Annotated in this window: 105 protein-coding genes and 5 pseudogenes (1 of these 110 only partly in view); 53 read left to right on the top strand and 57 right to left on the bottom strand. The window is 74.7% G+C overall.

What is annotated here, in order from left to right:
- The 23 genes and pseudogenes from ACZ462_RS24365 to ACZ462_RS24255 all read right to left on the bottom strand — a co-directional run.
- Positions 1–669 carry the 5' portion of a hypothetical protein gene (locus ACZ462_RS24365; RefSeq protein ID WP_467804119.1) on the bottom strand. 231 nt of this gene lie to the left of the window's left edge, so the window shows 669 of its 900 coding nt (coding positions 1–669); its start codon is at positions 667–669; its stop codon lies beyond the left edge, outside the window.
- 155 nt (positions 670–824) lie between these two features.
- Positions 825–1,325, bottom strand: a pseudogene (locus ACZ462_RS24360) (MFS transporter); the annotation flags it as partial.
- Positions 1,326–1,388: 63 nt separating this feature from the next.
- Entirely contained in the window at positions 1,389–2,507 is a 1,119-nt protein-coding gene (locus tag ACZ462_RS24355) for a DUF8094 domain-containing protein (protein ID WP_467804118.1), read from the bottom strand.
- Between the two features lie 170 nt (positions 2,508–2,677).
- A complete protein-coding gene (locus tag ACZ462_RS24350) occupies positions 2,678–3,454 on the bottom strand; it encodes an SDR family NAD(P)-dependent oxidoreductase (protein WP_467804117.1) in 777 nt (258 codons plus the stop codon).
- A 52-nt stretch (positions 3,455–3,506) separates the two neighbouring features.
- A pseudogene (locus tag ACZ462_RS24345) lies at positions 3,507–4,487 on the bottom strand (cytochrome P450).
- Positions 4,488–4,568: 81 nt separating this feature from the next.
- The gene (locus ACZ462_RS24340) at positions 4,569–5,123 is read right to left on the bottom strand and encodes a Clp protease N-terminal domain-containing protein (RefSeq protein WP_467804115.1); all 555 of its coding nucleotides are present in this window, start codon (positions 5,121–5,123) and stop codon (positions 4,569–4,571) included.
- Positions 5,123–5,332 (bottom strand): helix-turn-helix domain-containing protein, encoded by a 210-nt coding sequence (locus tag ACZ462_RS24335; RefSeq protein ID WP_467804114.1) that lies wholly within the window; start codon positions 5,330–5,332, stop codon positions 5,123–5,125. Before ACZ462_RS24335 ends, ACZ462_RS24340 begins: the two co-directional genes overlap by 1 nt.
- A 9-nt stretch (positions 5,333–5,341) precedes the next feature.
- On the bottom strand, positions 5,342–5,950 hold the full coding sequence (locus tag ACZ462_RS24330; RefSeq protein WP_467804113.1) for a GNAT family N-acetyltransferase: 609 nt from the start codon (positions 5,948–5,950) through the stop codon (positions 5,342–5,344).
- A gap of 123 nt (positions 5,951–6,073) precedes the next feature.
- Entirely contained in the window at positions 6,074–6,445 is a 372-nt protein-coding gene (locus ACZ462_RS24325; protein ID WP_467804111.1) for a hypothetical protein, read from the bottom strand.
- Positions 6,446–6,495: 50 nt separating this feature from the next.
- A complete protein-coding gene (locus tag ACZ462_RS24320) occupies positions 6,496–6,768 on the bottom strand; it encodes a gas vesicle protein K (protein ID WP_467804109.1) in 273 nt (90 codons plus the stop codon).
- Positions 6,765–6,953 (bottom strand): gas vesicle protein, encoded by a 189-nt coding sequence (locus ACZ462_RS24315; protein ID WP_467804107.1) that lies wholly within the window; start codon positions 6,951–6,953, stop codon positions 6,765–6,767. Before ACZ462_RS24315 ends, ACZ462_RS24320 begins: the two co-directional genes overlap by 4 nt.
- On the bottom strand, positions 6,950–7,774 hold the full coding sequence (locus tag ACZ462_RS24310) for a GvpL/GvpF family gas vesicle protein (protein ID WP_467804105.1): 825 nt from the start codon (positions 7,772–7,774) through the stop codon (positions 6,950–6,952). The genes ACZ462_RS24315 and ACZ462_RS24310 overlap by 4 nt, the downstream gene beginning before the upstream one ends.
- Entirely contained in the window at positions 7,771–8,091 is a 321-nt protein-coding gene (locus ACZ462_RS24305) for a gas vesicle protein (RefSeq protein WP_467804103.1), read from the bottom strand. Before ACZ462_RS24305 ends, ACZ462_RS24310 begins: the two co-directional genes overlap by 4 nt.
- A complete protein-coding gene (locus tag ACZ462_RS24300; protein ID WP_467804102.1) occupies positions 8,088–8,807 on the bottom strand; it encodes an SRPBCC family protein in 720 nt (239 codons plus the stop codon). Before ACZ462_RS24300 ends, ACZ462_RS24305 begins: the two co-directional genes overlap by 4 nt.
- Complete coding sequence (locus tag ACZ462_RS24295; protein WP_467804101.1) at positions 8,800–9,204, bottom strand: hypothetical protein; 405 nt, start codon at positions 9,202–9,204, stop codon at positions 8,800–8,802. Before ACZ462_RS24295 ends, ACZ462_RS24300 begins: the two co-directional genes overlap by 8 nt.
- On the bottom strand, positions 9,201–9,437 hold the full coding sequence (locus ACZ462_RS24290) for a gas vesicle protein GvpG (protein WP_467804099.1): 237 nt from the start codon (positions 9,435–9,437) through the stop codon (positions 9,201–9,203). The genes ACZ462_RS24295 and ACZ462_RS24290 overlap by 4 nt, the downstream gene beginning before the upstream one ends.
- Before the next feature lie 2 nt (positions 9,438–9,439).
- The gene (locus ACZ462_RS24285) at positions 9,440–10,159 is read right to left on the bottom strand and encodes a GvpL/GvpF family gas vesicle protein (RefSeq protein ID WP_467804097.1); all 720 of its coding nucleotides are present in this window, start codon (positions 10,157–10,159) and stop codon (positions 9,440–9,442) included.
- Positions 10,156–10,602 carry a gas vesicle structural protein GvpA gene (locus ACZ462_RS24280; RefSeq protein ID WP_467804096.1) on the bottom strand — a complete coding sequence of 149 codons (447 nt, stop codon included), beginning with the start codon at positions 10,600–10,602 and terminating at the stop codon, positions 10,156–10,158. Before ACZ462_RS24280 ends, ACZ462_RS24285 begins: the two co-directional genes overlap by 4 nt.
- 45 nt (positions 10,603–10,647) lie before the next feature.
- A complete protein-coding gene (gvpO, locus tag ACZ462_RS24275) occupies positions 10,648–10,959 on the bottom strand; it encodes a gas vesicle protein GvpO (protein ID WP_467804095.1) in 312 nt (103 codons plus the stop codon).
- Positions 10,960–11,100: 141 nt separating this feature from the next.
- Positions 11,101–12,519 carry a GH1 family beta-glucosidase gene (locus tag ACZ462_RS24270; RefSeq protein ID WP_467804093.1) on the bottom strand — a complete coding sequence of 473 codons (1,419 nt, stop codon included), beginning with the start codon at positions 12,517–12,519 and terminating at the stop codon, positions 11,101–11,103.
- A gap of 60 nt (positions 12,520–12,579) precedes the next feature.
- The gene (locus ACZ462_RS24265) at positions 12,580–13,500 is read right to left on the bottom strand and encodes a carbohydrate ABC transporter permease (protein ID WP_467804092.1); all 921 of its coding nucleotides are present in this window, start codon (positions 13,498–13,500) and stop codon (positions 12,580–12,582) included.
- Positions 13,497–14,456, bottom strand: coding sequence for a carbohydrate ABC transporter permease (locus ACZ462_RS24260; RefSeq protein WP_467804090.1), 960 nt, complete (start codon positions 14,454–14,456; stop codon positions 13,497–13,499). Before ACZ462_RS24260 ends, ACZ462_RS24265 begins: the two co-directional genes overlap by 4 nt.
- A gap of 120 nt (positions 14,457–14,576) precedes the next feature.
- Positions 14,577–15,875 carry an ABC transporter substrate-binding protein gene (locus tag ACZ462_RS24255; protein WP_467804089.1) on the bottom strand — a complete coding sequence of 433 codons (1,299 nt, stop codon included), beginning with the start codon at positions 15,873–15,875 and terminating at the stop codon, positions 14,577–14,579.
- A 276-nt stretch (positions 15,876–16,151) separates the two neighbouring features.
- On the opposite strand from ACZ462_RS24255, the gene ACZ462_RS24250 reads away from it, so the two are divergent.
- On the top strand, positions 16,152–18,938 hold the full coding sequence (locus ACZ462_RS24250) for a glycosyl hydrolase (protein WP_467804087.1): 2,787 nt from the start codon (positions 16,152–16,154) through the stop codon (positions 18,936–18,938).
- A gap of 69 nt (positions 18,939–19,007) precedes the next feature.
- On the opposite strand, the gene ACZ462_RS24245 is transcribed toward ACZ462_RS24250, so the two are convergent.
- Positions 19,008–20,057 (bottom strand): LacI family DNA-binding transcriptional regulator, encoded by a 1,050-nt coding sequence (locus ACZ462_RS24245; protein WP_467804086.1) that lies wholly within the window; start codon positions 20,055–20,057, stop codon positions 19,008–19,010.
- Positions 20,058–20,171: 114 nt separating this feature from the next.
- Positions 20,172–20,549, bottom strand: a complete 378-nt coding sequence (locus ACZ462_RS24240) for a thiol-disulfide oxidoreductase DCC family protein (RefSeq protein ID WP_467804084.1) — start codon at positions 20,547–20,549, stop codon at positions 20,172–20,174.
- 305 nt (positions 20,550–20,854) lie between these two features.
- Here ACZ462_RS24240 and ACZ462_RS24235 point away from each other — a divergent pair, with 305 nt between their 5' ends.
- The gene (locus ACZ462_RS24235) at positions 20,855–21,280 is read left to right on the top strand and encodes a hypothetical protein (protein ID WP_467804083.1); all 426 of its coding nucleotides are present in this window, start codon (positions 20,855–20,857) and stop codon (positions 21,278–21,280) included.
- A gap of 22 nt (positions 21,281–21,302) precedes the next feature.
- On the opposite strand, the gene ACZ462_RS24230 is transcribed toward ACZ462_RS24235, so the two are convergent.
- Together ACZ462_RS24230 and ACZ462_RS24225 are read right to left on the bottom strand one after the other, a co-directional pair.
- Complete coding sequence (locus ACZ462_RS24230; RefSeq protein WP_467804081.1) at positions 21,303–22,331, bottom strand: SPFH domain-containing protein; 1,029 nt, start codon at positions 22,329–22,331, stop codon at positions 21,303–21,305.
- A gap of 3 nt (positions 22,332–22,334) precedes the next feature.
- Positions 22,335–22,766 (bottom strand): NfeD family protein, encoded by a 432-nt coding sequence (locus tag ACZ462_RS24225; RefSeq protein WP_467804079.1) that lies wholly within the window; start codon positions 22,764–22,766, stop codon positions 22,335–22,337.
- Positions 22,767–23,175: 409 nt separating this feature from the next.
- On the opposite strand from ACZ462_RS24225, the gene ACZ462_RS24220 reads away from it, so the two are divergent.
- From ACZ462_RS24220 to ACZ462_RS24210, 3 genes are all read left to right on the top strand, one after another.
- On the top strand, positions 23,176–24,969 hold the full coding sequence (locus ACZ462_RS24220) for an N-acetylglutaminylglutamine amidotransferase (RefSeq protein WP_467804077.1): 1,794 nt from the start codon (positions 23,176–23,178) through the stop codon (positions 24,967–24,969).
- A gap of 51 nt (positions 24,970–25,020) precedes the next feature.
- Positions 25,021–27,258: a S9 family peptidase gene (locus ACZ462_RS24215; RefSeq protein ID WP_467804076.1), complete on the top strand. Its 2,238-nt coding sequence runs from the start codon at positions 25,021–25,023 to the stop codon at positions 27,256–27,258.
- A gap of 413 nt (positions 27,259–27,671) precedes the next feature.
- Positions 27,672–28,805 carry an ATP-binding protein gene (locus ACZ462_RS24210; RefSeq protein WP_467804075.1) on the top strand — a complete coding sequence of 378 codons (1,134 nt, stop codon included), beginning with the start codon at positions 27,672–27,674 and terminating at the stop codon, positions 28,803–28,805.
- Between the two features lie 382 nt (positions 28,806–29,187).
- Here the strand turns inward: ACZ462_RS24210 and galK are convergent, their stop codons facing one another.
- Both galK and galT read right to left on the bottom strand, forming a co-directional pair.
- Positions 29,188–30,345: a galactokinase gene (gene galK, locus ACZ462_RS24205; RefSeq protein ID WP_467804074.1), complete on the bottom strand. Its 1,158-nt coding sequence runs from the start codon at positions 30,343–30,345 to the stop codon at positions 29,188–29,190.
- A complete protein-coding gene (gene galT / locus ACZ462_RS24200) occupies positions 30,342–31,370 on the bottom strand; it encodes a galactose-1-phosphate uridylyltransferase (protein WP_467804073.1) in 1,029 nt (342 codons plus the stop codon). The genes galK and galT overlap by 4 nt, the downstream gene beginning before the upstream one ends.
- A 437-nt stretch (positions 31,371–31,807) precedes the next feature.
- On the opposite strand from galT, the gene ACZ462_RS24195 reads away from it, so the two are divergent.
- Positions 31,808–32,113, top strand: coding sequence for a hypothetical protein (locus ACZ462_RS24195; RefSeq protein WP_467804072.1), 306 nt, complete (start codon positions 31,808–31,810; stop codon positions 32,111–32,113).
- 180 nt (positions 32,114–32,293) lie between these two features.
- On the opposite strand, the gene ACZ462_RS24190 is transcribed toward ACZ462_RS24195, so the two are convergent.
- Both ACZ462_RS24190 and ACZ462_RS24185 read right to left on the bottom strand, forming a co-directional pair.
- Entirely contained in the window at positions 32,294–33,031 is a 738-nt protein-coding gene (locus ACZ462_RS24190) for a DUF4190 domain-containing protein (RefSeq protein ID WP_467804070.1), read from the bottom strand.
- Between the two features lie 139 nt (positions 33,032–33,170).
- Positions 33,171–33,563 (bottom strand): hypothetical protein, encoded by a 393-nt coding sequence (locus ACZ462_RS24185; protein ID WP_467804069.1) that lies wholly within the window; start codon positions 33,561–33,563, stop codon positions 33,171–33,173.
- A gap of 195 nt (positions 33,564–33,758) precedes the next feature.
- Here ACZ462_RS24185 and ACZ462_RS24180 point away from each other — a divergent pair, with 195 nt between their 5' ends.
- From ACZ462_RS24180 to ACZ462_RS24160, 5 genes are all read left to right on the top strand, one after another.
- On the top strand, positions 33,759–33,959 hold the full coding sequence (locus tag ACZ462_RS24180) for a hypothetical protein (protein ID WP_467804067.1): 201 nt from the start codon (positions 33,759–33,761) through the stop codon (positions 33,957–33,959).
- Positions 33,956–34,270 carry a DUF4190 domain-containing protein gene (locus ACZ462_RS24175; protein WP_467804066.1) on the top strand — a complete coding sequence of 105 codons (315 nt, stop codon included), beginning with the start codon at positions 33,956–33,958 and terminating at the stop codon, positions 34,268–34,270. Before ACZ462_RS24180 ends, ACZ462_RS24175 begins: the two co-directional genes overlap by 4 nt.
- Before the next feature lie 212 nt (positions 34,271–34,482).
- Positions 34,483–35,583, top strand: a complete 1,101-nt coding sequence (locus ACZ462_RS24170) for an LLM class flavin-dependent oxidoreductase (RefSeq protein ID WP_467804064.1) — start codon at positions 34,483–34,485, stop codon at positions 35,581–35,583.
- Positions 35,580–36,233, top strand: coding sequence for a CE1759 family FMN reductase (locus ACZ462_RS24165; protein WP_467804062.1), 654 nt, complete (start codon positions 35,580–35,582; stop codon positions 36,231–36,233). Before ACZ462_RS24170 ends, ACZ462_RS24165 begins: the two co-directional genes overlap by 4 nt.
- Positions 36,234–36,330: 97 nt before the next feature.
- On the top strand, positions 36,331–36,954 hold the full coding sequence (locus tag ACZ462_RS24160) for an ATP-binding protein (protein ID WP_467804061.1): 624 nt from the start codon (positions 36,331–36,333) through the stop codon (positions 36,952–36,954).
- Positions 36,955–36,983: 29 nt separating this feature from the next.
- Here ACZ462_RS24160 and ACZ462_RS24155 read toward each other — a convergent pair whose 3' ends face one another.
- Complete coding sequence (locus ACZ462_RS24155) at positions 36,984–38,087, bottom strand: glutamate--cysteine ligase (protein ID WP_467804059.1); 1,104 nt, start codon at positions 38,085–38,087, stop codon at positions 36,984–36,986.
- 207 nt (positions 38,088–38,294) lie between these two features.
- Between ACZ462_RS24155 and ACZ462_RS24150 the strand changes: the two are divergent.
- From ACZ462_RS24150 to ACZ462_RS24140, 3 genes and pseudogenes are all read left to right on the top strand, one after another.
- Positions 38,295–38,621 (top strand): annotated as a pseudogene (locus ACZ462_RS24150) (aspartate/glutamate racemase family protein); the annotation flags it as partial.
- 145 nt (positions 38,622–38,766) lie between these two features.
- Entirely contained in the window at positions 38,767–39,438 is a 672-nt protein-coding gene (locus tag ACZ462_RS24145; protein ID WP_467804057.1) for a HEAT repeat domain-containing protein, read from the top strand.
- Positions 39,439–39,441: 3 nt separating this feature from the next.
- The gene (locus ACZ462_RS24140; protein WP_467804056.1) at positions 39,442–40,449 is read left to right on the top strand and encodes a MerR family transcriptional regulator; all 1,008 of its coding nucleotides are present in this window, start codon (positions 39,442–39,444) and stop codon (positions 40,447–40,449) included.
- 93 nt (positions 40,450–40,542) lie between these two features.
- Here the strand turns inward: ACZ462_RS24140 and ACZ462_RS24135 are convergent, their stop codons facing one another.
- From ACZ462_RS24135 to ACZ462_RS24125, 3 genes are all read right to left on the bottom strand, one after another.
- Entirely contained in the window at positions 40,543–40,719 is a 177-nt protein-coding gene (locus tag ACZ462_RS24135) for a hypothetical protein (protein WP_467804054.1), read from the bottom strand.
- A 227-nt stretch (positions 40,720–40,946) separates the two neighbouring features.
- A complete protein-coding gene (locus tag ACZ462_RS24130; RefSeq protein ID WP_467804053.1) occupies positions 40,947–42,023 on the bottom strand; it encodes an adenosine deaminase in 1,077 nt (358 codons plus the stop codon).
- A 428-nt stretch (positions 42,024–42,451) separates the two neighbouring features.
- Entirely contained in the window at positions 42,452–43,948 is a 1,497-nt protein-coding gene (locus ACZ462_RS24125; protein ID WP_467804052.1) for a glycoside hydrolase family 6 protein, read from the bottom strand.
- A gap of 323 nt (positions 43,949–44,271) precedes the next feature.
- Here ACZ462_RS24125 and ACZ462_RS24120 point away from each other — a divergent pair, with 323 nt between their 5' ends.
- Positions 44,272–44,787 carry a hypothetical protein gene (locus tag ACZ462_RS24120; protein WP_467804051.1) on the top strand — a complete coding sequence of 172 codons (516 nt, stop codon included), beginning with the start codon at positions 44,272–44,274 and terminating at the stop codon, positions 44,785–44,787.
- 16 nt (positions 44,788–44,803) lie between these two features.
- Here the strand turns inward: ACZ462_RS24120 and ACZ462_RS24115 are convergent, their stop codons facing one another.
- On the bottom strand, positions 44,804–45,841 hold the full coding sequence (locus tag ACZ462_RS24115; protein ID WP_467804050.1) for a PP2C family protein-serine/threonine phosphatase: 1,038 nt from the start codon (positions 45,839–45,841) through the stop codon (positions 44,804–44,806).
- Positions 45,842–46,037: 196 nt separating this feature from the next.
- Between ACZ462_RS24115 and ACZ462_RS24110 the strand changes: the two genes are divergently transcribed.
- On the top strand, positions 46,038–46,613 hold the full coding sequence (locus tag ACZ462_RS24110) for a hypothetical protein (protein ID WP_467804049.1): 576 nt from the start codon (positions 46,038–46,040) through the stop codon (positions 46,611–46,613).
- A gap of 34 nt (positions 46,614–46,647) precedes the next feature.
- Here ACZ462_RS24110 and ACZ462_RS24105 read toward each other — a convergent pair whose 3' ends face one another.
- A complete protein-coding gene (locus ACZ462_RS24105; RefSeq protein ID WP_467804048.1) occupies positions 46,648–46,794 on the bottom strand; it encodes a hypothetical protein in 147 nt (48 codons plus the stop codon).
- Positions 46,795–47,361: 567 nt separating this feature from the next.
- Between ACZ462_RS24105 and ACZ462_RS24100 the strand changes: the two genes are divergently transcribed.
- From ACZ462_RS24100 to ACZ462_RS24080, 5 genes are all read left to right on the top strand, one after another.
- Complete coding sequence (locus ACZ462_RS24100) at positions 47,362–49,548, top strand: YcaO-like family protein (protein ID WP_467804047.1); 2,187 nt, start codon at positions 47,362–47,364, stop codon at positions 49,546–49,548.
- Positions 49,549–49,556: 8 nt separating this feature from the next.
- Entirely contained in the window at positions 49,557–50,816 is a 1,260-nt protein-coding gene (locus ACZ462_RS24095; protein ID WP_467804046.1) for an MDR family MFS transporter, read from the top strand.
- On the top strand, positions 50,809–51,348 hold the full coding sequence (locus tag ACZ462_RS24090) for a GNAT family N-acetyltransferase (protein ID WP_467804045.1): 540 nt from the start codon (positions 50,809–50,811) through the stop codon (positions 51,346–51,348). Before ACZ462_RS24095 ends, ACZ462_RS24090 begins: the two co-directional genes overlap by 8 nt.
- Positions 51,345–51,950 (top strand): LuxR C-terminal-related transcriptional regulator, encoded by a 606-nt coding sequence (locus ACZ462_RS24085; RefSeq protein ID WP_467804044.1) that lies wholly within the window; start codon positions 51,345–51,347, stop codon positions 51,948–51,950. The genes ACZ462_RS24090 and ACZ462_RS24085 overlap by 4 nt, the downstream gene beginning before the upstream one ends.
- Positions 51,951–52,056: 106 nt before the next feature.
- A complete protein-coding gene (locus tag ACZ462_RS24080) occupies positions 52,057–53,751 on the top strand; it encodes a DUF885 domain-containing protein (RefSeq protein WP_467804043.1) in 1,695 nt (564 codons plus the stop codon).
- Between the two features lie 33 nt (positions 53,752–53,784).
- Here the strand turns inward: ACZ462_RS24080 and ACZ462_RS24075 are convergent, their stop codons facing one another.
- Positions 53,785–54,276, bottom strand: coding sequence for a glycosyltransferase (locus ACZ462_RS24075; protein WP_467804042.1), 492 nt, complete (start codon positions 54,274–54,276; stop codon positions 53,785–53,787).
- Positions 54,277–54,857: 581 nt separating this feature from the next.
- Positions 54,858–54,998, bottom strand: a pseudogene (locus tag ACZ462_RS24070) (glycosyltransferase); the annotation flags it as partial.
- Between the two features lie 297 nt (positions 54,999–55,295).
- Between ACZ462_RS24070 and ACZ462_RS24065 the strand changes: the two are divergent.
- From ACZ462_RS24065 to ACZ462_RS24050, 4 genes are all read left to right on the top strand, one after another.
- A complete protein-coding gene (locus tag ACZ462_RS24065; RefSeq protein ID WP_467804041.1) occupies positions 55,296–55,706 on the top strand; it encodes a phage holin family protein in 411 nt (136 codons plus the stop codon).
- Complete coding sequence (locus ACZ462_RS24060; protein ID WP_467804040.1) at positions 55,703–56,197, top strand: DUF3618 domain-containing protein; 495 nt, start codon at positions 55,703–55,705, stop codon at positions 56,195–56,197. Before ACZ462_RS24065 ends, ACZ462_RS24060 begins: the two co-directional genes overlap by 4 nt.
- A gap of 848 nt (positions 56,198–57,045) precedes the next feature.
- On the top strand, positions 57,046–58,707 hold the full coding sequence (locus tag ACZ462_RS24055) for a PP2C family protein-serine/threonine phosphatase (RefSeq protein ID WP_467804039.1): 1,662 nt from the start codon (positions 57,046–57,048) through the stop codon (positions 58,705–58,707).
- Positions 58,708–58,789: 82 nt separating this feature from the next.
- Entirely contained in the window at positions 58,790–59,767 is a 978-nt protein-coding gene (locus tag ACZ462_RS24050) for an L-threonylcarbamoyladenylate synthase (protein WP_467804038.1), read from the top strand.
- 24 nt (positions 59,768–59,791) lie between these two features.
- On the opposite strand, the gene ACZ462_RS24045 is transcribed toward ACZ462_RS24050, so the two are convergent.
- The gene (locus ACZ462_RS24045) at positions 59,792–60,211 is read right to left on the bottom strand and encodes an STAS domain-containing protein (protein ID WP_467804037.1); all 420 of its coding nucleotides are present in this window, start codon (positions 60,209–60,211) and stop codon (positions 59,792–59,794) included.
- A gap of 401 nt (positions 60,212–60,612) precedes the next feature.
- Here ACZ462_RS24045 and ACZ462_RS24040 point away from each other — a divergent pair, with 401 nt between their 5' ends.
- The 3 genes from ACZ462_RS24040 to ACZ462_RS24030 all read left to right on the top strand — a co-directional run bounded on the left by ACZ462_RS24040 (position 60,613) and on the right by ACZ462_RS24030 (position 63,214).
- On the top strand, positions 60,613–61,605 hold the full coding sequence (locus ACZ462_RS24040) for a BtrH N-terminal domain-containing protein (protein WP_467804036.1): 993 nt from the start codon (positions 60,613–60,615) through the stop codon (positions 61,603–61,605).
- Positions 61,606–61,706: 101 nt separating this feature from the next.
- On the top strand, positions 61,707–62,264 hold the full coding sequence (locus tag ACZ462_RS24035; RefSeq protein WP_467804035.1) for a hypothetical protein: 558 nt from the start codon (positions 61,707–61,709) through the stop codon (positions 62,262–62,264).
- Positions 62,265–62,293: 29 nt separating this feature from the next.
- Entirely contained in the window at positions 62,294–63,214 is a 921-nt protein-coding gene (locus ACZ462_RS24030; RefSeq protein ID WP_467804034.1) for a DUF1963 domain-containing protein, read from the top strand.
- A 9-nt stretch (positions 63,215–63,223) separates the two neighbouring features.
- On the opposite strand, the gene ACZ462_RS24025 is transcribed toward ACZ462_RS24030, so the two are convergent.
- Positions 63,224–64,177, bottom strand: coding sequence for a MerR family transcriptional regulator (locus ACZ462_RS24025; protein ID WP_467804033.1), 954 nt, complete (start codon positions 64,175–64,177; stop codon positions 63,224–63,226).
- A 100-nt stretch (positions 64,178–64,277) separates the two neighbouring features.
- Between ACZ462_RS24025 and ACZ462_RS24020 the strand changes: the two genes are divergently transcribed.
- Positions 64,278–65,819, top strand: coding sequence for an alpha/beta hydrolase (locus ACZ462_RS24020; RefSeq protein ID WP_467804032.1), 1,542 nt, complete (start codon positions 64,278–64,280; stop codon positions 65,817–65,819).
- Positions 65,820–65,938: 119 nt separating this feature from the next.
- Here the strand turns inward: ACZ462_RS24020 and ACZ462_RS24015 are convergent, their stop codons facing one another.
- Positions 65,939–67,138, bottom strand: coding sequence for a S8 family peptidase (locus ACZ462_RS24015; RefSeq protein WP_467804031.1), 1,200 nt, complete (start codon positions 67,136–67,138; stop codon positions 65,939–65,941).
- Between the two features lie 402 nt (positions 67,139–67,540).
- On the opposite strand from ACZ462_RS24015, the gene ACZ462_RS24010 reads away from it, so the two are divergent.
- The 5 genes from ACZ462_RS24010 (at position 67,541) to ACZ462_RS23990 (ending at position 72,538) form a co-directional block, all read left to right on the top strand.
- On the top strand, positions 67,541–68,107 hold the full coding sequence (locus ACZ462_RS24010; protein ID WP_467804030.1) for a hypothetical protein: 567 nt from the start codon (positions 67,541–67,543) through the stop codon (positions 68,105–68,107).
- The gene (locus tag ACZ462_RS24005; RefSeq protein WP_467804029.1) at positions 68,088–68,744 is read left to right on the top strand and encodes a vitamin K epoxide reductase family protein; all 657 of its coding nucleotides are present in this window, start codon (positions 68,088–68,090) and stop codon (positions 68,742–68,744) included. Before ACZ462_RS24010 ends, ACZ462_RS24005 begins: the two co-directional genes overlap by 20 nt.
- Positions 68,745–68,856: 112 nt before the next feature.
- On the top strand, positions 68,857–70,173 hold the full coding sequence (locus ACZ462_RS24000; protein WP_467804028.1) for a globin domain-containing protein: 1,317 nt from the start codon (positions 68,857–68,859) through the stop codon (positions 70,171–70,173).
- Positions 70,174–70,318: 145 nt separating this feature from the next.
- Positions 70,319–72,040 (top strand): aa3-type cytochrome oxidase subunit I, encoded by a 1,722-nt coding sequence (ctaD, locus tag ACZ462_RS23995; protein ID WP_467804026.1) that lies wholly within the window; start codon positions 70,319–70,321, stop codon positions 72,038–72,040.
- Between the two features lie 63 nt (positions 72,041–72,103).
- Entirely contained in the window at positions 72,104–72,538 is a 435-nt protein-coding gene (locus ACZ462_RS23990) for a hypothetical protein (protein WP_467804025.1), read from the top strand.
- Between the two features lie 229 nt (positions 72,539–72,767).
- Here ACZ462_RS23990 and ACZ462_RS23985 read toward each other — a convergent pair whose 3' ends face one another.
- Positions 72,768–73,355 carry a zinc ribbon domain-containing protein gene (locus ACZ462_RS23985; RefSeq protein WP_467804023.1) on the bottom strand — a complete coding sequence of 196 codons (588 nt, stop codon included), beginning with the start codon at positions 73,353–73,355 and terminating at the stop codon, positions 72,768–72,770.
- Positions 73,356–73,803: 448 nt separating this feature from the next.
- Here ACZ462_RS23985 and ACZ462_RS23980 point away from each other — a divergent pair, with 448 nt between their 5' ends.
- On the top strand, positions 73,804–76,188 hold the full coding sequence (locus ACZ462_RS23980) for a phosphoketolase family protein (protein WP_467804022.1): 2,385 nt from the start codon (positions 73,804–73,806) through the stop codon (positions 76,186–76,188).
- Positions 76,189–76,438: 250 nt separating this feature from the next.
- Here the strand turns inward: ACZ462_RS23980 and ACZ462_RS23975 are convergent, their stop codons facing one another.
- Positions 76,439–76,765 (bottom strand): STAS domain-containing protein, encoded by a 327-nt coding sequence (locus ACZ462_RS23975; RefSeq protein ID WP_467804021.1) that lies wholly within the window; start codon positions 76,763–76,765, stop codon positions 76,439–76,441.
- Positions 76,766–76,993: 228 nt separating this feature from the next.
- Positions 76,994–77,866 carry a universal stress protein gene (locus ACZ462_RS23970; protein ID WP_467804020.1) on the bottom strand — a complete coding sequence of 291 codons (873 nt, stop codon included), beginning with the start codon at positions 77,864–77,866 and terminating at the stop codon, positions 76,994–76,996.
- An 866-nt stretch (positions 77,867–78,732) separates the two neighbouring features.
- On the opposite strand from ACZ462_RS23970, the gene ACZ462_RS23965 reads away from it, so the two are divergent.
- Positions 78,733–79,146 carry an SsgA family sporulation/cell division regulator gene (locus ACZ462_RS23965; protein ID WP_467804019.1) on the top strand — a complete coding sequence of 138 codons (414 nt, stop codon included), beginning with the start codon at positions 78,733–78,735 and terminating at the stop codon, positions 79,144–79,146.
- Between the two features lie 16 nt (positions 79,147–79,162).
- Here ACZ462_RS23965 and ACZ462_RS23960 read toward each other — a convergent pair whose 3' ends face one another.
- Entirely contained in the window at positions 79,163–80,314 is a 1,152-nt protein-coding gene (locus ACZ462_RS23960; RefSeq protein WP_467804181.1) for a serine hydrolase domain-containing protein, read from the bottom strand.
- 329 nt (positions 80,315–80,643) lie between these two features.
- On the opposite strand from ACZ462_RS23960, the gene ACZ462_RS23955 reads away from it, so the two are divergent.
- Positions 80,644–81,897: an NAD(P)/FAD-dependent oxidoreductase gene (locus tag ACZ462_RS23955; protein ID WP_467804018.1), complete on the top strand. Its 1,254-nt coding sequence runs from the start codon at positions 80,644–80,646 to the stop codon at positions 81,895–81,897.
- Between the two features lie 26 nt (positions 81,898–81,923).
- On the opposite strand, the gene ACZ462_RS23950 is transcribed toward ACZ462_RS23955, so the two are convergent.
- Positions 81,924–83,414, bottom strand: a complete 1,491-nt coding sequence (locus ACZ462_RS23950; RefSeq protein ID WP_467804017.1) for a cryptochrome/photolyase family protein — start codon at positions 83,412–83,414, stop codon at positions 81,924–81,926.
- Positions 83,415–83,663: 249 nt separating this feature from the next.
- Between ACZ462_RS23950 and ACZ462_RS23945 the strand changes: the two genes are divergently transcribed.
- On the top strand, positions 83,664–84,179 hold the full coding sequence (locus tag ACZ462_RS23945; RefSeq protein WP_467804016.1) for a GNAT family N-acetyltransferase: 516 nt from the start codon (positions 83,664–83,666) through the stop codon (positions 84,177–84,179).
- 455 nt (positions 84,180–84,634) lie between these two features.
- Positions 84,635–85,531: a DUF4436 family protein gene (locus tag ACZ462_RS23940; RefSeq protein WP_467804015.1), complete on the top strand. Its 897-nt coding sequence runs from the start codon at positions 84,635–84,637 to the stop codon at positions 85,529–85,531.
- A 66-nt stretch (positions 85,532–85,597) separates the two neighbouring features.
- Here the strand turns inward: ACZ462_RS23940 and ACZ462_RS23935 are convergent, their stop codons facing one another.
- The 3 genes from ACZ462_RS23935 to ACZ462_RS23925 all read right to left on the bottom strand — a co-directional run bounded on the left by ACZ462_RS23935 (position 85,598) and on the right by ACZ462_RS23925 (position 90,559).
- Positions 85,598–85,954, bottom strand: a complete 357-nt coding sequence (locus ACZ462_RS23935) for a hypothetical protein (RefSeq protein WP_467804014.1) — start codon at positions 85,952–85,954, stop codon at positions 85,598–85,600.
- Positions 85,955–86,123: 169 nt separating this feature from the next.
- Positions 86,124–90,140 carry a WD40 repeat domain-containing protein gene (locus ACZ462_RS23930; protein ID WP_467804012.1) on the bottom strand — a complete coding sequence of 1,339 codons (4,017 nt, stop codon included), beginning with the start codon at positions 90,138–90,140 and terminating at the stop codon, positions 86,124–86,126.
- Between the two features lie 200 nt (positions 90,141–90,340).
- Complete coding sequence (locus ACZ462_RS23925) at positions 90,341–90,559, bottom strand: hypothetical protein (protein WP_467804010.1); 219 nt, start codon at positions 90,557–90,559, stop codon at positions 90,341–90,343.
- 386 nt (positions 90,560–90,945) lie between these two features.
- On the opposite strand from ACZ462_RS23925, the gene ACZ462_RS23920 reads away from it, so the two are divergent.
- Positions 90,946–92,160, top strand: coding sequence for a serine hydrolase domain-containing protein (locus ACZ462_RS23920; RefSeq protein WP_467804180.1), 1,215 nt, complete (start codon positions 90,946–90,948; stop codon positions 92,158–92,160).
- Between the two features lie 67 nt (positions 92,161–92,227).
- Here ACZ462_RS23920 and ACZ462_RS23915 read toward each other — a convergent pair whose 3' ends face one another.
- Positions 92,228–93,349, bottom strand: a complete 1,122-nt coding sequence (locus ACZ462_RS23915) for a serine hydrolase domain-containing protein (RefSeq protein ID WP_467804009.1) — start codon at positions 93,347–93,349, stop codon at positions 92,228–92,230.
- Between the two features lie 182 nt (positions 93,350–93,531).
- On the opposite strand from ACZ462_RS23915, the gene ACZ462_RS23910 reads away from it, so the two are divergent.
- From ACZ462_RS23910 to ACZ462_RS23895, 4 genes are all read left to right on the top strand, one after another.
- The gene (locus tag ACZ462_RS23910; RefSeq protein WP_467804008.1) at positions 93,532–94,206 is read left to right on the top strand and encodes a TetR/AcrR family transcriptional regulator; all 675 of its coding nucleotides are present in this window, start codon (positions 93,532–93,534) and stop codon (positions 94,204–94,206) included.
- Between the two features lie 164 nt (positions 94,207–94,370).
- On the top strand, positions 94,371–96,260 hold the full coding sequence (locus tag ACZ462_RS23905; protein ID WP_467804007.1) for a vWA domain-containing protein: 1,890 nt from the start codon (positions 94,371–94,373) through the stop codon (positions 96,258–96,260).
- Between the two features lie 46 nt (positions 96,261–96,306).
- Positions 96,307–96,912, top strand: coding sequence for an SMI1/KNR4 family protein (locus ACZ462_RS23900; RefSeq protein ID WP_467804006.1), 606 nt, complete (start codon positions 96,307–96,309; stop codon positions 96,910–96,912).
- Positions 96,913–97,158: 246 nt separating this feature from the next.
- Positions 97,159–97,317, top strand: a complete 159-nt coding sequence (locus ACZ462_RS23895; RefSeq protein ID WP_467804005.1) for a hypothetical protein — start codon at positions 97,159–97,161, stop codon at positions 97,315–97,317.
- Positions 97,318–97,469: 152 nt separating this feature from the next.
- Here the strand turns inward: ACZ462_RS23895 and ACZ462_RS23890 are convergent, their stop codons facing one another.
- Together ACZ462_RS23890 and ACZ462_RS23885 are read right to left on the bottom strand one after the other, a co-directional pair.
- Entirely contained in the window at positions 97,470–98,009 is a 540-nt protein-coding gene (locus ACZ462_RS23890; protein WP_467804004.1) for a 2'-5' RNA ligase family protein, read from the bottom strand.
- Between the two features lie 886 nt (positions 98,010–98,895).
- Positions 98,896–99,345, bottom strand: coding sequence for a VOC family protein (locus ACZ462_RS23885; RefSeq protein ID WP_467804002.1), 450 nt, complete (start codon positions 99,343–99,345; stop codon positions 98,896–98,898).
- Between the two features lie 98 nt (positions 99,346–99,443).
- Between ACZ462_RS23885 and ACZ462_RS23880 the strand changes: the two genes are divergently transcribed.
- From ACZ462_RS23880 to ACZ462_RS23855, 6 genes are all read left to right on the top strand, one after another.
- A complete protein-coding gene (locus ACZ462_RS23880) occupies positions 99,444–100,025 on the top strand; it encodes a TetR/AcrR family transcriptional regulator (protein WP_467804001.1) in 582 nt (193 codons plus the stop codon).
- Positions 100,026–100,288: 263 nt separating this feature from the next.
- Complete coding sequence (locus ACZ462_RS23875) at positions 100,289–100,834, top strand: hypothetical protein (RefSeq protein ID WP_467803999.1); 546 nt, start codon at positions 100,289–100,291, stop codon at positions 100,832–100,834.
- 281 nt (positions 100,835–101,115) lie between these two features.
- Positions 101,116–101,436 (top strand): STAS domain-containing protein, encoded by a 321-nt coding sequence (locus ACZ462_RS23870; protein WP_467804179.1) that lies wholly within the window; start codon positions 101,116–101,118, stop codon positions 101,434–101,436.
- A gap of 282 nt (positions 101,437–101,718) precedes the next feature.
- The gene (locus tag ACZ462_RS23865; RefSeq protein ID WP_467803998.1) at positions 101,719–101,922 is read left to right on the top strand and encodes a cold-shock protein; all 204 of its coding nucleotides are present in this window, start codon (positions 101,719–101,721) and stop codon (positions 101,920–101,922) included.
- Between the two features lie 573 nt (positions 101,923–102,495).
- Positions 102,496–103,725, top strand: coding sequence for a hypothetical protein (locus ACZ462_RS23860; RefSeq protein WP_467803997.1), 1,230 nt, complete (start codon positions 102,496–102,498; stop codon positions 103,723–103,725).
- A gap of 138 nt (positions 103,726–103,863) precedes the next feature.
- On the top strand, positions 103,864–105,096 hold the full coding sequence (locus tag ACZ462_RS23855; RefSeq protein ID WP_467803996.1) for a PP2C family protein-serine/threonine phosphatase: 1,233 nt from the start codon (positions 103,864–103,866) through the stop codon (positions 105,094–105,096).
- A 228-nt stretch (positions 105,097–105,324) separates the two neighbouring features.
- On the opposite strand, the gene ACZ462_RS23850 is transcribed toward ACZ462_RS23855, so the two are convergent.
- The 4 genes from ACZ462_RS23850 to ACZ462_RS23835 all read right to left on the bottom strand — a co-directional run bounded on the left by ACZ462_RS23850 (position 105,325) and on the right by ACZ462_RS23835 (position 108,616).
- Complete coding sequence (locus ACZ462_RS23850) at positions 105,325–106,179, bottom strand: MerR family transcriptional regulator (protein WP_467803995.1); 855 nt, start codon at positions 106,177–106,179, stop codon at positions 105,325–105,327.
- 138 nt (positions 106,180–106,317) lie between these two features.
- Positions 106,318–106,764 carry a hypothetical protein gene (locus tag ACZ462_RS23845; protein WP_467803994.1) on the bottom strand — a complete coding sequence of 149 codons (447 nt, stop codon included), beginning with the start codon at positions 106,762–106,764 and terminating at the stop codon, positions 106,318–106,320.
- A gap of 383 nt (positions 106,765–107,147) precedes the next feature.
- Positions 107,148–107,570 (bottom strand): TipAS antibiotic-recognition domain-containing protein, encoded by a 423-nt coding sequence (locus ACZ462_RS23840; protein WP_467803993.1) that lies wholly within the window; start codon positions 107,568–107,570, stop codon positions 107,148–107,150.
- 350 nt (positions 107,571–107,920) lie between these two features.
- A complete protein-coding gene (locus ACZ462_RS23835) occupies positions 107,921–108,616 on the bottom strand; it encodes an HD domain-containing protein (RefSeq protein WP_467803992.1) in 696 nt (231 codons plus the stop codon).
- 103 nt (positions 108,617–108,719) lie between these two features.
- Between ACZ462_RS23835 and ACZ462_RS23830 the strand changes: the two genes are divergently transcribed.
- The 3 genes and pseudogenes from ACZ462_RS23830 to ACZ462_RS23820 all read left to right on the top strand — a co-directional run.
- Positions 108,720–109,739, top strand: coding sequence for a GlxA family transcriptional regulator (locus ACZ462_RS23830; protein WP_467803991.1), 1,020 nt, complete (start codon positions 108,720–108,722; stop codon positions 109,737–109,739).
- A 406-nt stretch (positions 109,740–110,145) separates the two neighbouring features.
- Positions 110,146–110,481 (top strand): hypothetical protein, encoded by a 336-nt coding sequence (locus tag ACZ462_RS23825; RefSeq protein WP_467804188.1) that lies wholly within the window; start codon positions 110,146–110,148, stop codon positions 110,479–110,481.
- Positions 110,424–110,699, top strand: a pseudogene (locus ACZ462_RS23820) (aromatic amino acid lyase); the annotation flags it as partial. The gene ACZ462_RS23825 and the pseudogene ACZ462_RS23820, both read left to right, overlap by 58 nt.
- Positions 110,700–110,814: the final 115 nt, after the last annotated feature.

Below are 110,814 nucleotides of genomic sequence, written 5' to 3'. Positions count from 1 at the left end.
CAGGGTGTAGGTGCAGCTCGTCTCGTACACGTCGCCGCTCCGTGTGATCACCTTCACGTGCACCTGCGGGCCGGCCGCCGGTACGCCGAGGGTGATCGAGGCCGCGCAGGCGTTCCGCGGGAAGCCCGGGTTGTCGCGGGTCGAGAGGTCCCGCCACACGTACGGCGCGTACAGGCTGCTGCGGTAGCCGACGAAGGCCCGCTCGTGGTTGAGGGCGACGCTGAACTCGCCGTCCGGGCTGTAGGTGACGGTGTCGATCTCGACGCACGGCCCCTCCTGGCCGCGATCGCCCTTCGGCCCCCTCTCGCCCCTCTCGCCCTTGTCGCCCTTGTCGCCCTTCGGCCCCCTGGGCCCGGGTTCGCCGCGCTCGCCCTTCTCCCCGCGCTCGCCCTTGGCGCCGCGGTCGCCCTTCTCGCCCTTGGTCGTCTTGGGCTTCTTGCTGGTCTTGCTCTCCTTGTCGTCGTCCTGCATGGTGCCCGCCGGTCTGGCCGCCTCGGGCCCGGGGAGGGGGGCGCCGACCGCTCCTCCGCCGCGGTCCGTCTCGCCGGCCACCGGGAGCGGCCCCGTCGCCACCGCCGGCGACGCGAGCCCCGCCAGCACGATGGCGGCGGGGAGGGCGAAGGCACGCATGCCCCAGGTGCGCCTGGCCGCCCGCTGTACAGAACGCATAGCTCTGCTCCTTCTCCGTACGTCTCCGTACGGGTTCCTCGTACGAACAGGGGTGGGATCCGGCCGGAACCAGATGGAGCTTCCCCCGCTTTCGCCGAACGGCGAGCCGACGCGACGGAAAGTCGCGGTCATGTCATCGGATCGGCCTACAGGACTCAGAGGTCGCGGACCGCCGCCCCGCCGCCCCGCCCGCCGGGCGCGGCCGCCGGCACCGTCTCCCCGGCGGAGGGTGCCGCCGCGGACAGCGGGGTGGCGATGTCCTCCAGGGAGCGGCCCTCCGCGGGCACGGCGAAGAACGCGGCGACCAGGCCCGCGGCCGTCATCGGCGCGGCGCCGACGCAGGAGGCGAGCGCCGTCTGGCCGGGGACGCCGCTCGAGGTGAGGTCGGCGAGGACCAGCGGTCCGCAGATGCCGCCTGCCGCCGTGCCGACCGCGTAGAAGAACGCGATGGCCATGGCCCGCGTCTCCATCGGGAAGATCTCGCTGACCGTCAGGTGGGCCGAACTCGCGCCTGCCGAGGCGAAGAAGAGGACGACGCGCCAGCACGCCGTCATCGTCACCGCCGACAGCCGGCCCGCCGCGAAGAGCCACGCGGTGGCGAAGAGGAGCAGACCGGACAGGATGTACGTTCCGGCGATCCGCATGCCCCGCTTCCCCGCCCCGGACCGGCCCGCGCGGGAGCCCGCCGTGTACTGGAGGAGCGCCGGTCCCGGCCGCCGCTACCCGGCCCTGCCCTCGGCGGAGAGCAGCGCAGGGGTCAGGCAGTTGCATCCCGCCACGTCGGCCTTCCCCTGCGGCGGCACCTCGAAGGTGACCGTCATGCTGTACCGCACCTTCGTCTTGCGCCAGTACCCGGCACCGCCGCCGAGGAGCGCGCTGCGGGGGTCGCCCTTCCCGTACCGGAACGTCCAGGACGAGCCGCCGCCCGATGTGCCCTCCCAGTGGTCGGTCCGGACGAACGAGCAGGTCACGAGCGACTTGCCGTCGGCCAGCCGCAGTACCGGAAGGGCCGGGCCGGTCACCTCCAGCCCGTAGGTGCGCCGCACCCCGTCCAGGCCGTCCTTCGGATCGTTGTAGCTGCGGACCACGTCGGAGGTGAGCTCGCCGGGCGCGAAGTGCTCGCTCTCCGGGTCGCCGTCCGGGGCGGTGAAGGTGAGGTAGTCCGCGTAGCGCCCGCACACCCGCCGGTCCTCCTCCGAGGCCGGCGCCGCCGCTGCGGCGCCCCCGGCGTCCCGGGCCACCGCGGCGACCTCCTTGTCCCGCGCCTCGAAGCCGAACCCCTCGTACACGCGGTCCGCGAACTCGCCCTCGGCGAGCTGCCGCCCCGGCTTGTCGTGCACCCACGTCGTGGCGGCTGCCTTCCACGCGCCGCCCGGCTCCGCCTGCGTGAAGTAGGTGATCCCGGCGGCCCGCTCCACCTTCGGGGCGTAGTCGCGGGAGACGACGGCGAACCACCGCGGATATGCCGGCCAGTCGCGCTCCGCCGGGATCAGGTACTCGGCACGGGACGTCGGCATCGGGGCCGCACCGGGGTGGTCGGGCACCCCGGCGCGGGCCCGGTACTCGGCGAGCAGCGGATCGGCCGCGACCGAGGCGATGCCCTCCTGCCCTCCGGGCTTGCGGAACTGCGACTGCTCCCAGGCGTAGGTCTGGAACACCTTCTCGGCCTGCTCCTTGCCGATCACCAGGGCCGCGGCGGGCGAGGCGGCGGACGGAGCGGGCGCGGGCTTGTCCGCCTGCCCGCCCGCCGCCGAGGGCGCACACCCGGACAGCAGGACGGCGCCCGCCGCCACCCCGCCCACGAAGCCCACCCGCAGCCGCCCACCGCCGCCTGACACCGGACCGACCATCCCCGAACGCCCCCACCCCGTGCCGCCACCGGCACCGCGCCGATGATCATGCGGGAACGGTAACCCGCAGGCGGCGGGCCGAGGCGCCGAGTCCTGCGGACTGTCCGGTTCCCGTACTGTCGCGTGGTGGAAACCGCCGTGCGCGGCGCAGCCGCCGGTTACGGGGCGGGGCGGCGCGGGCGGGAGCCGAGGCGTTGCAGGACGCGGCCCGCGAGGCGCCGCCCGGTCAGGCGGCCGAGGACCACCAGGGCCTTGGCGGGTGCGCCGGGCACGCACACGGTCCGGCCCCGGTCCAGGTCGCGCAGCGCCGTCCGTACGACGGTGTCCGCGTCTGTCCACATCACGCGGGGGATCGAGGAGGTGTCGCGGCCCGAGCGCTCGTGGAGCGCGGTGCGGACGTAGCCGGGGCAGAGCGCCATCACCCGCACCCCCGGCCGGGCGATCCGCGCGTCGACGAGGCTCCGGCTGAAGGCGTTGATCCAGGCCTTCGACGCCCCGTACGTGCTGCGCGGGAAGAACGCCCACAGGGACGACACGTTGACGATCGCGCCGCGGCCGCGTGCGTTCATGCCCGGCAGGGCCGCGTGGGCGAGCCGCAGCACCGCCTCGCAGTGCACGCGCAGCATCCGCACCTCGTCGGCCGCCGGCACCCGCGGGAAGCCGGCCGGGTGGGCGAAGCCGGCGTTGTTGACCAGCAGGTCGAGCGGCTCCGCCGCCGCCCGCTCCGCGACGCGCGCCAGGTCGGCGTCCGCGGCGAGGTCGGCGGCGAGCACGGTGACGCGGACCCCGTGGCCCCGGCGCAGGGCGTCGGCGGTCCGGGCGAGCCGGTCCGGGTCGCGGGCGACCAGCGTCAGGTCGTGGCCGGCGGCCGCCAGCCGATCGGCGAAGGCGGCGCCGATCCCGGAGGTGGCACCGGTGACGAGGGCGTGGGGCATGGCCCCATGGTCGCAGCCGGCGGGGGAGGGGCCGCGACCGGGGCGCGGCGGCTCAGGCGGGTAGGGGCGCCGCGGCGGCGTAGCGGACGGGCAGTGCGGCCGGTCCGCGAGCGCGCAGCGACGGGCGTCGGCGCGGCGCACCCGCGGGTTCGAGGACGGGGAAGCGCTCCAGGAGGGCGGCCAGCGCGATCTCCGTCTCCGCACGGGCCAGGGGAGCGCCGAGGCAGTAGTGGATGCCGTGGCCCGGCGCGAGGTGCCCGGCTGTGCCGCGGTCGACGTCGAGGACGCCGGGGCGGGAGAAGCGGGCCGGGTCGCGGTTGGCCGCGGAGAGGGACAGCAGGACCGTCCTCCCCGGCCGGGACGGTGACCCCGGCGAGGGTGACGTCCTCGGTGGGGAAGCGGCGGATGGCGAGCAGCGCGGGCCCCTCGTACCGCGCGAACTCCTCGACGGCCGCCGGATCCGCGTGGGGTCCTCGCGGAGGAGGCCCCGCTGCGCGGGGTGTCGCCTCCTTCGCGGCGCGGGGCCGGCTCGGGTCGGGGGCGATCAGGGTGTCGGTCCAGGTGCGGAAGTCGAGGCGGCGGTCTTCGGGGATGCCGAGCAGGTCGCAGATGACGATCACGGGCAGCGGTGCGGCGTACGCGGCGACGAGGTCGGCCGTCCAGGCCGCGCCGAGGGCGTCGAGGAGGCGGTCCGAGCGGTCGCGCGGATCGGGGCGCGCAACTGCTCGGTGCGGCGCGGGGTGAAGGAGCGGCTCACGAGCTTGCGGATGCGGGGGTGGTCCGGCGGATCCATGTTGAGCAGGTTGGCGTCCAGGGCGGGCGGCAGCGAAAGCCCGCGGTGACTCCCCTCGTTGGCGTGCGCCTTGTCCAGGGACAGGCGGGGGTCGGCGAGGGCGGCGCGCACGTCGTCGTACCGGGTGACGAGCCAGGCCGGCATGCCGTCGGTACCGGTGATCCGGCAGACGGGCGCGCTGTCCCGCAGCATCTCGTACGCGGAGCAGGGGTGTTCGAGCAGTTCCGCCTGAAGGTCCATGGGATCACCTCAGGTTGCGCCGGCCGTCGGGGTCCGCGATCGGCACCCCGACGGCCGTCCGGGGGCGCGGATCCCGGAAGGTCAGGGTGCGACGGTGGCGCAAAGGGCGGCCTCGGCGGACGTGTACGTCACCCCGTGGTCCGCCAGGACCTCCGCGACGACCCCGCCGGTCGTGGTGAGGGCCAGGAGGAGGTGCTCGTCGCCGATCTCCCGGTCCTTGCGGGCCAGGGCGATCCGGAGGGACTTCTCCAGCACCGTCTTCGCCTCCCGCGAGAAGGACCTGCGGCCGGACCACCATCCGGCGTCCCTGCGGTCGCCGGCCAGCGCGCCCCGGCCGTGTGCCTCCTCCACCCGGGCCACGATCGCGCCGACGTCGATGCCGAGGCCCTCCAGCGCCTCCGCGTCGGCCCGGGACAGCCCGGCCCGCCGCCGGGCGTCGGCCAGGGCGGCGGCCACCGAGGGCCGACGCTCCGGCGGGCACAGCTCGCGCAGCGCCGCCGCGGCCCGGGTGCCCTCCCGGTCGAGGAGCGCGAGCAGCAGGTGCTCCTCTGTTACGGTCGCGACGCCGGCCCGCTCGGCGTGCTCGGCCGCGCCCTTCACCACCGCGCGTGCGGCCTGCGTGAATCGCTCGAACATCACTGCCTCCCGTACTTCTTGTGGACGGCCTGGCGGCTGACTCCCAGCTCGGTCGCGATCTCCTGCCACGACCACCCCTGGTTGCGCGCACTGCGCACCTGGACGGCTTCCAACTGCTCCAGCAGCCGCCGCAGCGCGGCCACGGCCCGCAGTCCCACCCGCGGGTCACGGTCGCCCGCCCGGGCGGCGAGATCGGTCGCATCGGTCATGCCGTCAATCTAAGTTGACAAGGCGCGTCGTGTCAACTGTGGTTGACTCGAGGGGGGTGGCGCCTTGAACGCGTGCAGGTCCGCCACGGCGAGCAGCTGCTCCGCGCCGTACGCCTCGAAGGCGGCCACGGGGCGGAACCCCAGACGCGCGGCCAGCCTCACGGCACGCGCGTTGCCCGCCTGGGTCACGACCAGGACCGGCTGGTCGGGCAACTCACCGGCGGCGGCGCGCAAGGCGGCAACGGCGGCTTCGAAGGCCACCCCGGTACCCCAGCCGGCGCGGCGCAGCACGTAGGACAGCTCCAGCTCCCCTCCCGCGGGGTCGACGTGGCCGGGGAGCGCAGCGGACCGGCGGTCCAGCACGAGCACGCCCAGGCACCGGTCGGACGCCCTGTCGGCGATGACGTAGGCGCCGGGCTTGTCTGCGAAGGCGCCGACACCGTGCGCGGCGAAATACTCCTCGACGGCGTCGCGTGGCTGCGGACCCCCGAGGTGGGCGCGGACCTCCGGGTCGGTCCGGAGCTCGACGAGGCCGCTGATGTCGCCTTCCAGCGCCCTCCGCAGCCTGAGGCGGTCCGTCAGGATCTGCGGGGCGGAAAGCACGGGCAGAGAGTTCATGCGGGCGATTGTCCCCGGAACCCATACGGGCCCGGGGCGGTGCGGGGAGCGAGGCCGGTGCGGGCATGGGTGGGGGCGGGGGCTTTGGGCCCCCGCCCCGGACGGTGTGGTGGTGTGCGGTGGTCAGAGGCGGCCGCCGGTGAGGCGGGACAGGGGGCCGCGGCGGCGGAGGCCCGCGCGGCGGCCCGCCGCGTACGAGACGGCGACGAGCGCGAACGTCCCGCTCGCGGTTCCCGCCGCCGCGGCCTTGCGCGCCCGGACCAGCGTCCACAGCAGACCGGCCCGGCCGGCGGTGGACCGGAGGACCTGGGCGGCGGTGGTCGTCTTCTCCGCGATCTGGGAGGGGAGGGCGGTCAGCGTGCCGCCGCCCCCGTGCTCCTTCAGTTCGCCGGTAGCCTTCGCCGCGGCGCTTGCGGTGCGTCCGCGCGTCGTGCCGCCGTTCGAACCGGCGTTGTCGGAAGGGGACTTGGTGTTCGGTTTCCGCGATGCAGTCATGGTCTGCGTCTGGCCGACCCCGCGCTCCTTAAACGTGGCTCTTGCCCGATCTAGAGGAGCGTGCCCAGCGGGCCCAGGTCCAGGTTCAGGTCCTCCGCCGTCAGGCCGAAGCGGCGGCGGAGCAGTGCCATGCGGTCCTCCAGCAGCATGAGCGTCAGCCCCAGCCGCTCCTCCTGTTCCTCGCTGAGGTCTCCGGTCTCCACGCGCCTGAGCGCCTGGCGCTCCATCAGCTGCCGCAGCAGCTCGATGACGGTCAGCACCAGGCGTGCGAGGTCGCGTTCGACGGTGTCCGGGTCGAGTTCGACCCGCTGCTGCCGGCTCACGGCTCCACCTGCTTCCAGGGTGAGGGGACGGCGTCGTCCACGGAGCTGACGAGCGCCTTCAGATCGATGCGTACGAGGTCGACGTCGGCGATGCGCAGCGTCAGGTCGCCGGCCAGGACGACCCCGCCGGCGAGCAGCCGGTCCAGCAGGTCCACCAGGGCGATGCCGCCGTCTTCGCCGGTCACAGGGCCGGTCCCTCCTCCTCGTCGGCGCCGGCAGTGAAGGAGTACGGCACCCAGGGGCCCGTCACCTCCAGCCGCAGCCCTGCGTCCAAAGCCTCCGGCGGGGGGACGGCGTCCAGGAACGCCTCCCGGCCCGCGGCCGGCACGAGGTAGGCGGCGTTCAGGACGTGCAGGCCGTCCGCCCGGGACAGCCGGCGGTCCTGCGGCGGGTGCAGGACCGCCGCCGCCGCGTGCCGGGACAGCTCCCGGTGCAGGTCGCGCGCGGTGCGGGCGGCCCGCGTGCGGGAGGCGTCCCGGGCGTCGCGGTCCTTCAGCCGCCGCCGCAGGTAGTCGCGGCCGCCTCCCGCCCCCGCCCCGGACCCGCCGCCCGCCGCACCGCCGCCGGCCGGCGGTCCCGGCGGCTGCCCCGCGTAGAGCTTGACGCCCCACTCCTGGGCCCCCGCCAGCCGCACCAGCGCGCCGGCGATCCGCTCGTCCGCCCCCGCCAGCAGCCGCCGTACGCCGTCCTCCCCGCGGCACACCGTGGCCAGCCGCATCGGGACCGTGGTCGTGGCGCTGCCGACGGCGGCGACCACCCCGTGGTGTGCCCGCGCCACGGCGGACAGCCACTCCAGGTCCTCCAGGTGGCCGCGCAGCGGCTCCTCCTCGAAGTGGCGGGCGTCGACCGCCTCCACGACGGCGGCGTGCCGCCCGCCGCACACGAGCCGCAGCCCGCCCCCGCCGAGCGGCGGCGGCATGTCCGGCAGCGCGTCCGCCGCGGACGCCTCGATCACGGTGTACACGTAGAACAGGGGGTCCCCGTCCAGGGGACGGTCCTCGGTCACGGCCGTTCCTCCCGCCGGTCCTCGAGTTCGGCGATACGCCGCCGCAACTCCTCGTTCTCCCGGCCCAGTTCACTGCGCCGCGCGCGCGAGGAGAGCGCCGGATCCTGCTCCCACCAGTCGATCCCCATCTCCTTCGCCCGCTCCACGGAGGCGACCACCAGCCGCAGCTTGATCGTGAGGAGTTCGATGTCGAGGAGGTTGATGCGGATGTCGCCGGCGATGACGACGCCCTTGTCGAGGACGCGTTCGAGGATGTCGGCCAGGTTGGCGCCGCCGCCGTCCTCGTAGGGCCGGGGCATTCCGGAGGGGAACGTCATGAGCCGCCGCCCTTCTCCCGACCGGGCCCGCCCCGCAGGGCGAGCGTGCAGGCGTACGCGGCCAGCGCCCGGCGGGTGCGCCGCTCCTGCGCGCCCCACAGGCGGGCCGTCCGCTCGAGGGGACCGCGCGGCCGCTGCTCGGAGACGAGCAGCACCCGGGTGAGGCCGTCCCCGAGCCGGTGGAACGTCACCGCGCTCAGGGACGTGCCCCCGGGGCCCGCGCTCGCCCACACGAGGCGCACCCGCGGCGTCCGGTCGACGACGTGGACCGCGGTGCCGCCCCGGCGTCCGGATGCGGCCGCGAGGTCCGGGCGGCGCGCCCACCAGTCGTACGCCTCCTCGACGCCCACCCCGACGTCCACCGACGCCACCACCCGCAGCGGCCGCCCGCCGGCCGCGGGCCCGTCGCGGGCCGGGCCGCCGCGCCCCGCCCGCCCGGCGGCACACGTCAGCAGCCGGGCCGCGCCCGCCTCGACGGCCGCCCGGCGCGGGTCGCGCCCCTCCGTGATGCGGCGGGCCCAGTCGAGCGCCAGGGCGTGCAGCGCCGGGCTGTCGCCGTCCGCGACGGCGGCCGCGTGGGCCGAGAGCCGGCCGAGCGCCCGCCCGGCCGCCGCCAGCGCCCACTCGGCCCGTGCCGCCGCGTACGCGGCCAGCTCCTCCCGCAGCCGCTCGGCCCCGGGGGCGGCGGCGAGCCGGACCGCCAAGGGCTCAGCCATCGTCGCCGCTCCCGTCCGCCCCGCCGTCGCCGTCCGGCTCGTCGCCGTCGTCACTGCCGTCGCTGTCGCCGCCGGTGAGGGCGGCCAGCCGGTCCCGCACCTCTTCCGTACGGTCGTGCAGCCGGTCCGCGACCGCCCCGAGCCGGCGCTCCACCAGCACCGCCACCGCCGCGGAGCCGACGCCGCGCAGGTCCTCGGCGATCCGGGCGCGGATCTCCTCGATCCCGGGCCTGCCGCCGAGGCTGTCGCGTACGAAGCCGGCCAGCGCCGCGGCCTCGGGGGCCAGGCGCCGCCCCGCGAGCAGGGCGGCGGCCCCGAGCGCCCACTTCGCCTTCCTGGTGCGGCCCAGCACGTAGCCGCCGCCCAGGGCCAGCCCCATCGCCACGCGGTCGTTCATCGCGTTCGCGCACCGTCCTCCAGTCGGGCCAGGAGTTCGTCCTCCCGGCGGTCGAACTCGGCGTCGCCGATCTCGCCCCGCTCGTACGCGGCGACGAGCCGGGCGAGCTCGCGCTGCACGACGGCCGGGTCGTGGTACTGCCGCTCCGCCTCCGCCACCACCTGCCGCAGCACCCACACCGTGCCCCGCACGGGGGCCGCGGGCAGCAGCAGCACCTCGCTCAGCAGGCCCATCGTCAACCCGCTTCCGCGAAGCTGTAGGAGGGCAGCGGGCCCGTCAGCTGCACCCGCAGGTGGGCGTGCTCCTCGTGCAGCGCCCGGACCGCGGCGCGGAACTCCTCCTGCCGGTCCCGTTCCACCAGGAAGGACAGGTTGGCCAGCCAGCCGTCGCTCTCGGGCCCCCGGCGCAGGCCCGCCGCGTACGGGGTGAGCGCGGCCTCGATCAGCTCGGCGTCGGCCCGTTCCCGCCCGGCGACGGCCCGCGCCACCTGCTCGCCGAAGGCCATGCGGTCCTCGTGGGTGCCGCCGCCGGCCGCCCGGTTCGCCTCGTGCCGGGCCCGCAGGGCGGCGTCCTCGGAAAGCACCTTGTACAGGACGGCCTCCTCCTCGTGCGAGGCCTTCACGTTGAACTCGTCCTTCCCCTCCAGCGTTTCCAGCCGCTCCAGGTAGCTGCCCTCGTGCTCCTCCAGCACCGCGGCGACCGTCTCGTCGTCCGGGGAGACCCCGCCGAACCGGAGCGGCAGCACCGGCCCGCACGCCCCCGCCCGGATCACCACCCTCTGGTGCGCCAGCAGGTCGCGCCGCTTGGGCCGCAGCTCGGCGGGCGCGTCGCTGACCAGCGCGAGGAGGCGGCCGCTGCGGACGGTGCGGACGGGCAGCGCCGGTTCGCCGATGCCCTCCAGGCTGTCGGGGAGCTCCTGGGAGGCGCGGGTGATCGCGTACACGTAGGTGCTCATTCCTTCTCCTCCCCGCTGCTGCGGCTGCTGCTGCCGGACCTGCGGCCGGACCGGCTGCTCGTCTTCTTCTCCTCCGCTTCCGAACGGGCCTGCTCGAACGCGTCGGAGATGGTCCGGGCGGCCCCGCTGAGGGCCCCCTTCGCCTTGCCGCGCGCCCCGGACTCGGTCATCTCGCCGACCAGGTCGGGCAGGCCGGGGTTCTTCCGCGGCCCGGATTCCAGGTCCAGGCGGTTGCACGCCTCGGCGAACCTGAGGTAGGTGTCCACGCTGGCGACGACGACACGGACGTCGATCTTCAGGATCTCGATGCCGACCAGGGAGACGCGGACGAACGCGTCGATCACGAGGCCCCGGTCCAGGACCAGCTCCAGGACGTCGTACAGGCCGCTGGAGCCGCCGCCTCCGGAGGCGGCCGGCATGGGTTGTGCGGGGACGACTGTCATTGTTCCGGTTCCCTCTCGTGTGGGAGCGGGCGGCGGGCGGGCCGCTCAGGTGCGGTCCGCGCGCCCCCGCTCGTAGCGGCGGGTGCGCCGGTACCCCGTCAGGTCTCCGTTCGCGTCGACCTCGACGTCGTACGAGGCCAGCAGGCTCATCGTGTCGGGGATCCGGGCCAGTTCCAGGACCTCGACCGACAGGCGCCAGGAGCCGTCGTCGGTGCGGGTGCACGAGCTGACGGCCTCGGCCTCCAGGCCGAGCAGGTCCGCCAGCTGGACGGCGGCCGCGCGGATCACGCGGGCCGCGGTGAGCGGCTTGCCGTCCGCCGCGTTGTCGGATGTGCGGTTGTCGGATTTCTCGGCCATGACTTCCTCCCTGCCGCGTATGGCCGCCCGACGCACCCTCAAACTCGGCCGCCGGAAAGGGAGAGGGAGCGGAGCACGACGGAGGGGGCGGGCGGAGGGATCTCCTCCGCCCGCCCCCTTCCGGCCGGCCCCGTCAGGCCGTCAGAGCGTCAGGCCGCCCCGGGCGATGACGTCCGCGTACCAGCGGGCGCTGCTCTTCGGTGTCCGCCGCTGGGTGGGGAAGTCGACGTGGACGATCCCGAACCGCTTGCTGTACCCGTACGCCCACTCGAAGTTGTCCAGCAGCGACCACAGGAAGTAGCCGCGGACGTCGGCGCCCGCCCCGAGCGCCCGGTGCACGGCCTCCAGGTGGGCGCGCAGGTAGGCCACCCGCTCGGGGTCCTTCACCTCGCCCGAGGGGTCGGCGTAGTCCTCGTACGCCGCCCCGTTCTCCGTGATCAGCAGCGGGACGTGCGGGAGTTCGTCCCGCAGCCGCACCAGCAGCCCGTACAGGCCGCCGGGGTCGACCGGCCAGTCCATGGCCGTGCGCGGCCCGGCGACCGGGACGAAGCGGACGTGCCGTTCCGCACCGGCCCACGGTGACGGCGACGGCCCGGCGGCCGCGTCCTCGGGAGTGCGGGCGGCGACCTCGGCGGGGGAGTAGTAGTTGACGCCCAGCGAGTCGATCGGCTCGGCCGCCGCGGCGCAGTCCCCGTCCTCCACGAACGACCAGTCGGTGATGTCGGCGGTGTCGCGGACGAGGTCCTCCGGGAGGCGCCCCCGGAAGACGGGGTCGAGGAAGATCCGGTTGCCGGCGGCGTCGATGCGGCGCACCGCGTCCCGGTCCTGCGGGGTGTCGGTGCGGGGGCGCACCGCGTGCAGGTTGAGCGTCAGCGACACCTCCGCCCCCGCGGGCAGCGCGGCGCGCAGCGCCCGGACGCCGAGGCCGTGCGCCAGGTTGAGGTGGTGGGCGGCGCGCAGCGAGTCCGCGGCGCTGGTGCGGCCCGGGGCGTGCACCCCGCTGCCGTAGCCGAGGAAGGCCGTGCACCAGGGCTCGTTGAGGGTGGTCCAGGTGGCGACGCGGTCGCCGAGGGCCTCGGCCGCGAGGGCCGCGTAGTCGGCGAAGCGGTACGCGGTCTCCCGCTCGGGCCAGCCGCCCGCGTCCTCCAGGGCCTGCGGGAGGTCCCAGTGGTAGAGGGTGGCGACGGGCCGGATACCCGCCTCGCGCAGCCGGTCGGTGAGGCGCCGGTAGAAGTCCAGCCCCTTTCGGGCGGCGGGCCCCCGGCCTGCCGGCTGGATGCGCGGCCAGGCGAGGGAGAAGCGGTAGTCGGTCACGCCGAGGCTCCGCATGAGGGCGATGTCCTCGTCCACGCGGTGGTAGTGGTCGGCGGCGGTGTCGCCGGTGTCGCCGTTGTGCACCTTGCCGGGGGTCCGGCTGAAGGTGTCCCAGATGGACGGGGAGCGGCCGTCCTCGCCCGCGGCGCCCTCGATCTGGTAGGCGGCGGTGGCGGTGCCCCAGCGGAAGGCTTCGGGGAAGCGGAGCGTCGTCCCGGTGCGGGGGAGGGCGTCGAGCGCGGTCATGGCGTTTCGTCTCCCGTGAGGTGAGGAGTGGGGGTGTGCGGGGGTGGCCGGCCCTGCGGCTCAGCCCTTGACGGCGCCCTGCATGATGCCGCCGACGATCTGCCGGCCGAGCAGCCCGAAGACGAGCAGCACGGGCAGGGTGCCGAGCAGGGTGCCGGCCATGATGACGGACTGGTCGTGGACGTAGCCGCCGCCGAGCTGGCGCAGGGCGACCTGCACGGTCGGCTCGGAGGAGGAGAGGGCGACGACGGGCCAGAAGAAGTCGTTCCAGGCGGCCATGAAGGTCAGGAGGCCGAGCACGGCCATGCCGGGCCGGGCGACGGGCACGACGATCGACCAGAAGATCCGCGCGGAGGAGGCGCCGTCGACGCGGGCCGCCTCGATCAGCTCGTCCGGCAGGGACTGGGCGAGGTACTGCCGCATGAAGAACACGCCGAACGCGGAGACCAGGCCCGGCAGGATGACGGCCTGCAGCTGGTTCACCCACTGGAGTTCGGCGATCAGCATGAACAGCGGGATGACGCCCAGCTGCGGCGGGATCATCATCGTCCCGACGGTGACGGCGAGCAGCGCGCCGCGGCCGCGGAAGCGCAGCTTGGCGAACGCGAACCCGGCGAGGGTGGAGCACAGGACGGTGCCGACGGTGATCGACCCCGACACGATGAGCGAGTTCACGAGCGCCCGCCCGATGTCGGCCTCCCGTACGACCGCCTCGAAGTTGCGCGCCAGGTGCGGCCCGGGCAGCAGGGACGGCGGGACGCGGGCCAGGTCGGCGTTGGAGCGGCTGGCGGCGACGACCGTCCAGTACAGCGGGAAGGCCGAGACGAGGACGGCGAACACCAGCACCGCGTGGGTGAGCCAACCGCCGCGCATCGTCCGCCCGGCACGCGAGCGGGTGCGGCGGGCTCGGCCTACGGATCCGCCCCGGGCGGGCCGGTCGGGCCGCCGGTGGCCGACGGGCGGTTCGGCGAGCGCGGTCACCGGCCGGCCTCCTTGCGGGTGCGGCGGCGCGCGATCAGCGCGTTGGCGCCGACGAGCAGCACGATCAGCAGGAACATCACCCAGGCGACCGCGGCCGCCCGCCCCAGGTGGAAGAAGCCCCAGCCCTGCTCGTACATGTACAGGCCGAGCGTCTGGTACTGGTGGGAGATCCCGCCGGAGAGGGAGCCCTCGAACAGCAGCGGCTCCCCGAAGAGCTGCGTCGCCCCGATGGTGGAGACGACGGCCGTGAAGAGGATGGTCGGCCGCAGCCCCGGAAGGGTGACGTGGAAGAACTGCCGCCACCGGGAGGCGCCGTCCATCTCCGCGGCCTCGTACAGCTCGTGGGGGATGGACTGCATGCCGGCCAGGTAGATCAGGGCGTTGTAGCCGGTCCAGCGCCAGACGACGATGGTGGAGACGGCGGCCTGGGAGGCGACGGTGCCGGTCTGCCAGTCGACGGGGTCGATGCCGGCGAGCCCGAGCGCGTAGTTGACCAGCCCGAAGTCGCGGCCGTACAGCTGGGAGAAGACGAGAGTGGCGGCGGCCACCGACGTCGCGTACGGCAGCAGCATCGCGGTGCGGAAGAACGTGCGTCCGCGCAGCCGCTGGTTCAGCAGGTGGGCGAGGCCGAGCGCCATCGCCAGCTGGGGGACGGTCGAGAGCACGCCGATGGTGAAGGTGTTGCGCAGCGAGGTCCAGAAGAACTCGTCGGCGAACAGTGCGGTGTAGTTGCCGAGGCCGCGCCACTGCATGGCGCCGGGGTTCTGGAGGTCGACCCGGTACAGGGACACGTACGCGGTGTAGAGCAGCGGGAAGAGCCCGAACGCGGCGAACAGGCTGAAGAACGGGGCGATGTACGCGTACGGGGACGCCTTGCGCCAGACCCGCCGGGCGACGGGGGCGCGGCCGGGAGGCGTCGGCGGGGGCGCCGTCCGGGCGGGTGCGGTCAGGGTCACGATGCGGCCCTTCGGGGGAGTCGGGGCGGATGGTGCGGGCGGGCCGGGGCGGGGCGGGGCGGGCCGGGGGCGGCGCGGGGGCCGGCGTCGGCGCCGCCCCGGTCGGTCGCCGGCGTGGTCTCAGCCGATGGTGTTCCGGACGCCCTTCCGGGCGTTCCCCCAGGCCTGCTCGGGCGGCGTGCCCTTGCGCTCGACCTCGCCGAGGGCGTTGGTGATCTGCTGGGCGATGTTCTGGTCGTGGACGCCGAGCACCTGTACCGGGGCCGCCTGCGCGGCCTCGCCGAAGATCCGCCCGATCGGCGCGCCGGAGAAGTACGGGTCGGTCGCGTCGGCGATCTGCGCGATGGCGCCGGTGGCCGACGGGAAGTTGCCCTGCTTCCGGAAGAGCTTGGCCTGCTGCTCGGGTGCCGTGAGCCAGGCGATCAGCTCGTACGCCTCCTTCTTGTGCTTGGCCGCCCGCGGCACGGCGAGGTAGGAGCCGCCCCAGTTGCCGGCCCCGCCGGGCAGCCTCGCGATGTCCCACTTGCCCTTGCCGGCCTCGCCGGCCTGGCCCTTGATGTAGCCGAGCATCCACGCCGGGCAGGGGAGCGTGGCGAAGGAGCCGGCCGCGAACGCCTGGTTCCACTGCGGCGACCACTGGTCCAGCTTGGCGCTCAGCCCGCTCTGCGCCGCGGACACCGACGCGTCCCAGGCCGCCTTCAGCGCCGGGTTCCTGTCCCAGACCAGCGTGCCGGAGGCGTCGTAGTACCGCTCCTTCTGCTGGCCGATCATGACGGAGTACAGGCTGCCGACGCTGTCGATCCAGGCGCTCATCGCGGGCGCCTTCGCCTGGTACTGGCGGCCCAGCTCCAGGTACCCCTCCCAGGTGGACCACCGCTTGGCGAGCTCCTCGCGGTCGGTGGGCAGGCCGGCCTGCGCCAGGAGGTCGGTGCGGTAGCACATGGCCTCCGGGCCCACGTCGGTGCCGAGCCCGACGATCCGGCCGTCCTTCCCGGTGGCCGCCGCCCACTTCGCCTCCGGGAAGGACGGCTTGAGGCTCTCGGCGCCGTACGCCCGGAGGTCCTCGAACCGGTCGCCCTGCTGCTGGACGGCGGAGGCGATCCGGCCGACCTCGATGGCCTGGACGTCGGCGAGGCCGCCCCCGCCGGCCAGGCGGGTCTGCAGCGACTTCCAGTAGTCCGCCTCGTCCTCGGTGTCGGTCTGCTTGACGGTCACGCCCGGGTGCAGCTTCTCGTACTCGGCGTAGAGCCCGGCCTCCTCGTAGCCGAAGGACCCGAAGAGGTCCACGGTGACGGTGACCTTGCCGTCCCCGCCGCCGGCGCCCTCCGGTGAACCGCCGCAGGCGGCGAGCAGCACGGCGGCGAGGGCGGCCGCCCCCAGGCGGACGGCGGTTCTTCCGGCGGCTCGGGCGTGGGACATGGGGGCCTCCTGGGGCTCCGGGATCGGGGGGAGAACACGTCTGAGAGCGCTCTCATCAAGCGAGGGGAGCGTGCCCGCGGCGCGCACCATCCGTCAAGACTCGAAGCCGCATCGGACCGGAATGGGCATCAACTTCTGATTATGCGTGCTCCCTTGACACCCGTCTTTCGGGAGTTCTACGTTTCCGGCCAGCTGAGAGCGCTCTCTGCTACGACTCCCGGACGCGATCCCGAACCCCCTGCGTACGTCCCCGCCACGACACGAGGTGTTCCCCGCATGCCCGTCCTCCTCCCGCGCCGAGCCGCCCCGCCCGTCCTCGCCGCCGTCCTCGCGGCCGCCGGACTCGGCATCGGCCTCGGCCCGGCCGCCGCCCCCGCTGCGGCCGCCACCGTCCCGGTGGGCGCCGGAAGCTACTCCGACACCCGCCCCACGGGCACCTCCGGCCCCACCACCAACACCGGCACGCCCGTCACCCCCAAGGTCACCCCCGCGGCCCAGGGCAGACCCGTCCCCACGAACGACTGGTGGTCCTCCCTCGCCTTCCAGCGCTACGGCGACAACCCGTACTCCACCCCCATGTACGGCCACCCCCTCACCTACCAGGCGACCGCCGCCGGCCTGGACGTCGGCTACCCCACCAGCCCCGCCGTCGTCGGCGACGGCCGCCAGTACGAGTTCGCCCACAAGCGCGACCTGACCATCGGCCTCGCCGGCCTGAACTCGCCCGACGCCAAGGCCGACGCCTGGTCCGACTGGACGGTCACCCCCTACTGGTCGGACGGCGTCCGCACCCTGCGCACCACCATCGGCCACGGCAGCCCCTTCGTGTACGCCCAGGGCTCCGGCGGCGACGCCCGGATCACCACCGCGTCCGCCCCGGCCGTCTTCGCCGACCAGGGAAACGTCCTCGGGATCACCGTCGCCGGACACCACTACGCCCTCTTCGCGCCGACCGGCGCCGACTGGACCGTCTCCGGGACCGCGATCAGCGCCGCCCTCGGCGGCCGGAACTACTTCTCCGTCGCCGTCCTGCCCTCGCCGGACGCCCTGGCCGCCTACCGCAGGTACGCCTTCAGCTTCGTCACCGGCTCCCGCGTCGGCTGGAGCACCTCCGGCGGTACCGTCCGCGCCACCTACACCCTCTCCACCGAGGCCAAGGAGGGAACCGAGCGCGGCACCCTCCAGGCCCTCTACCGGCACCAGTGGCTGCACACCGCCGACCCCCTCACCCCGTACACGTACACCTCACCGCGCGGCACGATGAAGGTCCGCGAGGGTGCCTCCTTCACCACCGTCCAGAAGACGGCCCCCGTGCTCCCCGCCCTGCCGCGCACGACCGCGGCCGACACCGCCGCGCTCCGCACCCGCCTGCACGAGGCCGCGTACGCGTCCGACCCGTTCTCCGGGGCGGTGGACACCTACTGGACCGGCAAGGCGCTCGGCAGGCTGGCCCAACTCGTCCCGATCGCCGACCAGATCGGCGAGACCGCCGTCCGCGACCGGCTCCTCGGCCTCCTCAAGGGGCGCCTGCAGGACTGGTTCACCGCCGGCGGCGCGGGCGAGTTCTCCTACGACCGCACGTGGCGCACCCTGACCGGCTACCCGGCCTCCTACGGCAGCGACACCGAGCTCAACGACCACCACTTCCACTACGGCTACTACGTGTACGCGGCCGCGATCACCGCCCAGTACGACCCGGGCTGGGCCGCCGACTCCGCCTGGGGCGGCATGGTGAAGACGCTGATCCGCGACACCGCCAACCCCTCCCGCACCGACTCCGCGTTCCCGTTCCTGCGCGGCTTCGACGTGTACGCAGGCCACAGCTGGGCGTCCGGGCACCAGGGCTTCGCCGCCGGCAACAACCAGGAGTCCTCCTCCGAGTCCACCAACCTCAGCGCCGCCCTCGTGCTGTGGGGCTCGGCCACCGGCGACACCGGGCTGCGCGACCTCGGCTCCTACCTGCTGGCCACCGAGGGCGAGGCGATCGCCCAGTACTGGTTCGACGCCGACGAGCAGGTCTTCCCGGCCTCCTTCGGCCACGACACCGCCGGTATGGTCTGGGGCAGCGGCGCCGCCTACGCCACCTGGTGGACCGCCAACCCGGAGGAGATCCACGGCATCAACGTCCTCCCCGTGACCGGCGGCTCCCTCCACCTCGGCGGGCACAAGCAGGCGATCCGCCGCAACATCGCCGAGATGGAACGGGAGAACGGCGGCCCCGCCGCCGAATGGCGCGACATCCTCTGGGAGTTCCAGGCGCTCGCCGACCCGGCCGCCGCGAAGGCCAAGTGGGACGCCGGCAACGCCGGCTACACCCCGGAGGCCGGGGAGTCCAAGGCGCACACCCAGCACTGGATCACCACCCTGGACGCGCTCGGCGCCCCCGACCCGTCCGTGACCGGCGACATCCCCACCTCGGCCGTCTTCGCCCGGAACGGCACCCGCACCTACGCGGCCCACAACCACGGCTCCACCGCCCGCACCGTCACCTTCTCCGACGGGAAGACCCTCACCGTGCCGGCCCGCTCCACGGCCACCGGCACCGGAACCGGCACGGGGCCCGGCCCCGACCCCCAGCCGCCGACGGGCAACACCTTCCGGCTCCGCTCCGGCGGCGTCCTCACCACCGCGACGGGCGGCACGGCGGGCAGCGACACCATCCCGTCGGCCGGCGGCGCCAACCACGACGGCACCCCGTACCGGCCGCTCGTCTACGAGGCCAAGGGCGTGCACGGCACGCTCCGCGCGGGCGCGGCCACCGCGTTCCGGCTGCCCGTCGACGCCGGCACCGCGGTCGGCCTCGGCCAGCAGGCCCGGATCTCGTACGACCTCACCGGCGACGGCACCTTCGACCGCACGGAGACCTACCGCTACTTCGCCACCGACCCGGTCGCCGGCTGGGAGGAGTACGGCCAGGGCCGGGGCCTGAAGTCGGCCACCGGAACGCCCGGCGACCTGCGCGGCGGAACGGTCCGCCTGGAGGTGTGGAGCGCCATCGGCAACGCCGACTCCCGGTTGCAGACGGGCACCGACACGGCCGTGGTCGTCATCCCGTACGCCTGACCGACCCGGCCGTGACAGAGCGGCGGCGGGTGCGGGGTCCTCCCCGTGCCCGCCGCCGTCGTGCCACTGTCAGGCCGACGCCCGCCGCACCAGCCCCGTCGGCGTGACGACGGAGGCCGACGCCGCGTCCGCCGCACCGTCCAGCATCCGCATCAGCAGCCGGACCATCAGCCGGCCCATCCCCTCGATGTCCTGCCGCACCGTGGTCAGGGCGGGTTCCGTGGCCTGCACCACCGCGTCCATGTCGTCGAACCCCACCACCGCGACGTCTTCCGGCACCCGGATCCCGCGCTCGCGCAGGGTCCGCAGCGCCCCCGCCGCCATCAGGTCGTTCGCGGCGAACACGGCGTCCACGTCCGGCCGCCGCTCCAGCAGCTCGGCCATGGCGCGCGCCCCGCTCTCCCGCGTGAAGTCGCCCTGGCACAGCAGCGCGGGGTCGGCGTCCACCAGGACGTCCCGGTAGCCGGCGACCCGGTCGAGCGCGGACGTCTGCGTGAGCGGCCCCGCGATGTGGCCGATGCTCCGCCGCCCGAGCGACACCAGGTGCCGGACGGCCTCCCGCGCCCCGCCCCGGTTGTCGCAGTCGACGAACGGCACGGCCGGCTGCGACCCCGACACGGGGCGCCCGCCGAACACGACGGGGACCCTGCTCCGGGCGATCAGCGCCGGCAGCCGGTCGGCGGTGTGCAGGGAGAAGGCCAGCGCCCCGTCCACGTGCCCGCCGTCCAGGTAGCGCGAGATGCGCTCGTGGTCGCCGTAGCCCTCCACCCACAGCAGCACCAGCTGGGTGTCGTGGGCGGTCAGCTCCCGGCTGATCCCGCGGACCTGCTTCTCGAAGAACGGGTCGGAGAAGATCCGGAATTCGGGCTCCGCGATGATGACGGCGACCGCGCCGTGCCGCCGGGTGACCAGCGAGCGCGCGGCGTGGTTCGGCACGTAGCCCAGTTCCCGGACCGCCTCGCGGACCTTCTCCGCGAGCGGACGCCGAACGCCCGCACCGCCGTTGACGACCCGTGAGGCCGTCGCCCGGGAGACGCCGGCCCGCGCGGCGACGGCTTCCAGCGTGGGGCGGGACATCCCCGTGGTCTGCTCCGGCACGGCAGGCACTCCTGACTCCATCCGCGGCCGACGCCGCGCCGCTGTCCGACGCGGAACAGGATAGACGCCGGGCGCCCGTTCTGAGAGCGCTCCCAGTGCATCGCCCCCGTCGGGCGGCCGGCGGCGGGGGAGGCCCTACCGATCGCGCGGGACGGCGCAGGCCGCCGTCCCTCCCGGCAGCCGGTACCGGTTGGCCGCGACAAGCCGGTACACCCCGTCCGCGGCCCGCCGCACCCCGGGGAGCCCGAGCACGCCGCCGAGCACCGGCCACCCGCCGCCGGCGCTGAGCAGCGCCTTCGCGACGGCCCGGGCACCGCCGTGCACCGCCCCCGCCGGGGTCACCCACAGCACCTCGTATCGGGCGCGGTCCCGGCTCACGCCGAGGGCGCCGAGGTCCGCGAACTGCCAGGGGACGACATCGCAGCGGGGCCGCACGTACCGCTCCGTGAGCCGCGCCGAGGTCGTGCAGAAGCCGCAGTCTCCGTCGTAGACGAGCACAGGCCGGGTACGCATGGCCCCATCATGCGGCGTCCCGCCCCCGCCGGGGGCCGACCCGGCGTGCCCGGCCGGACGCGGCATCCCCGGATTCACCGCTGCCCGGTCGGGCGTGGCTGTCGCCGCCGGGGCCCGGGCCTCCTCCACGGCTCCCGTTCGTCGGGGGCTCTGCGCGGCCCGGGGCTTGCGGATGCGCGGCCGCGGCCCGGCCGCTGCCGCCGGGGTGCCGGAACGGTCTCGCGCGGTCCTGCGTCCTCCCCTGCGACGGAACCGGCCTGATCGGTTCGGCAGACCGGCGCTCCGGTGCCGGGGGAGGAGGGGCCGTGCGCGGAGGACGAGGGGCGGGCGGTTGGACGGCGGCCGTCGCGGTGGGGCTTCCGCTGGCCGCCGCCGGGATCGTCGTGGCCGTCGTCCTCGGCGGCGGGGGCTCCGCCGTGCCGAGCCCGCTGCACCAAGCGGTGGACGCCTACCTGGAGCCGGTCGGCCGCGGCGGCCCGGCACCCGCGCCCGGACCGGACGGCCGCTGCCCCGCCGGCGGCGACCCGGCGGCCTCCCTCCGCGCCCTCGCGACGGAGTTCGGGCACCGCATCGTCTCCTCCACGGAGAGCGGGGACAGCGCCGTCGTCAACGTCGACCTCTCGCCGCCCGCCGGAGACCGGATCGCGGTGGCCCTGGAGCTGCGCCGCAGCGGTGACCGCTGGGACGTCTGCTCGGCGTCCACGGGCCACGTGGAGATCGATCCGTTCTGAGCGCGGCCGCACCCGAGCGCCGCTACGGCAGCCGTCCCGCGGCGGTGTCCGCCTCCGCCGCGTCGGCCACGGCCTCCGCGGCGGCCTCCGCCGCCCGGGCGGCGTCGCTCGCGGCCCGCGTCGCCGTGTCGTCGACACCGCCCTCGGGCCGCTCCCGGGTCGCGGGCGACTGCGGGAGCACCTCCCCGAAAGCGCGGGAGACCGCTCCCAGGGCGGAGGTCACCTCGCCGGGGATCACCCAGAACGTACTGCCCGACCCCTGCGCGAGCTGGGGCAGCACCTGGAGGTACTGGTAGGCGAGGAGCTTGGGGTCCGGGTCGTTGCGGTGCACCGCCTGGAAGACCTCGTCGATCGCCCGCGACTGGCCCTCGGCCTTGAGGATCTCCGCCGTGCGGGCGCCCTCCGCGCGCAGCACCGCGGACTGCTTGTCGCCCTCCGCCGTCAGGATCTGCGCCTGCCGCTGCCCCTCGGCCGCCAGGATCGCCGCCCGCTTGTCCCGCTCCGCGCGCATCTGCTTCTGCATCGCGTCCTTGATCGTCTGCGGCGGGTCGATGGCCTTGATCTCCACGCGGTTGACGCGCAGTCCCCACTTGCCCGTCGCCTCGTCCAGCACTCCGCGGAGCTGGCTGTTGATCGTGTCTCGCGAGGTCAGGGTCTTCTCCAGGTCCATGGAGCCGACGACGTTGCGCAGGGTGGTGACGGTGAGCTGCTCGACCGCCTGGAGGAAGTTCGCGATCTCGTACGAGGCCGCCCGCGGGTCGGTGACCTGGAAGTACAGCACGCTGTCGATCTCGACGACCAGGTTGTCCTCGGTGATCACCGGCTGCGGCCGGAAGGAGACGACCTGCTCACGCAGGTCGATCACCGGGTACACGCGGTCGATGTACGGGATGACGACGTTGAGGCCGGGTTTCAGCGTCCGGTGGTAGAGGCCGAGGCGCTCCACGTTGCGCGCCCGGGCCTGGGGCACGATCCGCACGGCCCGCACCACGGTGAACACGGCGAGGGCGGCGAGGACGAGGGCGACGATCAGGGACCCCGATGCATCCATGGCTCACTCCCGGGGGTAGACGAGGGCGGTGCTGCCGCTGATCTCGATGACGTCGACGGCCGTGCCGGGAGGGATGACCAGCGTCTCGTCGTAGGCGCGCGCGGTCCACTCCTCGCCGCCGATCCGCACCCGGCCGTCCCTCCCGGACACCTCGCTGACGACGTACGCGACCCTGCCGATCAGCGCGTCGACGCCGAACCGCGCCTCCTGGGCGGGCTGGAAGCGGCGCAGCACGGTCGGGCGTACGAACACCAGGCTCAGTGCGGCGACGGCGGTGAACAGCAGGAACTGCAAGGGCACCGGCAGCCCGAGGGCGGCGGCGCCCCCGGTCACGGCGGCGGCCGCGGCCAGCAGCCCGAGCGCCGCGGTGAGGGAGAACACCTCCGCGACGGCCAGCGCGGCCGCGGCGATCAGCCAGAGCAGCCAGGGTTCCATGCGGGCCCTCCCTCCCTCGCATGCAGGCGGGCAGCATGCCGGAATTATCTGGTTATCTACCCATTGGAGTAGTGCGGGAATCCGCTGCCTCCACCGCACCGCACCGCGCCCCACCACGCCGCCGGCAACCGCCCGCGGCCCCCTCGGCTGCGGGCGGCCGGCACGCGGACGCGGGCGCCCCGGGGCATATTGGAGGAAGCGCCCAAGATCGGCCCGGGAACCGCCCCGATTGGAAACCGCCTGGTGGGGCAGGCGGCCGGGTGTACGTCGATCGCCCGTCCCGCCGGTGTTGCGGCCCGACGGGCAGCACGAGGGAGTGAACTCACATGGTGCAGGTGTTCCGGACCCCCGGAGCAGGAGCGATCACCGTGCGCCGGCCCGCCGGCGCGCCGACGCAGGGGGGTGCGGCATGTGCGGTCTGAGCGGTGAGGTGCGCTTCGACGGCCGGCGTCCGGACCTGGCGGCGGTCGAGCGGATGACCGACGAGATGTCGGATCGGGGGCCGGACGGCAGAGGCGCCTGGTCGCAGGGCGCCGTCGCCCTCGGCCACCGGAGACTGAAGATCATCGACCTGTCGGAGAGCGGCGCCCAGCCGATGACCGACCCGCACCTCGGCATCACCGCCGCCTTCAACGGCTGCATCTACAACCACCGAGAGCTGCGCCGGCGCCTGGAGGGGCTGGGCCACCGCTTCTTCTCCGGCTCCGACACCGAGGTCCTCGTCAAGGCGTACGGGCAGTGGGGGCCCGGGTGCGTGGAGTTCCTGCTGGGCATGTTCGCCTTCGCGGTCGTCGAGCACCACACCGGCCGCGTCGTGCTGGGCCGCGACCGGCTCGGCATCAAGCCCCTCTACCTGACCGAGGACGCCGACCGGCTCCGCTTCGCCTCCACCCTGCCCGCCCTGCTGGCCGGCGGCGGCGTCGACACCAGCCCCGACCCGGTCGCCCTGCGCCAGTACCTGAGCTGGCACGGCACCGTCCCCGCGCCCCGGACCGTCCTGCGGGGCGTGCGCAAGCTGCCCCAGGCCACCGTCCGCGTGATCGAGCCCGACGGCACCTCCACGGAGCACTGCTACTGGCAGCCGTCGTACACCCGCGACGCCGGACCCGGCGCCGGGCTCGGCGACGACCCGGCGGCCTGGCGGGAGGCCGTCCACGAAGCCCTCGGCCGGGCCGTGCGCCGGCGCATGGTCGCCGACGTCCCCGTGGGCGTCCTGCTCTCCGGCGGCCTCGACTCCAGCCTGATCGTCGCCCTGCTCGAGGAGCACGGCCAGAGCGGCACCGCGACCTTCGCCATGGGCTTCGAGTCCGAGAGCGGACAGGACGGCGACGAGTTCCACTACTCCGACCTGGTCGCCCGCCGGTTCGGCACCGACCACCACCAGTTCATGATCCCCTCCGACCGGCTCCCCGCCGCGCTGGAGCAGGCGATCGCCTCCATGGACGAGCCCATGGTCAGCCACGACTCCGTCGCCTTCCACCTGCTCGCCGAGCAGGTCGCCAAGGACGTCAAGGTCGTGCTCTGCGGCCAGGGCGCCGACGAGGTCTTCGCCGGCTACCACTGGTACCCGGGTATCGCCGCGGCCGCCCGGCCCGACGCCCCGGACGCCTACGCCGACGCCTACTTCGACCGCACCCACCACGGCGTCAACGACCTGCTCCACCCCGACCTGGCCACCGACCGCGACACCACGCGCGAGTACGTCGCGGCCCACATGGCCGCGCCCGGCGCGCAGACCGCCCTCGACGCCGCCCTCCGCCTCGACGTCCACGCCCTGATGGCCGACGACCCCGTCAAACGCGTCGACAACATGACCATGGCCTGGGGCTTGGAGGCACGCGTGCCGTTCCTCGACCACGAACTGGTCGAACTGTCCGCCGCCTGCCCTCCCGAGCTGAAACTCGGCCAGGGCGGCAAGGGCCTCCTCAAGGACGTCGGCCGCCGCATCCTGCCCCGCGAGGTCGTCGACCGGCCCAAGGGCTACTTCCCGGTGCCCGCCGTCCGGCACATGGCCGAACCGGTCCTCACCCGCGTCCGCGACGCGCTGACCGCCCCCGAAGCACGCCGGCGCGGTATCTTCGACCAGGGCCGCGTCGACGACATGCTCGCCGACCCCGCGCGGCACCGCACGAAACGCGGAGCCAGCACCCTGTGGCAGGTGGCTTCGCTGGAGATCTGGCTCCAGACCCACGGCATCGCCTGACATCCCACACCCAGCGGTGACAGTCCCCCGGAAGCCCTCGAAGAGGCCCGCATGCCCCTTGACCGCTCCCCGCACCGACACCGTCCCCGCACCGCCGGCGCCCCCGCACCGGACCCCGAACCGGCCATGAGCCCCGCCGCCCCCGCCCCGGTGCCTGCCGGGGCCGCCCCGGCCGTGCTCCACCTGGCCGACACCGGTACGGCGGACCCGCCGGCGGTGCTCACCGTCCACGGCTGCTGGTACCCGTCCGCCGACCCCACCGGCGACCGCGTGGCGTTCATCTGCGACCGGGCCGGCGTGCCGCAGCTGTGGAGCGGCCCCGCCAACGGCTCGGAAGCCCACGTCCTCGACGCCGACCCCGACCCCGTCACCGAGGTGTCGTGGTCGCCCGACGGCCGGTGGATCGCCTACACATCGGCGCCCGGCGGCGGCGAGCACACCCGCGTCCTGGTGGTCCGCCCGGACGGCACCGACCGGCACGTCCTCGCCGGCGCCGAGCCGGGCGCCTCCGCCCACATCGGCCGCTGGAGCCGCGACGGATCCGCCCTCGGCGTCACCGTCGCCCAGCCCGCCGGCCCCGGCGCGCACAGCGGCCCCGGCCACATGCCGCAGGACGCCGACCCGGGCTTCGCCGACGGCGCCCTCCCCGACGGCACGTACGCGGCAGCCCGCACCGGGCGCGGCGGCCAGGCGACGCTCCTCCGCCCGCCCGGCCCCCCGGCGGCCGCCCCCGCCGCGTACATCAACGGCGCACCCGCCCGCCCGGCCGGAGCCGCACCCGCGGCCCCGGACAGCGCCCTGTCCGCGTACCTGATCGACCCGGACGGCACGCACGCCCCCGTCCTCCTCCACACCGAGCCGGGAGCCGCCTCCCTCCGGGTCTGCGACATCGCCGCCGACAACCGCTTCGTCCTGCTGCGCCGCGGGCCGCGCGGCCGCCGCGAGGCCCTCCTCCTGGACCGGGCCACCGGCCGCATCCCCTTCCGCCTGCACGTCGCGGACGGCGACCCGTGGATCGGCAGGCTGTCGCCGGACTCGCGCACCCTCTGGCTGCGCAGCGACGCCGACCGCGAGTTCGCCGCCCTGCTGCGGGTCCGGCTCGCCGAGGACGGGACCGCCGAGGAGGTGTCCGTGGCAGCCGAGCGGGACGGCTCCCAGCTCGACCTGCTGAGCCTGCCGGACCACGGCCGCTGGGCCCTGCTCGCCTGGAACGCCCACGGCGCCAGCGAACTGGAGAGCGTCGGCCTCGACGGCGCCGGCCCCGCCGAAGGACCCCGCGCCGGCGACGCCGTCGGGCCGCACCACCGCTCCGAGCTGCCGCACGAGGTCGTCACCCGCATCGCGCCCGTCGCCCGCGGCGGCCTCTTCGCCGCCCTCTCCGGCTCCCGCCGCCGGCCCGGCATCTGGCAGGTCGAGGGGCTCTTCGGCCCCGTCCGCACCGGCTGGACCGCCCCCGACGAGGAGGCGGCCCCGCCCGGTCGGCCCCCCGTCCGCCCGGTGCCGCTGCGCTGCCGCGCACGGGACGGCCTCGTCCTCGGCGGCTGGTACTACCGGGCCCCCGACCGCGACCCCGGCCGGCCCGGCCCCTGCGTCGTCCACCTCCACGGCGGCCCCGAGGAGCAGGAGCGCCCCGTCTTCAACCCGCTCTACCACGAGATCCTCGGCCGCGGCATCGACGTGTTCGCCCCCGACGTCCGCGGCTCCTCCGGCTGGGGCCGCTCCTTCGTCGACGCCGACCTCGGCATCGGCCGCTTCGCCGCCATCGACGACGTCGCGGACTGCGCCGCCCACCTCGTCGCCGAGGGCCACGCCGACCCGCTGCGGCTGGCCGTGATGGGCCGCTCGTACGGCGGCTACCTCACCATGGCCTCCCTGGTGTGGCACCCCGACCTCTTCCGGACGGGCGTCGCCGTCTGCGGCATGTCGGACCTCAACACCTTCTTCGCCGGCACCGAGCCCTGGATCGCCCGTTCCGCGGCCGCCAAATACGGCCACCCCGAGCACGACCGCGAACTGCTGCGCGCCCTCTCCCCGATGAGCCGCATCGACCGGCTGCGGGCGCCCGTCCTCGCCGTCCACGGCGAACACGACACCAACGTGCCCCCGACCGAGTCCGAGCAGTTCGTCCGGGCCGCCCGCGCCCAGGGCGTCCCTGCCGAGCTGCTGACCCTCCGCAACGAGGGCCACGACTTCCTGCGGGCGGACACCCGCCGCCTCTACCGGCGGGCCGCCGCGGACTGGCTGGAGCAGTACCTCCTGCCCGACCGCACGGGCCGCCGGGGCGCCTGAGTGGTTTTCGCGCCCCGTCCTGAGTATCCGCACGGCTCCGCCCCACGGCCGCGCCGTGCGAGATCTCCTTCCGTCGCGGGCCGGGCGGCCCGGCCCGTGAAGGGGAAGGACCGGGGCATGGACTTCCGACGGGGAACCGGGCGGGCGGGACGAGGCGGCAGCGGGCGCCGGCGGCGGCTCCTGGGCGACCGCCGTGATCCTGGGCGTCGCGGCCGCCCTGGCCGGGCGGTCGCCGCCCTCTTCGACCTCGTGCGCGCCCTGATCCCGTGACCGCCCGCCGTCCCGGTCCCGCGGCCGTACCGCGTCGGCCGGGGAACGCCTTGACGGCCCATCTGCGGCGGGATCAACTGAAGTCCACGGCACCCGCCCGCGCGGCGGACGCCGGCGGGGGACCGGTCCACAGGGGGGACGGAGTGGGGCTTCAGCGTGCGCGGCGCGTCGCCGTGCAGGTCGCCGGGTTCTACCGGCTGGCGCACCTCCTGTACGCGAGCGGCGTGGTGGCGGCCGATCCCGTCGACGCCCGGGCCGCCGTCCTCCTGGCCGCCGTATGGGCCGTCTCCCTGGCGGTCTACGCGGCGGGACTGCGCCACGGCCGGATCCCCGACCGCCTGATGTGGACGGATGCGGGCGTGAACGGCTGCCTGCTCCCACTCGCGGCGGTAGCCGCCATCGGGGAGGGGCCCGCCGTGGAAGCGCACGGCTGGCTGGCGGTCCAGGCGCTCTCCGCCTCCGCGGCCGCCGTCGTGTCGCTCCGCTGGCGCGGCACCGTCCTCTGCTTCGTGCTGCTGGCGGCGACGTCGCTCGCCGTGCACGAGCTGGTGCGCCGGCCCGACACGGCCGGACTCCTGGAACACCTCAGCGCCCTCTCGGTGAGCAGCGGCCTCATGGCCGCCGGCTGGTGGTACGTCAGGCGCCAGGGGATCCTCCTGGACGACGCCCAGCAGCGGGCGCTTGCCGCCGAGGCCGCCCGCGCCCGCCAGGCCGAGCGGACCGCCCACCACGCCGCGCTGCACGACACCGTCCTCGCCACGCTCACCACCATCGCCTCCGGCGGAGTCGACGCCAACGCCCAGGCCGTACGCGACCGCTGCGCCCGCGAAGCGGCCTACCTGCGGCGGCTCGTCCAGCTCACCGACGATCCCGGGCACCTGCCCGCAGCGGGGGGCACGGCCGTCACCGCCGGCCTGGAGGAGGCCGTCCGCTCCGCCGAGGCCCTGGGACTGGTGGTGAAGGCGCAGTACCACGCGGTGCCGGAGCTCCCCGAGGAAGTGGCGGAAGCCGTCGCGGCGGCCGCCTCCGAGGCGCTGAACAACGTGCGCAGGCACGCCGGAACGGGCCTGGCCTACCTCACCGCGGCCGGACGCGCCGAGGGCCTGGAGGTCACCATCGCCGACCGCGGCACGGGTTTCGACACGGCGGACACCGCCGGCGCCGGGACGGGCCTGCGCCGCTCCGTACACGCCAGGATGGCCGCGGCCGGCGGCGCCGCCCGCGTGGACAGCCACCCCGGCGAGGGCACCCTTGTCGAACTCCGCTGGCCCGCCTGATGCGTGCGCACCGGCCGGAAGGGCGCCTGCGGCCCGCCACGTGCCAGCCGGCCTCACGTGCAAGGCCGGCGGTGGCGGCCGCCTGCGGGTCGGCCGCGCGCCGGCCGCCCCTGCCCCGTGCGGCGGCCGGTACGGCGCTTGCGGCCCCGCAGCGAGCCCGCCGCCGCGCGCCTTCCGGCCTGGCGGGTGTACGGCGCGGCTTGCCACGACGCCTGCGGGCCTGGGCGACGCGCTGCCGTCAGCCGACGCGCCGGCCGGCCGGACGGGTGCCCGGCGGCCCGTGCGCCGTCTGCGCCCGGTGCACCCCTCAACCGGGCCCCGGCCGGCCTTGCCCCGCACGGCCCGCCCGTACGGGGCCACCCGCGGCCGGGCGGCGTGCCTGTCAGCCGATGCGCCGGGCCCCCGGTGACGGTACGGCCTCCAGTACGGCCGGCGTCGCGTGGCCGGCTGCCGCGAACGCCTCCGCCACCGCGGCGGCCACGGCCGCCGCCTCCCCGGCGCGGACCAAGGCGATCACCGAGCCGCCGAACCCGCCGCCCGTCATCCGCGCGCCCAGCGCCCCCGCCGCGACCGCGGCGGACACCGCCAGGTCGGTCTCCGCGCAGGACACCCCGTAGTCGTCGCGAAGGGAGGCGTGTCCCTCCGTCAGCAGCGGCCCCAGCGCCTCGGGCCGCCCGGCGGCCAGCTCCGCGACGGCCCGGTCCACCCGCGCGTTCTCGGTGACCACGTGCCGTACCAGCGGGACGAGTTCGCCGGGCAGCCGGGTCAGCGCCGCCGGCAGCCCCGCACCGTCAAGGTCCCGCAGCGCCGGCAGGCCCAGCAGGCCGGCGGCCCGCTCGCAGCCGGCCCGCAGGGCCGCGTAGGCCCCGTCGGCGAGGTCGTGCCTGACGCGGGTGTCCAGCACCAGCAGGCGCAGCCCGCGCCCGCCGAGGTCGAACGGCACCTGCCGCACCTCCAGGCTCCGGCTGTCCAGGTGCAGCGCGTGGCCGCCGGTGCAGCACACCGAAGCCATCTGGTCCATCACCCCGCACGGCACCCCCGCGTACGCGTTCTCGGCGTGCTGCGCGATCCGCGCCAGTTCCGGCCGCGCCAGCCCCAGCCCGTACAACTCGTCGTACGCGACGGCCACCGCGCACTCCAGGGCCGCGGAGGAGGACAGACCCGCCCCCGCCGGGACCGTGCTGTCCAGGTACACGTCCGCGCCGCCGACCGGCAGCCCGCGCTCGCGCAGCGCCCAGACCACGCCCGACGGGTAGCGGACCCAGCCCTCGGGCGCGCCCGGGGCGAGGTCCGCCACCCGCAGCTCGGCGGTCGCGGGCCCGCCCTGGGCGCTGTGCAGCCGCAGCAGGCCGTCCCCCCGCCGCCGCACGGCCAGCACCACCGCCTGCGGCAGCGCCATGGGCAGGGCGAACCCGTCGTTGTAGTCGGTGTGTTCCCCGATCAGATTGACCCGGCCGGGCGCGGCCCACACCCCCTCGGGTGAGCCGCCGTGGACCCGCCGGAACCCCTCGCGGACGGCGCCGGCCGCGTCCGCTGTCACCGCGCCTCCCGCAGCCGCCGGGCGGCCGTCTCCGGGGCCACGTCGTTCATGAACGCCTCCATGCCGGACTCTGTCCCGGCCGGGTACTTCAGCTTGTCGGCGGTCCGCCGGACGGTGAACAGCTCCAGGTGCAGGGCGAGTTCCTCCCCGCCCGTGAGCGGCGCCTGGTGCCATGCGGCGATGTACGGGGTGGGCGCGGCGAGCCCGAAGAGGCGGTCGAACCGGCGCAGCAGGTCCAGGTAGAGGCGCGGGAACTCGGCGCGCTCGGCCTCGGCGAGCCGGGTCAGGTCGGGCACCCGGCGGTGCGGGTACACGTGCACCTCGTACGGCCAGCGGGGGGCGTAGGGGACGAACGCGGTCCAGTGCTCCCCGGCGAGGACCAGGCGTCCGTCGGCGGCGCGGGCTTCGGCCAGCAGGTCCTCGAACAGGTTCCGGCCGGTCGCGGCGCGGTGGGCGGCCGCGGCGGCGAGGTGCTTGGCGGTCCTCGGCGCGACCGTGGTGAACGCGTAGACCTGGCCGTGCGGATGGGGGAGGGTCACCCCGATCTCCGCGCCCCGGTTCTCGAAGCAGTACACCTGCACCACGCCGGGGCGGGCGGACAGCTCGGCGGTCCGGTCGGTCCAGGCGTCGAGGACCAGGCGGGCCCGCTCGGGGGTGAGGTCGGCGAAGCCGGCGTCGTGGTCCGGGGTGAAGCACATCACCTCGCAGCGGCCCGTGGGGCCGGAGAGGGAGGGGAAGCGGTTCTCGAAGACGGCCACCTCGTAGTCGGCGGCCGGGATCTCGCTCTCCCGCCCCTCCCGCGAGGGGCACAGCGGGCAGGAGCCGGCGCGCGGGAGGTGGGGGCGCGACTGCCGGTGCGCGGCGATCGCCACCCAGTCGCCGGTGGCCGGGTCGCGGCGCAGCTCCGGAGCGCTCTCGACGCGGTCCGGCGGCCGGCGGTCCCGGGCCCGGCGGTCCCGGCCGGGGGCGCTGTCGTAGTAGATGAGCTCGCGGCCGTCCGCGAGTTCGGTGACGGTCCTGTGCACGTCCTCGCCTGATCTGTCGTGTGGGTGCGCGGGCGGATGGGCCGGCGGGGGATCGGTGCCGCCGGGGGCGCCGGGCCGCCGCGCGGGACGGCCGGGTGTGCGGTCCCTCCCCGCACCGGGCCGACGCGGACTCGATGATACGGGCGTCGGGGCCCGGACCACCCGGGGCGGTCCCGGCCGGACCGCCCCGCACGGCAGGGGCGTTGGCGGGGGCGGCGGACACGTCGAGGCGCGCCGGTCCGTCCCACGGCCGTGTCCGGCGGCGGCGCGTCCCAGCAGGCCAGGGCCCGGGACGTCCCGCCGTGCCCCCGTTCGGGGGATCGGCTGGACCCGCTCAGGGCCGAGGCGGAAGAGTCGTCGCCGACGCCGCCCGGCCCCGACAGGCCGGTGCGGCATCCGGCATCCGGCATCCTCCATCCACCGAACAGGGAGACGTCATGCGCCTTACCGCACGAACGGCACTGGGCACCGCCGCGGTCCTCGCGGCCGCGACCCTCACGCCCGTCCTGACCTCCGCCCCGGCGGCGGCGCTCGGGGTCACGGGGACGGCGCCCGCGTGCGTCAAGAGGGACGTCGTCAAGCACCGGAACTACGTGAAGGTGACCAACACCTGCCGCGAGACGATGCACCTGAAGGTCGTCATCGACTGGGGCTCCGACTCCCGGTGTCTGACCTACCGGCCGGGCGAGCAGTGGGAGTGGACGTGGGGCCGCGGCTCCTACGGCAAGGTCGTCACCTGCTGACAGCCGCCCGGCGCGCACATCGGCGGCCCCGCCCGGACCACCGGGCGGGGCCGTACGGCCGGACCGACGGACCCGGCCCGCCCGCCATGCGTCGGCCCTCGACCGCCGGCCGATCCGGCCGGCGGTGGAGGCAGAGCCGACCCGGCTGGCGCCGGCGGTTGCCCCGCCGGCGCCAGCCGGTCAGGAGGCGGACGTGCGGATCGATCCGGTGCGCTGCCCGGCAGGGTCGCCGACGAAGCAGGTGACCTTGTGGTCCCCGCCGTCCCACGACTCCTCCGTCGGCAGGTAGTAGTAGAGCTCCAGGTTCTCGGGGAGGGCGGCGTCGGTGCCTCGGTAGGCGGCGAGGACCGCGTCGCCGCACTTCTGCTCGGCCGTCGCCCGGATCTTCTCGGCGCCTGGGAAGGCCCCGTCCTCCAGGGTGAACACCGCGAACGCCTCCCCGTCGTGGGGCTGCCCGCACGGCACGATGTCCACCGAGGGGGCGGCGGGCGCGCCGCTCGCGTCGTATTCCCGCATGTTGTCAGGGGTGTTGAAGCAGTCGCCCGCGCGGATGTCCTCCGTCCCGCCGGAGCCCTGCCGGGTGACCTGTCCGCTGCTGTCCCTGTGGGGCGTCTCGTCCGACAGCCCCGCCCAGAGGACCCCCGCGGCGAGGACGACCGTGATGCCGTTGAGGACGATCGCCGCCACGGCCAGCCCGGTCCCCTTCTCCCCGCGGGCGCGGATCTGCCGGATGGCGACGATGCCGAGGACCATCGGGATCAGCGGCAGGACGCAGAGCAGGGACAGGACGAACGCGACGACGGCCAGCGTGTTCGTCTTGGCCGCCGGGCCGGGCGGCGGGGGCTGCCCGCCCCAGCCCTGGGGGCTGCCGTAGGGCGGCGGGGGAGGCGGCGGTGGGGGAGGCGGGGGAGTGGACATGCGCGCGGCGCTCCTCGAACGGAGGGAAGGACGCAACAATCCGCTTCCCACGCTACCGACGAAGCCTGCTGCGCGCTCACCGGCGGCCCCCCCGGGTGTCCGGCAGCCGCCGCCGTCCCCTCCGGTTCGCCAGCGTGGGCTACCGGACGGTCCCGGTGACCGGGGCGGGTCCGGTGCGGCCTGGTTCGAGCACGCCGCTCACCAGCACCGCGGCGCCGGCCAGGGCGAGCGCGACCAGGGCCTGCAGGACGGCGCAGACGGGGGCGCGGCGCCGCAGCGGCCATGCGCTGACGCCGGCCAGGAAGGCGGGGGCGAGGAGCGCGACGGCGACCGGCGTCCAGTCGGTGCCCGCGGTGTCCTCGAACAGGTTGACGTCCGTGTGGCCGAGGCCGGTGAGCAGGGCGACGAACGCGGCCGCCGCGTCGAGGACGAGCAGGGCGGCTCCGGCCACCGCGTCGGCCGCCGGATGGAGCCGGGGCGGGCGCGGGGCGGGCGGCGGTGCGGCGGGGGAGGGGCTGCCCGGCTGTGTCATGTCCACACTGTGTCCGTCCGGTCCGTGCGGCGGCCTGAGTACGCGTACTCAGATCGGCCTCCGGCTCGGCCGCCGGGGCCCCGCGGCGAGGGCGCTGCGGCGAGTAGTGCGCCGCCGGTACGGGGGTAACCGGACCGAAGTAGTCCAGTGACCGAAGCAGTCCAGCGAACCCCCATCCGAACGGAGGGACGTCCGATGCTCTTCCTCGTGGCCGCACTCCTGCTGCTCGGGGTCCTCCTCGGCGCCGTGGCCCACGTACCCGTCCCCGTCAGCGTCGCCGGCGGCCTCGCCATCGCGCTCTGGCTCGCCGTCTTCGCCGCCCGCGAGCGGCTCTCCCGGCCGGTCCGGGCGGGATCGCCGGGCCGCACCCGCCGCCGGGGAGGTGCCACCCGATGAGCGCGCGCACCGGTGAACGGACCCAGGGCCTGACAGGGAAGGGGGACCGGCCGGACGGGCCCCGCCCGTACGCCGCCCGGCTCCGGGACGCCGACGCGATGGCCGTCACCGCGTTCGTCCTCGGCCTGGTGGGCCTGCTCGTGGCGAACCTGGTCCTCGGCCCCACCGCCGCCGTCCTCGGCGCACTCGCGCTGCGCAAGGGCACCACCAGGCCGGGCAGGGCCCGCCTGGGTATCGCCCTGGGCGCGGCCGACGTGGTGGTCCTCGCCTGTCTCGTCGCCGCGGACGGCACGTGGTCGTGGAGCCTGTGACGGCCGTCCGGCGCGGTCGGGCGAGGTGACACACCGCCGCCGGCGCCGTGTCCGCGCCGGCCGCCGGGCTGGTAGGCAGGGAGGTGCGGGGGAGGCCGGGGCGCCCGAGTCCGGCACCCGGCCCGTCCTCCGCGCCGCGGCCGGGAATACCTCGCGGGGCACCCCCGTTCCCGGGTATAGTTGAATCGTAAACATTCTTGGGAAGGGGAGCCATGCAGTTCGGGATCTTCACCGTCGGTGACGTCACGCCCGATCCGACCATCGGACGCGTGCCCGGCGAGCACGAGCGGATCAAGGCGATGCTCGCGATCGCGCTGAAGGCCGAGGAGGTCGGCCTCGACGTCTTCGCCACCGGCGAGCACCACAACCCGCCGTTCGTCCCCTCCTCGCCGACGACGATGCTCGGCTACCTCGCCGCGCGCACCGAGAACCTCATCCTCTCCACCTCCACGACGCTGATCACCACGAACGACCCGGTGAAGATCGCCGAGGACTTCGCGATGCTCCAGCACATCGCGGACGGCCGCGTCGACCTGATGATGGGCCGCGGCAACACCGGCCCGGTCTACCCCTGGTTCGGCAAGGACATCCGGGACGGCATCGACCTCGCCATCGAGAACTACGCCCTCCTGCGCCGCCTCTGGGACGAGGACACCGTCACCTGGAAGGGCAAGTTCCGTACGCCGCTCCAGTCCTTCACCTCCACCCCCCGCCCCCTGGACGGCGTCGCCCCCTTCGTGTGGCACGGCTCCATCCGCTCCCCGGAGATCGCCGAACAGGCCGCCTACTACGGCGACGGCTTCTTCCACAACAACATCTTCTGGCCGGCCTCACACACCCGGCAGATGGTCGACCTCTACCGGCAGCGCTACGCCCACTACGGCCACGGCACCCCCGAACAGGCCATCGTCGGCCTCGGCGGCCACGTCTTCATGCGCCGCAACTCCCAGGACGCGGTCCGCGAGTTCCGCCCGTACTTCGACAACGCCCCGGTGTACGGCCACGGCCCCTCCCTGGAGGAGTTCTCCTCCCAGACCCCGCTCACCGTGGGCTCCCCGCAGCAGGTCATCGAGCGCACCCTCTCCTTCCGGGACTACGCAGGCGACTACCAGCGCCAGCTCTTCCTGATCGACCATGCGGGCCTGCCCCTGAAGACCGTCCTGGAGCAGCTCGACATGCTCGGCGAGGAGGTCGTGCCCGTCCTGCGCAAGGAGTTCGCGAGCCTCCGCCCGGCCGGCGTGCCGGACGCTCCCACCCACTCGGCCCGTGTCGCCGCGGCCCGGGAGACCCCGAAGGAGAAGACGCAGGCATGAAGCTCATCGTCGTATCGGCCGGTCTGAGCTCGCCCTCGTCGACCCGGCTGCTCGCCGACCGGCTCACCGCCGCGACGCTGGAGCACGTCGACGCCGAGCCCGAGGTGATCGAACTGCGGGACCTGGCCACCGAGATCGCCCGGCACTTCACCACCGGGTTCCCGCCCGCCCGCCTGGCCGCCGCACTCGACGCGGTGGCCGCCGCGGACGGCCTGATCGCCGTGACACCCGTCTTCGCGGCCTCGTACAGCGGCCTGTTCAAGTCGTTCTTCGACGTCCTCGACAAGGACGCCCTCACGGGCAAGCCGGTGCTCCTCGGCGCGACCGGAGGCACGGCCCGCCACTCCCTGGCCACCGAGCACGCGCTGCGCCCGCTGTTCGCGTACCTGCGCGCGCTCGCCGTGCCGACCGCCGTGTACGCGGCCTCGGAGGACTGGGGCGAGGAGGGGCTCGCGCAGCGGATCGCCCGCGCGGGCGCGGAGCTGGCGCGCTTCATGGCGCCGGCGGGCCGGGCCGGCACCCCCGACGTGGACACCGCTGCGGCGATCGCCCCCCGGTCGCGGACGGGCGCGATCACGTCGGTGGACCCGGCGGACGGTTTCGAGGTCGTGCCGTTCGCCCGGCGCCTGGAGGCCCTGCGCGTCCTGTAGCAGGTACGGGCCCCGTCGGCGAAGGGCGGCTGCCGCCCCGGCGATCCACGCCGGGGCGGCAGCCGTTCACGGCACGACCTCAGGTCATACTTCCGGGATGACCACCCCGCGGGCCTCCTGGCAGAACACCACACACGACTGGGCCGGCACCGTCGACGCCGACCACCTGGAGCACGTTCGCCGGAACCCGGACGCCTACACCCCGGGCGGTGCGCGGCACCTGGTCCTCGAAGTCGTCGCGTACGCCGCCGACGAGGCCGCATCCGGCAACGGCGGGCACTGCCGCCTCATCCGCCACCCCGACGGCTCCGTGGCCGTCGCGGACGACGGGCGCGGCACGGACACGCGCCTCGACGAGCACGGGCACCCCGTCAAGAAGCCGGTCATGGCGACGAAGGACCTCCGGTTCTTCGACCACCCCGCCGCACCGCCCCTGCCCGACGGCCACCCCCGGCGGGGCATGTCCGTCGTCGCCGCGCTCAGCACGTGGCTCGTCCACACCAACCGCCGCCGCAACGGATCCTGGACCCAGCGGTACGAATCCGGCGTCCCCGCCACGGACCTGCAACCCGTCCCCGACGACGGCACGACGGGGACCACCGTCCACTTCCTCCCCGGCCGCGCACTGCGGGAGGCGGGCGGCCCGACGGCCGACGAGCTGGCCCGGCTGACCGCGGCGTGGCCGCACCTCTCCGTGCACATCGACGACCGCCGCGCCTGACCCCCGGCCCGTGCGGCGGCGGAAGGCCGCTACGGCCGGCCCGGCTCGCCCGTCGTCAGCCGGGCGCACTCCGCCACCACCTCCGGCAGCCCGCCGCGCTCCTCCAGCAGCCGGCGCTGCACGCGCGCCCCGTTGCCCCGCTCCAGGAGCTCAGCCACACCCTTGCGGGCCGCCGCGGCGTCCCCGCTGTCCTCCAAAGCCTCGCCCACGTGCTCCAGCAGCGCCTCGACCACCGCCTCCGCCGGGGCCTGCCGCATGGTGCGCGGGTCGACGAGCGGGCCGTCCAGGCCCGACTTGCCCGCCCGCCACGACGCCAGCCGCAGCAGGCCGACACCGATCCGGGCCGGCGGCTCGCCCGCCCGCCAGGCGCGGGACGCGGTCTCCACCAGCGCGCGGGCCAGGGTGGCCAGCAGCACGGGCTCGGACGGGTGCAGGCACACGTCGGCCGTGCGCAGCTCCACCGTCGGGTACGCCGCCGACAGCCGGGCGTCGAAGTACACCATGCCCGCGTCGCGCAGGACGCCCGTGCCGAGCATGTCCCGGACCTGCTCGTGGTAGCGGTCGGCGCTGCCGAAGACTTCCACCGGCCCGGCCGACGGCCACCGGTTCCACACGCGGCTGCGGTAGCTGCCGTAGCCGCTGTCCTGGCCCTGCCAGAAGGGGGAGTTCGCGCTCATGGCCGTCAGGACGGGCAGCCACGGGCGGATGCGGTCCAGTACGGCCACGCCCTCCTCGTCCGACTCCACCGACACGTGCACGTGGCAGCCGCAGGTCAGCTGCTCCTGCTCGGTCAGGCCGAACTGCTCGCCCACCCAGCGGTAGCGCTCCCCGGGGCTCCTCGACGGCTCCACCGGGAGGGGCGAGGTGGCGAGCGCGGCGACCGCGGCCCCCGCCTCGCCGGCGTGGCGCGCCGCCTCCGCCCGCCACCGGGTGATCTCCTCGGCGAGTTCGCCCATCTGCGTCACCGGCCGGGTCGCGAACTCGACTTGCTCGTTCTTGAGCTCCCGCTCGAAGACCTCCTCGCCGCCGGGCGCCTTGCGCGCCGCCTCCAGCACGGCGGCCGCGAGCGCGATCGGCTCACCGGTCCGCGGGCTGACGAGCAGCAGCTCCTCCTCCACACCCACACTGCGCACACCCGTCACCGGCGGCCTCCCGCATGCCGGCCGCCCTCACGCCTGGTGACGGTGAGGAGCACGGCCACCAGCATCGGCACAGTGAGCAGCACCACGTTTGCCATGACGAACCTTCCCTGTCGCTGAGCAGGATGCCTACTGTCTGGCCACTCTCCGCGATCACAAACCCCCGACCCGCCGAATGTGCGGCACGAGCCGCACCCCAGGCAAAACTTCCACCGCGGCCGCCTCGAAGCGGCGGGCCTGGCCGTCACCGTCCCGGACGCCGGCGGACGCGCCCTCGTCCACCAGGTGATCTACGAGGAACTCTGCCGCGGCATCATCCGCGAGGAATCCCGCGCCGCCTACCGGAAGGTCATCGAGGACCTCGTGGCCGCCGGCGCGGAAGGCATCATCCTGGGCTGCACGGAAATCGAACTCCTCATAGGCCGGGACGACAGCCCCGTCCCCCTTTTCCCCACGACCCGCCTCCACGCGGAAGCAGCGGTGACCGCGGCCCTGCCGGACCCCGGATGCGCCGGCCGCACTTCCTGACCGGATGGTGAGGCGTCGCGAGTCGGTGTGGGACGGGTGGCCCGTATGACGAGGGCTCCTGCGGGTGTGGCTCGGTAGGCGCCTGGGTTCTGCTTGACCTTGACACCGTGGCAAGGGCTTCACTGCGGGGCAGGAGGTGGTTCCCATGGCCACATCGGAAACCGATGCGCAGACCCCGCGCGCGCTGGCGGCGCTCGGGCATGACGACCCGTCCGTCCGGTTGCGGGCGGCGCTCGCGGTCGGTTCGGACCCCGACCCCGGCAGTGTCCGCCGGCTCACCGAGCGGTGTGCCGTCGAGCCCGAGTTCCCCGTGCGCGAGATGCTCACCTGGGCGCTCACGCGCCATTCGGCCTCGGTGACCGTACCCCTGCTGGTCGACGAGGTCCGCTCGGGGAGTGCGCAGGCGCGGAGCCAAGCGCTGCACACCCTCTCGAAGATCGGGGACCGGCGGGCCTGGCCGGTGATCACGCCCGCCCTGCTCGCCGACCCCGACGACGAGGTGGCCCGGAGCGCCTGGCGGGCCGCCGTGGTCCTCGTACCCGAAGGGGAGGAGCACGCCCTGGCCGTAGGGTTGGCCACGCAGCTCGGGCGCGGCGGACGGGAGACGCAGCTGAGCCTCAGCCGGGCGCTGGTCGCGCTCGGGGAGGCGATGCCGCCGGCCGTGGACGCCGCGACGCGGGATCCCGATCCCCGCGTACGCACGCACGCGCTGGCGACGGAGCGGCTGGGGCGCGACCCGGACGCCGGGTTCGAGTTCGCGGTCGAGGAGGCGAAACGCGTCACGGCCCTCGGCGGGGCCGGACCGGAGGGGCGGTAGGCAGTGTTGATCGGCGACGTCGCGCGGCGCTCCGGGGTCAGCGCCCGCATGCTCCGGCACTACGAATCGCTCGGCCTGGTGCGCCCCGAGGTGCGGACCTCCTCCGGCTACCGGGAGTACTCCGACGCGGACATCCGGCGCATCTTCCACATCGAGAGCCTGCGCTCCCTCGGGCTGTCGCTCCGCGACGTCGGCCGCGCGCTCGACGACCCCGGCTTCGCGCCCGCCGGGCTCGTCGAGACCCTCATCGGCCGGACCCGGGAGCGGATCGCGGCGGAGACCGAGCTGCTGACGCGGCTCCGCCGGATCGGCGCCGCGGAGCCCGCCGCCTGGGACGACGTCCTGCAGACGGTCGCCCTTCTCCAGGCGCTGGCGTCGCACAGCGCGGGGGCGCGGCAGCGCGCGGCCCTGTCCGCGGCCGCGGAGGCCCCCGTACCGGTGGAGGCGCTGGTCGAGGCCGCCCTCGGCGAGGCCGACCCGCACGTCGCCGGCGCCCTCCGGTGGGCCCTGGCGCAGGCCGGCGATGACGGGTCGGCGCTGCTCGGGGAGGGCCTGCGCTCGCCGGCGCCCGAGGTGCGCGAACGCGCCGTCCGCGCCCTCGCCGAGATCCCGGGTGCCGAGGCGACCGCACTGCTGGAAGAGGCCCTCACCGGCCCCGACCCCGACGTCCGCTGCCGCGCGGCCCTGGTGCTCGGGGCGCGCGGGGTGGCGGGGGCGGTGCCGGTGCTCGTCGCCATGGTCGTGGAGGACCGCAGCGACGCCGATGCGGCCGACGCGCTGGCCGCCCTCGCGAGGGATCCCGCGCTGGCAGACCGTATCGCCGCCCGCCTCGTCGACCGCCTCGGCGACCGGGCCACCCCGGTGCCCGCCCGCCGCCGCCTGACGCAGGCCCTCGCGGACATCCCGGGTGCCGCGGCCGCCCGCGCCCTCGCCGACCTCTCCGACGACAGGGACCGGGTCGTCGCCTCCACGGCGGCGTACGTGCTCGGGCTGCGCGGCGCAGGCCGGTAGGCGGCCGCCCCGCGGCGGCATGTCAGCGGCCGCGGACTGCTCCGGCCGGATCCGGTGGCCGGGCGCCGGTCCGCCACCGGCGGGCGTCCGTCGTCAGTCGCCCCCGCCGCCGCCCCCGCAGGACGAGCCGCAGGACGAGCCGCACGACGAGCCGCCTCCCGAGGAGCCGCCGCCCCACCCGCTCTTGCGCCGCTTCGAGCGCCCGCCAGGGCGCAGGGCCTGGAAGGCCACCACGACGATGACCACTGCGATGAACAGGACGACTTCCATCCTCTGGCCCCCCGTTTTCTCTCCGTACCGGTCGTGCCCCGACGATGCCCTGCGCGGCAGCCCGGCGAAGCCCGGTTTGAGCAAGTTCAGAGGTTCGGGCCGCACTCCGCAGGGACGGAGCCTGCGCAGCGGCCCGCCGCAGAGCGCCATCGCGGCGGCGGTGTCCGATGCCGACGCCGACGCCGCGGTGGGGGCCGCCCCGGGGCAGGGGCGGCCCCCACGTCCGTTCAGGCGTGCGCCGCGTACGCGGGCAGCACCACGTCGGCGATGAGCGCCTCGCGCTCCGCCAGGGGGATGAAGGCGCTCTCCAGCGCGTCGACGGTGACGGCGCGCAGGTCGTCGAGCGTCCAGCCGGCCTCGTCCACGAGCAGCGACATCTCACGGGTCATCGACGTACCGGACACGAGCCGGTTGTCGGTGTTGACGGTCACCCGGAAGCCGAGCCGCCGCAGTTCGGTGATCGGGTGGGTGGCGATCGACGTGGCGGCGCCGGTCTGGAGGTTGGAGGTGGGGCACATCTCCAGGGCGATCCGGCGGTCGCGTATCCAGGACGCCAGCCGTCCGGGCCGGCCGTCGACGATGTCGTCGGTGATGCGGACGCCGTGCCCGATGCGCTGTGCACCGCAGGTCTGCAGGGCCTGGTGGATGCTCGGCAGGCCGTGGGCCTCGCCGGCGTGGATGGTGAAGGGCACGCTCTCGGAGCGCAGGTGCGCGAACGCCTCCAGGTGGTCGGCCGGCGGGAAGCCGTCCTCGGCGCCGGCGATGTCGAAGCCGACGACGCCGGCGTCCCGGTAGGCCACGGCCAGGTCGGCGATCTCGCGGGTCCGGTCGAACATGCGCATGCCGCACAGCAGGGTGCCGACCCGGACGGGCGTGCCGTCCGCGGCGGCCTTGGCCATGCCGGTGGCGAGGCCTTCCTGGACCGCCTCGACGACCTCGTTCAGGGTGAGCCCGCCCCGCACCATCAGCTCGGGCGCGTAGCGCACCTCGCCGTAGACGACGCCGTCCGCGGCGAGGTCGAGGACGTACTCCTCGGCGGTGCGCAGCAGGCCCTCGCGGTGCTGCATCACGGCGAGGGTGTGCTCGAAGGTGCCGATGTACCGGACGAGGTCGCCGGAGCCGGCGGCCTCGACGTACCAGGCGGCGAGCTCGGCGGGGTCGGTGGTCGGCAGCCGGTGGCCGACGGACGCGGCGAGCTCGACCAGGGTCGCGGGGCGCAGGCCGCCGTCGAGGTGGTCGTGGAGCACGGCCTTGGGCAGCCGGGCGATGGTGTCGGTCGACAGGGGGGTGACGGTGCTGGTCATGCCTGTTTTCTCGGTGCGGCGACGGATCGCGGGGGGACGGGCGGGCCAGGAGGGCCGGGGCCCGTCCCGCAGGCCGCCGCACCCTCTCGACGCGGGTCAAGTTATACGTATTACGAACGCGGGGCAAGGGCCGTCCGCGAGGCGGCGCCGGGGCGGGGGAGGGCGGCGAGCCACCGGCCGATGGGCCGGAAGCTGCACGTCGGCGGCACGCGCGGCCCACCGCCGGCCGGAGCTCACGCGTCCCACCGGTCCCGCGCCGCCCGGCACCGCGCCTCGCCGCGTTGTCGGGCCGCCCGCGTACCCCAGTACGCGGGCGGCCCTCCGCCTTGCGGTGCACGGCACCGGACGACGCGGGCTCAACCGGCAAGCTCCGAAAGAGACGACCCAGGGTCTGTCCGGCCCGGCCGCACCGCCGCAGGGGCCGCCCGTCAGCGGCCGTCGATCAGGGCCTCCGCCAGCGCCGGCGAGAACGTGCCGGCCGGCGGGGATCCGGCCGGGCACTCGGCGGAGTTCCCGTCCGAGTCGCCCGGGTTCTTGATCCACAGCTGGTACTCGGCGCCGCCCGCGCTGCCGGCCCGCGAGGTCACGCCGAGCTTGCGCGCGGGCGGGTTGCAGAACCCGACGTGGCCGCTGGCCGGGTTGCCGGGCACGACGTACCCGCCGTTGCCGTTGCGGGCGGTGTCGACGACCCAGCGGCTCGTCACCCCGAAGTCGGCCTTCAACCGGGCCGCCAGGCGCTTGCCGTAGTCGTCGGCGACGGCCGTCGCGTCGAAGTTCGCCACGTTGACCGACACGCCGCGCGCCGCCGCCACGCCGGAGCGGTCGAGCAGGTAAGCCATCCTCTCCAGGCCTATGCCCTGCGTGCCGCTCAGGTCCGGCCCGAGCGTCCAGGTGGCGTTGCCGGCGTCCAGGTACGTCTGCACGAACCCGCCCTGCTCGCGCAGGCGCTGGGTTGCGTACCGGAGCATGTCGAAGCGCTGCTCGGCGGCGCCCTTCATGCACGCGTCGTCGGAGGACTGGGCCACCGCGTCCGGCTCCAGCACGACGATCGCCGGGCGGCCCGCGATGCCCTGCGCGAACTTGTCGATCCAGGCCTTGTACGCGGTCGGGGAGCCCGCGCCGCCGGAGGAGGCGCCGCCGCAGTCCCGGCCGGGGATGTTGTAGGCGACCAGCACCGGCACCCGGCCCTTCGCCGCCGCGGCGCCGACGTAGTCGGACACCTCCGTCTGGATGCCGGTCGCGGGGTTGCGGTCGGCGTCCCAGTCGCCGAACCACTTCGACGTGTTGTGGTCCGCGAGCGCTGTCTTGATCTTCGCGGCGCGCGGGTCGCCCGGGTTGCCCGCGACCCAGACCGCGGCGTTGTTGGCCGGGTCGGTGTAGAAGCCCTCGCGAGCCGTGGACGTGGTCAGCGAGACGTTGTCGAGGGTGATGTCCGTCCGGGCCGGCTGCCCGCCGATCTGGAGGTTGAGGGCCCCGGTCGTGGTGTCGATGCCGGAGGTGAACGTCCAGGTGAAGCGCTTGGAGGCCGTCGTCAGGTCGACGGTCCGGTCGAGTGCCGCCGTGTAGGGCGCGTCGCCGAGTTGCGCCGTCGCCCGCAGCTTCGCCGGCGCGGAGGCCTTGGCGTCGAAGGACAGCGTGTACGTGGCTCCCCGCCGCAGGCGTATGCCGTTCTGGCCGACGATGGCGTCCCACGGGTTCTGCGTGCCCCCGTTGACGGTCGCGACGAGGGCGCCGCCCGCGGAGGCGATGGACGCGCCGGCGGACCACCAGCCGGCGGTGCCGGCGGCGAACGTGCCGTTGGCCGCCAACTCGCCGTACAGCGGCTGCGGGTCGGCCGCCGAGGAGGACGGGGCGGTGGAGGCGAGGAGGGCGGCGGCCAGTGCGGGACTGGCGGCCGCCCGGAGCAGTCTGCGTGTCGTCGTCATGGTGGAACGGCCTCCTTCGGTTGCGGTGGCGGGCCGGCCTGGACGGCGCGGGGGCACAGCCGGGTCGGGTCCCCCCTCGTTCGCTTGCCCGGCAAGCAAACGGACCCGCACCCATGATCACGTGACGGCCGGCCCGGGCGCGACCCGGGTCCGTACCGCTGCTCCGTCAAAATCCCCGGCAAAAACCGGAGTTGGGGACCGGGCGATGTGGCGCAGCTCTCACGGCATTCACGCCGCCTGCGGCAACCCCGCCGCGCGCGGCGGCAACTGAGGGGCGACAGGCAGCAGTCCCGCACCCCTGGTCCCCGAAGGAACCCCACCCCATGCCCCTCTCCTCCGACCGTCGCTTCCCCCGCCCCCGCCTCCGCCGCCTCGCCCTCGCGGCCGCGGGCCTCCCCACCGCCGCCGGCCTCGGCGTGCTCCCGTTCGCCGCCCGCGCGGACGCAGGCACCCCCGACCTCGCGCGCACCGCCCTCGCAGCCCGCGACGGCTGGGCGTCGAGCGGCTCGGGCACCACCGGCGGGCAGGCCGCCGACGCCGCGCACGACACGACCGTCACCACACGGGCCGAACTGGCCAAGGCGCTCCGCGCCGGCCCCTCCGGCGCCCCGCGGATCATCCGGATCAAGGGCCGGATCGACGCCCATACCGACGACCGGGGCCGCCGCCTCGGCTGCGCCGACTACGCGAAGGGCACCGGCCAGTACAACCACGCCCAGGGCCCGAGGGCCTCGGCCGCCGACACGTACACGGCGACGGCCGCCACCGCCGAGGGGCGGCGGCACAAGGTCACCGGACCGTTCCGCGCGCCGCCGCCCGGGGCGGCGCCGACGGGCTGACGCCCTACCCGGCGCGTCAGCCCTCGCCCAGCCGCACGGCGAGCGCGGCGACGTCGTCGTCGAGGCGGCCCCGGCTGTAGCGCAGCAGGTCGCCGTGCAGGGCCGTGAGCAGCTCGCGGGGCGGAGTCTGGGGCTGCCGGCGCATCCAGGCCGCCAGCGGGAAGAACTCGCCGTCGCGGGAGCGGGCCTCGGCGATCCCGTCGGTGTAGAGGAGCAGCAGGTCGCCGGGGGCGAAGTCGTAGGTGTCCACGGTGTAGTGCTCGCCGATCAGCTCCGCCAGGCTGAGCAGCGGCGACGGCGAGGCGGGCTCCAGGACGCGCAGCTCCCTCCGGTTCAGGATCAGCGGCGGCGGGTGCCCGCAGTTCAGGATGCGGATGAGCCGCCCCTCGTGCGGGATCTCGGCGAGGAGTGCGGTGGCGAAGCGCTCCATCGGCCCGTCCGGGGGGAAGGCGGCGTTGTAGCGGGCGCTGCTGGCGTCCAGCCTGCGGGCGACATCGGCCAGGTCGCGCTCGCCGTACGCGGCCTCCCGGAAGGCGTTGACGATGGCCGCGGCCGCCCCCACCGCCGGCAGGCCCTTGCCGCGGACGTCCCCGATCAGCAGCCGCACCCCGTACGGGGTGTCCACCACCTCGTAGAAGTCGCCGCCGATGCTGGCCTCCGCGGCGGCCGCCAGGTACAGCGACTCGATCTCCACGTTCCCGAAGCGGCGCGGCAGGGGGCTCAGCACCACCTGCTGCGCCGCGTCGGCCACGAGGCGCACCTGGAAGAGGGTGCGCTCCCGCTGGAGCCGGGCGTGGCTCCCGTACGCGGCGGCCACGGTGACCGCGATGATCCCCGCGGCCGTCCACCAGGTGCCCAGGTCGGGGAAGACGAAGCCGAGGCCGATCATCAGGAGGAGGCAGACCGTCCCGAGCAGGACGGTGGGCAGGACGGGCCACATGGCGGCGGCGAGGGCCGGGGCCGCCGGCAGGAGGCGGCTGAAGGCCATCTCCGGAGGCGTGGCGTAGGCCAGGCTGGCGATGACGACGGTCAGGATGACCGGCGACAGCCGCACAAGCCTTCCCGGGCCGGGGCGCCGACGGGGCTGCGGCCGTCCGGTCTCGATCACATCTAACAGAGTATCCACGCAAAGAGGACAAAGCGCCCCGGGCGGGCCCGCGCAACCCTCCTCGAATCGAACGCATGAGTGGAACCGTGGGGCCCGCCGAGTGCGGGGGCGCTGTCGGTGGCGGCCGCTACGCTCACCCGCCGTGGAACTCGAATCACAGATATCCCGCCTGGCCGGGCTCGGCCTGCCGCTCGCAGCCGGCCTCACCGTCGACGACCTGCTCCACTCCCTCCCGCGCGAACTGTTCGAACGCCGCCCGTACGAGCTGCTGCTCTCGGTGCTCGGCGCCGAGGTCGAGCGCGAGCCCTGGGGCCGCCCGTTCTGCGACCGGGCGTGGAGCTTCGACACCGAGTGCGTGCACGGCCCCGGCGCGTACGTCCGCATCGCCCGCGAGCTGTGCCGGACCGCCGGCCGTCCCGAGGCCTTCACGGATCTCCGCGACCATGTCGATCCCGGCGCGCGGGAGGCCTGGGTGGAGTACACCGTCGGCGGGCGCCGGCAGCGGTGGACCGCTGAGGTGAGCGACGACTGGGCGGACACCATGGTCGCCGGCTACCTGATGGACGACCTGGAGCGGGGCGGCGGCGACGGCCGCCGCTTCTGGACGCGCGGCACCGGCCAGACCATGCCGCTCTACTGGCTCCGCCCCGAGGACGCCCGCGCCGTCAGCGCCCTGCTCGCCCCCGGGCAGCCCCTGGTCCCCGTCCTCGGCCATTGAGGGGCGGGGGAGGACCCCCGCCCCTCCTTCGCCGTCAGTGCCGACCTCGGAGCCGGCCGAGGAGCCTGCGCGCCTGCTCCTGCTTGCGCGGGTCCGCGGCGGCCCGCCGCACCGACGCGATCGCCCGCTGTCCCTGGGGGCTGCGGCTGAACACCTTGAGCCTGGCGAGTAGTCCGGACACGGTTCCCTCCCGGTGTTGCCCGTCGTATCGACGGCCGTGTGCCCCCGCCCGGACCGCCCAAACGACGGCGCCCGACCGCCCGCGTCCGCCCCCAGGAGCAGCCCCTGCCGCCGAACGCGCAGGCAATTGCCGCAGCCGCCCCGGGAAATTTGCATTCCCCGCGGAAACCCCAAACCGCTGGTGACCAGCGGAAACACCCGCGGAACAACTCCGCTCGCGGAGCGGAATCTGGAGTATGGATGGAGTGCGGCTTTAATTGCGGCGGAATGTGAAAAATGCATCTGTGCAAGGTCCTTGGAGGCCCGTAACGTATTTCCCGTAAGCACGACCGAACGGAAAACAGGAGGAAAAACCATGATCTCCACCGTCAAGGCGAGCGCCGTCACCGCCGTCGTCCACAACCGCGCCGTGGTCCACAACCGGGCCGTCGTCCACAACCGCGCGGTCGTGCACAACCGCACGGTGGCCAAGTGAAGCTGACCGCCTAAGGTCCTTCTCCCACGGTCCCGGGTATTCGCCCCCGGGGCCGTGGCCCTTTGTATCGGAACTCGTTTCATGGGGGCAGTAATGCCGGCGGACGACACCGCTTGGGAACTCGTGGACGCCGAGGTGTACGACCTCGAGCAGGATATGTGCTTTCTTGCCACACCGAACGGCGGACAGTTCCGGATTTCCGCCCCGCCTGACGAGTTCCGCGCCTGGCTGGCGCGCTGCGACGGCACCAGGACCCGAGCCGAGCTGCTCGCCGGAATGCCCCCCGACTACGCCGAGGTCGTGGACGTCCTCACGGCCGACGGCTGCCTGCGCCCTGCCCGGGCCGACCGCGACGCCGACCGGTCCGCACGCATCGCGCGCACCACCGTGCTCCTCACCGGCGCGCCCGACCTCACCGCCCCCCTCGCCCACGCGCTCGCCCCCACCGGATACCGGCACGTCGGGCCGGCCCCCGAAGACCTCTCCGCGATCGGCACCGCCGGCGCCGCCGACCTCGCCGACACCGTGCTCGTCGCCGCCTTCCCCCACCCCGCGTACGCCGAACTCGGCCGTCTCGACGAGCTGTGCGCCCGGCTCGGCCTGCGCTGGCTGCCGCTGCGCCACGAGTGCGGCCGGGCCGTCCTCGGCCCCGCCGTCACCCCGGGTGCCTCGGCCGACTTCACCGACGTACTGGAGCGCCGGCTCAGCGCGGCGGCCGACCCGCGGGTCCCCGAGGCCATGCGGGCGGCGCCGCCGCCGGAGAACCGCCGGCTCCGCGACGCCGACGTGCGCTGGACCGCGTCCCAGCTCGCCGTGAGCCTGGAGCGCTGGATCACCGGCGAGGCCGCCGTCGACGAGGTCGAGCTCGATCCGCGCCGCCTCACCCGCCTCGAACGCACCATCCTGCCCGTACCGACCAGGCCGCGGCCCGTGGTCCGCGGCAACCCCGACGCCGACCTGCTCCTCGACGACCAGGTCGGCGTGGTGACCGGAGTCCAGGAGCTGGCCCCGCTCCCCGGCATGCCCGCGCAGCTGCGGGTCTGCGCGGTCGACGTCGCCGACATGCGGCGCGTCGCCGACTGGCCCAACGACCGGCAGGCGTTCGGCACCTCCTGGTCCGACTTCGACGCCGCCCGCCGCAGCGCCGTCGGCGAGGCGGTCGAACGCTACTGCGGCAGCCGGCTCCCCGAGGACCGCCTCCGCTTCGGCAGCCACGACCGCCTGCGCCGCGCCGGGGTCCCCGTACTCGACCCGCGCCGCCTGCACCTCTACTCGCAGCGGCAGTACCGAAGCGACGGCTTCCCCTTCGCCCCGCTGACCACCGACGCCGAGTGCTCCTGGGTCGAGGGCCGCTCCTGGACGACCGGCGAACCGGTGTGGGTGCCCGCCTTCCTCGTCGCCCACGGCGAGCACGACCCGGTCCCGTACTCCGACCCGCTGGTCGCCGGCGTGGCCTGCGGCACCAGCGAGGAGCACGCCGTCACCTCCGGGCTCGAAGAGGTCATCGAGCGGGACACGACCATGCTGTGGTGGGCCAACGCCGCCCGCCTGCCCCGACTGCCGATGACGGACCGGCTCCGCGCCCTCACCGCGGACAGCGCCGACGCCTACGACACCACCCTGATCCCCCTGGCCAACGAGTTCGGCGTCCCCGTCCTCGCCGCGGTCGTCCGCGACCGCGCCACCGGCTGGCTGGCCATCGGCTTCGCGACCCGCACCGACCCGCACGAAGCGGCGGAGAAGGCACTCGCCGAGGGGTTCACCCTGCACCACACCTGCCGCTTCCTCGACGACGAGAAGGCCCTCGGGGACGGCGCGGCGGAGCTGCCGCACCTCGGCAACCTCAAGCCGTACCGCGCCGACCGCCGCTACCTCGACTCCTACCGCCCCGACTTCGCGGACGTCCGCGACCTGCTGTGCCAGCAGCAGCTCCACCTCGACCCGCGGGCCGGCGAACACGTCGCGCCGTGGCTGCAGGACCTCCCCGTCCGCCCCTGGCACGGGCTGCCCGCACTCGGCGAGCGGCGCCTCGCCGCCTACCGCGAACGCGTCGAGGCCCGCGGCTTCGAGGTGATCAGCGTCGACCTGACGACCTGTGACGCCGAAGCGGCCGGGTTCTCCGCCGCCCACACGATCGTGCCCGGCCTCGTGTCGAACTTCCCCGCCGGCATGCCCATGTGGGGCGACGGCAGGATCGGCCGCGCCGGCGTCCGCCTGGGCTGGCGGCCGCAGCCGCTCGCCGAGAACGAGTACAACGTCTTCCCCCTACCCCACGCGTGAGGGACACGATGGCTGTCACCGACACATTCGGCCTGCCCAACACCAAGGGCCGCAGGCCCCTGATCGTCGCGCAGATCGTCGACGCACTGGGCACCGGCCTCTTCCTGCCCTTCGCGGTCGTCTACTTCCACGCCGCCAAGGGCATCCCCCTGACCACGGTCGGCCTGATGCTGTCCACCGGCGCCCTGCTCTCCCTGCCCGCGGGCCCGCTGGGAGGCAGGCTGATCGACCGGATCGGGCCGCGGCGCGTCCTCGTCTCGGCCAACCTGATCCGCGTCCTCACCTTCACCGCCTACGTGTTCACGGACACCCCCTGGCAGCTCGTCATCCTCGTGACGGCCACCATGTGGGGCGACAGCCTCTTCCGGCCCTCCGTCTTCGCCCTCGTCGCGCAGGTGGCCGACGACGGGCACCGGGCCCGCTGGTACGCGATGGACCGCTCTCTGCGCAACGCCGGGATCGGCGCGGGCGGCCTCATCGGCAGCACGTTCGTCGGCTGGGGCGGCGACTCCGGCTACACCGCCGTCGTCGTCCTGAACGCCCTGTCGTTCCTCCTCGCGGCCGGCCTCGTCGCGACCTGGCGGCGCGGCGCCCTCCCGCGCCCCGCCGCCACCGCGCCCGCCGACGGCCCGCGCGAGCCAGAGCCGCGCGCCGGCTACCGGGAGGTCCTCGCCGACCGGCCGTTCCTCGCCGTCCTCGCCACCACCTGGGTGTTCGCCCTGTGCGACCTCGCGCTGACCCTGCTGCTGAGCGCGTACGTCATCGAGGGGCGCGGGCTCCCGGAGTGGCAGCCCGGCATGCTGTTCGCGATCAACACCGTCATGGTGGTGCTCGGCCAGACCGCCCTGGCCAAGGCCGTGGAGAAATACCGGCGGCCCGCGGTCCTCCAGACGGCGGCCCTCCTGTGGATGGCGTCCTTCGTGGTGATCGCGGCCGTGCCCGGCGGCCACACGAGCATCGCCTTCTGCGGGCTCGTCCTCGGCATGATCATCTTCACGGTCGCCGAGCTGCTCCAGGCCCCCACCACCAGCGCCCTGATCGTGGGCATGGCCGCGGGGCACCTCCGCGGCCGCTACCTGGGCATGGAGGAACTCATGTGGAGCCTCGCCAAGGTGCTGGCACCGACCGTGTTCACCGGGCTCCTGGCCTTCGGGGCCGCCCTGCCGTGGCTCATGCTGTGCGTCTTCTGCCTCGTCGCGATCGTCCTGCTCCAGCGGCTGAACCGGGTGCTGCCCGCGCACGTCCAGCGGGAGACCGCCCATGTCTGAGCCCGGCTCCGCACTCCTCCACGTCGGGGAGTTCCGCGAGGTCTACCACCGGGTCTACCGCGAGCCGCCCTACCACGAGCACGCGGCGGACGCGGACGGCTTCGCCCGGCAGCTCGCCGAGCACGCCGCGCTGCCCGGCTTCGCCGTCGCCACCGTCCGCAACGGCGCGGCCCTGGCCGGGTTCGCGTACGGGGTCCGCCGCGAGGCCGGCTGGTGGCACCCCCGGGCGACCGGCCCGGCACCCCGGTGGCTGCGCCGCGCACCGCTGTTCTACGTGTACGAACTCGCGGTCGTGAAGGAGGCCCGCGGCCGCGGACACGGGCGCGGACTCCTCGACCGGCTGCTGGCCGCCCGCACCGAGCCGTACGCCGTCCTCGCCGCGTCCGGGAAGGCGCCGGCGCGCGACATGTACCGGCGGTGGGGCTGGACCGCGGCGGGCGCGCTCACGGGCCCGCCACACGGGGTGGACCTGCTGGCCCTGCCGCTGGCGCCTCCACAGCACCGCGCCGACCGACCGGGGGAGACCGCATGAACACCGACGTGCTGGTCCACGACGACCTCGCCCTGTCCCGCGCCGCGCTCACCGCCCTCCTGGACGGCTTCCCCGGCCTCACCGTCGTCGGAACCGCCGACAGCGCGCACGCCGCCCTGGAGTTCGCCGAACTCCACCGGCCCGACGTCGTCCTCATCAGCTTCGGCGGCCGGGACGAGGAGACCGTCGAGGCCGCCGAGAAGATCGCCGTCCTCCCCGGGAGCCGCACCCTGCTGCTCGCCACCGCCTGCCCCCGGCCCGTCGTCCGCAGGGCCCTCGCCAGGGGCATCGGCGGAATGGTCCGGCGCAGCGACCCGCCCGAACACCTCGCCGAGGCCGTCCGCCGCGTACACCGCGGCGAGCGGGTCTTCGACGCCGGGCTCGCGGGGGCCGCCGCCGCGGACGGGGACTGCCCGCTCACCCGCCGGCAGCTGGCCGTCCTCGAACTCCTCCACCGCGGGGACCCCGTTCCGCAGATCGCCGCCCGGCTATCCCTGTCCGAAGGCACCGCCCGCAACTACGTCTCCGCCGTCGTGTCGGCCATGGGCGCCCGCAACCGCATCGACGCGCTGCGCATGGCCCGCGAACGGGAGTGGATCTGAACCCAGGCCGCCCGCCGGCTCCCCCCCCCGCCGCTCCGCACACCGCCCCGCCCGCCCGACGGCCCCCGCCCCCGCCGACGCACGCACCCGTACAAGGACGGCCCGCATGCCCCACTCCACCGCCCCCCGCGGCGGCACGCTGCCCCGCGACGTCGCCGACGCCCACGTCGACGCCTTCGTCGCCCTCGACCCGATCGCCGCCACCTTCCTCGGCGTCGCCGCCGGATCCGACCGGCTCCCCGACCTCTCGCCCGACGGCCGGGACGCCGTCGCCGACCTGGCCCGCACCACCCTGCGGCAGCTCGCCGAAGCCGAGCAGGCACCCGGCGCCGACACCGCCGCCGAACGCCGCTGCGCCCGCCTGCTCCGCGAACGGCTCACCGCCGAACTCGCCGTGCACGAGGCGGGCGAGCACCTCCGCACGGTCGGCAACCTCGGCTCGCCGCTGCACGAGGTCCGCGACGTGTTCACCCTCACCCCCCAGGACACCGCCGAGGACTGGGCGGCCATCGGGCGGCGGCTCCACGCCGTCCCGGACGCCCTCGCCGGCTACCGCGCCTCCCTGCACACCGGCCTGGCCCGCGGGCTGACCGCGGGGCCGCGGCAGACCGCCGCCGTCATCGGCCAGCTGACCGAGTGGACCGGCACGGACCGCAGCTGGTTCCAGGAGTTCACCGATCCCTGCCCCGAACCGCTGCGGAACGAACTCGCCGGCGCCGCCGCGGCCGCCACCGGGGCCCTCGCGGAGCTGCGCGACTGGCTCCGCGACACCTACGCGCCGGCCGTCGCGGACGCGCCGGACACGGCCGGCAGGGAGCGCTACGTCCGCCTCGCCCGCCACCACAACGGCACCGACCTCGACCTGGACGAGGCCTACGCCTACGGCTGGGCCGAGTTCCACCGGCTGCACGCCGAGATGCGCACCGAGGCCGGACGCGTCCTGCCCGGCGCGACCGACCCCTGGGAGGCGCTGGCCTGGTGCGACCGGCACGGCGACGCCGTCGAAGGCGTCGAGGAGACCCGGCAGTGGCTCCAGACGCTGATGGACGACACCATCGACCTCCTCGACGGCACCCACTTCGAACTGGCCCCGCGCGTCCGCAAGGTCGAGTCGCACATCGCCCCGCGGGGGAGCGCCGCCGCCCCCTACTACACCGAGCCCTCCCTGGACTTCTCCCGGCCCGGGCGCACCTGGCTGCCGACCATGGGCCAGACCCGCTTCCCCGTCTACGACCTGGTCACCACCTGGTACCACGAGGGCGTACCCGGCCACCACCTCCAGCTCGCCCAGTGGGCGCACGTCGCCGACGACCTCTCCCGCTACCAGACCACCCTCGGCCTGGTCGGCGCCAACGCCGAGGGCTGGGCGCTGTACGCGGAGCGCCTGATGGACGAACTGGGCTTCCTGACGGACCCGCAGCGCCGGCTGGGCTACCTGGACGCGCAGATGATGCGGGCCGTCCGCGTCGTCATCGACATCGGGATGCACCTGGAACTGGAGATCCCGAAGGACTCGCCCTTCCACCCCGGCGAACGCTGGACGCCCGCCCTGGCCCAGGAGTTCCTCGGCCGGCACACCAGCCGCCCCGCGGACTACGTCGAGAGCGAGATCACCCGCTACCTGGGCATGCCGGGCCAGGCCATCGGCTACAAGCTGGGCGAGCGGGTCTGGCTGGCCGGCCGGGAGGCCGCCCGGGCCCGGCACGGCGCGGACTTCGACCTCAAGGCCTGGCACATGGCCGCCCTGTCGCAGGGCTCGCTCGGCCTGGACGACCTCCTCGGCGAACTCTCCTCCCTCTGAGGCCACGTTCCTACGCCGCCCCCGTACGCGGTGTCAGCGGGCGTACCGAGAGCCGATGAAGGCGAGTACCGTGCCGGCGCCGTCCTCCGCCGCCATGCGGCGGGCGAGGGCGGCGGCCCGGCGGCGGTGGGCGGGCTCGGACAGGCAGGCGCCGATCGCGGCGCCGAGCGCCTCGGCCGTGAGGTCCCGGAACGGCAGGGGCCGGGTGGCGACCCCCAGCCGGTGCAGCCGCGCCGCCCAGAACGGCTGGTCGGCCATGACGGGCACCGGCACCGCCGGCACCCCGGCCCGCAGCCCGGCGGCGGCGGTGCCGGCCCCGGCGTGGTGGACGACCGCCGCGGTGCGGGGGAGCAGCCAGTCGTGCGGGACGTCGCCGACGGCCATGACCCCGTCCCCGCGGCCGTCCAGACCGGCCCACCCGGCCTGGACCACCGCCCGCACCCCCGCCCGCCGCACCGCCGCGGCCACCAGGGCGCTGAGCCGTTCCCCCTGCCCGGCCGCCATGCTGCCGAACCCGACGAACACGGGCGGCGGTCCGTCCCGGAGGAAACCGGCCAGGTCGGCCGGGGCCGCCGGCCGCCCGGCCGCGCCGGCCACCGGCACCCCGAGACCCCGGCCCCGCAGGGCCAGTCGTCGGGGCGGGGCACCACGAGCGGGCTGAAGCCGTGGAACACCGGCCGGAGGCCGTCCGGCTGCGCGGGCGCCCCGGCCGGCAGCCCGAGCCGCCCGCGCAGCCGGGCCGCGGCTCCGGCGAAGACGCCTGCCGCGCGCGCCACCACGTCCCGGCCCGCGGCGAGGTTCCCGTCGGGCCCCAGGCCCTCCCCGGGCCCCACCGGCGGCAGCGGGAACCGCCGGGTGGCGAACGCCGGGGTGAGGTAGGTGCCGATGACGGGGACGCCGAGCGCCTCCCCGGCCGCCAGGCTCAGCGGAGCCGGGCCGAAAGCGGTGAGCAGGAGGTCCGCGCCGCCCTCCACCGCATCCGCCACCCCGTCGGCGAGCCCCTCCGCGTACGCCCTCGTCAGCGCCCGCGCCTCCTCCCGGGACGCCGCCCGCGACCAGTCCCGCACCAGCCCCTCCGGGTCCCCCGGCAGGGGCCGGCACTCCAGACCGCACCCTGTGACGAGCGCCGCCAACGACGGGTGCGCGGCGACGGCGACTTCGTGGCCGGCGTCGAGCAGGCGCCTCCCCAGCCCCGTGAACGGGGCGACGTCCCCCCGCGACCCGGCCGTGACGATCAGAATCCGCATGCACCGATCATCACCGACGGCCCCGGAGCATCCCGGTGCCCCGCGCCATCGATGTCCGGGCCGCACGCCCCGTCCGGGCCGCACGCCCCGTCCGGGCCGCACGCCCCGTCCGGGCCGCACGCCCGCGCCGCCGCGGCGGCCCCGGACGGCTTGGTCCCCCTGCGGGGTGAAGCCGCCGACCGGACCCCGGGAGGCCGTTCACCCGGGAGGGTGAGGGAAGGGGCGGATGTCCGGCCGGTCGTGGGGTAGGCGCACGCGGAGAACATCACCGACAGGCGGAGGAAGGCGGGCGACGCAATGAGTTCCGTTGGACGCAGTCCAGGCCAGGACGAGTCGGTGGCCGCGCTCGTCACACGGGCATCCCAGCAGCTCTCGGAGCTCGTCCGGGAGGAGATGCAGCTGGCGCGCGCCGAGATGACCAGCAAGGGAAAACGCTACGGAGTGGGCGGCGGCCTGCTCGGCGGCGCCGGCCTCGTCGGCGTCCTCGCCGCCCAGGCCCTGGTGGCCGCCGCCATAGCGGCGCTGGCCCTCGTCCTGCCGGTATGGGCGGCGGCCCTCATCGTCGCCGCCCTGCTCGCGGCGGTCGCGGCCGGGCTGGCCCTGGCCGGCAGGCGGCAGGTCGCCAAGGCCGGCGCCCCCGCTCCTGAGCGGACCATCGACAGCATCAAGGCCGACGTGGCCGAGATCAGGGAGAAGGCACACCGATGAGCGAGCAGCCCCAGAGCGGCGAATCCGCACCCGACCCCGAGCAGCTGCGCGAGCAGGCCGAGCACACCCGGGAGGAACTCGGCGTGACCGTGGAGGCGCTGGCGGCGAAGGCCGACGTGAAGGCGCAGGCCAAGGAGAAGGCGGCCGAGATCAAGGAGCAGGCGGCTGCGAAGGCCGCACTCGCGTCCGACCAGCTGCGGGAGAAAGCGGCGCACGCCGCCGAGCTGGTCAGGGACAAGACCCCCGAGCCCGTCCGCGACAAGGCGGCCCACGCCGCCGCACACCTGCGCGACGGAGCCGCCCGGGCCGGTCACCTTGCCGCCGAGAAGACCCCCGACCCGCTCCGCGAGAAGGCCGGCACGGCCGCGACCATGGCACGGGCCAACCGGACGCCGCTGATCGCCGCCGGTGCGGTGGCAGTGGCGCTCCTCCTCATCCTGCGCCACAGCCACAGCCACAGCCACAGCCACAGGCGAGGGTGCCGGAGGTGATCCCGCCGGCCCGGCCCCGGCTGGTGCTGTGACCGGCGGACCTTCCCGGTCACAGCACCACGCCTCCCCCAGGCGGCGATGCGGGCCAGCACAGCTGCGAGGTGCCGCACCGCGTCCTCGGCGTCCGCGAGCTGCTCCTGCGCGGGCTGTACGGTGTCGGAGTCGGGACCGTCGCCCGGCGGCAGCGTCCGCCGGTGCAGGACCGGTGTGAGCGCCTCGATGCACGAGGCGAGGAACCAGGCGAGGCGGCCGTGCTTGCGGGCCAGGGCGATCGCCGGAGCGGCCAGCGCCTCGCGCGGGTGCGCCAGCCGTTAGATGTCCGGGAACGGGTGGTCGGCGGCGGCCGCACCGCCGGCCGACGGCTTCATCCAGGCCGGAGGCCGTCCCGCGCGCCAGAGCCCGGTCGGTCGGCGTGAGGTCCCCCACGCCCCGTCCTGAAGCTGCTGCTCCGCTTCCGTGGTCGGCGCTGCCACCGCCGACTGCACGCCCATGGCCCCAAGACAACCGCGCGGCTGCGGCCCCCCAGCCGCTCCCACACGGTGCTCTCGCCCAAGGACAGCGAGAGGTCGGACGCCGGGCCGGGTGGGCTGCTCACACGGAACCCGTGGAAGGAGAGGACCGCGCCCCGATCGGCCACGTGCCGTCGCGCGATCAGCGGCCCGGACGTGCGCCGCCGCACCGGAACTCCTTTTCCGGGGCGGGACTTTCCCCCGCCAGCGCAGGGTCCGCGCACCATTCCCACCCGTCGGCGCGCCCGGGCACCACCCGCCTCCGGCAAGGCGTCCGCCCTGCCGCCTGCGGCGCCGGGCTGCATCGTAGGGGGACCCGCGATGTGACATGCTCGTTCCATGACTGACCACGTGCAGCCGTCGCGGCCCGGGTCCGACGGCGCCGCCACCGCTGCTGCGGACGGCGGGTCGGTCTACTCCCCGCACCGCTTCGCGGCCCGCAGGCCCCCGGAACCCGTCGGCGAGCCGGCCGGAGCCCTGCCGGTGCCCGCGGTGCAGTCGGTGCTGGACGGCCTTCCCGGCTCGGTGACCTTCCTCCTGCCGGTGTTCGGCGCCGACGGCACGGTGACCGACTTCCGCATCGCCGCGGCCTCGCCCGAGGCGATCGACATCGGCGCCCGCCGGGGCAAGGAGCTGATCGGGCTGAGCGTGGCGGCCACCTACCCGACCGTGGTCGGATCCGCGCTGTGGGAGGGCTACGTGCGGGCCCTGCGGACCGGCGTCCGCTACGAAGGGGAGCCGTTCGAGTACGAGGAGGTCCTGGCGGGCATCCCCCGGCTCTCCCGGTTCGCCGTGCGCGCCTCGGCCTCCCAGGGCGGACTGATCGTCTCCTGGGTGCGGCTCGACAGCGGCGAACGGGAGCAGCGGCGCCTGGCGGTGATGCAGCGCCTCGGCGGCATGGGATGGGCGGACTGGGACCTCGTCCGCCACACCGCCACCTGGTCGGACGAGGCCTGCACGATCTTCGGCCGCGACCGGTCCGCGGGCCCGATGGCCCTGGAGGAGCTGCCCGCGTACGCCGTCCCCGAAGACCTCCCGGAACTCAGCGCGGTCGTCGAGGGGCTTCTGGGCAGCGGCCGGCCCGTCGACCACACCTTCCGCGCCACCACCGGCGGGGAGGTCCGGCACGTGCGGATCGTCGCGGAAGCGGAGGCGGACGTACAGGGCCGCCCGGTCGAGGTGCACGGCTTCTTCCAGGACCTCACCGCCGCCAAACGGGCCCAGGCGCAGCTCCTCCAGAGCCAGCAGGCCGCCCTCGCCCACCGCAGCCAGCTGAACGCCGAGCGCGACGTCGCGCAACGCCTCCAGCACGCCCTGCTGCCCCTGACCCACCAGTCCCTGAGCCTGGCCGGCCTGACCGTGGACGTGGCCTACCACCCGCTCCAGGAGGGCCTCGACGTCGGCGGCGACTGGTACAGCGCCATCAAACTGCCCGACGGCAGCGCCCTCCTCGTCATCGGGGACGTCGCCGGCCACGGGTTGGACGCCGTGGCCACCATGGCCCAGCTCCGCTTCACCGCCAAGGGCATGGCCATCACCGGGATGCCCCTGCCCGCGATCCTGACCAGGCTCAACACGCTGCTGCTGCACACCGCCGAGCGCAGCTTCAGCACCGCCACCATGATCATGGCCCACTACGAGCCCGCCACCTCGAAGCTCACCTGGGTGCAGGCCGGCCACCCGCCGCCGCTGCTCATGCGCCGCGGCAGTGCCCAGTACCTCGCCGCACCCCACGGCATCCTGCTGGGCGCTGTGCCCGACCCCCGCTACGAAGCCGCGAGCATGCACCTTCGGCCCGGCGACCAGCTCCTGCTCTACACCGACGGCCTGATCGAGAAGCCCCGGGAGGACCTGGACACCAGCCTGGCCCGCCTCGCCCGCGCCGCCGTGCACAGCGCCGGCGACACCGGGGTCCTCGACGGCATCCTGGACGCCCTCGTGGACCCCGTGGCCCGCCGCGACGACGTCTGCGCCCTCCACGTCAGACTCCACAGCCCCTGACCGGTAAACCCGCCTTGCGATGCCCCGCAGCCGACACCGCGGCCCGGCAGACCATCCCGGCCGCGGCACTAGAATTCCGGGAATGGGTACGACAACCAGTGACATCGAGAAGGCGGCCGGGGTGCTGCGCGCCGGAGGGCTCGTCGCCCTCCCCACGGAGACCGTCTACGGCCTGGGCGCCAACGCCGAGGACCCCGCCGCCGTGGCGCGCATCTTCCAGGTCAAGGGACGTCCGCCCTCCCACCCCCTGATCGTGCACATCGGCGGCGCCGAGCAGCTCGACAGCTGGGTGCAGGACGTGCCCCCGACGGCCCGCCTGCTGGCCGGGCACTTCTGGCCGGGGCCGCTCACGCTGGTCCTGCGGCGCGGTCCCCGCGTGCCCCTCGAAGCGACCGGCGGCCTGGAGACGGTGGCCGTGCGCGTCCCCGACCACCCCGTCGCCCTGGAGCTGCTCGCCGCCTTCGGCGGCGGCGTCACCGCCCCGTCCGCGAACCGCTTCGGCTCCGTCAGCCCGACCACCGCGGACCACGTCCGCACGGAACTCGGAGACGCGGTCGACTTCGTACTGGACGGCGGCTCCTGCGAGGTCGGCGTCGAGTCGACCATCGTCGACGTCACCGGCGACGTCCCGAGCATCCTCCGCCCGGGCGGCGTGACGCGCGAGGACCTCGAAGCGGCGCTGGGCCGACCGCTCGCCGTCCCCGCCGCGAGCACCGTCCGCGTACCGGGCCAGCACCCCTCGCACTACGCCCCCCGAGCCCGCGTCGTCCTCGTCGATCCCGCAGAGGTCGCCTCCGAAGCCGCGCTGGCGCAGGACGCCGGGCACCGGGTCGGCGTCTTCCTCCCCGCCGCCCTCGCCGGCACGCCCGTCAAGGCGCACGCCGTGGTCGCCGTGCCCGCCTCCCTGGACGCGTACGCGCGCGGACTGTACGGGTTCCTGCGCGAGCTGGACGAGCAGGGCTGCGACCTGATCGTCGCCTCCCTGCCCGCGGAGCAGGACCTCGGCCTTGCGATCGCCAACCGGCTGCGGCGCGCCGCGGGGCCCCGGACCACGGTGTGAGCACCATCCCGCGCCCCCGGACGGTCAGCGGCCGGACCCGGGGGCGGCGGGGGACCCGCCTCCTCCGAGGCAGCGGCGGGCCGCGTCCAGGCTGTCGGCGACGGTGAACAGGTCGGCGCTGCCGGTCAGGTCGAGGAGCACCCGGAGGGCGCGCGGCAGCGGGCCGGCCAGGACCAGGTCATGCCGGAGGCGTGCGGTGAGCAGCACGTCGAGGAGGGCGGATCCGACGAAGGTGATGCCGGTGCAGTCGATGACCGTGTGGCGGGCGGTGGGGGTCTGCGCCACGGCGTCCAGCGCCCTGCGGACGTCGGGGGCGGCGTCCAGGTCGAACTCCCCGGTCAGGGTGACCACGCACACGCCGCCCCGCCCGGTGCGGCACGCCACCGAGGCGAGCGGAGCCCGGCGGGCCCCGCCGCCGGACGGGTGCTTGTGAAGGTCATGCATCGCAGGCGCCTCGGACAGTGCCACGGTGGTCACGGAGCCCGTCGTGCGACGGCACCCGCGGTGGCGCGCGGCCGCCCCGTCGAAGGGGGCCGCCGGCGCCTTCGGACCGGCGACCGGCCCCACCCCCGCGGACGGGCCCCGGACTCCGGCCACACCACCTGCCCGCACCCGAGGTTTCCATGCGGGCGGCGCCCGACCCTCCCTCCGTGGCAGAGTGCACGGTGCTCCGCCGGGACGGCGCGCGCCGTCGTGCCGCGGACCGACGGCGATCCGCCGCCCGGGCCCGAGCCGCTCGCACCGCCCGGCGGGCCCCGGTGCGCGATGCTTGCCCCGCCGGGACGCGTGCTCCGCGCCGCAGGAACCGGCGTCCCGCCCGGCCGCCCCGTACAGGAGGACACGGAATGACAGCCACGTTGCTCGACGTCGACGCCCGGGGCATGCAGCACTGCGAGACGACCGCACTCGGCGTGCTGCTGCGCCACCAGGGCCTCGACCTGTCCGAACCCATGCTCTTCGGCCTCGGCCGCGGACTGTCCTTCGTCTACTGGGACGCCAAGAACCTCCCCTTCCCCTTCCTCGGGGGACGCGTGCGCCCCTTCGAGATCACGCGGAGCCTGGCCGCCGCCCTGGGACTGGACCTCGACGTCCGCGAGACCGCCTCCCCCCGCAAGGCCTGGGAGAACGCGGCGGCCCCCCTCGCCGCCGGCCTGCCCGTGGGACTCCAGCTCGACAGCTTCCACCTGGACTACTTCAACTCCCAGGTGCACTTCGGCGGCCACGTCGTGGCCCTGTACGGGTACGACGGCCGGCGCGCCTACCTGGTGGACACCGACCAGCAGGGCGGCGCCGTCTCCACCACCCTGGAGAGCCTCGCCCTCGCCCGGTCCGCGCGCGGACCGATGACGGCCCGGAACCGCTCCTTCACGATCACCGCCCCGCGGGAACTGCCCGACCCGCGGACCCGGATCACGGCCGCGGTGACCGCCTGCGCGAAGGCCTTCCTCGACCCGCCCATCGCCAACCTCGGCCACCGCGGCATCGACAAGGCCGCCCGACTGGTCCCCCGCTGGCTCGACCGCTCCGACCGGCCGGAGCAGGACCTGCCGCAGGCCGCCCGGCTGATGGAGCGCGCCGGAACCGGCGGCGCCCTCTTCCGCAACCTCTACCGGGACTTCCTCGCCGAGTGCACCGCCTACGTCGACAGCCCCCGCCTGCGCACCGGCCACCGGCTGTACGCCGAGGCGGCGGCCCTGTGGACCCGGACCGCCGAACTGATCGCCCGGGCAGGGGAGTCGGGCGGGGCGGAGCCCCTCGCCGAGGCCGGCTCGGTCCTCCGCGACCTGGCCCGCATCGAACGCGAGGCCATGCAGTCCCTCGGCCGCCTGGGGGAGTGACCCCCGCCGGCCGGCCGCCGGCCTCCCGCCCTCTCGACGTGCCGATCGGCCCCGGCGCGCGCACCGTGGTGCCAAGGCCCAAAGCGAGGGAGGCGGACGCCATGGGAGAACCGGGTTCGCCGCGGTACGAGGGGTGGGAGGACCGCTCCGGGCGGCGCGGTCCCGAGCGGCGGCCCCCCGGCTGGGGCCCCGCCGCGACCCCGCCGGGCAGCCGCGGCCCGCGGGACCCGGCCCCGGAGACTGCCGCCGCCCGGCCGCGGCGGCGGCCCGGGCGGACCTGCCTCGTGGTCGGGCTCGCCCTCACGGGACTCGCCGCCCTGGCCGCGGCCGCCCTCGGCGCCGCGCTGCTGGGCACGTACGAGGATCCCCACAGGGACGACCATGACGGGGACGTGCGGCTTTCCTCCTGTCAGGTCGACGCCGCGACGAGATGGCCCAGCGCCGTGCTCGTGGTGACCAACCGCAGCAGCAAGCCCAGCGACTACCACATCAGCGTCGAGTTCCTCGCGCCCGACGGGCTCCGGCTCGACGAGGCGCACGTCCTCCTCACCCGGGTCGCCCCGGGGCAGCAGGCCCGCGACACGGCGCAGAGCCTCACCCAGGTCGACCGGCCCGTCACCTGCCGCGTCACCGACGTCTTCCGCACCGCCTCGCCCTGACTGTCGGAGCCGGGCCGCATGATCGTCGGATGGACGAACCGCCGATCGAGAACATGCGGGACCGCGCACTCCGCGAGGTTCCCCGCCGCCACCTGGCCGACGAGGACGCCGCGCGCTGGGCCGCGCTGCTGCGGCCCAGCGTGCGCCTGGTGGGCGAGGACGAGCGCGGGGACGCCGTGCCCGCGGCCGCCCGGCTCGGCGGGCTGCCCCGGCTGCCTGGCGGCGCCGCGTGGCCGACCGGTCCCGGAGGGCATCCGCTGGCGCTCGTCGCGGAGGTGGACTGCGCGGCCCTGCCGGCCGGCGTGCCCGACGCGCCCCTGCCCGCGGACGGCCTGCTGCTGTTCTTCGCCACCGCGCCCCTGGACGAGGGTCCGGCGGGCCGGTACCGGGCGGGGGCGGCGGGGCCGACGCCCGGCCTCGTCGTGCACGTCCCCCGCGGCGCGGCGGGCGCCGCGCGCCCGGCTCCGCCCGGCATCCCGGTGTTCCGGCCCGTGCCGCTGGCCGCCGAGCCGGAACTGGCCGCGCCCTTGCCGGACCACCCGCGGGTACGGGACGCCTTCGCCCTGCACGCACACCCGGACCCCGGCGACCACCCCGTCCACGACTACGGCTTCCTCGACGAACTGGCCGAGTACGCCCACCGCTTCGAGCACAGGATCGGCGGCTACACCCTGTGCGGCGGCCACCCCGAGTACGAGACGGCCGCCCGCCATGCGGGGAGCACGGCACCCGTCGAGCCGCGGACGGCCGGCGCGCGGGAGACGGAGCGGGCGCTGGCGTGGGTGCTGCTGGCCCAGTTCGCCTGCGACCCCGCCGAAGGACTGCTGGCGGCAGAGGCCGAAACCCCGGACGGCGGGCGGCGCCGGGCCGGGCACCTCGTCTGGCTGATCCGCCGCGAGGACCTGGCTGCGCGCCGGTTCGCCGCGGCTGTCCTCCTGCGCTACTTCTGACGCCGCTCCTCAGGCCGCCCGTTCCACGTCCGCGCCCAGCGCCGCGAGCAGCCAGTCGTGGGCCGCGCCTGGGGTGACCGCCGGGAGGCCGTCCCGGCTGCCCGCCAGCTCGGCCACCAGCTCCCAGTAGCGGTCGAACCGCGGGTCCGCGGCGAGCCGGGCGCGGAGCGCTCGGCGGAAGACCGGGCCGTCCGCCGTCCCGTACGCCGCCGCGTACGCCGCGACGAAGCAGTCGAGGGCAGCCCCCGCGTACGGGGCCCGGCCGCTCCGCAGCGGCCCGGCGGCCAGCCCGTACGCCTCGGCCAGCCCCGCGTACAGCACCGCGGGGCGGGAGCGGGCGCCGGAGCTGTGGACGGCCGGCTGGCAGGGCCGGGCCGCCGGACAGGGGACGGCCACCAGGGCGTGCAGGCGGGCGTACGCCAGCACCTGCCCGGGCGTCGGGTCGCCGGGGGGCTGCGGCACGGCGTGCTCCAGGAAGGCGGCGGTGGCCCGGGCCGGCATCCGCGGGGGCAGCCAGGCCCGCCAGAACCGCGCCGGCGCGTCCGTGGAGGGCGGAGAGGCCAGCGCGCCGATCAGCCGGAGCCGGTCGGCCCGTTCCCGCGGCGGGCAGTCCCGCACCAGCCGGAGCCCGGCCTCCCGCCAGCGCAGCGCCGCCAACTGCCGCCCCAGCACGTCCAGTCGGGCGGCCACCGCGTCCTCCAGCACCGCGCCCGAGCCGCCGTTCCCGTCCTCGTCGTCCAGGACGCGCCGCACCTCCGGCAGCGGCAGGTCCAGTGCGCGCAGCGAACGGATCAGCTCCAGCCGGTCGAGGGCGCCGCTGCCGTACCGGCGGTGGCCCCCCGCACTGCGGGCGGTCTCCGGCAGCAGCCCGCGGTCGGAGTAGAAGCGGACGGTCTTGACGGTGGTGCCCGCACGCTCGGCGAGTTCACCGATGCTCCACAGGCCGTCGTCCGGACCGGGCACGCGCGACCTCCACTTGAAGCTCCAGCAGGGGGAGTTCCTACGGTACCCGCGAGTCGGACGCACGGACGTCAGAGGGCGTCGCGAGGAGGCGAGGAGGACCATGACCGCATTCATCCTGGTCGGGGGCATGTTCACCGGCGGCTGGATCTGGGAGGAGACGGCGGCGCGGCTGACGGAGGCGGGGGCGCGGGCGCATCCGGTGGAGCTCGCCGGCCTCGGCGGGCGCCGCACGGGCGCCGGGCCCGGCGCGGACCTGGAGACCCACGTGGCCGACGTGCTGCGGGTGATCGATGGCATCCCTCCCGCGGCCGGCCCGGACCTCGTGCTGGTGGGCCATGACTACGGAATCCACCCGGCGGTGGCCGCCGCCGACCGGCGGGCCGGCCGTATCGCCCGCCTCGTCCACCTCGACGCGGCCCCGGCACGGGACGGGGTGCCGGCGCTGGCCGCCGTACCGGACCGGGCACTCCGCGAGCAGCTCGCCGCCGCGGCCACGGGTACGGGGGAGCGCGGCGGCACACTGGCCCCACCCTCAGCGGCCGGGGAATGGCAGCGCTGGGGCAGCACCGAAGGCCTCTCCGAGCCGCAGCTGGAGCGGCTGACCCGGCTCGCCGCCCCGCAGCCGCTCGGCACCCTGCTGCAACCGCTGCGGCTGACCGGCGCGGCGTCGCAGGTGCCGGCCACGGGCGTGCTGTGCACCGCCGGCGGCGCGGGCATCGACATGGTGCAGATGCAGGTCGGCCTCGGCGACCCCGCCCTCACGGCCCTCGCCGAGCGCGGCGTCACGTTCCTCGAACTGCCCACCGGACACTGGCCGATGCTGTCCCTCCCCGCCGACCTGGCCGCCGCACTGCTGTCCGCGGCCGAGGGCGGTGGCCGCCGGCTCGCCCCGGCAACCGGGCAACTCCCGCCGCACCTGCGCCCGTTCCTCATCGGCGAGCCCGACCTGCCCGACGTGCCGCGCGAGCGGTCCGGCGCGGTCGACCTGTACGCGCCGCCGGGCGGCGGGCCCCGCGGGGCGGTGCCGGCGGTGGTGTTCGTCCACGGCGGACCGGTGCCCGCCGGTGCCCGGCCGACCCCCCGCGACTGGCCGGCGATCACCGGCTACGCCCGTCTCGCGGCCGGACGGGGCCTGGTGGCGGCGACGGTCGACCACCGCCTGCACGGCACCGGCGACCACGCGCGCGCCGCGCAGGACATCGCCGAGGCCGCGGAACGCGTACGGGCCGACCCGCGGGTCGACGCGGACCGCGTCGCCCTGTGGTTCTTCTCGGGCGGCGGCCTGCTCGCCGCGGACTGGCTGCAGGCGCCGCCCCCCTGGCTGCGGTGCGTGGCCCTCACCTACCCGCTCCTCGCGCCGCCGCCCGCCTGGGGGGTGCCCGGCGGCCGCTTCCGCCCGGCGGACGCGGTGCGCGGGGCGGGCGGCCTGCCGGTCGTTCTGACCCGGGCCGGCCGGGAGAGCCCCGCGTTCGCGGCCACCGTCGAGGACTTCCTGGCCGCGGCCGGGCGCTGCGGCGCGCACGTGGACGTGATCGACGTGCCGGAGGCCCGCCACGGCTTCGAGACGCTGGACCACACGGACACCGCCCGCGCGGCGGTCCGCCAAGCGGTCCGCACCGTCGGAACCCACCTCGCCTGCTGATCCCCGGGAGGTGCCACCGACCGCTTGTCGCGGCAGTCGTCCCCGGACGGGCGGACCCCGCCGCCCGTACCGTGCTCGTGCGGTACCGGCGGCGGGGCCGGTGGTGCCGGGCGCGGCGGCTAGGGAGCCACCTTCAGCAGCTTGTTCGCGGTGCCCGTGGAGGGGTTCTTCAGCGCCCCGTCGGTCGCCGCAGCGGAGAGGGCCGCCGCGATGTCCTTCGGGGTCGCCGACGGGTTGGCGGCCAGGTGCACCGCCGCGGCGCCGGCGACGTGCGGGGCTGCCATCGACGTGCCGGAGATCCGCTTGGTGGCGGTGTCGCTGTCGTGCCACGCCGAGGTGATCTCCGATCCCGGCGCGTACAGGTCCACCACGGCACCGAAGTTGGAGAACCCCGACTGCTCGTCGCCCTCGGTGCTGGAGGCGACCGTGATGGCCTCGGGGACGCGGGCCGGCGACTTCTGCCCGGCGTCCGTGGACTCGTTGCCGGCGGCCACCGCGAAGGTGACGCCGGCGGCGATGGCCCGCTTGACCGCGGCGTCGAGCGCCTCGTCCGCGCCGCCGCCGAGGCTCATGTTGGCGACCGACGGGCCCGAGTGGTGCTCGGTCACCCAGTCGATGCCGGCCACGACCTGCTCGGTGGTGCCGGACCCGTTGTCGTCCAGCACCCGCACGGCGACGATCTTGGCCTTCTTCGCGACCCCGTGCGCCGTGCCGGCGATGGTGCCGGCGACGTGGGTGCCGTGCCCGTTGCCGTCGTCCGCCGAGTCGTCGTTGTCCACCGCGTCGAAGCCGTGGCTCGCCCGCCCGGCGAAGTCCTTGTGCGTGACCCTGACGCCCGTGTCGATGACGTAGGCGGTCACCCCCTCGCCGCCGTTGTCCGGGTAGGTGTATTTGCTGTCACCCGCCGTTTCCGTCTGGTCGATCCGGTCCAGCCCCCACGAAGGGGGGTTCTGCTGGGTCTCGTTGATGGTGAAGCGCTTGTTCTGCACGACGGTGCCGACCGCGGGGTCCGCGGCGAGCCGCCTGGCCTCCTTCTCGGTGAGGCCCGAGGCGGAGAAGCCGTTGACGGCGGAGCCGTAGGAGCGTTCCAGCTTGCCCCCGTACCTGTTCGCCAGCTCCTCCTTGTTCGCGGATGCGTCGAGGATGACGACGAAGCTGCCGTCCACCGCACCCGGTGCACCGAGGCCGTGGACCGTGCCCTCGGGGGGCGTCGCCGCGCCGGCGAGGGGGACCGCAAACCAGGCCCCGGCCACTGCCGCTACAGCTCCAGCCGCTATCGCGGCATGCCGAACCCGGTTGGGACGCTTGTGAGTTGCCATGAAAGGAGTTCTCCTCCGGTTGACGTGTGGGGCGTCAAACGTTCGGTTCAACCCTCTTCCGCTTGACAGGAGCAAATCAAGGACGCACCCGGCGGAAACGCATGATCGACAACGTTTCTCGAAGAAGCCCCCGCACCGCCTTCACTCCGCACACCCGTTCTTCGCGATCCCCGCACCGAACCATCACGAACTGCCCGGTACACCGCCCGCCGAGGCCGACGGCAGTACGGGCGAGGGACGTTCGGCCCCCGCCTGGGCGCCCCGTGGGACGTTCGGTCCCTTACCCGGCCGCCCGCGCGCGTGTTGACTCGTCCGGGGCCGCCCCGGCAACGGCAGGGCCGGCCCGTACGTACGCGCAACGAGTGGAGGTCGGCGCCTGATGGCGGGGAAGCGAGCTGACGGATGATCGCGGTGGTGGGCCATGCCGATCTGACCGCGGAGACGCTCGGACTGGTGGAGTCCGAGGTGAGGGCGTGGCTGGAGCGCCGGGCGGGGGAGGCCACCGCCGTGGTCCGGGCCGGCGCCGGGCTGCCCGTGGCGCTCGGGCGGGCCGCCCGCGCGGCGGGCCGGCGCCTGGTGGTGCTCCTCGCGGCCGACGGGGCCGTACCCGCCCCGCTGCCGCCGGGCGACCGCAGGGCCGCCGGCGAGCTGCTCGTCCTGGCCGACCGGGCCGGGCTGGTGGACTTCGACCCGGACGACCGGGCCGCCTGCATCGGCGCCGACGAGCGGATGATCCGGACGAGCCGCCGGCTGCTGGCCGTGTGGGACGGCTCCCCGTCCGACGGCCGCGACGCGACGGCGCACCTGGTGGCCTACGCCCGCGCCCACGGCGTCCCCGTCGACGTCGTCTGGCCCGAGGGTGCCACCCGGCACCCCGGCCGGCCCCCGCACCCGGCGGAGCGGCCCGGCCGGACGCACGCCGGCCGGCCCGCACGGACGGAGGCCGACCGTGTCCGGCACCCTGCATGACCCCGCGGCCGCGGCACGCCCCCGCGCAGGGGGAGCCGACGGGCGCCGGCACGGCACCGTCGGCGCGGGGCGCGCCTTCGCCTGGCTGCTGATCGCCGCGGGCGCCGCCGGCTTCCTCGCCTCGTTCGCCATCACCGTCGACAAGTTCGCACTGCTGCAGGACCCGGACTTCGTCCCCTCCTGCAACCTCAGCCCGGTGCTGTCCTGCGCCGACGTCATGCGCAGCGCGCAGGCCTCCGTGTTCGGCTTCCCCAACCCCCTGATCGGGCTCGCCGCCTACGCGGCCGTCGTCGCCATCGGATGCGGCCTGCTCGCGGGCGCGCGCTACCGCCGGTGGTTCTGGGCCGGGCTGAACCTCGGCACCCTCCTCGGCGCGGCCTTCTGCATGTGGCTGATGAGCCAGGCCCTGTACGACATCGGGGCGCTGTGCCTGTGGTGCTGCCTGGTCTGGGCGGCCACCATCGCCCTGTTCTGGTACACCACCGTCCACAACCTCCGGCACGGCGTGATCCGCGCCCCCAGCGCCCTGGTCAGCGGCGTACGGGAGTTCCACTGGGCCGTGCCGGCCACCTGGTACGGGGTCATCGTGCTCCTCACCGCCACCCGCTTCCAGGCCTACTGGGAGACGCTGCTGTGACGCCGGCCCCGCCGGCGGCCTTACGCGCGGGACGCGCGGGAAGGGCCTGCCGGCCTCCGCCCGGGGCCCGCACGCGACAGGGAGGCAGGCACGAGCGGAAGAAGCACACCACGTGAACCAGTACGACACCTACCACGCGCTCCTGGCGCGGCAGGACGCGATGCGGCTGCGCCGGCAGATCACGGCCCCGGGCCGGGAGCCGGCCCGGCAGCCGGCCGCCGACGCTCCGCACGCCGACACCTACGACGGCGCGGCGGACCAGCGGCTGATCACCGCTCACCTGCCGTTCGCGGGGCCCTCGCCGGAGCTCATCGACCGCCTCTACGACGCCATGTTCGAGCACCACCCCTACCTCCGCGGCCTGTTCCCCGAGTCGATGGCGTTCCAGCGGGCCCATCTGGAGCAGGCGCTGCGCCACCTCATCGACCACCTGCACCGGCCGGAGGAGCTCCGGGCCTTCTGCACCCGGCTGGGCCGCGACCACCGCAAGCTGGGCGTGCGCCCGGTGCACTACGAGGTCTTCGAGGCATCCCTCGCCGAGGCCCTGCGCGGGTGCGCGGGCACGGCCTGGAGCCGGGAGCTGGAGCAGGCATGGCTGCGGATGCTGCGGCTCGCGGTCGCGGCCATGGTGGCCGGGGCCGAGGAGGCGCTGGCCGAACCGCCGTACTGGAACGCGGTGGTGACCGGGCACCGGCTGTGCGGCCCCGGCCTCGCCGTGGTCCACGCGCGGACCGCCGAGCCGTACCCCTACCGGGCCGGCCAGTACGCCCACCTCCAGACGCCGCTCCTGCCGCACGCCTGGCGGCCCAGCTCCTTCGCCTGCGCCCCCCGCCCGGACGGCGAGCTGGAGTTCCACATCCGCGGCGGCGCCGACGACGTGTTCGAGGCGCTCGTCGCGCAGACCGGCGTCGGCGATCCGCTGCGGATCGGGCCCGCCCAGGGCGCCATGACCGCCGACGGGGCCCCCGATCGGGACGTCCTGGTCATCGCGGAGGGGACGGGCTGGGCCGCCGCCAAGGCACTCCTGGAAGAGCTGGAGCGCGGGCCGCTGCCGCGCCGCGCCCGCCTGTTCCTCGGCGCCGGGGCGCCCGGCGGCCTGTACGACAGGCCCGCCCTGGCGGCGCTGGAGGCCCGCTGCCCGTGGCTGCGCGTGGTCCCGGTCCTCGGCCGGGACACCGCCGGCGATGCGGCCCTCGCGGAGGCGGTCGTCCGCAGCGGCGACTGGTCCCCGCACCTCGCCTACGTCAGCGGCCCGCCCGCCATGGTGTCCGCCACGGTGCGGCAGCTGTCCGCCCTCGGCGTGCCCGCCGACCGGATCCGCCACGACCCGGTCACCGGCGCGGACGCCTCCCGGCCCCACCGGTATCCGCACGGCCGGCCCGCGCCGGAACCTGCCGTACGGCACGCGGAGAGGGCTGGAAGGCCCTGATCGCGCGGGGAGGGAGGGACTGTTCGGCCCTGCCGGTCACCCTCCCGCCGTGCCGATCATGGGGCGGCGCCGGAGATGCGGATTCCCCTTTTGTGCGGCATCTCCTGGTTCGCCATGGCAACAGATACAGGGAGGGCAGCGTCCGGTGGACGTGACAGGGACGAATCACACGGCGAGCGCGAAGCCGCGTACGGAGCCGGCGGAGCCGCCGGCCGGGCCGGATACGGGGCCGCAGAGCGGGCCCGGCGGCGGAACGATACGCCGAGCGACCTGGGTCGACTGGCTGACGACCACCGACCACAAGCGGATCGGCACCATGTACCTCGTCAGCGCCTTCGCGTTCTTCATCATCGGCGGTGTCATGGCCCTGATGATGCGGGCGGAGCTGGCCCGGCCGGGTACGCAGATCATGTCGAACGAGCAGTTCAACCAGGCGTTCACCATGCACGGCTCGATCATGCTGCTGATGTTCGCGATGCCGCTGTTCACCGGCTTCGCCAACTGGATCATGCCGCTCCAGATCGGCGCGCCCGACGTGGCGTTCCCCCGGCTGAACATGCTCTCCTTCTGGCTCTTCCTCTTCGGTTCGCTCATCGCCGCCTTCGGCTTCCTCACCCCGGGCGGCGCCGCCGACTTCGGCTGGTTCCTCTACGCGCCGCTCTCGGACTCGGTGCACTCGCCGGGCCTCGGCGCCGACATGTGGATCATGGGCGTGGCGCTGTCCGGCTTCGGCTCCATCGCCGGCGCCGTCAACTTCATCACCACGATCCTGTGCATGCGCGCCCCGGGCATGACCATGTTCCGGATGCCGATCTTCACCTGGAACGTGCTGCTCACGGCGCTCCTGGTGCTGATGGTGTTCCCGGTGCTCGCCGCGGCCCTGTTCGCCCTCGAATGCGACCGCAAGTTCGGCAGCCACGTCTTCGACGCCGCCAACGGCGGGGCCCTGCTGTGGCAGCACCTGTTCTGGTTCTTCGGCCACCCCGAGGTCTACATCCTGGCCCTGCCGTTCTTCGGCATCGTCAGCGAGGTCATCCCCGTCTTCTCGCGGAAGCCGATGTTCGGCTACATCGGCCTGATCGCCGCGACGATCGCGATCGCCGGACTGTCCGTGACCGTGTGGGCGCACCACATGTACGTCACCGGCGGGGTGCTCCTGCCGTTCTTCTCCTTCATGACCTTCCTGATCGCGGTGCCCACCGGGGTCAAGTTCTTCAACTGGATCGGCACGATGTGGAAGGGCTCCCTGTCCTTCGAGACGCCGATGCTGTGGACGGTCGGCTTCCTGGTCACCTTCGTCTTCGGCGGGCTGACCGGCGTCATCCTCGCCTCGCCCCCGATGGACTTCCACCTCTCCGACTCGTACTTCGTCGTCGCGCACTTCCACTACACCGTCTTCGGCACCGTCGTGTACGCCATGTTCGCCGGCTTCCACTTCTGGTGGCCCAAGTTCACGGGCAGGATGCTCGACGAACGCCTCGGCAAGGTCACCTTCTGGACGCTCACCGCCGGCTTCCACCTGACCTTCCTGGTCCAGCACTGGCTGGGAGCCGAGGGCATGCCGCGCCGCTACGCCGACTACCTCGCCGCCGACGGCTTCACCACGCTCAACACCCTCTCCACCGCAGGATCGTTCCTGCTGGGGCTGTCGCTCCTGCCGTTCTTCTACAACGTGTGGAAGACCGCCAAGTACGGCAAGAAGATCGAAACCGACGACCCGTGGGGCTACGGCCGCTCCCTCGAATGGGCCACCTCCTGCCCGCCGCCGCGGCACAACTTCACCTCCCTGCCGCGCATCCGCTCCGAGTCACCGGCGTTCGACCTCCACCACCCGGAGATCGCCGCCCTCGAAGCAACCCGCCACTGACCCGGCTCCGGCCCGGCCGCACGCGGCAGCCGGGCCGGCCCACGTACCCAGGGAGAGGTGCCCATGTCCCATCCGATCCCGGCACTCGCCGTCGCGGTCCTCTGCGCGGCGGGCTGCGCCTGGTACGTCCCCGCTTTCGCGGACGTACGCGCCGGCGCCGACCGCCCCGCATCCCGCCGGGCGGCGGCCCTGGCCTGCCTGACCGGCTGGGGGACCGCGGCGCTCGCCGTCCCCCTGCTCCTCACCCCCGCACCCTGGGCGCTCCTCGCCGCCCTGGCGGGCACGGGAGCCGGCGCCTCGGCCGCGCTGCTCCTCCACGGCCGGCGCCGGCACGGCGCCGAGCAGCGGGAGGAGGCCCGCCGCTGGGCCGACCTGGGCTGCGTAGACGCCTCCGCCCCGCCCCGCCGGCCCGGCCGCGTCCGCGTCGCCTGGACCCTGGCCGCAGCCACCGCCGCCCCGACCGCGACGGCCGCCCTGCTCCTGGCCGGCGGCCGCTGAAAGGCCCCGGGCATCGCGGCCCGCAGCCACGCCCACGCCGCCCAGGCGGACCTGGCACTCGCCGCGGTACCAGCCGACACCCTCCGCATCATGCGGATCGGGGGCCTCTACCGGGTCTTCACCCTCCACCCCGACACCACGACCGCCACCACCAACACCCCCTGAGCCGCACCACCCGCCGAGCGGCTGCCTCCCCGCGGGCTCTCAGGGCGTCCCCCGCCCGCGCCCGCTACAGCCGGTCCCAGCCGGGGGGAGGCCCGGTCGGCATGGTGAAGAGCCCGTACGCCACCCAGGCCAGGAACGCGACGACGAGGGCGATGAAGAGGCAGGCCAGGAACAGGACGGCTTTGGGGGTTCCCTTGGCCCTGACCACGGCGCCGGTGGTGTGGTTCTCCACCCGGTCGGCGCGGAACGTGCCCGAGCGCATGCGGCCGTGGGCCCGTACCCGGTCGCCCTCGTTCAGGGCGCCCGCGAAGGACCGTCCGCGCATCTCCACCGGTACGAGGAGCTCCCGGCGCCCCCATGCGTCGCAGCGCTCGATCCGGAAGGTCCAGACGGACTCGTAGTCGTGCTGCCTCCGCTGTTCGGTGCGGATGCGGAGGCCGCGGACGTGCCCTTCCGGAGCGGCCCCGGGTCGGCCGAGGGGCTCTTGCGGGTGGCCCGCGGCGTTCCACGTCCCGTCGGCCGGCGAAGGAGGCTGCGCGGGAGCACTGCCGTCGAGGGGGCCGCCGCAGTGAGGGCAGAAGCGGGACGACACCGGCGCCGTGGCCCCGCACCGCCCGCACCGTGCCGCGGACTCGGCCCTGTACTCGCCCATGACTGCCGCCCGTGGGTGCGCCCCGAGACGTATGCCGGTTCACTCCCCAGTCTAGGAAGGCGCCGGGGAGGCCGCGCGCCGGTCTGCGGCCCGTCGGCATGCGCCCTCAGCCCCTCACACCACCCGTCGGCGACGGGGCGCTCCGGCGACTGCCCGAAGGGGGCGCGTGAACCGGCGGGCGGTACTCCGGCGCCGCAGCGGGCAACCGCGCCACCGTGACCGAAGCTCCGGGGGCGCCGTACCGGGCAGGGCCGGCCCCCGCCGGGCTCCCGCGCGGAGCGGAGACCCGTGGCCCGCGCGGTGGCCCATCCGGCCCCTGTTGCCGGTCCTCCGCCCGTGCCACCGTGCCGTACGGGGTGCCGTCCGGTACGACGGCGCAAGGGCAGCGCGCGCCCCGGACGCCCGGTCCGGTCCGCCGGCACCCGCGAGCCACGACGATGGAGGAAGCATGCGCAGCGACCAGCGTCCGCAGGACGTCCCGCCGGGAGACGACGAGCTGAGCGCGCTCGACGCCCACTGGCGGGCGGCCAACTACCTGTCGGCCGGCCAGATCTACCTGATGGACAACCCCCTGCTGCGGAAACCCCTGGAACCGGCGCACATCAAACCGCGGCTGCTCGGCCACTGGGGCACCTCGCCGGGCCTGAACCTCGTCCACACCCACCTCAACCGGGTGATCCGGAACCGGGACCTCGACGCCCTGTGCATCTGGGGGCCCGGGCACGGCGGCCCCGCCGTGCTCGCCAACGCCTGGCTCGAAGGCAGCTACAGCGAGACCTACCCCAGCGTCGGCCGCGACGAGGAGGGCATGTCCCGGCTCTTCCGCCAGTTCTCCTTCCCCGGCGGCGTCCCCAGCCACGTCGCACCCGAAACCCCCGGCTCCATCCACGAGGGCGGCGAACTCGGCTACGCGCTCTCCCACGCCTACGGCGCCGCGTTCGACAACCCCGACCTCCTGGTCACCTGCGTGATCGGCGACGGCGAGGCGGAGACCGGCCCGCTCGCCGCCTCCTGGCACTCCAACAAGTTCCTCGACCCCGTCCACGACGGAGCGGTCCTGCCGATCCTCCACCTCAACGGCTACAAGATCGCCAACCCGACCGTGCTGGCCCGCCTCCCCGAGCCCGAACTCGACGACCTGCTGCGCGGATACGGCCACGAGCCCCTCCACGTCACCGGCGACGACCCCCTTCCGGTCCACCGTGCCATGGCGGCCGCCATGGACACCGCCGTCGACCGCATCCGCCACATCCAGCAGCAGGCGCGCAGCGGCGCGGCCACCGGCCGCCCCCGGTGGCCCGTCATCGTCCTGCGCACCCCCAAGGGCTGGACCGGCCCCGCCGAGGTCGACGGCCTGCCCGTCGAAGGGACCTGGCGCTCCCACCAGGTCCCCCTGCCGGCCGTACGCGAGGACGCCGACCACCGCGCCCGACTGGAGGCCTGGCTGCGCTCCTACCGCCCCGAGGAGCTCTTCGACGACGACGGCAGGCCGCGCCCCCAGGTGCTCGCCTGCGTCCCCGAGGGCGAGCGCAGGCTCGGCGCCACCCGGCACGCCAACGGCGGCCTGCTCGTACGGGACCTGCCCCTGCCGCCCCTGGAGCGTTTCGCCGTCGCAGTGGACCGCCCGGGCGGCACCCGGCACGAGCCGACCAGGGTGCTGGGAGACCTCCTCCAGGCCGTCATGGCCGCCACCGCCGACCGCCGCGACTTCCGGCTCGTCGGCCCCGACGAGACCGCCTCCAACCGCCTCCAGGCGGTGTACGCGGCCAGCGGCAAGGCCTGGCAGGAACCGGTCCTGCCCGGGGACGAGGACCTCGACCGGCACGGACGCGTCATGGAGATCCTCTCCGAGCACACCTGCCAGGGCTGGCTGGAGGGCTACCTGCTGACGGGCCGCCACGGCCTGTTCTCCTGCTACGAGGCCTTCGTCCACATCGTCGACTCCATGGTCAACCAGCACATCAAATGGCTCCGGACCTCCCGCGCCCTGCACTGGCGGGCCCCCGTCGCCTCCCTCAACTACCTGCTGACGTCGCACGTCTGGCGCCAGGACCACAACGGCTTCTCGCACCAGGACCCCGGCTTCGTCGACCACGTCCTGAACAAGAGCCCCGAGGTGGTCCGCGTCTACCTGCCGCCGGACGCCAACACCCTGCTGGCCGTGGCCGACCACGTCCTGCGCAGCCGCGACCAGGTCAACGTGGTCGTGGCCGGCAAGCAGCCCTGCTTCGACTGGCTCTCCCTCGACGAAGCCCGGGCCCACTGCGCCCGCGGCGCCGGCGTGTGGGAATGGGCGGGCACCGAGGACGGCACGCGCGAACCCGACGTGGTCCTCGCCTGCGCCGGCGACGTCCCCACCCAGGAGGTCCTCGCGGCGGCCGACCTGCTGCGCCGGCACCTGCCCCACGTCGCGACGCGCGTCGTGAACGTCGTCGACATGACCCGGCTCATGCCCCGCGAGGACCACCCGCACGGCATGGCCGACCCCGAGTACGACGCCCTCTTCACGCCCGGCCGGCCGGTCGTCTTCGCCTACCACGGCTACCCGTGGCTCGTGCACCGCCTCGCCTACCGCCGCCACGGCCACCCCGACCTGCACGTACGCGGCTACAAGGAAGTCGGCACCACCACGACGCCCTTCGACATGGTCGTGCGCAACGACCTCGACCGCTACCGCCTCGTCATGGACGTCATCGACCGCGTCCCGGGCCTCGCCGCCCGCGCCACGGGCGTCCGGCAGGCCATGGCCGACGCCCGCACCCGCCACCACGCCTACATCCGCGCCCACGGAACCGACATGCCCGAGGTCGCCGACTGGACCTGGGAGCACTGACCCCCCTAAGCCCGCCGCCCGGCTGCCGGGCGGCGGGCAGGAGTCCTACGACCTCACCTGTCCGGTCGGATGCGCAGCACGGCGTCCACGCCGCCCGCGCGCCCCGTCGTGGAGGCGTACGACGACGTCCTCCCCGTCCACGAGGTGGACGGGGAGGACGTCGGGCGGCAGCCCCTGCCGGGTGAAGACCGGGCGCTGCCGGCGGAAGCGGGCAGCGCAGCCGCAGGCCCCGGCCCCCCGGGCCGGCGGTTCAGGCGAAGGAGCAGGGCACGGCCCGGTCCACACCGAGCGCGCGGATGACGCGCCCGGGAAGCCGCTGCACCCGGCGCAGGCTCAGCCGCCGCCCGCTCGCCACGCAGTGCTCGTGCACCCGCAGCAGGGACTCGGCCCCCGAGCTGTCGCAGAAGGTGACCTCCGCCAGGTCGAGGAGCAGCTCCCGCTCCGCTCTGTCCGCCAGGCAGGACAGCGTCGACTCGACGCGTCCGGCGGTGTGGATGTCCAGTTCCCCGGACACGGCGACCGCCACCGTGTCCGGCCCACCCCCGACCACCGTCAGGCTGATCTCGGCCGCGGCCATGGTGCAACCCCTCTCCCCCCGCGCCGTCCGGGGCCCTTGCGGCCGCGGACACGCCGGCCCATGGAGTCCACCATGCGGCGCACCGGCCCGGCAGGGCCGGCAAGTCCCTCCGGGCGGGCCGAAGGTCCCGTGCCCGGCCGACCGGTGTTCGGCCCCGCCGGCGGACGCCGCGGACCGAGTGGGCGGTACGACCGCCACCGCCCACTCGGTCCCCGGCCCCACCGCCCGTCACGCGGGCGGCACGACCGCCACCGGGCAGACCGCGTGGTGCAGCGCGGCATGGGCGACCGACCCGATACGGCTGCCGAGGGGAACGCGGCGGACCCGGCGGCCCACCACCAGCAGCTGCGCCCGCGAAGCCGCCGACAGCAGAACCTGCCCCGCGCTGCCGATCTCCACGTGCTCGGTCACCGGCACGCCGGGGTACCGCTCGCGCCACGGGGCGAGCGCCTCGGCCAGCGCCTTCTTCTCGAACGGCTCCAGCCCGCCCGCCTCGTCCGCCAGACGCAGCGAGCCGGGGCTGTACGCGAAGACGGGCGGCAGGGTCCAGGCCCGTACGGCCCGCAGGGCCGCACCGCGCGCGGCGGCCGCCTCGAACGCGAACCCCAGTACCGCCTCGCTGTCCTCCGGTCCGCCCTGCTGGCCGACGACGACCTCCCCGCCCTCGGCCGGGCCCGCCTGCGCGTCGCGTTCCCGTACGGACACGACGGGCCCCGCCGCCTCGGCGATCACCTCCTGCCCGTACGAGCCGAGGAGGAACCCGACGAGCGCACCGTGCCCCCGGGAGCCGAGGACCAGCATCTGCGACTTCTCGCTCTCCTCCAGCAGGGCGGCGACCGCGCCGGCCGACCTCACCTCCGCCGTCACGGCAAGGTCCGGGAACCGGTCGGCGACCCGCTTGCGGGCCCCCCGCAGCACGGCCTCGGCGGCGCGGGCCTGGCTCTCCTCGTCCTGTACGACGGGCACGTCCAACGGCTGCCACCGCCAGGCGTGCACGATGCGCAGCGGCACCCCGCGCAGGGCGGCCTCGCGGCCCGCCCAGTCGGCTGCCGCCAGGCTCTCCGCGGATCCGTCCACTCCTACCGCGATGGCGCGGGTCATGAGGTGCCTCCCTACCGATTCGGCGGGGCGGCCCGTCCGGCCGCCCCTTCCCTCCCCAGCATCGGGGAGAGGAACCCTGTCCGCTCAGGGCCGTTCGGCCCTCCGGGGCGGGCCACCCGGGCTGGCCGCACCCCGAGTGGAGGATCGCCGCGAGGGCGTCCCCTCCCGCGGCGCACGCGAACGTCCCTCCGCAGCACCCCTCCCACCCCGTGGGCGCCCCGAGGAGGACGAGCCGCGACCACCGGCCGGCGGCGGGCGGCCGCCCGCGCAGCCACAGCCCCCACGGCCCGACCACCGCATCGCCCCGGCGGCAGCCCCGGGGGACGGGCAGCCCCCGGCAGCACGGACACGACGTCGCTCGCGGGGTGCCCGAACAGGTCGACGCCGTCCCCCACCGCGGGCACCGCCCCCGGCGGCGCGCCCGCGGAGGCGCCGGAGCCGGACTCGATACCGATACGGGTGAGGCGGTCCGCCCGGCCGGGCCCCCGCCTCCCGCGACGGTGACGACCGCGTCGCCGAAGACGGCGACCGCACTCCACGCCGGGTCGAACAGGAGCCCGCAGAGCCATGCGGCGTGGGCGTGGCGGAACTCGCACGGTCGCCGCGCGCCAACGACATGCACGGCATGCCCTGATGGCGCGAGGGCGCCGCGGCCAGCAGCTCGCGCACCTCGCCCGCCGGCATCCCGAACGCGAGGGTTCCGGCACCGGCCGGCAGTGCCACGCCGATACCCGGCCGCACCTCCGGCACCACCCCATTGTGCCCGCCGCGGCGGGCGGGCCGAACGAATCCGGACGGCGCCGTGTGGTTCCCGCACGGCCGGGCATACGCGGGCAGCCGTCGCGTCCCCTTCTGGAGGTTCCCCGATGCCCACCCACTCCGCCCTGGCCGACGTCCACATGGTGGTGGCCGGCGCCGGCCGTGTGCCGTTCCTCGCCCACCTCTACTACGACTCCACCGACCCGTACACGGTGCAGGTGCAGTTCTTCGACCGCGGAACGGCCCTGGCACGCTGGCACTTCGACCGCCAGATGCTCGCCGAGGGCCTCCACCGCCGCGTCGGCGAGGGCGACGTCGTCTTCCGGCCGCAGCGGACCGCGGACCGCGAAGAGGTCCTCATGGAGCTCCGCGACCACACGGTGCCCGGCCTGCGGACGGCGGTGGTCGGCACGGACGCGGCGACGCTCGCCGAGTTCCTGGAGCAGACGTACGCCCTCGTCCCGGCAGGGGCCGAGTCCCTGGACCTCGACGGCCCGCTCCAGGACCTCCTGGCACGGTGAACGCCCGCGGGGGCGCTCAGGGCTCCCCCCGCCCGCCCTTCGCCCCGCCCCCGCCCGCCCCCGCGGCCGAGCAGAGCGCCGCGTCCACGATCCGCTCCATGTGCTGCTGCGCCGCCCGTCCCGGCTGCGTGGTGACGGCGACGCTGACCGAGACGCCGTCCTCGGTGGTGCCGCCCCGCGTCTCGTACCCCGTGATGCTGCCGCCGTGCCCCCAGGAGACGGCGTCGCGGCAGGACAGGGGAGTGGCGACCAGGCCGAGGCCGTAGCGGGCGCCCTCGGCGAACGGGTGGCCGGCGCGGACCGTGGTGCGCATCTGGTCGAGCTGGGCCCGGGGGACGAGGCGGCCGCGCAGCAGCGCGGTGTAGAAGCGGTTGAGGTCGGAGGCCGTGGACACCACCTGCCCCGCCGCCCACGCCCACGACGGGTCCCACTCCGTCGCGTCGGTGAACGGCGCGCCCGGGGACGCCCGGTAGTAGCCCCTGGGGTGCCGCTCGCGGAGGCGCAGCTCGCCGGCGGCCGGGACGTAGGTGTGGCGCAGCCCGGCGCGCCGGATGACCCGCCGCTCGATCTCCGCGGCGAGGGAACGGCCGGTGACCTCCTCCACCAGCAGGCCCGCGACCACGTAGTTGGTGTTGCTGTACCTCCAGTCCGCGCCCGGCTCGAAGTCGGCCTTCCGCCCGAGGGCGAGCGAAAGGAGCTCCCGCGGCTCGTAGGCGCGGATCTCCTCACTCAGGCGGCCGGTGTAGTCCGGCAGCCCGCTGGTGTGCTGGAGGAGCCGGCGGACGGTGATGCGGCGGCCGTCGATGCCGTCGCCGCGCACCAGCCCCGGCAGGTAGGTGTCGACACTGCCGTCGAGGTCCACCCGGCCCTCGGCGACCAGCTGCATCACGACCACCGCAGTGAACGCCTTGCTGTTGCTGCCGATGCGGATTTGGCCGTCGCGGGGCACCGGGGCGCCGGTGGACAGGTCGCCGACGCCCGCGGTGTACGCACGGCCGCGCCCCCGGGCGTCCGTGAAGGAGGCCAGCGCCGCGGGCACCCCGTCGGAGCCCACCAGCTCGTCCAGCCCCTGCTGCACGCCCCCGGCCCGGGGATCCGGAGGCGCCGCCGCGGACCGCGGAACCGCCGCCCCCGCCGTGAGCACGCCCACGGCGACGGCGGTGAGCACGGCCCGCCCGCCCCCGAACCGCCCCCGCCCGTGCCCCCGGTACGGGCCGCCCTTCCCCTCCGCCTGCTTCCCCACGCGCCGACTCCCCTTCCGTACGGGCACCCAGCCCCCTGGACCGTGCCGCCGGGGGACGCCCCCGGACCCCTCCCAGCCTTCCGGCGGAGCCGGCCCGCGGCGACCCTGCCAACCACCGGCTCCCGGTGGGGCTGCCCCCCCGACGGCCGCCCGGCCGGCACCGGGCGGTGCCGGCGCATCCAGAGCGGGCCGACGGACGGAATCCACGGTGAGCGGCCGGTACGGGCCGCACCGGCAGCGAAGGGAGGCGGCCCGTGGCGGTATCCCCGGACACGGCGGACGTACTGGTGGTGGGGGCCGGCCTCGCCGGGCTGGCGTGCGCCCGGGACCTGCTCGCGGCCGGTGTCGGCGTACGGGTGCTGGAGGCGGGTGACGCCGTCGGCGGCCGGATGCGTTCGGACCGGGTCGACGGCTTCACGGTGGACCGCGGCTTCCAGGTGTTCAACACCTCCTACCCGCAGGTCCGCCGCCGTCTCCGGCTGAAGGAGCTCGGACTGCGTCCGTTCACCCCCGGAGTCCTCGTCCACGGCCCCTCCGGGCGGCTTCTCGTCGGCGACCCCACCCGCCGCCCGCGCACACTGCCCGGCCTGCTCGCGGGCCGCCTCGCCGGCCCCCGCGACCTGGCCGCCCTCGGCCTGCTGTGCGCCCGCGACATGCTGCTGCCCCCGAACCGCATCAGACGCCTCCCGGACACCACCACCCGCACTGCGCTCGCCGACGCCGGAATCTCCGACGCCCTCGTCGAGGGCTTCTTCCGCCCCTTCCTGTCGGGGGTCTTCCTGGAGGACCGCCTGGAGACCTCGGCCAGGGTGTTCCACCTGGTCTGGCGGAGCATGCTGCGCGGCAGCCTCTGCCTGCCCGACCGGGGCATCGGGGCGGTGCCGCAGGCCCTCGCGGCAGCCCTGCCCCCGGGTGTGGTGCGGCTGGAGAGCCCCGTGGCGGAGCTCACCGGCGACGGCGCGCTCACCGCCGCGGGCCGGGAGGTCCCCGCCCGCGCCGTCGTCGTCGCCACCGGCCCCGGGACCGTGCGGTCACTGCTCCCCGAAGCCGCCCTGCCCGCCTACCGGGTCGTGACCACCTACTACCACGTCGCCCACCGCAGCCCCCTCGGCGAGCCGACGCTCCTCCTCGACAGCCGCCGCCGCTTCCTCAACACCTGCGTCCCCAGCGCCGTCGCGCCCCGGTACGCCCCGGCCGGCCACGCCCTCGTCGCCACCTCCGTCCTCGGCCGGGACGCGGACGGCCGCGAGCGCGGGATCCGGACGGCTCTCGCCGAGGCGTACGGCACCGCCACCGGCGGCTGGGACCTGCTGGCCGCCCGAACCGTCGAGGACGCCCTGCCCGCCATGGCACCGCCGCAACCGCTCACCCGCACCACGCGGGTGGCGCCTGGCCGGTACCTCTGCGGGGACCACCGCGCCACCGGCTCCGTCCAGGGTGCGCTGGCCTCGGGTGCGCGGGCCGCCCGCGAGGTGCTGCACGACCTGCGGCGCCGAAGCCCGCACTGAACACACCGCCGGCCGCCGGCCGGACGTCACGGCGGATCGCCGCCCCGCCGCCCCTCCCGGCGCAGCAGCTCCTCCAGGTCCGGCAGCCGGTCCAGGCCGCGGACCGGCTGCGCCATGCGCGGATTGCGCTCCAGACGGGCCCGGTGCCGGTGCAGGAAGGCCCAGTAGCCCGCGGTGTACGGACAGGCCCGCTCGCCGACCCGGTAGCCGGGCCGGTAGGCGCACCCGCCGCACAGATCGCTCATCCGGTTCACGTACGCCCCGCCGGACGTGTAGGGCTTGGTCGTCATGCGCCCGCCGTCGGCGTACTGAGACATCCCGACGACATTGGGCACCATCACCCAGTCGTACCCGTCGACGAAGCAGCGGTGGAACCAGTCCGTGACCGCCTGCGGATCCCAGCCCCGCTGCAGCGCGTAGCCGCCCAGCAGCATCAGCCGGGGAATGTGGTGCGTCCAACCGGTGTCCCGCACCTGGGCGAGCGCCGTGGCCAGGCAGCGGGCCCGCACCGCGTCCGCGTCCAGCTCCAGGAACCACCGGGGGAGCGGCTCGCGATGCCGCAGGGCGTTGCTGCGGCGGTACTCCTCCCCGAAGTACCAGTACAGCTGCCACACGTACTCCCGCCATCCGGCGACCTGGCGGACGAACCCCTCCACACTGGCCACCGGAACCCGCCCCTCCCGCCAGGCGCCCTCGGCCCGCTCCACGCACTCCGCCGGGTCCAGCAGGCCGAGGTTGAGCGACGACGACAGCAGGCTGTGGCTCATCACCGGATCCCCGGCCAGCATCGCGTCCTCATGGGGCCCGAACCCGGCGAGCCGGTGCTCCACGAAGCGCCGCAGCGCAGCCAGCGCCTCCCGCCGCGACGCGGGGAACCGGCGCGGGCCGTCCCGGCCGACGAAGGCGGCGGAGCCCTCGCGCTCCCAGCGGTCGAGGTCGTGGCGCACCTCTTCGTCGATGTCGTCCTCCCGCGGCCGGTACGGCGGCGGGGCGCCCAGGGTGCGCGCGCCCTTCGGCGGGGGCTCGCGGTTGTCACGGTCGTGGTTCCACCGGCCGCCGGCCGGGCGGTCGCCGTCCATCAGCAGGTCGTGCGAGCGCCGCACCCAGCGGTAGAAGTCCTCCTGCCGCAGCCGCTGCCCGCCGTGCCCCTCGGCCCAGGCCCGGAAGTCCTCGTGCGCGACGAGGAAGCCGCGCGCCGGCAGCACGGTCGCCGAGGGCAGCGACCGCACCAGCCGCAGCGCCGCGTACGACGTCGGGTGGTGCACCGTCACCGGACCGTCCCCGACCGCCGTGCGCAGGCCCTCCCGGTAGGTCTCGGCGCGCACGTACCGCACCCGGTCGCCGAGCTCGGCGGCCCGGTGCCGCATCGCGGACAGCACCAGGTGCGCCTTGGCCCGGTGGAAGCGGCGGCGCCGGAAGACCGAGCGGGCCTCGACCACCACCACCGGCACGTCGGCCCCGGCGGGCAGGAAGTGCGGCCCGAGCTGGTCGCCGAACAGCCAGTGGGGGACCGTCATGACAGCACTCCTCGCCTCCGGGGCCCCGGCGTCCGGGCCTGTACGGCGTCCTTCACCGCCGCGGTCCGCCCCGGATGCGGCGACACCGGCGCGATGGCCGACTCTGCCACGGGCCGGGCGCCGGCAGGCGGAGGAGCGAGGGCATGTCCGGCACTCCGTACGAGCCGGCCGACCGCCGCGGACCACCCCCGCGGACCCGCGCCGCCCGCACCCCGGCATACTCGTCGGACGTTCCGATTAGGAGGCCGCGTGAGCACCCTCGAACCCGAGGCCGTCCACACCGGCCGGCTGACCCTGCTGCCCCTGCGGACCGAGCACGCCGAGGAGATGGCCGCGGTCCTGGCCGACCCCGCCCTGCACGCCTTCACCGGCGGCGCCCCCGAAGACGCCGGCGCCCTGCGCGCCCGCTACGCACGCTGGGCGTCCGGCTCGCCCGACCCCGCCGTGACGTGGTGCAACTGGGCGGTCCGGCTCGACGACGAGGCCGCGCTGACCGGCACCGTCCAGGCCACCGTGACGCACGACGGGCGAGGAGCGGCCGCGGAGATCGCCTGGGTGGTGGGCACCCCCTGGCAGCGGCGCGGCATCGCCACCGAAGCGGCCCGGGGACTCGTCGCCTGGCTGCACCGGAACGGGGTGCACACGGTCGTCGCCCACATCCACCCCGACCACACGGCATCCGCAGCGGTCGCCGCCGCGGCCGGACTCGCCCCCACGGACCAGTGGCACGACGGAGAGGCCAGGTGGCACCTCACCCTCGGCTGACCGCGCCGCGCGCCTGCCCCGGCCCGGGCCGGAGCCGGAGCACGCGCGACTGCCGGAGCGTCAGACCAGGCTCGGCTGCCGGCGTCCCGGCGACGGCTGCTGAGCCGAGCCGGTAGGAGCCCCGGCCGCGGTCGCCACCCGCAGAAACGTCGACCGGCGCATCCCCGGCCCGCGCACCACCGTCACACCTGCACACCCCGGCTGCCCGCACCCCCCCGCTGCCTCACGCCGCTGTCCCCGCGCCCGGGCGGAACGCCCGCCCGGTCGACGCCCCGCGGTGGCGCGTTCGGGTGCACCCCGAGCCGCCGCGGCCCGTGGCGGCCGCCCCGTCCGCCACGATGGAGGACGCGCCGCGGCGCACGGCCGGCCGCTCGCACCCGCCCGAGCACGCCACACAGCGCGAGTCCGCCCGTCCCTCCGGGCGCCCGCGCCCCTCCCACCCCGTCGGAGTCCCCATGGCAGCACCGCCGGCCCCGCCCCGCCCGCGCCGCTCCGGAGCGTCGCTCCTGCCCGTCCTCCTCCCCATCGCGGTCCTGATCGTCGCGGCGGTGGGCGTCGGCTCGTGGCTGCAGTTCAGCGAGCGGCAGGCGGGCGACACGGTGTACACCGCCGGGTCCCGGGCCGCCGACCGGGTGGACGTGGAGGCCGTCGTCCAGCGCGTGGACGCCGTCGCCAGGGAGCTGGTGCTGCGGGTCTGGGTGACTCCGCGCGGGGCCTTCGGCGAGGCGGAGGGGACCGCTCCCGTGGCCGCCCTCGACCTCCAGACCTCCGGGGCGACCCTCGGCGACCTGGAGTTCGCGGCACACGAGCGGATCGCCAGCAAGGACATGCAGGTCGCGCTGACGGGCGGCTCGGTCGGCGACTACCCGTTCGACAGCTACCGGACGAGCATCGCCTTCCGCGCGGAGCTGGGCGGCCGGCAGGTGCCGGTGCGCCTGCTGGTCGCCGACAACGACACGCTCTTCGCGATGACGGCCCGCCCGGCGCTCTCCGGACAGGAGGTGCAGCAGGGGGCCGTGATGGCCCTGAGGCTGTCCCGCTCGGGCAGCCTGCTGGTCTTCGCGGTCTTCATGATGGCCGTGATGTGGGCCCTGGCGGCGTCCGTGCTCCTCGGCGCCTGGTACCTGACGACCCGCGGCACGGGCCTGGTCTGGCCGGCCCTCGCCTGGATGGCGGCCACCCTGTTCGCGCTGGCCGCGTTCCGCAACACCGCCCCCGGCACCCCGCCGATCGGCTGCGTGCTGGACTGGTTCGCCTTCCTGTGGGCGGAGACCGTCATCGCCCTCTGCCTGGTCACCGTGGTCGTCACCGGCGTCCGTACCGCCCTCCGAGAGGACGGCCCGCCCGCGTAGCCCGCAGGGGCCGCTCCGGTCGTCCCGGAGCGGCCCCTGCGGCCGTGGTCCCGGCCGATTCGTCCGTCAGCAGTGCGGCACGGACGTCTGGGCGGCGACCAGCGACGAGTGCACGTACCCGGTGCCGACCGGGCTGGAGACGCGGAACCAGCGGTTGGAGGCGTAGTTGGAGCTCGGCGGGTACACCCACTGGCTGTCCAGCCAGCACTGCATGCCCACCCCGGTGCCGTTGCCGAGGTAGCCGTACGAGCTGCAGCCGGTGTTGGCGCAGGAGCGGACGTTCGCCCCGCCGCTGTTGGACCAGATGTAGCTGCCCGCGGCCTCGGCCGCGCCGGCGCCGCCGAGCACGCCGGTCAGGGCCAGGCCCGCGGCGGCCGCCGCGAGTGCCGCCCGGGTCCGCAGGCTGTCGGTGAAGCGTCGCATGGTGGTGCTCCTTCGCGTCGTGGAGGTCGGAACCGCCGCCCGGGCCTTGTCCGGTGGCCCGGCGGCGCACCACCAGCAAGCCCGGCCGGACCCGCCCGGCGGAAGGGTTCCGCCGCAGGCCGGACGGGTCCGGACGCCGCTCCGTACAACTCCGTACAGCCCGCGGGCGTCAGCGGCAGGGCGGCGCGTACGGCAGCCCCGGCAGCAGCGACGCCCACTCGGCCCGGGTGATCGGCGAGCCGGCCCGCTCGCAGACGTGCCGGGCGGCGTCCTCCGCGCCGGTGCTCCACACCAGTGCGGCAGCCGCCGAGCCGCCGGCCGCCAGCGACCGCCCGTCCGGGCTGTACGCGACGGCGTACCCCTTCCCGCCGAGGCCGCTCAGGACGGCCCGCGCCCGCGGCGGCCGCGCCCCCGCACGCCCGGCGCCGGAGGTGTCCCACAGCCAGACGGTGCTGTCGGTGCTCGCCGCGGCCAGGGTCGCGCCGTCCGGGGCGAACGCGAGCGCGTACACGTAGCTGCTGGGACCGGTCAGCGGCGGTCCGGCGCTGACCGGACGCCCGCCGTCCGCCGCGCCGTCGAACCTCCACAGCCACACGTCCCGGTCGCCGGTGCCGGCGGCGAGCGTCCGCCCGTCCGGACTGAACGCCACCGACATCACGTAGCTCCCCGGGCCCTGGAGCACGGCCTCCGCCCGAGGTGCGCCGCCGCCCTCCGGCAGCCGCCACAGCAGCACCTGCTTGTCGACGGTGCCCGCGGCCAGCCGCCGCCCGTCCGGGCTGAACGCCACCGCGTACACGAAGTTGGTCGGCTCGGTCAGCTCGCCCGCGGGCTTGGGCCGGTCCGGGTCCCGGGTGTCCCACAGCCGGACGGTACGGCCCTCGCTGCCGGCCGCCAGGGTCCCGCCGTCCGGCGAGAACACCGCGGACTGGATGGTTCCGGTGCCGCAGTCGAGCGGTTCGCCCCGCGGGGCGGCCTGTTCGGGACGGCTCGTGTCCCACAGCCACACCTTGCCGTCGCGGCCGCCCACGGCCAGGGTGCGGCCGTCCGGGGTGAAGGACAGCGTGCCCGAGTAGCCCGTGGCGTTGGGGAGGGGCCGGCCCACCGGGCGGGGGAGCCACGGATCGCGGACGTCCCACAGGTGCACCTCGCGGCCCGCGACCGCCAGCAGCTTCCCGTCCGGGCTGTACGCGACGGCGTTGACGGTGCCCTGCACGCCGTGCAGGGGCCGCGCGGGCAGCCGCCAGATCCGCACCGTGCCGTCGGCGGCGCCACTGGCCATGCCCTGCCCGTCGGGGAGGAACGCCAGGGAAGTCACCGGTGCCGGATGCGGGAACACCCCGAGCGGGGTGCGGGTGGCGGCGTCGTACAGGCGCACCTGGTTGTCGGCGCTCCCGGTGGCCAGCCACCGCCCGTCGGCGCTGTGCGCGACCGTGTTCACGTAACTGGCGGGGCCGTCCGCGGCCCCGGGGGCGCCGGCGAGGACGTCCGGGGCGGGCGGCGCTCCGTCCGCGGGGCCGGGCACCGTCCACAGCCGGGTGGACCGGTCCTGGCTGCCGGCCGCGAGCCGGCGCCCGTCGGGGCTGAACGCCAGCCCGAGCACCGGCCCCGCGGCCCCGGCCAGCGGCTCCGCGAAGGGCACCGGTCCGCCGCTGCCGGAGGCGTCCCACAGCCGGACCGCCCCGTCCGCCCCGCCGGCCGCGAGCACGGCCGGGCTCCCGGGCCGGAAGGCCACCGAGTGGACGGGCCGGTCGGACCCGCCGAGCCGGACGGCCGGCCCGAAACCCCCGGCTGCGGGGCCCGCGCCGGCGCTGGGCGCCGCCGGGCGGGCGCCCCCGGCGCGCTCCCACACGTACACCCCGCCGTCGGCCGACCCGGCGGCCAGCCGGGCCCCGTCCGGGGCGAACGCCAGCCCGTACACGGCCGACGAGGGACCGGGCAGCACCGTCCCGGCGGCCGCACCCCCCGCTGCGGCGCCGCCCCGGGCCGGCTCCCACACCCGTACGGTCCCGTCGCCCGCGCCCGCCGCGAGCAGCCCGCCGTCCGGGCTGAACGCCAGCGCGTACACGGTGTCCGCGAACGGCGGCGACGGCACGTCCAGGCGCTGCGGCCGCGCCGCGTCCCGCAGGTCCCACAGGGCGACCGTGCGGTCCAGGCCGGCCGCCGCGAGGGTCCGCCCGTCCGGGCTGAGCGCCACCGCCTGCACCACCCCGCGGAACGCCAGCAGCCGGGTGACCGCGGGCATCGCCGAGGCGTCCGTCAGCGCCGCCCGCGCCTCCGCCGTCGGCGCGGTCCGGTACGCCACCAGGCTCAGCTGGGCCGCCAGCGCGACGTCGCTGCCCCGCAACCGCTCCGAGCGGGCCGCGACCAGCCGGGACAGGGCCGTCCTCCGCTGCTGTTCGGCGTCCCGCCGCTGCACGAGCGCCACCGCCGCCAGACAGCCCGCCAGGGTCGCCAGGACGGTGAGCAGCACCAGCAGCCGCCGCAGCCGCCGGGCGTGCTGCCGCTCCCGGCGGGCCCGCTGCTCCTCCGCGGACCGGCTCGCGGCGAGGAACCCGCCCTCCGTCGCGGTGAGTTCCCGCGCGTGGCCGCTCTGCTCGGCCCACCGGGCGGCCAGCGCCAGCCGGGTACCGCGGTACAGCAGCGAGGGATCCCGGTCCGCCGACCGCCAGCGCTCCGCGTCACGCGCCAGGTCCTGCCACACCAGGTGCCCCGCCCGGTCGGCCTCGATCCAGCCGTGCAGGCGGGGCCAGGCCGTCAGGAGCGCCTCGTGCGTGATGCGCGCGCCGTCGCCGTCCAGCCCGACCAGGCGCCGGTCGACGAAGCACTCCAGCACCTCGTACACCTCCTCGGCGCGCGCGCCGCACCACTCGTCCGCGGGGGAGGAGGCGCCGGGCAGCGGCAGCACCCTGCGGGTGTCGGGGACGCCGTCCCCGACCGTCACCATGCGCAGGAACAGGGTCCGGGCCAGGGCGCGCCGGCTCTCGCTGAGTGCGGCGTACGCCTCCTCCGCGCTGGCCGACACCGCGGCGGACATCCCGCCGCCCGCCCGGTAGTCGGCGATGGTCAGGACACTGCCGCGGCCCCGCTCCCAGGTGGACAGCAGGGCGTGCGAGAGCAGCGGCAGCCCGCCCGCGCCGGAGTCCCTCAGGTCGGCGACCAGCAGGTCGGCGAAGCCCTCGTCCACGGCGAGCCCGGCCCGGGCGGCCGGCCCGTGCACCGCGCTGCGGATCTCGTCGGTGGTGAGCGCCCCGACGACGATCTGACCGCGCTGCAGGGCGGTCGCGAGGGCGGGCTCCTGGAGGGCCTGCGCGTAGAAGTCGGCGCGCAGCGCACCCAGGACGTGGACGCGGGGGCAGGGGAGCGCGGCCAGGAAGGCAAGGAACCGCTCCCGCTCGGCCGGCTCCCGGCAGACCGTGAAGACCTCCTCGAACTGGTCCACGGCCACCAGCACCCGCACGTCCTCCCGCTCAGCCCAGTCCCGCAGGCAGGCGGCGAGCCCGGCCGCGGAGCCGGGCAGAGCGTCCCCGCCGCCCGTCAGGGCGCGTACGGCCCTGACCAGCTCGGACGCGGGAGCCCGTCCCGGTGCCGGCAGGCAGGGCACGAACCCGTGCGCGGCCCGCAGCACCGGCAGCACCCCGGCCCGCAGCAGCGACGACTTTCCCGAACCGGAGGCGCCGACCAGGAGGTGGGGGAAGTCCGGCCCGTCGGCGAGGAGCCGCTCCACGGCCGCGTCCCGCAGCCGGTCCCGGCCGAAGAACCAGTCCGCGTGGTGCTCCTCGAACCGGGCGAGCCCCCGGTACGGGACGACGCCCCGGGCCGCCCGCGGGGTACGGGAGCGGCGAAGGTCGGCCAGCCGCTCCAGCCAGCGGCCCGTCTCGGCGGGATCCCTGACGCCGAGCTCCTCCAGCACCCGCCGGAACAGCGGCAGCGAGCCCAGCGAGGGCAGGCTCTGCCCGGCCAGCCAGCCGCCGATCGTGGTGTGCGCACCGGGGGACTCCACCCGGGCGGCGAGCATCCGCACGGTCAGGCCGGCGTCCTCCCGCAGCCGGGTCAGGTCGGCGGCGAACTCCTCGCGCGGCGCAGCCCCGGCGGCCGGCGGCTCGGGAGGCGGTGACGGCTGCGGCGGTTCCCCGGCTGCCGCCGGGTCCGCTTCGGGCGGGGGTAACGGCTGTGGCGTACGGTCCATCGCGCCTCCGCGGCTACGGTGTCGGTGGGACAGATGCGCAGGCATCCTGCACGCCCCGCCGCAGCGCCCGCCCCGCGCTCGCCGCGAACCGGTCTGTTTTCGGTACACCCCGCGCAGTCCGGCGAGCGTTCCTGCGCACACCGGCCCGGAACACCGCCCCGGGCCGCCGGCGGGGAGCCGGCGACCCGGGGCGTTCCTGGTCAGTAGCCTGTGCTGCCGTAGATGCGCTGGCCGTCGTACGTGCCGCCTTGGCAGTACCAGTAGCCGCTGCTGTGCTTCGCGGGTGCGCCGCCGCCGTACTTGCAGTCCCCCCATGACACCTGGGGCGCGGCCGCGTCGGCCGCGTGGGAGACGGTGACGCCCATACCGGTCAACGCCAGCGAGGCGAGGGCCAGGCCGAGCAGTCGTCGAACGCGCATGGCTTGCTCCTCTCGGGATTAGCCCGTTCGGGCCATTCCAGCGTGACGGCACGCGGCACCCGGGAGCGCGTGCGACTACGCCATGTGGGTGAACCGCTCGGGCGCCACCCGGTCGAAAAGCCATGGAAAGCGACCGACCGGCCACGGCGGTCGCGGGCCCCCTCGGCCGCCGAACGGCGAAGGGGCCTCGGAGGGCAGCCGGAGGCGCCCGCCGCCCGCCCCGACCGGTGGGACCGATGCCAAACCTTTTGTCGATCTTGAGTAGGCTCGGCGCCCGGGGCCGGTCCGCCAGCGAACCGGCCCCCTCTGACGACCAGTTGAGGAGAACCGTGCGCCTGACCATCGACCGACGCCTCACTCTCGGTGCCGCCGCGCTCGCCGTCGCGATGACGGTGGCCCCGGCGACCGCCGCCGTGGCCGCCCCGCCCGCCCCGGCCCGCCCCGCGGCGGCGCCCGCCCCCGCCCCGGACCTGGAGGGCATCTCGCAGGCGCTGCGCAACACCCTCGCCGCCGGAGCGCCGGGCGCCATGGCCCGCTACACCGGCCCCGGCGGCGTCCAGCACCGCACCGAGGGGGTCCAGGACCGGAGCACGGGCGCCGCCGTGGACCCCGCCTCCCGCTTCCGCATCGGCAGCGTCACCAAGACGTTCTCCACCGTCGTCCTGCTCCAGCTCGTCTCCGAGGGCAAGATACGCCTGGACGACCCGGTCACCGCCCACCTGCCCGGCGTGCTGCCCGACGACCGGATCACGGTGCGCCACCTCCTCAGCCACCGCAGCGGGCTGTCGGACTACACGAACGCCATGTTCGACCGGACCGTCCCCGGCTTCGAGTCCGTCCGCAACCGGGTCTTCACCTACCAGGAGCTCGTCGACCTCTCCCTGAGCGAGCCCCGGACCACCGAGCCCGGCGCCGCGTACCGCTACTCGAACACCAACTTCGTCGTGGTCGGCATGCTCATCGAGAAGCTGACCGGCAAGCCGGTCGCCAAGGCCTACGAGCAGCGCATCATCAAGCCCCTGAAGCTCAAGAACACCTCGTACGTCCACCCCTCGACGGCCATCAAGGGCCGCCACGCCCGCGGCTACCTGCACCCCGACGAAGAGGGCGCCCCGCTCGTCGACTCCACCGAGCAGACCGTCTCCTGGGCCCAGTCCGCCGGTGCGATGATCTCGAACGAGGCCGACCTCTCCACCTTCATGTCCGCCCTGCTCGACGGCCGGCTGCTGCGCGCGGACATGCTGGACGCCATGCTCACCATGGCACCGACCGACGCCACGAACACCCGCTTCTACGGCCTGGGCCTGCGCCGCTACGACCTCACCTGCGGCACCTCCGTGTATGGGCACACCGGCACCGTGCAGGGCTTCTACACCTACGCGTTCACCACCCGCGACGGCCGCCGCAGCCTCAGCGCGATGGCGAACACCTCCAACCGCGGCGCCGCGAACACCGCCCTCGGCGGCACCCTCGAAGCGGCCTTCTGCGGCAAGAAGGCCGCCACCCCGGCGGGCTCGGCCGCCAGGTCGGCGGCCCCGTCCGCCGGGCAGCACGAGGCCACCGCTCCGCGCGCCGAAGCCGACATCCACGAGAACCGCTGACACGGACCGCGACACGGTGCTCCCCCCCCACCAGCGGGGGAGCACCGCCCGTCAGTCCCGTGGCCGCTCAGCCGTACATGGCCAGGCGGTGGAAGGCCGCGAGTGCCTGGTCGACGGGGTGCGGCTGCGGCTTGCCGGAGGCGTCGAGCCGGTTCCACCGCTGCAAGTTGACGGCCACCGCCATCTGCCGCCGGCCGTCGGCACGAATCGCGGCCAGCGCCCCGCCGCCCCACACCGTGCCGCCGTGGCCCCAGTACGCGTCCTGTCCGGGCGGCCCCTCCACCGGGTGCAGGCCGAGGCCGTAGGGGACCGTCTTCTGCTCCTGGGAGACGACGGGAACGGTGCGCTGCATCTGCGCCAGCGACGCCGGGCTGACGATCTCGCCGGCCAGCAGCGCGGCGTAGAAGCGGTTGAGGTCCGCGACGGTCGATATCAGCGAGGCCGCCGGCCCCACCCAGGACATGTCGTAGACGCTGTGGTCGCGCGGGGGTTCGATCATCCCGAACCACGCCTCGTAGAGCCGCGAGTGCGGCCCCTCAACCTCCGGCCCGGTGGGGAAAGCGGTGTCCCGGAGCCCGGCGCGCTCGATGACGCTCCGGGTGATGGACTGCTCGGCCGTGTCACCCGTCACCTGCTCCAGGAGCCGGGCCAGGAGCAGGTAGTTGGTGTTGGAGTACACCCCCGGAGTGCCGCCCGCAGGCCCGACGGGCGGTGCGCCGACCCCCATCCCGATCAGCTCGACGGGGTCGAACCGCGTGAACCGGTTGTCCTCCAGGCTCTCGGGCCGGGTGTCGGCGAGGGAGGGGAACGCCTTGAAGGAGGGGAAGGCGTACGGGAAGTACTCGGCGAGGCCGCTGGTGTGGTTGATGAGCATCCGCACCGTGATCGCCTCACCGCGTTCTCCGGGTACCAGCCCCGGGAGGTAGCGGCCGATCGGCGCGTCGAGTCCGATCCGGCCGGTCTCCGCCTCCTTCAGCACCGCGGCGGCGGTGAAGGTCTTGGTGATGCTGCCGACACGGTGCCGCATGTCGGCGGTGACGGGGCGGCCGGTATCCGTGTCGGCGACCCCGGCGGCGCCGCGCCATACCGCGTCGCCGTCGCGCACCTCGGCGAACAGGCCGGGCATTCCGGCACGGTGGACGTTCTCGAGGGCGGCGTCCAGCGCCGCGGGATCCAGTGACTTCCTCACGACATGCGTCCCTTCGGTTGTCTCTCGGCAGGTTCCCCAACAGCACCCGCAGTCCGGGCGCGAGGGCGCGCGTGACCCCGGCCCGCCCGCTGCCGGGCCGCCCGTCACGCCGGCACCCATTATGCACGCGGTGCGTGCAACGGTGCGTGCATGAGTAGACTCTGTCCGACGAGAGGGGCGAAATGGCAGGTCGACGGCGGTGGACGAGTGAGGAGATCCTGGACGCGGCAGCGGATCTGCTCCGCACGACCGGCACGGAGTCCTTCAGCGTGCGGAAAGTGGCCGCGACCCTCGGTACGGACTCCTCCAGCCTCTACCGCCACTTCCGCAGCAAGACGGAGCTGCTCCGCGCCGTCGCCGACCGCATCCTCGCGGAGTCCATGGACGGCTACCGGCCCGAGGGCGACTGGAAGCGGCGGCTCACCGCCCTCGCCCTGCGCTTGAGAGAGGCCTTCGGGCGACAGCCCCAGCTCGCCGCGGTCTGGGGCCGGTACGCGTCAGGGGGCGCCGGCTCCCGGCTGGTCATGGAAGAGGTGCTGCAGGCCCTGCGCGCGTCCGGGCTCCCCGACGAGGAGGTCCCGGCGCGCTACCACCGCCTCGCCGTCCTCATCGCCTCCCTGATCGCCTCGGAGGCCGGCGTCAGCACCATCACCCCGGAGGAATCCGAACAGGGCATGGAACTCTTCCGCGTAGCCGTCCTGGGCGCCGACCCGGAACGCTTCCCGGCCCTGTCCCACTTCGCCCGCGAGGTCACCCCGCTGGGCGCGGACCGCCGCGCGGCCTTCGAGGAGATCCTCGCGGCCCACCTGGCCCACATCGAACGCATGATCCCCCCGGGCGCCACTTCGCACCAGTAACCAGCAATCCAACGCACCTGCTCGAGGACCCGCCCACCGCCCCACCCGCTGCGAGTGGGACACCGGAAAGCGGAACGAGCGGCTGCAATCGGCACCAACCACCCCGCAAGCCGCGCCCGGGGCCCAAGTGCACGCCATCCGTGGAGCGTTGGAACCATTCGCACATGCTCATCGTCAAGCAGATCGAGTTCCACGACCTGGAGATGAGCCACATGCATCCAAGACCACGCGGCCGACGCGTCCTCGCCGCCCTGCCGGCACTGATAATCGGCGGGGCCCTCCTCTCGCAGTCGGCGATCGCCGGCGCCACCCCGGCGGCTCCGGCAGCCCCGGCCCCCGCCCGGATCGACCTGGTCCTCGACCTGTCCGGGTCGATGAACGAGAACGACGCCGGCGGCCAGACCCGTCTCGCCGCCGCGAAGCAGGCGGTCACCCGGATCATCGACACCGCCCCGGAGCAGGCCCCACTGGGTCTGCGCGTCTACGGCGCCACCTACCCCGGCCAGGACAAGAAGCAGGGCTGCGCCGACACCCAGCAGATCCTGCCGGTCACCCCGATGGACCGGACGGCACGCGCCGACGCCAAGAAGCAGGTGGCCGGCTTCAAGGCGGTCGGGTTCACCCCGATCGGCGTCTCCCTCCGGGAAGCCGCCAAGGACCTCGGCCCGAGCGGCGAACGCCGCATCGTCCTCGTCTCGGACGGCGAGGACACCTGCGCGCCGCCGCCCCCCTGCGACGTGGCTCGCGAGCTCAAGGCGCAGGGCGTCGACCTCGCCGTGGACGTGATCGGCTTCCGCACCCCCTCCTCGGCGCGTACGCAGCTCTCATGCATAGCCGAGGTGACGGGCGGCTCGTACGCGGACGCCGGCGACGCCGACTCGCTCACCGCCAACCTGTCCGCCCTCTTCCGGAAGGAATGGCGCACGTACCGCGCCACGGGAAAGCCCGTCGAGGGCTCGCTCAACGGCTGCGAGGACGCCCCGCTGGTGGCGCCCGGCCAGTACCTGGACAGGTTCACCGGCGGACGCGACCTCTACTACAAGGTCAAGAAGCGCCCGGACCAGCGCCTCCAGGTGAGCGCCACCGCCGTCGCCGAGGACGGATACGAGCGCGGCTCGATCATCACCGTCGCGGCCGGCCCCCCGGGGAACGGCAAGCCCCGTGAGTGGCTGCGCGAGTTCGACCAGTCGATGGGATGGGCGAACATCATCACCACCGGCGGCCGCAGCAAGCCCGGCGCAGGCGGCGACAAGCCCGCCCCGGACGACACCGGCTGCATCGTGATCGAGAACAGCGTGACCAAGGCCGGCGACAAGCCGATGCCGGTCGAACTCCTCGTCGGCACAGCCGACGAGTCGACCCGGAAAGCCGGCGCGCGCGCCCCGCAGCCCCGCACCGGGGCCGACGCCGAGGGCGGTTTCTCCTTCAACAGCGCCACCCCGATCGGACCGGGCACCGTCCGCCAGTCCATCGCGGTCGGCGAGGCCCCCTTCTGGCGCGTCGAGCTGAAAGCGGGCCAGAAGCTGACGGTCAAGGCCGGCGTGGACATCCCCGGCGACTTCCCGAACTCCGTCACCACCGGGTGGGGCCTCACCGTCTACAACGCCAAGCGCGAGGCGGCGGAGTGCAACAGCAAGACCGGCGCGACGGAACTCCTCGCGGGCAGGACCGGGCGCATCGAGCGGGTCTGCGGACCCTGGGAGATCACCGGGCAGGACGCCGGAAGCTCCGACGCCAAGGGATATGACGTACCCGGCACGTACTACATCCAGGCGCAGGTGGCGGAACCCAAGAAGGAAGCCAGGGGGACCGTCGTCCCGATCTCGCTGACCGTGGAGGTCTCAGGCACCCCGAGCGCCGACACGGGCCCGGTGTTCCACTTCGGCGACGACGCGGCCCAGGGCCCCGCACCCGCCACCAGCCGGGCAGCCGCAGCACCCGAGAACGACGACAGCCGCATCACCCGACTCGCCCTGCCGATCGCCATCAGCGCCGCCGCCCTGACCCTCGCCGCAGCCACCCTGTACGCCCTCAAGCGCCGCAGAACAACCTGACACCACCGAGGCCAGGCACCACCCACCCACAGCAACCGGAAGCCAGATGTGGCTACAAGTCGTCTCCGAGTCCACCGGCGCGAAACCGGCCCCTCCGGCCGACCCCTCGCACCTGGAGCGTGCCGAACAACTCCTCGGGCAGAGCCTGCCAGAAGCCCTGCGGGACCTCCTCCTACAAGCCAACGGCGTTTCGGACGAGCACGGCACAGACGTCGTCTGGGGAATCGACCGGATCGTAGAAGTAAACCTGGCCTTCCGCAGCGATTCCAGCCCCTCATGTTCTTCGGCGAGAGCGGGGGAGGGGACCAGTTCGCCTTCGTTCGCACGCCCAGCCGCGACGACGTGTTCGTCTGGGACCACGAAACGGACAGCCGCATCTGGATCACTCCCCACCTGGCCGCCTTCCTCCCAAACGCCCTCACAGACACAGACTGGTACCGCAACCGGTAACCCTGCTCCCCCCCAGGCCACCGGCTACGTCCCCGCCGCTGCACGTGAGGCGACACAGGAGTGGCGGCCGGCCTTCTCCCCGGGCAGTGCCTGGATCGCCTTCCCCTCCTGCAACAAGCCCAGAAGCATGCCCGAGGAGGTTCGACGCGCGATCCGTTGGCCGGCCGCCCCGAGGACGCCAAGGACTGTCCATGAGGGATGATTCCCCCATGGACAGAGTTGTCGATCTCGACGAGGCGGCTGCCGCGCTGGTGCAACGCGTCGCCCGGTGGAGGTCGGTCGGCCTTGCGGTTGCAGAGATGACCTGGAGGGATGGGAAGGCCGAGTGGCCCCAGCCACTCGAGACCGCCAGGGAACGGGTCAGCGACCCCGATTCTCTCGGCTTGGTCATCTCCGCCTCCGCGCAGGCCGAGCTGTCGGTAGTCCTGTTCCGTGGCGGCTGGCCGACGTGGACTTCTTCGACGCCCTCGGCAATGCCGGTTCGCTCCCCGCCTCGAACATCGCATCAGCAGCGGACTTCGCGGCCAGGATGGACAAGTGGATCGGACGGGTCTTCGGCTCGATCGAAACCGCCTCCGGTGACAGAGGTCCATCTCGACTCAGCTGAGCGCTTGTCGCCCGCAGCGAATGCCGGGGAGTTCTTCGGCGGCTGGACCAAGAGGTCCTCCCCCCGCGCCTTGCGCGGCCACCGTCGATGGACTCACCTTCGGCCCACGCCGACACGCCGCAGCCATTGAACCCGCCAAGCCTCTGACCGCTTCATTCTCCGAGTGCGAACGACGCCCGTTCCTGCCACCTCGCGCCGTCGTGGACCATCAGTGCAACCGAGGCCACGCGAGACGTGAACGGGAGCCTCCCGACGAGGTCTCCCTCGATCTCCTCCAGGACGGCGTCTTCCTGGCCCTGGGCGACGGTCAGGTGCGGCACGACCTCGGCAAACCGGCCGCCATACGGCGGCGCTTCAGGCCAACGGCCAGCGATCGCCTCGGTGAGCTGCCGCAACTGCGTGTCCGGCTCCGGGACGAGATGGAGCACCTCCGGAAGTCGCCCACACCTCTCGAACCGCAGGTCAAAGGCATGGTGGCTGCGCAGTACCTCCGCGAGGGCAGCGTGGACGAGCGCATCTATTCGGCTCTCGTCGAGGAACGGGAAGAGCACGGTTACGTGAGCTGGAACCCCCGCCTGGGCCGAGGGGTAGAGTCGTTCACGCCACCCACGGACGGACGGCTCCGCCTCCGGGATCCGGACGATGAGCCCCGTCTGCCCCGCCCGAAACGTACTGGTGCTGTCATCTGCCATGACACGACATGGTGTCACCTCGCTCGCACACAGCACGGCTCCATTTCCTCCGGTCGATCACGGGCCGCCAGTTCACGAGAAATCCAAAGCGCAGGTGGTCTCTCAACGTCACCGCAAGCGATCGATCAACTCTGTGGTTGATGCGGCGAAGCCACGCGATCGACGCACGTCGGCCTACAGACTCACAGCACGCCCCCGGACGCAGTGACGTAACCGCGGGTATGAGCCCCGCTCCCTCGTGGCGACGTCAGGACGAGGCCGATCAGCCCGAGCAGAGACAGCACCGCTCGGGCTTCGGCCGCCGGCCCGCTACTCGGCTGTGGGTTTGCGGGACAGGGCTTTGGTGACGGTCTGCCCGGTCAGTCCCGTGACGCGCATCAGGTCCGATTTGGACACCCCGCACCGGTGTGCCGCGCGCATGGAGGCGTTGCGCAGTGCCACATCCGGCCGGAAGGGGTGGCGGGCGAGTTTGCCTTGCACGAGTGCGACGAAGCGGAGCAGAATCCGTCCCTGCCAAGTGGTCAACGTGTTGCGCGGTGAGGGCGTTGCGGATGTTGCCAAGGCGTACCTTTCGCTGGGCTTGTCTTCCCATCGAAGGTGACGGCACTTCGGGCCACCCGGCAGAGCGCGACCAGGCCACTTCAGTAGGACATCCGAGAGCACCTCCGGGAAGGGAAGCGCATCACGTGGCTCCAGTGGCCGCGGTGCGCCCCACACGGCGCGTCCGAATCCCCGCACTGTGAGCGCCGAACAAGGCCTCACGCTGTCCTGCCCGCCGAACGCACGGTCTCCGCGCAGGCGGCGCGCGACGACGATGTCGCCCGCGCCACTCCCCGTGCCGAAGCGGGCCGCCCGCAAGGAACCACCCTCGCGGTGGGCCCGACCGTCAGGCGTTGATGTACTGGGCGGCGTACTCCTCGCTGGGCGGGACCACGGTGATGACGTCGATCAGCACACCGTCCGGAGCGGCGATGACGAAGTGGCGCTGGCCGAAGTGCTCTGTGCGCAGTGGCAGCAGTTCGGGCAGGCCGGCCTCGACCACGAGCCGCTGGTGCTCGGAGTCGACGTCGTCCACCTCGAAGTTCAGCAGCAAGCCGCCCTGGAGCGCGACCCGGTGGCCCTCCGGGATGGTCGGGTGGGTGTGGTCGAGGAGGGCGAGTTCGTACTGCGGGGCATCGGGGCGGCGCAGGCTGACGTACCAGTCCGCCGCGAAGGTGGCCTCGAAACCGAGGTGGCGCGTGTAGAAGTCGCGGGAGGCCGTCACGTCCCGGGTGGCGATCACCGGGTAGAAACCGCCCAGCGTGACCGCGGGCGTGGTCGTGCGTTCGTCCGTCATGGCAGAGGCCCTCCTGACCCAAGTTCACATACCCCGGGTATGTGATTCTGCCGCTAGCATACCCCCGGTACGCCAAATGGAAAGGGCGGTGGCCGCCGATGGCAGTCAGCCGAGCGGAACAGCGGGCGGCCACGCGGCGCGCACTGCTGGCAGAAGGGCGGCGGCAGTTCGCCGCCGACGGGTACCACCACGTGGTACTGGCCGACGTGGCGCGTGCCGCCGGCGTCACCAAGGGAGCCGCCTACCACCACTTCGACAGCAAAGCCGGGCTCTTCCTGGCCGTCGTGTGCGAGGTGCAGCAAGAACTGGGCGAGCGTGTCGCGACCGCAGCCGAACAGCAGGAGGACCTCTGGGAACAGCTCCGGGCCGGCTGCCGGGCCTTCCTGTCCACGGGCACCGACCCCGCCGTACGACAGATCCTCCTGGTCGACGCGCCAACCGTGCTCGGATGGGACGAGTGGCGCGCCCTGGACGACGAGTCCTCCGCCCGCCACCTCGCGGAAGCCCTGACGGCGCTCACCTCCGCCGGGATCATCGCCGACCAGCCGGTAGAGCCCCTGAGCCGGCTGCTCTCCGGGGCCATGAACGAGGCCGCGCTCTGGATCGCGCGGGGCGGAAACCCCCAGGCCGCCGAGCAGGCCCTCGACCGCCTCCTCTCGGGGCTGCGGCTCCCGGCCTGACTCCTCACCCAGCGGCTGCCCGCTCTTCGAGCCGCTGCGCAGAGACGCAGGACGAAGGCGCCCCACTGACCTGCCGCCTGGCCGCCAAAGCGTCACGAGGGCCGCCAGTCGCCACGTCCGCCCATCCGGGCCAAACGGTTGTCTTCCGGGTGCCCGCGATGGTCACGGGCGACAGTCTGAGCATTGGATCGTCCGTGAGTCTGGGTGGCGCCTGCATCGAAATGCGGTCGACGGAATCATCTCGTGCAGCGGATCATGTGTGGGTGTCGCCGGTCAAAGCTGCAACCGATGACCTGCAGGACCTCGCTGTTCTCTGGAGTATTGGCGAGGCCCATGCCCACGATGTGGTCGAGACCGCCTGCGCGGCACTCGTTGCCGGACTGGACAGCCCGGCACTGCGCATTCTGGCCGGATACACACGGGCCGAGGCAGGGTACGAGGTCCCCGACCTGCTGCCCGTCGTACTCGATGAGCTGGACCTTGTGTTCTACCCGCGCGGCAGCGAGGCCGGGCAGGAGGCTGCCGTGCGGGCGCTCGCGCACGAGATGCTGGCGGGCCGGCTGACGCCGCGGGAGCTTGCTTCCGCTATCCACCGGCGGTTCGGACACCGGCTCCCACTGGCCGAGCGCCTTGCCGAGCTTGATGACGAGTACGACATCATCGAATACGGGGACAAGACGCTGGCTCAGCTCGATGCGGAGGTCACGGGCGAAGCTCGGCGTCTGGCGCTTGGTCGGCCCGACCAGAACCGGCTTTCGCAGCGCAGGTGGCTGATCGCCGCCCGGCCCGGCCGCACCCACGACACCTGATCGCCTGGATACGGACGACCGCCCAGGCCTGGGCCGCGGTGCCCTGGCACCGTACGCCCGCCCCGAGAACCGACGGCGGATCCAAGCCGTCCCGGCATACGGCAGACGACCGGCGCAAGGCGCGTACACCGCTCTTCACGGCCGGCGCCGCTGCCGAGCGGCAGGGGCGCCGACCGTCGGGACGTCCATTGGCCGGTGGTGCTCTTGCGCGGTGGTGCGGCTTGGGCTTATGTGTCCGGTGCGCGGCCGCGCATGATCATGAGTGAGGAGCGGTGGTGCTGATGGTGGAGGTTGTGGGGGACGAGGCCGGCGTGCGGGTGATCCGCTGCGTGGGCGACTTCGACCTGGGTGTGCTGGCGCCGCTGACCGCTGCGTTTGAGGCCGCCGCCGCCGATCCGTGGGTGGCCAAGGTGGTGGTGGACGTCTCCGGGGTGGGGTTCGCCGACTCCGCGTTCTTGAACCAGCTGTTGCGGCTGCGCCGGCAGCGGCCGACAGTGCTGGCCGGGCCCCTGCCGAACCGGCTGTTGCGGCTGCTGGAGCTGACCGGTGCCCTGGGTGTGTTCACCATCGCTGACGGTGTGGAAGCCGCCCGGGCGATGTAGGGCGATCCTTCCCCCGTTCGGGCGCGAACCGGCCGTCGCGCGGCAAACGGATGGCCTGCCGCCAGCCGACCCCGCCCCACCGCTGCTCCGCTGCCGCCGGGCCCGAATCGGCCCTGTGCAGGCCTGCGTACGGTCACCCGATGCGGTCCGAAAAAATCGGCAGATCAGCCGACTGGGGGTGTATGCCCAGGCGGCTGCGGGGAAGGAAGTGGTCAGGCCTCCGAACGGGGCCGGTGGCGCTCTGCACACAGACCGCCAAGCAGGTTGGACAGAAGGATGATCATGGCTCGTGGCACGGTGAAGTGGTTCAACTCCGAGAAGGGCTTCGGTTTCATTGCCCAGGACGGGGGAGGCCCGGACGTCTTTGCGCACTACTCGAACATCACCGGGCAGGGCTACCGGGAGCTGCGTGAAGGTGAGTCGGTCACCTTCGACGTGACCCAGGGCCAGAAGGGCCCGCAGGCGGAGAACATCATCCGCTCCTGACTCGCAGACCCCACCCGCTTGCTGTCGCCGGCGCCCGCCTGAGCGGGCGCCGGCGGCGCTTCCGCCGACGTCTGGGGGAGGGGAGGCCCCGGGAAGGGGCCTCCCCCCGGGCGATCGTGTCCAGAAGAGCACCAGCAAGCCTCCGGAGGCCCGCCCGGGCAGCGGTGGCGAGCGCTTCCGTGGCTCTCCAGGGTTCGCCGGGCGGCCACCAGACGCCAGCTCCAGTGTGCGGAGGCCGAAGCCCCGCCGCTGGGACGAGTCGTTCGAAGGCCGCAATGCCCTCGTCGCCGTGTACGCCCGTTCCAGGGCGTCCCGCGGACTGAGACCGGTGACGGTTCCACCGCCCCGCGCAAGGGCTGCCCCGTGGCATCCGCCCCCAAGCAGGGCCGGTGCCCCTGCTCCGCGCCGGCATTGGCGTCGCTCCGGGTAGGGGTCGCCCGGATGCGCGGAGCGGCTGCAGAGCAGCGGCGGGGCGCTGATGCTGTGGGTGTGGATACGGGCAATGCTGTGCCGGAGCATGAAGCCGGGTCTCGGGGCCGTGCGGGGTGGAGGCGGCGTGCCACCGGCTGTTGCGTGGCGCTCGGGCTGCTGGTGTCAGCGGCGGTGCTGTTCCGGGCCGGGCTCTCCGATGCGCTGCGGGCGCTGACGTTCGGCGGCCGCGTCATGGGCGCGGTGTTCCTGGTCGTCGCGGTGGTGGAAGTGGTCGCGGCCGGGGCGGTTGTGGATTTCTGGGGCCGACGGACGACCCGGTACTCGGGGCCGGCGGTTCTGCTCGGTGTCAGCGCGATGGCGGTGACGAGCCTGGTTCTGCTGGTGCTCCAGTGGGAGGGCGGCTACCGTGCCGGATGGTTCTGGCTGTGGGCGGTACTGACCGCGTGGGCAGCGTGGGCCGTGTGGGTGCTGGTTCGTGAGAAGGTGTGGCGGGACATGCCGCACCCGCGGGGCTTCGCCACCGGCGTGGCGGTGTCCGCCCTGATCGGCTCGGCGAGCGTGGCGTACTCGGCGATGTACGTGCCCTACGTGGCGCCGCCCAAGGTGCCGTTCATGGTGTCCTTCGGAAAGCCGGTCCTCCACCCTGACGGCAAGCGGCTCTACGTGCCGGCCCGTTTCACCTTCCGCAACGAGGGATCGGTGAGCATCTTCGTGGTCGGCACCCTGTGGTCGGCCAAGCTGTGGCCGTCCGCCTTCCGCCCGCAGGGGACGGAGCGCACCCGGTGGCGGCAGGAGCTCGGAGACGGCTGGGACACCCACCGGCAGGAGGACTTCAACGCCGACCCTCGGCTGCTGGCCGCCGGACAGGTCTCCAATGCAGGCGCCCGACTCGACCCGGGTGACGACTTCTCCAAGGATGCCGTCATCGAGGTGCCGGCCGCCGGGCAGGGCCGGGTGGAGTTGTTCGCGTCGGTGTCGTTCATCCGCGCCGACCGCTGCAAGCTCGCCAACAGCTACCGGGGATCCATCGAGCGTTCGTGGGATGTGGAAGGAGAGGAGCGCAAGCACCTGCGCGATGCGCCTTCCTGGCTGGCCGAGCCCGGTGACGACTTCGTCCGCTACCACTCGAGGATCTACCGGTCGAGTGAGGTGATGCGGATGACGCAGGCCCCGGACTGGGCCGCGATGTGGTGGGTCATCCCGAAGGGCAAGGACGACGCCCCGTTCATGGAGGTGCACATCTCCCGCGATCCCGACGGACGCGAGGTGCTCAGCGAGGACGAGCAGGAGCCGTACGGGATGAAGACCCTGGTCAAGGGCGTCGACCAGCCCGTCGCGATGCTTCGGCGGCTGGCCGGAGACGGAGCGTGACGGGGCCCACTCCCACCTGGGGCACCGCGGCAGCCGTCCGTACAGCGCACCACAACAGGACCGCAGGCCGTGGGCGTGCCATGGTGGGGGAGCGCCCATGACCGACGAGAGCCCGGGCGCGTGGCAGCAGGTGGCAGCGTGAACGGACACGGCATCGACTACCACGCCGTCTTCCAGTCCCTTCCGGCTGGTGTGGCGCTGCTGACGCCTGACCTGGTGTACGCCGATGCCAACCCGGCGTACCTGTCCCTGTCCGGCCGGACCCGGAGCGAGCTCATCGGGCGTTTCCTGTTCGACGTCTTCCCCGACAACCCCGGTGACCCCGCCGCGACCGGCATGCGCAACCTGTACGCCTCACTGCGGCGGGTGGCTGCCACCGGGGAGCGCGACACGATGGCGCTGCAGCGCTACGACGTGGAAGACCCCGAGCGGCCCGGGGTGTGGCAGGAGCGGTACTGGAGCCCGGTCAACGTCCCCGTCCTCGCCCCCGACGGCAGCGTGGCCCTGCTGCTGCACCGGGTCGAGGAGGTCACCGAACTCATCCGCGCCCGCGGCGGCCGGCCGGGAGGGGACCGCACACGGGTCCTGGAAGCCGAGCTCTACACCCGCGCCCGGGAACTGCAGGAGGTCAACGAGCGCCTGCGCAAGGCCCACGCCCGCGAGCGGGAGGTCGCCCTCCACCTGCAGGAGGCGATGCTGCCCGCCCCGCGTCTCCTCGGCCACCACGGCGCAGCGGTGCGCTACCGGCCCGCCATCGGGGCGCTGAACGTATGCGGCGACTGGTACGACCTCGTCGACCTGCCCGGCAACGACCGCACCACCGTCGCGGTCGGTGACGTCGTCGGCCACGGCCTGCACGCCGCGGGCGTCATGGGCCAGCTCCGCAGCGCCCTGTCCGCGGCCTCGTGCGTCGCCGCCGGCCCCGCCCAGGCCCTGGACGTCCTCGGTCTGTACGCCCGCTCCGTCGAGGGGGCCGAATCGACCACCGCCGCGTCCGTCTTCATCGACTGGAAGACCCGCACCCTCACCTACAGCAGTGCCGGCCACCCCCCGCCCGCGCTGTGCCGTCCCGACGGCACGGTCGGCTTCCTCGATCAGGCCACCGATCCGCCGCTCGGCACCCGCCCGAATCACGTTCCCCGCCCGCAGGCCCAGACCGCGTTCACCGACGGCTGCGTCCTCGTCCTCTACACCGACGGACTCATCGAACGCCGCCACGAGGACATCGACACCGGCCTCGCCCGCCTCGCCGAGTCCCTGAGCAGGCACCGCGCCGCCGACGCCGACACCCTCGCCGACGCGCTGCTGACCGACCTGATCCCCCCGGCCGGCCTCACCGACGACACCGCCCTGATCGTCGTGCGGCTCTGACGCCGCCGGACACACCCGCGACCGGCAGCCCGGCGAGGTGGTCGAACAACGGGTGTGGGCATCGGCAGACGGCACTCGTAGACAAGCGGCCAGGCGCTCTCGGCGTGCTCTCCGGCTCTCTTCGCACCTTGTCCGACGGCCCTGGCCGACAGCGTGGTTGCCTTCGGCTGCGCCATTCCGGGGTGCTCTTGTCGGGCCTGCCCCGAGCGCCGGCGCCAGTCAGCAGGTTCAGGTCCGCGGGGTGTCGCCGTCCCGCTCGGCCGAGTGAAGAAGTTCGATGACGCGCTCCTCGTACCGGACGCGGGCCGGGGAGAAGTCGTACGGCATCTTGCCGATGGCCTGCAGGGAGCTCATCCTCGCCTCGCCCTTCTCCTCGCCAGCGTGCTCGCCCTCCGGGTCCAGGAGGGCGTCGAGAGCCTCGTCCAGGCCGGATCTGTCGATGGTGGCTCCCAAGGCGGTCTCATGGGCACACCGCTGGGCAGCCAGGTCTTCGATGCAAGGGTCGTCGGGGGACGCGGTGTCGTCCAAGGCCGCCTCGGCCCCGGCCAGGCGGTCTTCCTCGGCCCGCAGCTCGGGGTGAGTGGCCAGGACGATGAACCGGCCGGCCTGGACGGCGGCGGCGAGGGAGCCGAAGATGCGCTCCGTCACCAGAAGGGTATCGAGATCGGCAGGGCGCAAAGCCCCGGGCGCCAGATCGTGCAGGAGGCCGCTGACCAGCGGTGAGAGCAGACCCAGGGGGCTGCCCGCCTTGCGGAGGCGGTGCACGGCGGCCCGCTGGGCTTCGATGGCGGCCGCCTTGGCGCTGAGGGACTCCTCCAGCCGGGCCAGGGACTGCCCGATGCCGGTGACGCCCTCAAAGCCGGTCCGGATGTCGTCCAGGGAGATACCCGCATCAGCCATCTTGCGGATCCACAGCAGGCGGACAATGTCGTCGTGCGCGTAGCGGCGCCGGTCGTCGCTGCCGCGTTCCGGTTCAGGGAGGAGCCCGATGGCGTGGTAATGGCGGATGGCGCGGGGGGTGGTCCCGGCGAACGCGGCGGCATCGCCGATCTTGACCCGGCGGGGGATCGCAGGAAGGGGCATGCGGGAAGCCTCTCAATGTCGTGCTCGCCGCCTACTGGACCACATGCCGCTGCGGCATGTGCAACCCATTCCGCGTCCACGGCCGCGGTCATACGGGCCTGCTTGGGGGCGGCGTGGACACTTCCCCGCAGAAGCCGCTCATGAGAGGTCGGCGCGACCGAGCCACGCCGGCTTCACCGGTATGCCGTCGTCGTCGCATTCCATGCCCGGTACCGATATCCCCCGAGGCCCTGCCGGCTTGGGAGCGGACGGCGGCACGACTTCTTCCGTCTCGGGCGAAGGACGGTCTTCCGCTTCGGGCGGCAGGGGCCGGTCGCTGTCCTCGATGAGTTCGGCGAGGGTGAAGCGGGTGACGTACGACTGCCAAGCTCCGTCGATGACGAGGAGGAAGCCGTCGCCATGACGGAAGAGCCGACGGCGCTTGGGGCTCCGCGGGTGTTCCGGGCAGTAGACGCGTGCCCGTCTCTCGAGCTCGGCTGCCGCCGCCTCCTTGTCGCCTTCCACCTGTGCCATCACGAAAGCCTCGATGTGCTTGCGCTCGCCGGTCCCCACGGTGGTCTCGAGTACGAGACCCCACGTCTTCACGGACTTTCTCCCTACCTGCTGATCTGCCACCACCACGGTGCCGCCGGCGGTGCCACACCGGGCTCGCCGGCAGTGACCCCGCACCAGCGGGCACGAGCCTGCCCGTACCCGCCCAAACAGGCGTTCACGGCCCGCCCTACCGACCGTCAGGCCGCACGACATCGTACTGAGGTGGTTGACCCAGCAGTTCCGCCCCTCGATCGGTGGAGACGGCAATCCCCTTGTCGATGGCGCCGAGCGGTTCGGCCCCCTCAGCGACGAGCCGCGGCGTGGCCTCGGCCGGCATCCGGCCCCGCCGCAACCCCGTCCCACCCCTCGGAGGGTGCGCCCGGACCCCCGTCCGGGCGCACCCGCCCAAGCCGCTCATGGCGCGTGTCGCCCGGCTACGCCGAAGCCTCGGCCCCTGCGCCGGGGGCGAACCCGCTCTCCTGCTCGGCGAACACCTTGATCGCGGCGCCCAGGAACTCCACCAGCCCGGGGTGGTAGGAATCATGGAACGCCCTCATGGCGGCGTCCTCGGCGTAGAAGAGCGACATACCGATGTAAGCCTCCCTGGAGGGCGTGTAGAACCGGCAGGCAATGTCGAAGTGCCTGCGGACGAGCTCCTGGATCCGCTGGTCCCCAGGCAGGGAGCCGCCCTCCAGGAGGGCCGCCATCTCCCGATACAGGACGTCCCAGTCCTGGTGGACCCGCTCCCTGTCCACATGTTCCCAGTCGCTGGTCTCGGCGAGGCTCTTCGCCTGCTCCTCGGCCAACGACCGGCGACACTCGTCCTCGTAACTGTTCCCCACGGCACCGGTTCCCATCGTTTCGCCACCTCTGCGGTGGATCCCGAGAGGCCGCCGACATGTCGGCATCGACCGGCCGCCGAAGATCAACTGCCGTTCAGACCGAACGGTGACACGGAGCCACCAGGTCGGCAAACCATTTCTTGGACCCTTCGGTGCGTCCCGGTCAGCCGGCGGCGGAAAGACGCGGCCCGGACAGGAGCAGGCCGTCGGTGGTGACGTGGCCGGCCAGTCCGGTGGGACAGCCGGCCTCACGTAGTGCCGCGTCAGCGCCGTGTCGTGTTCAGCCCCGGCTGCGGGCGCCATCCACCGGTCAGGCCCTCGCCGATCGCGGGCGATGTCCGCCGCGGCCCGGCGCCCGGACGGCGTCAGGCGGCGGGCGCGTCGGAAGGGGGAGCTGGCCGGTCGCCCCAGCCCGCCTCGGCGATCAGGTCGTACCAGTCGGGCAGCGCGCCGGGCGGCAGGTGGCGCCGCAGGAGCTGGCCGGGGAAGCTGAGCGGGCCGGCCTTCGCGGGGTCGGCCAGCGCCTGACGGATAATCAGGCCCGTCATCTCGTACGCGAGATCAGTCCGGGGGAACGCGGCGTGCACGCGGTCGGCGAAGCCCTCGGGGAGGTTCTCCTTGCCCCGGCCCAGAACGTCCACCGTGATGCCTGCATGGGCCAGTGCGACTTCCGGGCCCTTGCGGGAAGCGATGCCCTCCGATGTGTGCAGGGCGATGGCGTCCCATACCACCGTCACGGCATCCTCATCGGTGCCGCGCTCCCGAAGGAAGCGTGCTGCCAGGTCCGCACCGTCGACTTCGAACCGCTGGTGCCCGTTGCCCTGTTCGGACAACCCCAGGTCATGCAGGACACAGCTCAGGAACACCAGTTCGTCATCGAAGTCCGCTCCCGCCTTCATGCCGCCGTGGTCCGCGAGCGCCCGGGCGAAGAGATAGCTGCGAACGCTGTGGCGGAAGACGACCTCGGGCTCCACCTCCTCGGCGTAGCGCAGGGCTTGGGCGGTCAGCTCGGTGCGGGGCAGATCGAACGCGTCGTAGACGGCAGGCAGGGCGACGGCCATCGCAGCAACTCCTCATGTGAGACAGCGGGAGACCCCTCGATCGTGCGGCCCTCCGCGCCTCCCGGCCAGCGGCCGCAATGCCGTCATGCGCTAAATTCTGGCCATGACCATCAAGGTGGCCGTACTCGCACTGGACGGCGTCGTCCCCTTCGAACTGTCCACCCCCGGCCAGGTCTTCGGCACGGCCAACCAGGCCGCCGACACCCTGCACTACGAGCTCCGGGTCTGTGCTCCCGGCCGCAGCGCAACGACCTCACCGGAGCACGGCGCCTTCCGGATCGGCACCCCGTACGGCCTCGACGGCCTCGCCGAGGCCGACACCGTCGTCATCCCCGCCCACGCCGGCTTCCTGGCACCCCCGGCCCCTGCCGTCGTCGAGGCGCTGCGGGAGGCGGCGGCGCGGGGGGCGCGTCTGGCAGCGGTATGCGTCGGCGCCTTCACCCTGGCCGCCACCGGTCTGCTCGACGGATACCGCGCCACGACGCACTGGCAGTACGCCGAAGAACTCGCCCGCCGCCATCCGCGCATCGCCGTCGATCCCGCCGTGCTGTTCATCGACCACGGCCGTCTGGTCACTTCGGCCGGGGTGGCCGCCGGACTCGACCTGTGTCTGCATCTGGTGCGCCGCGACCTCGGCGCGGCGCCGGCGGCCGCCACCGCCCGGCGCATCGTCATGCCCCTCCAGCGCGAAGGCGGCCAGGCCCAGTACATCGAACGCCCCACGGCCCCGACCGATCCCGGCGCCCTGCAGCCCGTCATGCAGTGGATGGAAGGCCGCCTCCACCGCCCCCTCACCCTGGCCCAGATCGCAGGCCACGCCAAGATCAGTGTCCGGACGCTCAACCGCCAGTTCCGGGCACAGACCGGAGCGACGCCGCTGCAGTGGCTCCTGAGCGCCCGTATCGACCGCGCCCGGCTGCTGCTGGAGACCACCGACCTGCCCGTCACGCTGCTCGCCGACCGCACCGGATTCGGCTCACCGGCGACCCTGCGCCACCACTTCACCCGCCACACCGGAACCTCGCCCCACGCCTACCGGGCCGCCTTCCGGCAACGAGGCCCCAGCGAAAAGGGAGGCGGGCCCTCACGGGCGCCACATGCACTCCGGGCGAACGCCGACTGACAACGGCAGGAGTGCCGCTCGTTCCCACGACCGGGGATGTGACCACGGCGCGGAAGAAGGCCGTCCGCCCGCCGCGAGCAGGAACCGGCATGCCGCCGCCGGAAGAGGTTCGTCGCGCACCTCACCGAGGCCTGTGATCCTGGCGACGTCAACGTGCGCACAAATGCGGCCACGACCGGCGCCACCGCCTACGGCGCGAAGGGCTCGGCCCGAGCGCATGATGCCGGACACCGGCGGCGGAGGTGCCTTCGCGCCAACTGTCCCCATGCCGGCGGATTGGCCGGAATCGCCGGTGGTCCCAGTGGCCCGCGTGACTAGGGTCGCCGTTGCTGCGGCCTCGCGGGCAGGAGCCCGACGGCCGCAGGACCTTGGTGTCAGCCGGTGGGGCAGGGGAGGCGTGGCGGGGATGCCGGAGACGGGGCTGCGGCGGTCGCTGGGACCGGCCGCCGGCACGGCCATGGCGATCGGAGCCGTCCTGGGGCCGGGCGTGCTGGTACTGCCCGCCCTGACGGTGCGGACGGCCGGACCGGCGGCGCTCGTCGCCTGGGGCGCGATGGCCGTGTTCTCGCTCGCCCTGGCCGTCGCCCTCGGCCGGGCCGGGGCCCGCCTGCCGCAGGCGGACGGGATCGTCGCGTACGCCCGCCGCCGTGGGCCTGTGGGCGACCCGCCGGGGCACCCGGGGCCATCGGCCCGGCCAGTACCCAGAGCGTGCCCTCCAACGGGGACAACCAGGACGTGGTGAGCATGGGCCTGATCTCCGCGCGCAACGCCCGCCGCGTCCTGGCCAACAACAACCGGATCCTCGCGGTCGAACTCCTCGCCGCGGCGCAGGCGGTGGACATCAGCGGCCGCCGGGACGGGCTGAGCCCGGCCGGGGCCGCAACGTACGCCACGGTCCGGACGCACGCGCCGTTCCTGGAGCGGGACCGCTGGATGAGCGACGACATCGAGGCGGTCGCGGGGGGGGGGGGGGGGGGGGGGGGGGTGGTCTCCCCCCCCCCCCCCCCCCCCTCCCCGAGTCCCTGCCTCTCTCCGGTCCCCGCACGCACAATGGGGCCCTACTTCCCCCCCCCCC

It is taken from the genome of Streptomyces sp. NPDC031121 (assembly GCF_055570615.1).
This window is presented reverse-complemented; position numbering and strand designations above follow the sequence as displayed.

What these genes read in the sequence shown, in the direction of transcription:
- ACZ462_RS24190 (WP_467804070.1), bottom strand. Translation starts at nt 33,031, where the DNA reads ATGTCCACTCCCCCGCCTCCCCCACCGCCGCCTCCCCCGCCGCCCTAC.
- ACZ462_RS24290 (WP_467804099.1), bottom strand. Translation starts at nt 9,437, where the DNA reads ATGGGCCTGCTGAGCGAGGTGCTGCTGCTGCCCGCGGCCCCCGTGCGG.
- ACZ462_RS24270 (WP_467804093.1), bottom strand. Translation starts at nt 12,519, where the DNA reads ATGACCGCGCTCGACGCCCTCCCCCGCACCGGGACGACGCTCCGCTTC.
- ACZ462_RS24230 (WP_467804081.1), bottom strand. Translation starts at nt 22,331, where the DNA reads ATGGATGCATCGGGGTCCCTGATCGTCGCCCTCGTCCTCGCCGCCCTC.
- ACZ462_RS23930 (WP_467804012.1), bottom strand. Translation starts at nt 90,140, where the DNA reads ATGGACCGTACGCCACAGCCGTTACCCCCGCCCGAAGCGGACCCGGCG.
- ACZ462_RS24165 (WP_467804062.1), top strand. Translation starts at nt 35,580, where the DNA reads ATGAAGCTCATCGTCGTATCGGCCGGTCTGAGCTCGCCCTCGTCGACC.
- ACZ462_RS24100 (WP_467804047.1), top strand. Translation starts at nt 47,362, where the DNA reads ATGCCGGCGGACGACACCGCTTGGGAACTCGTGGACGCCGAGGTGTAC.
- ACZ462_RS24125 (WP_467804052.1), bottom strand. Translation starts at nt 43,948, where the DNA reads ATGACGACGACACGCAGACTGCTCCGGGCGGCCGCCAGTCCCGCACTG.
- ACZ462_RS24090 (WP_467804045.1), top strand. Translation starts at nt 50,809, where the DNA reads ATGTCTGAGCCCGGCTCCGCACTCCTCCACGTCGGGGAGTTCCGCGAG.
- ACZ462_RS24130 (WP_467804053.1), bottom strand. Translation starts at nt 42,023, where the DNA reads ATGACCAGCACCGTCACCCCCCTGTCGACCGACACCATCGCCCGGCTG.
- ACZ462_RS23920 (WP_467804180.1), top strand. Translation starts at nt 90,946, where the DNA reads ATGACGGTGGCCCCGGCGACCGCCGCCGTGGCCGCCCCGCCCGCCCCG.
- ACZ462_RS23830 (WP_467803991.1), top strand. Translation starts at nt 108,720, where the DNA reads ATGACCATCAAGGTGGCCGTACTCGCACTGGACGGCGTCGTCCCCTTC.
- ACZ462_RS24035 (WP_467804035.1), top strand. Translation starts at nt 61,707, where the DNA reads ATGGGAGAACCGGGTTCGCCGCGGTACGAGGGGTGGGAGGACCGCTCC.
- ACZ462_RS24250 (WP_467804087.1), top strand. Translation starts at nt 16,152, where the DNA reads ATGCCCGTCCTCCTCCCGCGCCGAGCCGCCCCGCCCGTCCTCGCCGCC.
- ACZ462_RS24040 (WP_467804036.1), top strand. Translation starts at nt 60,613, where the DNA reads ATGACAGCCACGTTGCTCGACGTCGACGCCCGGGGCATGCAGCACTGC.
- ACZ462_RS24185 (WP_467804069.1), bottom strand. Translation starts at nt 33,563, where the DNA reads ATGACACAGCCGGGCAGCCCCTCCCCCGCCGCACCGCCGCCCGCCCCG.
- ACZ462_RS24170 (WP_467804064.1), top strand. Translation starts at nt 34,483, where the DNA reads ATGCAGTTCGGGATCTTCACCGTCGGTGACGTCACGCCCGATCCGACC.
- ACZ462_RS24135 (WP_467804054.1), bottom strand. Translation starts at nt 40,719, where the DNA reads ATGGAAGTCGTCCTGTTCATCGCAGTGGTCATCGTCGTGGTGGCCTTC.
- ACZ462_RS23835 (WP_467803992.1), bottom strand. Translation starts at nt 108,616, where the DNA reads ATGGCCGTCGCCCTGCCTGCCGTCTACGACGCGTTCGATCTGCCCCGC.
- ACZ462_RS24215 (WP_467804076.1), top strand. Translation starts at nt 25,021, where the DNA reads ATGCCCCTTGACCGCTCCCCGCACCGACACCGTCCCCGCACCGCCGGC.
- ACZ462_RS24175 (WP_467804066.1), top strand. Translation starts at nt 33,956, where the DNA reads ATGAGCGCGCGCACCGGTGAACGGACCCAGGGCCTGACAGGGAAGGGG.
- ACZ462_RS23910 (WP_467804008.1), top strand. Translation starts at nt 93,532, where the DNA reads ATGGCAGGTCGACGGCGGTGGACGAGTGAGGAGATCCTGGACGCGGCA.
- ACZ462_RS24010 (WP_467804030.1), top strand. Translation starts at nt 67,541, where the DNA reads ATGATCGCGGTGGTGGGCCATGCCGATCTGACCGCGGAGACGCTCGGA.
- ACZ462_RS24145 (WP_467804057.1), top strand. Translation starts at nt 38,767, where the DNA reads ATGGCCACATCGGAAACCGATGCGCAGACCCCGCGCGCGCTGGCGGCG.
- ACZ462_RS24305 (WP_467804103.1), bottom strand. Translation starts at nt 8,091, where the DNA reads ATGACGTTCCCCTCCGGAATGCCCCGGCCCTACGAGGACGGCGGCGGC.
- ACZ462_RS23990 (WP_467804025.1), top strand. Translation starts at nt 72,104, where the DNA reads ATGTCCCATCCGATCCCGGCACTCGCCGTCGCGGTCCTCTGCGCGGCG.
- ACZ462_RS24095 (WP_467804046.1), top strand. Translation starts at nt 49,557, where the DNA reads ATGGCTGTCACCGACACATTCGGCCTGCCCAACACCAAGGGCCGCAGG.
- ACZ462_RS24045 (WP_467804037.1), bottom strand. Translation starts at nt 60,211, where the DNA reads ATGCATGACCTTCACAAGCACCCGTCCGGCGGCGGGGCCCGCCGGGCT.
- ACZ462_RS24055 (WP_467804039.1), top strand. Translation starts at nt 57,046, where the DNA reads ATGACTGACCACGTGCAGCCGTCGCGGCCCGGGTCCGACGGCGCCGCC.
- ACZ462_RS23870 (WP_467804179.1), top strand. Translation starts at nt 101,116, where the DNA reads ATGGTGGAGGTTGTGGGGGACGAGGCCGGCGTGCGGGTGATCCGCTGC.
- ACZ462_RS23865 (WP_467803998.1), top strand. Translation starts at nt 101,719, where the DNA reads ATGGCTCGTGGCACGGTGAAGTGGTTCAACTCCGAGAAGGGCTTCGGT.
- ACZ462_RS23890 (WP_467804004.1), bottom strand. Translation starts at nt 98,009, where the DNA reads ATGGCAGATGACAGCACCAGTACGTTTCGGGCGGGGCAGACGGGGCTC.
- ACZ462_RS24280 (WP_467804096.1), bottom strand. Translation starts at nt 10,602, where the DNA reads ATGACAGTCGTCCCCGCACAACCCATGCCGGCCGCCTCCGGAGGCGGC.
- ACZ462_RS24240 (WP_467804084.1), bottom strand. Translation starts at nt 20,549, where the DNA reads ATGCGTACCCGGCCTGTGCTCGTCTACGACGGAGACTGCGGCTTCTGC.
- ACZ462_RS24180 (WP_467804067.1), top strand. Translation starts at nt 33,759, where the DNA reads ATGCTCTTCCTCGTGGCCGCACTCCTGCTGCTCGGGGTCCTCCTCGGC.
- ACZ462_RS23925 (WP_467804010.1), bottom strand. Translation starts at nt 90,559, where the DNA reads ATGCGCGTTCGACGACTGCTCGGCCTGGCCCTCGCCTCGCTGGCGTTG.
- ACZ462_RS24295 (WP_467804101.1), bottom strand. Translation starts at nt 9,204, where the DNA reads ATGAACGACCGCGTGGCGATGGGGCTGGCCCTGGGCGGCGGCTACGTG.
- ACZ462_RS24030 (WP_467804034.1), top strand. Translation starts at nt 62,294, where the DNA reads ATGGACGAACCGCCGATCGAGAACATGCGGGACCGCGCACTCCGCGAG.
- ACZ462_RS23900 (WP_467804006.1), top strand. Translation starts at nt 96,307, where the DNA reads ATGTGGCTACAAGTCGTCTCCGAGTCCACCGGCGCGAAACCGGCCCCT.
- ACZ462_RS24300 (WP_467804102.1), bottom strand. Translation starts at nt 8,807, where the DNA reads ATGGCTGAGCCCTTGGCGGTCCGGCTCGCCGCCGCCCCCGGGGCCGAG.
- ACZ462_RS24245 (WP_467804086.1), bottom strand. Translation starts at nt 20,057, where the DNA reads ATGGAGTCAGGAGTGCCTGCCGTGCCGGAGCAGACCACGGGGATGTCC.
- ACZ462_RS23825 (WP_467804188.1), top strand. Translation starts at nt 110,146, where the DNA reads ATGCCGGAGACGGGGCTGCGGCGGTCGCTGGGACCGGCCGCCGGCACG.
- gvpO (WP_467804095.1), bottom strand. Translation starts at nt 10,959, where the DNA reads ATGGCCGAGAAATCCGACAACCGCACATCCGACAACGCGGCGGACGGC.
- ACZ462_RS24020 (WP_467804032.1), top strand. Translation starts at nt 64,278, where the DNA reads ATGACCGCATTCATCCTGGTCGGGGGCATGTTCACCGGCGGCTGGATC.
- ACZ462_RS23980 (WP_467804022.1), top strand. Translation starts at nt 73,804, where the DNA reads ATGCGCAGCGACCAGCGTCCGCAGGACGTCCCGCCGGGAGACGACGAG.
- ACZ462_RS23985 (WP_467804023.1), bottom strand. Translation starts at nt 73,355, where the DNA reads ATGGGCGAGTACAGGGCCGAGTCCGCGGCACGGTGCGGGCGGTGCGGG.
- ACZ462_RS24225 (WP_467804079.1), bottom strand. Translation starts at nt 22,766, where the DNA reads ATGGAACCCTGGCTGCTCTGGCTGATCGCCGCGGCCGCGCTGGCCGTC.
- ACZ462_RS23940 (WP_467804015.1), top strand. Translation starts at nt 84,635, where the DNA reads ATGGCAGCACCGCCGGCCCCGCCCCGCCCGCGCCGCTCCGGAGCGTCG.
- ACZ462_RS23880 (WP_467804001.1), top strand. Translation starts at nt 99,444, where the DNA reads ATGGCAGTCAGCCGAGCGGAACAGCGGGCGGCCACGCGGCGCGCACTG.
- ACZ462_RS24195 (WP_467804072.1), top strand. Translation starts at nt 31,808, where the DNA reads ATGCGCCTTACCGCACGAACGGCACTGGGCACCGCCGCGGTCCTCGCG.
- ACZ462_RS24060 (WP_467804040.1), top strand. Translation starts at nt 55,703, where the DNA reads ATGAGCGAGCAGCCCCAGAGCGGCGAATCCGCACCCGACCCCGAGCAG.
- ACZ462_RS23840 (WP_467803993.1), bottom strand. Translation starts at nt 107,570, where the DNA reads ATGGGAACCGGTGCCGTGGGGAACAGTTACGAGGACGAGTGTCGCCGG.
- ACZ462_RS24220 (WP_467804077.1), top strand. Translation starts at nt 23,176, where the DNA reads ATGTGCGGTCTGAGCGGTGAGGTGCGCTTCGACGGCCGGCGTCCGGAC.
- ACZ462_RS23850 (WP_467803995.1), bottom strand. Translation starts at nt 106,179, where the DNA reads ATGCCCCTTCCTGCGATCCCCCGCCGGGTCAAGATCGGCGATGCCGCC.
- ACZ462_RS23885 (WP_467804002.1), bottom strand. Translation starts at nt 99,345, where the DNA reads ATGACGGACGAACGCACGACCACGCCCGCGGTCACGCTGGGCGGTTTC.
- ACZ462_RS24350 (WP_467804117.1), bottom strand. Translation starts at nt 3,454, where the DNA reads ATGCCCCACGCCCTCGTCACCGGTGCCACCTCCGGGATCGGCGCCGCC.
- ACZ462_RS23970 (WP_467804020.1), bottom strand. Translation starts at nt 77,866, where the DNA reads ATGACCCGCGCCATCGCGGTAGGAGTGGACGGATCCGCGGAGAGCCTG.
- ACZ462_RS23975 (WP_467804021.1), bottom strand. Translation starts at nt 76,765, where the DNA reads ATGGCCGCGGCCGAGATCAGCCTGACGGTGGTCGGGGGTGGGCCGGAC.
- ACZ462_RS24080 (WP_467804043.1), top strand. Translation starts at nt 52,057, where the DNA reads ATGCCCCACTCCACCGCCCCCCGCGGCGGCACGCTGCCCCGCGACGTC.
- ACZ462_RS24340 (WP_467804115.1), bottom strand. Translation starts at nt 5,123, where the DNA reads ATGTTCGAGCGATTCACGCAGGCCGCACGCGCGGTGGTGAAGGGCGCG.
- ACZ462_RS24160 (WP_467804061.1), top strand. Translation starts at nt 36,331, where the DNA reads ATGACCACCCCGCGGGCCTCCTGGCAGAACACCACACACGACTGGGCC.
- ACZ462_RS23950 (WP_467804017.1), bottom strand. Translation starts at nt 83,414, where the DNA reads ATGACGGTCCCCCACTGGCTGTTCGGCGACCAGCTCGGGCCGCACTTC.
- ACZ462_RS24085 (WP_467804044.1), top strand. Translation starts at nt 51,345, where the DNA reads ATGAACACCGACGTGCTGGTCCACGACGACCTCGCCCTGTCCCGCGCC.
- ACZ462_RS24325 (WP_467804111.1), bottom strand. Translation starts at nt 6,445, where the DNA reads ATGACTGCATCGCGGAAACCGAACACCAAGTCCCCTTCCGACAACGCC.
- ACZ462_RS24015 (WP_467804031.1), bottom strand. Translation starts at nt 67,138, where the DNA reads ATGGCAACTCACAAGCGTCCCAACCGGGTTCGGCATGCCGCGATAGCG.
- ACZ462_RS23965 (WP_467804019.1), top strand. Translation starts at nt 78,733, where the DNA reads ATGCCCACCCACTCCGCCCTGGCCGACGTCCACATGGTGGTGGCCGGC.
- ACZ462_RS24065 (WP_467804041.1), top strand. Translation starts at nt 55,296, where the DNA reads ATGAGTTCCGTTGGACGCAGTCCAGGCCAGGACGAGTCGGTGGCCGCG.
- ACZ462_RS23905 (WP_467804007.1), top strand. Translation starts at nt 94,371, where the DNA reads ATGCTCATCGTCAAGCAGATCGAGTTCCACGACCTGGAGATGAGCCAC.
- ACZ462_RS24050 (WP_467804038.1), top strand. Translation starts at nt 58,790, where the DNA reads ATGGGTACGACAACCAGTGACATCGAGAAGGCGGCCGGGGTGCTGCGC.
- ACZ462_RS24120 (WP_467804051.1), top strand. Translation starts at nt 44,272, where the DNA reads ATGCCCCTCTCCTCCGACCGTCGCTTCCCCCGCCCCCGCCTCCGCCGC.
- ACZ462_RS24335 (WP_467804114.1), bottom strand. Translation starts at nt 5,332, where the DNA reads ATGACCGATGCGACCGATCTCGCCGCCCGGGCGGGCGACCGTGACCCG.
- ACZ462_RS24285 (WP_467804097.1), bottom strand. Translation starts at nt 10,159, where the DNA reads ATGAGCACCTACGTGTACGCGATCACCCGCGCCTCCCAGGAGCTCCCC.
- ACZ462_RS24255 (WP_467804089.1), bottom strand. Translation starts at nt 15,875, where the DNA reads ATGTCCCACGCCCGAGCCGCCGGAAGAACCGCCGTCCGCCTGGGGGCG.
- ACZ462_RS24330 (WP_467804113.1), bottom strand. Translation starts at nt 5,950, where the DNA reads ATGAACTCTCTGCCCGTGCTTTCCGCCCCGCAGATCCTGACGGACCGC.
- ACZ462_RS23935 (WP_467804014.1), bottom strand. Translation starts at nt 85,954, where the DNA reads ATGCGACGCTTCACCGACAGCCTGCGGACCCGGGCGGCACTCGCGGCG.